This is a genomic window from Paraburkholderia sejongensis (assembly GCF_020880815.1).
Taxonomy (GTDB): domain Bacteria; phylum Pseudomonadota; class Gammaproteobacteria; order Burkholderiales; family Burkholderiaceae; genus Paraburkholderia; species Paraburkholderia sejongensis.
Genome location: NZ_JAJITD010000009.1, coordinates 169,874 through 283,707, shown reverse-complemented (window position 1 = coordinate 283,707; position 113,834 = coordinate 169,874). Strand labels below are relative to the sequence as shown.

Sequence of the window (113,834 nt, the reverse complement as noted above, 5' to 3'; positions counted from 1 at the left end):
CTTCTCGACGTGGCACGCGGCCACGCGGTGCGAGCGCCAAAAACGACGGCCAAAGAAAAAGCCGCGCGGATCTGCAAAATCCGCGCGGCTGACTCGTCCGATTGATGCGTCGACTCCGACGCGGCGTGTTGAAGGGGCGCTCCCCGCCTGTGGAGCGCCTTCTTTTATTGCGCGCCCGCCGACCGGACCGGCTTACGCCGGCAACGCGAAACTGCCGATCGCGTCGCGCAGCACCCCGACCTGGTCCTTCAGCGAATGCGCGGCGGCCGCCGCCTGCTCGACGAGCGCCGCATTTTGCTGCGTGACCTGATCCATTTCGCCGACCGCGCGATTGACCTGCTCGATCCCCGCGCTCTGTTCGCGCGACGCATGGCTGATTTCTTCGAGAATCCCGTTCACGCGCTTGACCGACTGCACGATCTCGCCCATCGTCGCGCCCGCGTTGGCGACCAGCGACGCGCCGGTTTCGACGGTATCGGTCGAGGTTTCGATCAGCGCCTTGATCTCCTTGGCCGCGGTCGCGGAGCGCTGCGCGAGGCTGCGCACCTCGCTCGCGACCACCGCGAAGCCGCGGCCCTGTTCGCCGGCGCGCGCCGCTTCGACCGCCGCGTTCAGCGCGAGAATGTTGGTCTGAAACGCGATGCCGTCGATCACGCCGATGATGTCGCCGATCTGGCGCGAGCTCGCGGTGATCTCGCCCATCGTGCGGACCACGTCGTCGACGACCCGGCTGCCGCGCGTCGCGACGTTGGCCGCGTCGCTCGCGAGCCGCGCGGCCTGCAGCGCGCTGTCGGCGTTCTGCTTCACGTTGACGGTCATCTGGTCCATGCTCGAAGCGGTCTGCACGAGCGCGGCCGCCTGCTCCTCGGTGCGTTGCGACAGGTCGGTGTTGCCGGCGGCGATTTCGCTCGCGCCGACGTTGATGTTCTCGGTGCCCTGACGGACCCGCGAAACCGTCTCCACGAGCCCCGCCTGCATCGTGCGCAGCGCATGCAGCAGACTGCTCTGGTCGCGCGGGTCGATGGGCACCGGCGTGGCGAGATTGCCTTGCGCCATCAGCCGCGCGTGGGCGACCGCCGCTTCGAGTTCGCCGCCGAGCGAGCGGCGGACGCTACGCAGCACCAGCAGCATCACGCAAGTGGCGAGGCCGCCGAGCACCGCCGTGATCGCGAGCCAGCGCAGCAGCGTGCGATAGAACGCGCTCTGCACGTCGTCCATATACATGCCGGTCACGAGGTACCAGTCCCACGGCGCGAAGCGCATCGAGTAGCTGGTTTTCGGCACCGGCTGCTCGCTGCCCGGCTTGGCCCACAGATAATCGACGAAGCCGCCGCCGTCGCGATTGCCCGCGCGCACGATGTCGACGAACAGATGGTTGCCGGCCGGGTCGGCGAACTGCGCGAGGTTCTTGCCGATCATCTCGGTCTTGAACGGATGCATCAGCATGACCGGCTGCGAATCGTTGATCGAGATGTAGCCGTCGCTGCCGTAGCGCATCGCGGCGAGCGTCGCGAGCGCCTGTTTTTTCGCGTCGTCCTCGGACAGCGCGTGCTGCTGCGCGAGCGCGTAATAACGGCCGACCACGTGGTTCGCCTGGTCGATCAGCGAGCGCAACTGATCGCGCCGGTCGGCAATCATCGCGGTGCGATGCTGCCACGCGCCGAAGCCGCCGATCAGGATCAGACCGACCCACAGCACGGCGATCATCGAGGCCAGTTTTCGGTTCAGAGTCATAGCGAGAGAGGGGCTGTTAGCCGCTTGGGTCCGTTGGATTGGCGGGCGGGTTGCCGCTTGCTGTGTTTACGGCGCGCGGGGCGCCTCGCGCAGACAGGGGAAACCCGCTGTTTTTACGCGGCTATTCGTCTGATTAATCAGCGGTTTATCGGGATTCGAGGCGGTGAAAAGCGCCGTCAATCCCGACGCGATTTTCAATGAAATCGTATAAGCGGATATTCATCGATTAAGCGGCCAATTCGACGCGCAGCCGGTAAATAAAAAACCCCGTTTATATAAGCGCGCGAAATCCGGCTGGAATTGGCGCCCGCGCGGCGGCACGGGGCAAGGAGGTGAGCTCAAAACGACACATTTTTCCACTTAACCGCAACTCGAAAAACACATCGCCCGTTTAAACCGCCTGTCATAAAAAATTCCGTTATAGTCGCCCTTTTCCAGTCGCAGCCGGGCAGAGAACAACGTCAATAAGCCCGCCACCAGGAGTAGCGAAAAAAATGAACGCACGCGAACCCGCCTTTGTTTCCACGTCCCGCAGCGCACGTCTGCGCCAGATGCTCGTCAGCAACGAACTCGAATTCATGATGGAGGCCCATAACGGCCTGTCCGCGCGGATCGTGCGCGAAGCCGGCTTCAAGGCGATCTGGGGCTCGGGCCTCGCGATCTCCGCGCAGTTCGGCGTGCGCGACAACAACGAGGCGAGCTGGACCCAAGTGGTCGACACGCTCGAGTTCATGGCCGACGCGAGCGATCTGCCTATCCTGCTCGACGGCGACACCGGCTACGGCAACTTCAACAACGTGCGCCGGCTGGTGCGCAAGCTCGAACAGCGCGGCATCGCCGGCGTGTGTATCGAAGACAAGCAGTTTCCGAAGACCAACAGCTTCATCAACGGCGAAGCGCAGCCGCTCGCCGATATCGACGAGTTCTGCGGCAAGATCAAGGCCGGCAAGGATTCGCAGACCGACGAGAATTTCTCGATCGTCGCGCGCGTCGAGGCGCTGATCGCCGGCTGGGGCATGGACGAAGCGCTGCGCCGCGCGGAAGCGTATCGCCAGGCCGGCGCCGATGCGATCCTGATTCACAGCAAGCTGTCGCGCCCCGACGAAATTCTCGAATTCGCGCGCGAATGGGCCGGCCGCGGCCCGCTCGTGATCGTGCCGACCAAGTACTACAGCACGCCGACCGAAGTGTTCCGCGAAGCGGGCATCAGCACCGTGATCTGGGCGAACCATCTGATCCGCGCGGCGACCTCGGCGATGCAGGCGGTCGCGAAAGAAATCCACGCGAGCGAAACGCTGGTCAACGTCGAAGACAGCATCGCGGCGGTCAACGAAATTTTCCGTCTGCAGGATGCCGACGAATATTCGGAAGCCGAAGACCGCTATCTGTCGGGCGGCCGCGCCGCGGGTTCCGCGGTGGTGCTCGCCGCGAGCCGCGGCAAGGGCCTCGAAGCGGTCACCGAAGACCGTCCGAAGGTGATGCTGCCGATCGCCGGCAAGCCGCTGCTGCGCTGGCTCGTCGATGCGTTCAAGAAGCAGAACCTCAACGACATCACCGTGGTCGGCGGTTATCGCGCCGATGCGATCGACACCGCCGGCATCCGCCTCGTCGTCAATGAACAGCATGCGCAGACCGGCGAACTCGCGTCGCTCGCGTGCGCATTGGACAAGCTGAACGGCGACACCGTGATCTCGTACGGCGATCTGCTGTTCCGCAGCTATATCCTGCGCGATCTGGTCGAGAGCGAAGCGGACTTCAGCGTGGTCGTCGATTCGTCGCTGACCGATACGGAAAACGCCAGCGTGCGCGACTTCGCATGGTGCTCGGCGGCCGACGATCGCGGTCTGTTCGGCGCCAAGGTCGTGCTGCGCCACGTCGCGAGCGGCCAGCAGCAGGCCGGCGCGGCAGTCGGCGGGCAGGCGCCGCACGGCCGCTGGATGGGTCTGCTGAACGTGCGCGGCGCGGGCCGTGAGCGCTTGCAGGCGGTGATGAGCGAGCTGCAAAAGCGCGCCGATTTCGCGTCGCTCGACATGCCGGCGCTGCTGAACGCGCTGGTCGAAGCGGGCGAGTCGATCGAAGTGCAATACGTGCACGGCCACTGGCGCGGCGTCAACGATCTCGACGACTTCCGCCGCGCGGGCGACTTCGCGCATGCGCAGGCACCGTTCGCGAGCGCGGTCGGCGAGGCTCGCGATGCCGCCCACGGAGGCGCGCAATGATCGAAGCCGCGCAGTTCGTCGAGGCGGCGCGCGAGCGCGGTTTCGACTGGTACGCGGGCGTGCCGTGCTCGTATCTGACACCGTTCATCAACTACGTGCTGCAGGACGACTCGCTGCACTACGTGTCGGCGGCCAACGAGGGCGATGCGGTCGCGCTGATCGCCGGCGTCGCGCTGGGCGCGCAGAACGGCCGGCGCGGCATCACGATGATGCAGAACTCGGGGCTCGGCAACGCGGTGAGCCCGCTCACTTCGTTGACGTGGACCTTCCGTCTGCCGCAACTGCTGATCGTCACGTGGCGCGGCCAGCCCGGCGTGCCGGACGAGCCGCAGCATGCGCTGATGGGCCCGATCACGCCGGCGATGCTCGACACGATGGAAATTCCGTGGGAGACGTTCCCGACCGAAGCGGACCAGATCGGCCCGGCGCTCGAGCGCGCGACCGCGCATATGGACGCCACCGGCCGTCCGTACGCGCTGGTCATGCAGAAGGGCAGCGTTGCGCCGTACGAGCTGAAGGACGCCGCCGCGCCGGCGCGCAAGACCCCGGTCGCGGCGCGCGCGCAGTTCCGCGCGGTCGAAGCGAACGAACTGGCGACGCGTCACGACGCGCTGCAAAAGGTGATCGCGCACACGCCGCTCGACTCGACCGTGGTGCTCGCGTCGACCGGCTTTTGCGGGCGCGAGCTCTATGCAATCGACGACCGCGCGAACCAGCTGTACATGGTCGGCTCGATGGGCTGCGTGACGCCGTTTGCGCTCGGCCTCGCGCTGTCGCGTCCCGACCTGCGGGTGGTCGCGCTCGACGGCGACGGCGCGGCGCTGATGCGCATGGGCGTGTTCGCGACGCTCGGCGCGTACGGTCCCGCCAATCTCACGCACGTGTTGCTCGACAACGGCGCGCATGACTCGACCGGCGGCCAGGCGACGGTGTCGTCGCAGGTGTCGTTCGCGGGCGTCGCGGCCGCGTGCGGCTATGCGTCGGCGGTGGAAAGCGACGCCCCGGCCGTGCTCGACGAGCTGTTCGAAGCCGCGCCGCTCGCCGGCCCGCGTTTCGTCAGCCTGACGATCCGCCGCGGCACGCCGGACGGCCTGCCGCGCCCGACCATCACGCCGCCCGATGTGAAGACGCGCCTGATGCGCCACATCGGCGCGCACTGAAACCACGCTCACGCTCAAGCAAGGAACGCCGATGCTGCTGCTCAATCCCGGTCCGGTGACGCTGACCGAACGCGTCCGCAACAGCCTGTTGCAGACCGACCTGTGCCATCGCGAAAGCGAGTTTTTCGATCTGCAGGAAGAGGCGCGCACGCGTCTGGTCGAGGTCTATGGACTCGATCCGCAGCAATGGCAAGCTGTCCTGATGACCGGCTCCGGCACGGCGGCCGTCGAAAGCATGACGGCCGCGCTGGTGCCGCAAAACGGCAAGCTGTTGGTAGTCGAGAACGGCGTGTACGGCGAACGGATCGCGCAGATCGCGACGCAATACGGGATTGCGCATGAGACGCTGAAGCATGGCTGGATGGACGCGCCCGATCTCGCGCAGATCGCCGCGCGTCTCGACGCGGACAAGTCGTTCACGCACGTCGCGGTGATCCATCACGAGACCACCACCGGGCGCCTGAACGACATCGCCGCGCTCGGTGCGATCTGCCGCGCGCGCGGGCTGCGTCTGCTGGTGGACGGCGTTAGCAGCTTCGGCGCCGAGGCGATCGATTTCGCCGACGCGTCGCTCGACGCGGTCGCCGCGACCGCCAATAAATGCCTGCACGGGGTGCCGGGCGCGTCGTTCGTGATCGTGCGGCGCGCGGCGCTCGCGCGCGCGGCGAGCCGCACGTACTACCTCGATCTGGGCCGCCTCGCGCGCTTGCAGGATCAGCGCAATACGCCGTTCACGCCGTCGGTGCATGCGTATTACGCGCTCGTCGAAGCGCTGCGCGAACTCGCCGACGAAGGCGGCTGGCACGCGCGTCACGCGCGCTATGCGGCGCTCGCCGAACAGGTGCGCGCCGGTCTCGCCGCGCGCGGGATGGCCAGCGTGTTGCCGGCGGAGCAGTCGTCGGTGGTGCTGCGCGCGTACCGCTTGCCGGACGGCATCGGCTATCCGCAACTGCACGACGCGCTGAAGGCGCGCGGCTTCGTGATCTACGCGGGGCAGGGCGGTTTGTCGGCGGAGCTGTTCCGCATCTCGACGATGGGCAATATCCATGCGGCCGATATCGAACGGCTGCTCGATGGCTTCAGCGAACTGATGCGCTGAAGGGCGCACGGCGCGGCTTGCGCCGCGCCGTCGTCGTCTTTTCAGGCGCTACCCGTCATCTTCACTTCCGCTTACACCGGGTCCTTGTCAGGCGGCCCGTCGGGCCGCTGCGGTTCCTCGACGTGATGACCCGGCGACGGCGGCACGAGCGGATCGGCTTCCGGGTCGCGGTTCGGGTCGGCGTTCGGATCGGGAATCGGGGTGGTGTGCATGTCGTAGCTCATTGCGTCACCTGTGCGTTGGAAATGCGCGGGTCCGGGGCGGGCCAGCCCCCCGGTGTGCCGGCGCGTAGCGCGCATGCCGGCTGTTTGTCTCAAGCGTAGGCGTTCGCCGCGCTTCCTGCTCGTTACTTTCTGGTACTTTTCGCGCCGCGGTGGCCGACGCTCAACTGCCAGTAGCGCTCGGTCGCGAACACGTCGTCGTAATTGCCGGCGCCGAACGCGCGCAGCTGGCTCGCGTACGCATTGACCGCCTCGCGCTTCAGTTGCGCGCGGCGCTGCATGTCGATCGTATGGCTCGCGGTCGGGGTGGCCGGCGTCGCGACGATGCCGCGCTGCGCGAGATCGGCGAGGCGCGCCTGCACCGCGCCCGGCGCGCGGCGGTGAATCGCTTCCTCGTAGCCGAACCAGTTCAGATGCGTGAGCCGCGGCAGGATTTCGCAGCACGCTTCGAAGACCCGCGCGTGGTCGTCGTGATGCAGGCCGAGCGGCATCAGCAGCGTATTCGCGGTGCTCCGGTAGATCGTCTCCTCGAGCGCGGCCGCCATCTGGCTGATCGACGGCGAATCGGCGTACTGACTGTCGCGAAACGGCATGCGCAGCGGAATCGCGTCGAGTACTTCGAGCGCGAGATTGTCTTCGAGCGTGCGTTGGTGGATCGCCTCGTGCGCGTCCGCGAAGCCGGAGCGCTCGTCCCAGTCGGTATGCATCGCGTGTTCGGGCGGTGCGGCGAACACCGTGCAGACCGCGGCGTCGGGGTGCGCGGCGAGCAAGGCGCCGCAGCTGAAGACGGCATCGTCGAAATGCGGCGACACGATGAAAAGGCGTGGGCTGGTTTCGCTCATGGGCGGGCGGTGAGTTCGGTGCGCGGCGGGTGGTGTCGGGATCGTTGGAAACGTGGGCGCCGCGCGGGAAAACGCGGCGTCACAACAGCTTAGGCTTAAATGCAGAGGATTGCGCGAGTGGTTTTATGGCGCGCAAGCGGTGTGCCCGCACCCCACTAGATCCCCTGCAAATCCTCCGGCGTATCCACGTCGCGCAAAATCCCCGCATCGTCGACTTCGATCCGCGTGAGCGCCGGCGACATCAGCAGCGCTTTCGCGCCGGTATCGCCGTCGAGCGCGAGCAACGCGTCGCGATGCTCGGCACCAAAGCCGACCGGATGGCCGCGCTGGCCGTCATGGAACGGCGCGACCAGCGACGCGCCGGCGTCGAGCGCGCGGGCCACCGCTTCGATGGTCGGCAGCGCGATGCGCGGCATGTCGGCCAGCGCGACGATCCAGCCGTCGGCGTCGGCGCTGGCCGCGATCCCCGCCGCGAGGCTCGCGCCCATCCCGCGTTCGGCGCTCGCCGCGAACACCACGTCGCAGCCGGCGTCGTTGAGCACGCGGGCCAGCGCCTCCGAGCCGGGCCGCACGATCGCCAGCACGCTCGACACGACCCGCAGCAGCCGATGCGCGGCTTCATGCGCGACCGGCGTGCCGTCCGGCAGCCGGGCGAGCAGTTTGTTATGGAGTCCGTGAGGATCGAAGCGCGTGCCGTAGCCGGCGGCGAGCAGGATGCCAGTGGCGAGCGAGGCGTAGGCCATCGGCGGATACCGGTAGACAAGGATGACAGCGATTGTGCGATGCAACGCGAAGCGAGGCAAGCGCCAAAAGTAGCGCGCGCCTCGCCTCGGTCACACCTCGGTCACACCGGCGTCGTGTGCATCACCTTGTCCAGCGTGATCGGCAGATCGCGCACCCGCACGCCGGTCGCGTTGTACACCGCGTTCGCGATCGCCGCGACCACGCCGGTAATGCCGATCTCGCCGATCCCGCGCACGCCGAGCGAGTTGATATACGGATCGGGCTGGTCGATGAAGGTCACGTCGAGCGTGCCGATGTCCGCGTTCACCGGTACGTGATACTCGGCGAGGTTCGCATTGGTGAAGCGCCCGTAACGCGTGTCGAGCGTGCTTTCCTCCTCCAGCGCCGCGCCGATCCCCCACACGAGGCCGCCGATCATCTGGCTGTTGGCGGTCTTGCGGTTCAGCACGCGGCCGACGTCGTAGACCGCGACCACCCGCGGCACGCGAATCGTGCCGAGTTCGGCGTCGACATGCACCTCGACGAAGACCGCGCCGAACGAGTGAAACGAGTACTTCTGCTTTTCGTCGCCGCGCTTCGCGGTTGCACTCGCCTCGATCGGCTGGCCGCCCGCGCGCGCGATGATCGCCGCGGCCGGATCGCGTTTGCCGGGCTGCGAGCGGCTGACGACCCAGCCGTTCTCGACCGTCACGTCGTCGAGCGCGAGACCGTGCACCGGCGATGCCGGGTCGGCCAGCGCCAGCGCGATCAGCTGGTTGCGCGCCTGGCTGGCCGCGTCGCGTACCGCCGGCGACACGCTCGCCGCCGACTGCGAGCCGCCCGACACCGGCGCGCGCGGCAGCGTCGAATCGCCGAGCGCGAAGTGGATGTTCTCGGGCGCGAAGCCGAGCGCATCGGCGGCGACCTGGGTCATCACCGTGTAGGTGCCGGTGCCGAGGTCCTGGGTGCCGGACGCGACCATCGCGGTGCCGTCCGGCAGGATGCGCGCGAGCGCCGACGCGTCGCTGCGGTTGGCTGGATAGGTCGCGGTCGCCATCCCCATGCCGATCAGCGTGTTGCCGTCGCGCATCGAACGCGGCGTCGCCGGGCGGCGCGACCAGCCGAATTTGTCGGCGCCGATCTGATAACACTCGCGCAGCGACTTGCCCGACCACGGCTTGTGCTCCTGCGGATCGCTGTCCGCGTAATTCTTCAGGCGCAGCGCGAGCGGGTCCATGTGCAGCGCGGCGGCCAGTTCGTCCATCGCCGATTCGAGCGCGAACGAACCGGTGGTCTCGCCCGGCGCGCGCATGAAGGTCGGCGTGCCGACGTTCAACTGCACGAGCCGGTGCGTGGTGATCTGGTTCGGCACCGCGTACAGCATCCGCGTGACCATGCAGCAGGTCTCGGTCCAGTCCTCGATCATCGACGTGTTCGAGATGCTGTCGTGGCGCATCGCGGTCAACGTGCCGTCGCGCCGCGCGGCGAGCACGAAATGCTGCTCGGTGCGCGGGCGCGCGCCGACCGGGCCGAACATCTGCGGCCGTTCGAGCGCGAGCCGCACCGGCCGGCCGGTTTGCCGCGCGGCCATCGCGCACAGCGACACATGCGACCACGACGAGCCCTTGCAGCCGAAGCCGCCGCCGATCAGCGGCGCAATCACCCGCACATCGCTGGTTGGGATACCGAAGGTTTTCGCGACCGCCTGCGCGGCGCCGCTCACGCCTTGCGTCGAGTCGTACAGCGTCAGTTGCGGACCGTCCCAGTGCGCCATCGTCGCGTGCGGCTCCATCGGGTTGTGGTGTTCGATCGGCGTCGTATAGGTCGCGTCGATATGGACGTCGCCGCCGCGCATGCCGTCCTCGAAGCTGCCGCGCCGGGTATCGGTCTCGCGGCCCTGCGGGTTGTCCGGCGCGTGCATTTGCGGTTTGGCCGCGTCGAAATCGAGCGCCGCGGAGCCAGGCTGATAGACGATCCGCACCTGGCGCGCGGCATCGGCTGCGCGTTCGAGCGTATCGGCGACCACCACCGCGACAGGCTCGTTGCTGTAGTGCACTTCGTTGTCCTGCAGAAGCGTCAGATGCCGGCCGGCGGGCGGCGCGAGCGCCGGCTTGCCGCCGTTCGGCAGGCGCGGCGCGTTCTGGTAGGTCATTACCAGCAGCACGCCGGGCAGCGCTTCGGCGCGACTCGCATCGATCGATGCGATCTTGCCGCTCGCGATCGTGCTGGTCACCAGCACCGCATGCGCGAGCCGCGCTTCGGGAAATTCGGCTGCATAGCGGGCGTCGCCGGTCACTTTCATCAAACCGTCGACGCGGTCGAGCGGCTGTCCGAGCAGATTCATGCGACACCTCCGGATTGACCGGCGGCCAGCTTGACCGCCCGCACGATCGCGCGTTGCGCGAGCTGCACCTTGAAGCCGTTCTCGCGGCGCGGCTGCGCGCCGCTCAAAGCGGCGGCCGCGGCGTTCTTCAGCGTCGCGTCGGTGAGCGGCTGGCCGGCCAGCATCTGCTCGGCCGCGTTCGCCCGCCACGGTTTGTGCGCGACGCCGCCGAGCGCGATCCGCGCGCTCTGCACGCGCTCGCCGTCCATCTGCAACGCGGCCGCCACTGACACAAGCGCGAACGCGTAACTGGCGCGGTCGCGCACCTTCAGATAATGCGAATGCGCGCTGAAGAGCGGCGGCGGCAGATCGACCGCGGTGATCAGTTCGCCCGGTTGCAGCGTGGTATCGACGTCGGGCCGCTCGCCGGGCAGCCGATGAAACTCGCCGAACGCGATCGTGCGCTCGCCGCCGGGACCGCTGACGCGCACCAGCGCATCGAGCGCGGCCAGCGCGACGCTCATGTCGGACGGGTTAACCGCGATGCATTGCGGGCTCGCGCCGAGAATCGCATGCATCCGGTTGTGGCCGTCGAGCGCCGCGCAGCCGCTGCCGGGCGCGCGCTTGTTGCAGTGGCTGAACGCGGTGTCGTAGAAGTAGCCGCAGCGCGTGCGTTGCAGCAGATTGCCGCCGACCGTCGCCATGTTGCGCAACTGCGCCGATGCGCCCGCGAGCAGCGCCTGCGACAGCAGCGGGTACTGCTCGCGTACCCGCGCGTGATTGGCCGCGTCGCTGTTGCGCACCAGCGCGCCGATGCGCAGGCCGCCGTCGGGCAGCGCGCTGACCGAGTCGAGCCCGTCGATGTGGGTGATATCGATGAGCCGCAGCGGCCGCGCGACGCCGCCCTTCATCAGGTCGAGCAGATTGGTGCCGCCGCCGATATACACCGCGCCCGGCTGCTGCGCGGCGCGCACGGCGCCGGCGACATCGATCGCGCGTTCGTAGGAAATCGCATCCATGCCGGTCTCCGTTACGCGTTGCCGTGCGCGGCGCGCACCGCGGCGACGATGTTCGCGTATGCGCCGCAGCGGCAGATATTGCCGCTCATCCGCTCGCGTATTTCGTCGTCCGAAAGTTGCGGCGGGCGCGCGCGCACGTCGTTAGTGACGGTGCTCGCCGCGCCCTGGCGGAATTCGTCGAGCAGCGCAGTCGCCGAACACAACTGCCCGGGCGTACAGTAGCCGCACTGGAACGCATCATGTTCGATGAACGCGCGCTGCACCGGACTCAATGCGCCGGTGCTCGACGCAAGGCCTTCGACGGTGGTGATCCGCTCGCCTTCGTGCATCACCGCGAGCGTCAGGCACGAGTTGATCCGGCGGCCGTCGACCAGCACCGTGCAGGCGCCGCATTGGCCGCGGTCGCAGCCTTTTTTCGTGCCCATCAGTCCCGCGTATTCGCGCAGCGCGTCGAGCAGCGTCACGCGCGGCTCGAGTTGCAGCGTGTAGACGCGGCCATTCACGTTTAGCGAAACGGGCCGCGGGGGCACGGGTGGATTCGATTGTGCCGGTGCCGTGGCCGGGGTCTGGGTCTGGGCTCGCAGATGCGGCGTCGCGCCGATCGTCGCAGCCGCCGCGGCCGATTGCAGGAAGCGGCGACGCGCCGGGTGAGAAGGTGAGGAGGACTGCGTAGTTGACTCGGCACGGGCGGTTTCGTCCGCATCCGGCGCTTCGGAAGGCGTGGTCATGACGGTCTGTCGACTCCATTGAAAGGTCAATGCAGGCTAACGACGCGTCGGGCTTGAACGCATCGGGTCGAATCTGGGGCGCAGCAAGTTCGGTGCCGTTGCAGCTGTTTACCGTATGAAAAACTCGCGGCAAGCGCAAAGCCGTTCTACGCAATTAAGGGCGGCTAATATGCGCAATGAACAATGAAGAGGGATGCGGCGCTGGCGTGCCGGGTATGCGCACTGCTAGCAGTCGCTAACTGAAGTTCTTAGCTCGTCGTTCGTTCACAGGAGAGCTCATGCAATTCGACTACAGGCACTTCCACATCGATTGCCGCGCGCGTCACGCGGAAGACGGCTGCTACTACGCGCGCGCGAGGATCACCCGCGCCGCGCGGCGCAACGAAGCGCTGCTGACCCACGACTCGGGCGACATCGACAGCTTTGCCAGCGAGGCGGATGCGCTGTGCTGCGCGCGGTCATGGGCGATCGAATGGTGCGATGTCGCGGCGGACCAGGCTGAAACCGTGCGGTAAGGGTGCGAAGGAGACACGATCGTGGCGAAGCTGCGGATTGCGACGTTCAACATCAACGGCATCCGTTCGCGGCTGCCGGCACTGCTGCAATGGCTCGAGCGCGAAGCGCCCGACGTGGTGTGTCTGCAGGAACTGAAGGCGGTGGACAGCGCGTTTCCGGTCGAGCAGTTACGCGACGCCGGTTATGGCGCGGTGTGGCACGGCCAGAGCGCATGGAACGGCGTGGCGATTCTGGCGAAGGGCGGCGAGCCGCTGGAGCGGCGGCGCGGTCTGCCCGGCTTCGAGGCGGACACGCACAGCCGCTATCTGGAGGCGGCGGTCGGCGGTGTGTTGATCGCGTGTCTGTATCTGCCGAACGGCAATCCGCAGCCGGGCCCGAAGTTCGATTACAAGCTCGCGTGGTTCGATCATCTGCTCACGCATACCGCGCATCTTTACAAAAGCGGCCACCCGATCGTGATCGCCGGCGACTTCAACGTCGTGCCGACCGACGAAGATATCTACAACCCGCGCTCATGGCTGAAGGACGCGCTACTGCAACCGGAGAGCCGCGAGCGTTACCGCAAGCTGCTCGCGCAGGGCTGGACCGATGCGCTGCGCACGCATTTCGGCGACGAGCGTGTCTATACGTTCTGGGATTATTTCCGCCGGCATTGGGACACCAATTCGGGGCTGCGTATCGATCATCTGCTGCTCAGCGCCGATCTCGCGCCGCGTTTGCGCGATGCGGGCGTGGACCGGTGGGTGCGCGGGGAACCGCATGCAAGCGATCATGCGCCGGCATGGATCGAACTGGAGATGGACGCGGGGCGCAGGAAGAGAAGTACCTGACGAAGCGGGTGAAAGGCGACGTGGCCCGGCGGACGCGCAGTGCGTGAGGCTAGCCGTCGGGGTGTGCGGTTGCGCGTCGCGCTACTTTTGTCGCGCACCCACATTCCGCTGTTTCGTTCGGCGTCCGCTTGCCGAGAAGCGCCGGGGAACCCCGGCGCTTATACCAACATCAGTAGTCCCGGCCGCCGCGCGACCACAACGCTCCCACCACGAATCCGGCGAGCGCCACGACGGCGAGCGTCGTGAGCGGGTTCTCGGCGGTGGTGTCCCGCATCAGGCTGGTGGTGTTCGCGCACAGCTGCTGCGCCTTTCCGCTCAATTCACGGGCCTTGCCAGCAATCTGCTCACTGGTATCGCCGAGCGCATCGCCGACCGCGCTTTGCACCTTGCCCGCGACCTGCTTTACCGCACCTTCCGCTGAATTCGTGTCCATATGCATCGCTCCTGTGGTCATATTTACTTGCGAGCCCGCCGTAATTGCAACGGCGTCGCCCAGGGCCGTTGCGCAAGCCGCGTGCTACGGCGGCGGCTTGCGTCGGTGACGAAGCGGCGCAAGAAGCGCGCCCGGCGCGGCGAACGCGACGAACACGGCCAACGCACCTCAGCGCCGCCGCCGGAAATTGATCCCTATAAAGACGGCCATCAGCATCAGAAAGCCGCCGAACAGCAGCGCGGAATTGACGACTACCTGTCTGAGACCAAGCCTGTCGATGTCGATGAACGGATACGGATAGAAGTCCGACAGGCTGCCGCGCCAGAACGTGATGCCGAGATACGCGAGCGGGTAGACGAGCCACAGCAGACAGTGCCGCAGCCGCAGATGAAAACGCGGCACGAACAGCACCCAGTAGAGCGCGGCGAGCATCGGCAGCACACTGTGCAGCGATTCGTTGAGCAGCCGTCGATACAGCGGCGGCGACCACCAGCCGCGCAACAGCAGGTTGTAAGCGATGCCGACGAACACCATGTAGACGACCACCGCGGTGACGACGGTCGGCTGCCGCAGCCAGCGCACCAGCGGCGCGCGGCTTTTCCACGCGGCGACGCAGGTGAAGCACAGCGCGCACGCGAGCACGGTCAGATTGGTCAGGTAGCTGCTCATGCGCGCGATCGCGTCGAGCACGGTGAGTCCGCGCGCGAGCGTGCGATCGATCGTGACGTCGGCTTGCGCGAACAGCGACAGCCAGGCGATTACGGCGATCATCGCCGCCAACGTCAGCGACGACACACTCGGCGTATGCAGCGGAAGCTCGGCTTCGCGGTGTTGGATGGGGGCAGGGGACATGAGCCCGATTCTACCTGCGCGGCGCACGCGCTCGCATGAGGTCGGGCGCGGTGGCCGTCATCCGGGCGCGGGTGCAATGCGTGGATGACGGCTCGGGCGTTCGGGACAAATGCTACGGGGTACTACGCGAAGTAGCGGCCGGCAGCGCCGCGCTCACCGGCGACGTATCGTCGAGCGAAGTGCGCCCGCCGTCGTGGAAGAACGCCTGTTCGGCGGCCTTGTTCAGCACCAGAATGCTGATGCGCCGGTTGGTCGGTTCGTCGACGACCTGGCGGTTCAGCGGCAGCACGTCGGCGAGACCGCGCACCTGCAATACCTTTTCGCCATGCATGCCGCCCGCCACCAGCGAGCGGCGCGCGGCGTTCGCGCGCTCGGACGACAGCTCCCAGTTCGAATAGCCGTCGGGTCCCGCGATGTAAGGCACCGCATCGGTGTGACCGGCGATCGAGATGCGGTTGTCGACGTCGTTCAGCGCCGCGCCGATCTGCGTGAGGATCGTCACCGCGTACGGCTGCAGCTTCGAGCTGCCGGACGCGAACATCGGCCGGTTTTGCGAATCGACGATCTCGATACGCAGTCCTTCATTGGTGATCGAAATGCGGATCTGATCCTTGAACGCTTTGAGCGCCGGGCTCTGTTCGATCAACGCGGTCAACTTCGCTTTGAGCTGTTGCAGCTTCCCGGCATCCGCCGGTGTGACCGCCGGCGTCGCCGCGCGCGGCGGCGTCGGCTCGGCCTGGCTCTTCGTGCCGACGCCGGGCCGCGTATCGGAGATATCGCGCCCGCCGCCCTGCACGACGCTGGGCCGCGCGGCGGCGGTGCCCTCCTGACCGCCGAGCAGACTCGACAGCGGCGTATTGAAGTAATCCTCGATGCCCTGCTTGTCGAATTTCGACGTCGAGCCGAGCAGCCACATCAACAGAAAGAACGCCATCATCGCGGTCACGAAGTCCGCGTACGCGATCTTCCATGCGCCGCCATGATGGGCGCCATGGTCGTCGCCCTTCTTCGAGCGGCGCACGATCACCGGCGCCGGCACCGCTTCGGCCTGCCCCGGGCGCGATCTTCTTTCGCTCATCGTGTGGCTCCGGATCAGGCCGACTTCGGCATTTTGGTCGCGCGCACCGCGTCGTCGAGTTCCTGGAAACTCGGGCGATCGGCGGTGAACAGCACCTTGCGGCCGAACTCGACCGCAACGGGCGGCGCGTAACCGGACAGCGACGCGAGCAGCACCGCCTTCACGCACTGGAACGGTTTCGCGTCGGCGCGGCCCTTCGCGTTCAGCAGATCGGCGACCGGGCCGATAAAGCCATACGCGAGCAGAATGCCGAGGAAGGTGCCGACCAGCGCGCCCGCGATCATCTCGCCGAGCACCGCGGGCGGCGCGCCGACCGAGCCCATCGTGTGCACGACGCCCATCACAGCGGCGACGATGCCGAACGCCGGCAGACCGTCGGCCATCTTCTGGATCGCGTTGGCCGGGACCGACGACTCCGCGTGATGGGTCGCCAGTTCCTCGTCCATCAGGTCCTGCACTTCGAGCACATTGACGTTGCCGCTCGACATCATGCGCAGATAGTCGACGATGAAATCGAGCAGGTGGTGATCCTTCAGCACGTGCGAGTACTTCTGGAAAATCGCGCTGTCTTCCGGCGCGTTGACGTCGGCTTCGAGCGCCATCATCCCTTCCTTGCGGGCCTTTTGCAGCAGTTCGTAAAGCAGTGCGATCAGTTCGAGATATTTCTCTTTCGTGTAGCCGCCGCCCTTGAAGCACGACGGCAACGCCTTCAGCGTTTTCTTCAGCGTCGAAACCGGATTGCCGACCACGAACGCGCCGATCGCCGCCCCGAAAATACACAGTAGTTCGAACGGTTGTACGAGAGCCGGCAGATGTCCGCCGACGCCGACGAAACTACCGATCACAGAACCGATCACCAACACCCAGCCGATTACGACAAACATATTCTCTCCGTTTCCCCTGACGCACAGGCGTGCGAAACCAGCCCTTTTTTAAGGGGCTTTTCGTGCGTCGTAAAAATTCTGTATGGATGGGTAAACGGCCGCGATTCACTTTTGCTGAAGTGCGCGGCGCGATGTCGGCGCAATATTTTCACCGGATGGTGAGTTTGCCGAAGTTGGTGCCGGTAACTTTGTCCGCTTTTGCAGTTTTTCACCGGCCGTCATGCTGAGTCGTTCTGATTGCGACGCGCAACGCGGTTCAAGCGCTCGCAGTCGGCTGCGGATATCGGCCGAGTCGATCAGTTCGCCGAAGCACTCGAACCTCAAACCTCAAACGTCGACCCGCGCTTCCCGCAGCGTCACGAAGCGCAGTTTGCGCTGGCGTGCCGCTTCGATCACGCTCGGCAGCACCGCGAGGATCAGCGGCTTGCCGTCGAGCGTCAACGCGGCATTACCGTCGTGCAGCAACAGGATGTCGCGCGCGGCGAGGCCATCCAGCAGCCGCCGCGCGACCACGTGAGGATTGCGCTCGCGCGTGTCGTAGCCGCGCCGCGTCCAGCTCGCGAGGCGCAAATCGAGCTTGCGCAACACCGGCTCCAGAAAAATATTGCGCAGGCCGGCGGGCGCGCGGAAAAACATCGGCCGCTCGCCGCTGACCGTTTCGAGCGTGCGCTGCGCGGCGGCGATCTCGCGCGTGAGCGCGGCCGGAAACGTCACCGAAAACGTATGCACGTGCACCTGCGAATGATTTTCGAGCGCATGGCCGCGCGCGACGATTTCGCGTGCGAGCTGCGGATAACGCTCCACTTTCGTGCCGATGCAGAAAAAGCTCGCGCGCACGCCGAACGCGTCGAGCAGATCGAGCACCTGGGGTGTGACGAGCGGGTCGGGGCCGTCGTCGATGGTCAGCGCGATCGCGTCCGCGTTGCGCGGGCCGGCGGGCAGGCGGGTCCAGTTCGGGCCGAGCAGCGTCGTGCGCGGCAGCAGGCCGGTGATCGTAAAGATCGCGTGGTTCGCGAAGATCGCGGCGAGCCACCACGGCCATGCGGCGGGCGTGCTCAACCAGCCGGCCAGCACGATCACGTGCCAGGCGATCGTGCCGTTGAGCAGTGCGGAGTTGCGGGTTCGCGGCCAGCGGCGCGGCGGCACCGACGTGGCGCGCGGCGGCGGGTTAGGGCATTCATTCATTGAAACGTGCTTCCGGTGCGCGTCCCCGGCTGGCGGGAAGGCGGTCAATCATGCGCGATGCGTAACCGCGAACGATACCATCGATGCGGGCCGCGGCGCGCCGCGTGGGAGCGTTCAGGCCGATAGATAGCGGTAGCCGAGCCACCCCGTAAGCGCGGCCGATGCCGCCCAGATCGACCCAATGACCACGGCGGCCGCACGGCTCACCGGACGCTGCGCGGCGAGCGTCGTCGCCGCGCGGTTTGCGTCGCGCCTGCGCGCTGTTGTATGGTGCGTGGCGAATCCGGCGCACGTCCCTGCGATGCGAAACCCTCGCCGCAACTGCGCGCGGCGCGACCCAACACAACAGGACAGGAGATACGCGATGTCGGAACAGAACAGCGGGAAAGTGGCATTGGTAACGGGCGCGGGCAGCGGCATCGGCCGCGCGTGCGCGCTGACGCTCGCGCGGCACGGTTATCGGGTGGTGCTCGCCGGCCGCCGCCAGCAGCCGCTCGACGCGGTCGCTCAGGAGGCCGCGGCGCTAGGCGGCGCCGCGCTCGCGGTGTCGTGCGACGTCACCGACGCCGCCAGCGTCGCCGCGCTGTTCGACACGATCCGCGCGCGCTTCGGCCGGCTCGACGTGCTGTTCAACAACGCGGGCCGCAACGGCTCGCCGGTCGATCTCGACGAACTCGACATCGACGAATGGCGCGCGATCGTCGATACCAATCTGAACGGTGTGTTCCTGTGCACGCGCGCCGCGTTCGGTCTGATGAAAACGCAGAACCCGCGCGGCGGCCGCATCATCAACAACGGCTCGATTTCCGCGCATGCGCCGCGGCCGAACAGTGCGGCCTATACGGCGACCAAGCACGCGATCACCGGTTTGACGAAAGCGGTGTCGCTCGACGGCCGCAAATACGACATCGTGTGCGGGCAGATCGACGTCGGCAACGCGGCGACCGAGATGGCCGCGCGGATGGCGCGCGGCGTGCCGCAGGCGAACGGCGAGATCGTCGCGGAGCCGTTGATGGACGTGCAGCACGTCGCCGACGCGGTGCTGCATATGGCGCAGCTGCCGCTGTCGGCGAACGTGCAGTTCATGACGATCATGGCGACCAAGATGCCGTTCGTCGGCCGCGGCTGACGCGCGCGGCGCGTGCGCGTTCAACTTATACTGGGCGCTTCCCGTTTTCCGCAAACACGCCGCGCCGTGCCCCCAGCCCCACCCAACGAAGACGATCCGCCGCCGCAGCCGCCCGTTCAGCCCGAACTCGAAGACTGCTGTCATAGCGGCTGCACGCCGTGCGTGTTCGATCTGTACGACGACGCGCTCGCTCGCTACCGGAGCGCGTTGGCTGCGTGGGAACAGCGTCAGGCGGAGCGGCGGCTAGCCGAAGCGACGAGGCAGCCTGAAGCGGCAAGGCAACCGCAAGCGGAGCGACAAGCCGAAGCAAAGCCGGGTGCGAAAACGCCACACCGCACCTCACCCAGCCGCCGCTAAAGCGCGCGATCTAGCCCCCCAGTCCCCGTCATGACCGACCTCCAGCTCCCGCCGACCGACCCGCAGCAGCCCGATTCGCCAAGCGGTTCCCGCGGCGATCCGCAAGCCGACCCGCAACCGCGCCGGCAACCCGACTCCCACTCGCTCGACGACCTGCACCGTTTCGTCCAGCGTCATCCGCGCCTGTTCGTGCTGACCGGCGCGGGCATCAGCACCGACTCCGGCATCCCCGGCTATCGCGACGACAACGGCGCATGGAAGCGCTCGCCGCCGATCACGCTGCAGGAATTCCTCGGCACCCAGGCGATGCGGCAACGCTACTGGGCCCGCAGCATGGTCGGCTGGCCGCTGGTCGCGCGCGCGCAGCCGAACGCCGCGCATGTCGCGCTCGCACGGCTCGAAGCGGCCGGCCATGTGCCGACGCTGGTCACGCAGAACGTCGACGGCCTGCATCAGCGCGCCGGCAGTCGCGACGTGATCGAACTGCATGGCGGGATCGACGGCGTGATCTGCCTCGATTGCGGCACCGAGCACGCGCGCGCGACGATCCAGCAGACGCTCGAAGCCGACAACCCCGCGCTGCTCGACGTGACCGCCGAAGCCGCCGCCGATGGCGACGCGCATCTCGAATGGCACGACCTCGGCGGGTTTCGCGTGCCGGCCTGCACGAATTGCGGCGGCCTGCTGAAGCCGGCGGTGGTGTTCTTCGGCGAGAACGTGCCGAAGACGCGGGTCGACGCGGCCGCGGCCGCGCTCGAGGCGGCCGACGCGGTGCTGGTGGCCGGCTCGTCGCTGATGGTGTATTCCGGCTATCGCTTCTGCGTGTGGGCGCAGCGCCAGGGCAAGCCGATCGCCGCGATCAACCTGGGCCGCACGCGCGCCGATCCGCTGCTGTCGCTGAAGGTCGCCGCGCCGTGCGGCGACACGCTGAGCGCGCTCGCCGGCCGGCTGGCGAGCGACTGAATAGCGAACCGAACACCGATCACCAAACACCAAAGGCCCCCGGCCCAACCCCATACCAGGACGGTCCCATGCTGACGACGATCGAACAGCTCGAAGCCCTTTACGCGCAACCCGCCGAGCGCTCGCTGCGCAAGGAAATCGACTACGTGAACGACGACTATCGCGCGTTCGTCGAAGCGGCGCCGCTCGCGGTGCTGGCGACGAGCGGCCCCGCCGGCCTCGACTGTTCGCCGCGCGGCGACGCGCCGGGTTTCGTGCGCGTGCTCGACGAACGCACGCTCGCGCTGCCCGACCGTCCCGGCAACAACCGGCTCGACAGCCTGCGCAACATCATCGCCGACCCGCGGCTCGCGCTGCTGCTGATCGTGCCCGGCGTCGGCGAAACCTTGCGGGTGAACGGCCGCGGCCGCATCTCGGCGGACCCGGCGCTACTGGACAGTTACGCCGTCGACGGTAAACTGCCGCGCACCGTGCTGCTGATCGACGTCGAAGCGGTGTATTTCCATTGCTCGAAGGCGCTGGTGCGCTCGCGTCTGTGGGACCCGGCGAGTCATGTCGAGCGTTCGAGACTACCGAGCGCCGGCGAGATCCTGCAGCACATCTTCGCCGCCGGCGACGGCGAGCAGTTCGACGGCGTCGCCTACGACCGCGAGCTGCCGGCCCGCGTGCGCGCGACGTTGTACTGACCGCCCACCGTTGCGCCGCGGCTAAACCTGTCCGCTGTTAAACCCGCCGACACCCCCGCCGTCACCCCATTAACCGACCATCCATCGACCCGACCGCCCGACCATGACCGACGCCCGGCAACATTCGCCTTCCGCCGAACGCAACCGCGAACCGATTCTCGCGGTGCTGCGCGACGCGCTGCCCGCCAGCGGCCGCGTGCTCGAAATCGCCAGCGGCACCGGCGAGCATGCGGTGTGCTTTGCCGCTGCGCTGCCGGGCCTCGACTGGCAGCCGAGCGATGCCGATCCGGATGCGCGCGCGTCGATTGCCGCGTGGACCGCGCACGCGGGCTTGCCGAATCTGCGCGCGCCGCTCGCGCTCGACGTGCATCAGCCGGACTGGGGCGTCGATGCACTCGACGCGGTGGTCTGCATCAACATGATTCATATCTCGCCGTGGAGCGCCGCGCAGGCGCTGTTCGACGGCGCCGGACGGCGGCTCGTCGACGGCGGCGTGCTGTTTCTGTACGGCCCGTACAAACGCGGCGGCGCGCACACCGCGCCGAGCAACGAAGCATTCGAGCAGTGGCTGAAAAGCCGTGACGAGCGATGGGGTGTGCGCGACATGGAGGCAGTGGTCGCGCTCGGCGAAACGGCCGGGCTCGCGTGCGAGCAGGTGGTGGCGATGCCGGCCAACAATTTCAGTCTCGTGTTCCGCAAGCGGGCGCAATAGCGGGCGTCATAGCGAACGTACTAGCGAACGCCATAGCGGGTCGCGCGCGAAGCCTGTCATAAAGCGCCAGCCCGCGTGTCGCGGCGCGTGCTTGAACTGCGCGTCGCCAAGCGTCCCGCGCGCATTTCTTTTATCCTTTCACCCTCGACGCCGCGCCGGCGCATTGGATCGCGCGGCGTCACGACATTTTTGGACTCTGGAGAATTCACATGGGCAAACAGGCAATCGGCGTGGTAGGGCTGGCGGTGATGGGTCGCAATCTGGCGCTCAACATCGAGAGCCGCGGCCACGCGGTGTCGGTCTACAACCGTAGCCGCGTAAAAACCGACGAACTCATCGCCGAATATCCGGATCGCAAGCTGGTGCCGGCTTTCACGCTGGAAGAGTTCGTCGACTCGCTCGAGAAGCCGCGCCGCATTCTGCTGATGGTCAAGGCCGGCGAGCCGACCGACGCGACCATCGCCTCGCTCAAGCCGCTGCTCGAGCCGGGCGACATCCTGATCGACGGCGGCAACACCCATTTCACCGACACGATCCGCCGCAACCAGGAACTCGCGAAGGCTGGTCTGCACTTCATCGGCACCGGCGTGTCCGGCGGCGAGGAAGGCGCGCTGAAAGGCCCGTCGATCATGCCCGGCGGCCAGCGCGACGCGTACGACCTGGTCGCGCCGATCCTCACCGAGATCGCCGCCAAGGCGCCGGACGGCGAACCGTGCGTCGCCTACATGGGTCCGGACGGCGCGGGCCACTTCGTGAAGATGGTCCACAACGGCATCGAATACGGCGACATGCAGCTGATCGCCGAGAGCTACGCGGTGCTCAAGCAGGTGGTCGGGCTGTCGAACGACGAACTCGGCAAGGTCTACACCGAGTGGAACCAGGGCGAACTGGACAGCTACCTGATCGAAATCACCTCGAAGATTTTCGGCAAGAAAGACGACGAAACCGGCAAGGATCTCGTCGACGTGATTCTCGACCGCGCCGCGCAGAAGGGCACCGGCAAGTGGACCAGCCAGAACGCGCTCGACCTCGGCGCGCCGCTGCCGCTGATCACCGAAGCGGTGTTCGCGCGCGTGCTGTCCTCGCTGAAGACGCAGCGCGTGGCCGCCAGCAAGGTGCTCGAAGGGCCGCAGGCGAAGCCGCTCGCAGGCTCGAAGGAAGCGTTCGTCGAAGCGGTGCGCCGCGCGCTGTATTTCAGCAAGGTGATCTCGTACGCGCAGGGCTTCGCGCAGCTTCGCGCGGCGTCGGAAGAGTACAAGTGGGATCTCGACTACGGGACCATCGCGAAGATTTTCCGCGCCGGCTGCATCATCCGCGCGCGCTTCCTGCAAAAGATCACCGACGCGTACGCCCAGGACAAGGCGCTCGCGAACCTGCTGCTCGATCCGTACTTCCGCGATATCGCGAAGAACTACCAGGCGGCGCTGCGCGAAGTGGTGGTCGCGGCGATCAACGCGGGCGTGCCGGTGCCGGCGTTCTCGTCGGCGATCGCGTATTTCGACGCCTATCGCTCCGAGCGCCTGCCGGCCAACCTCGTGCAGGCACAGCGCGACTTCTTCGGCGCGCACACGTTCGAGCGCATCGACAAGCCGGGTAGCTTCCACGCGCAGTGGAACTGAGCGGTCTGAGAAGTTCGAGCGTTTGAATCTCGGCCCGGCGCGTAGGCGGTATCGCGCGAACCGGGCCGTTCGTTCGTTTACCGCCCGGCAACCCGTCCGAAGCGATTTCTATATTATTACCAAATTTATTAATGGTTTAGATGTCGCGCTCGAATTCCCAAAAGATTCTTTCAAGATAAGAAATAGAGTTTCCTTTACTTAGGGATTTACCCTAAGGGTTAACCCTCCTAAACTTGTTTTCAAGCGCAGAGGAAGAAACACCAGACCTCCAGCGCAACAGTCCAACAAGTTAAATAGGAGGTTCATCATGAAAAAGCTGATTTCCGCAGTCGCAGTCGCCGCCGCCCTCATCGTCCCGGCCGCCGCGTTCGCACAAGCGAGCCAGCCGGTGACCCGAGCACAAGTGCGCGCCGAACTGGTGCAACTGGAAAAGGCCGGCTACAACCCGGTGGGCGACCAGGCTACGTACCCGGCGAACATCCAGGCCGCGCAGGCCCGGGTCGACGCTGAACACGGCAACGTAGCCGTGGCGAGCAAGGCCGACACCAGCGGTTACGGCGCTCCGGCGGCCGGCACCTCGCAAGCTGGCCACGCCGCGCCGGTCCTGCCGGCCAAGGCTGACCGTAACTCGGTCTACTTCGGTAACTAATCCGGCCCCCACGCATCACGCCGGATCGTCTGGAAGTTGGTGGTAGAAGTAGCAGTCAGCAGTGGAAGTAGCAGTTCGCAGCAAGAAGTAACAGTGGAAGAAGTCGCAGTGGAAGTAGCTGTGGACGCCGCCTCGCAGAACAGCGCGGGGCGGCGGGCAAGAAAAAACGCCATCCAGTTCGATCGGATGGCGTTTTGTCGTTTACGGCGCCGGTTCGGGTGCGCGGTCATCGAATCAATGCAGCATGCGCCGGCGCCGGCCGAGGTCGTCGAACAGCGCGCGGCTCGGCTCCAGCGCGAGCAGCCATGATTCGTCATAGCCGCTCAGGTTGTCGAGCGCTTCGCGCAGCCGCTCGATCGCCACCGCGGGCAACTCGACGCTCGCCTCGACCCCGCTCGACAGCTTTGCGATGCTGGCCAGTTGCACTAGCGCATCGGCGGCCTCGGCGACGTCGGCGGCGAAGATCAGATGCGTGTTCAGCAATTCGACGAGGCCCGCGGACGCCGCGACATCGTCGACGTTCAGTTGCACGGCCAGAAAGGTGGCTTTGTTCATCGTCGACTCCTCCCCAGAATTCAGACGTTTTCGTAACTTGCCGCGTGCGGCCTGGTTGAGTATAGGCGACGCCCTGGTGCTTGCAATGATCATACGATACGGGCGCGTGGCGGCTCGCGGCAGCCATGCTGGCCGCGCGACCTATAATAGGGCCAGTCGCGCGAGCGCCGTCGCCCAAGGGCGTGGCGGTTTGGCCGCGCGGTCCGCGCCGGCCCGAGTTCATCGACCATGAAAATCATCCGCAGCAAAAGCTTTACCGCGACGCGTCCGTGGGGCGCGCTCGACATCGCCAGCATGAACGGCATCACCACGCGTTTGCACTGGACCGACCAGCCTTACCGATGGCATGTGAACGACGGCGAGGAGGTGTTCGCGGTGCTCGACGGTCGCGTCGAGATGCGCTATCGCGAAGACGGCGTCGAACATTCGACCGTGCTGGAGACCGGCGACGTGGTCCATGCGTCGGTCGGCACCGAGCACGTCGCGCATCCACTCGGCGTGGCGCGGGTGCTGGTAGTCGAGAGCGCGGGCAGTGTCTGAACAGCACGGCAGTGTGACGGTGCGTGCGCGGGCACCGGTGCGGGGCTCGCGCATAATGGATGCGCTGTGGAACGCCGTCGGTGAACGCGCGGCACGGCGCGGCACGGCAAATGCTAGCGCCGTCGATCGAATCCGCTTGGGTTGAATCCGCTTGAGAAACACGTCGAGGAAAATCACATGACAGGACATTGGCAACTGACGGGGATGCGGCTCATCGCGCTGGCGGCGCTCGGCGCGATGGTCGCCGGCTGCACGACGCCGTGGGACAACGCGCCGTTCTACGGCAATGCGCCGTCCAGCACGACCAGCCTCGCGACGGTCTCGGTGCCGGCCGGCTACTACCGCGCGAATCCGGGCGACACGCTGTCCGGCATCGCGTCCGCGTACGGCCGCAAGCCGCAGGAAATCGCCGCGTGGAACGGTCTGCCAGTCAATGCGGCGATCGCCCCCGGTCAGGTGCTGCGGGTGTCGCCGCCGCTCGGCTCGGGCAGCGTGGTGACGCCGCCGGTTGCCGTCGCCCCCGTCGCGCCCGCCGCGCCGGTCGCCGGGCCGAACCCGCCGGGCGCGGTGCCAGGCGCGCCCGCTGCGACCAGCGGGCCGCAGCAGGGCGTGCTGCAATGGCCGGTGCGCGGCCCGGTGCTGCGCACCTTCGCGCCCGGCTCGTCCAACGGCATCGTGATCGGCGCGCGCCCAGGCGATCCGGTCAAGGCCGCCGCGACCGGCCGCGTCGTCTATGCGGGCACCGGCATCGAAGCTTACGGCCCGCTGATCATCATCAAGCACAACGACTCGCTGATCACCGCGTACGGTCAGAACAGCCAGTTGCTCGTCAAGGAAGGCGACGCGGTCGCGCAAGGGCAGACCATCGGCGAAGTCGGCGTCGATAGCCGCGGCGTCGCGTCGGTCCAGTTCGAAGTGCGCCAGAACGGTCAGCCGGTCGACCCGCTCGCGTGGCTGCCGAAGCCGGGCGGTTGAGTCCGAAGCGCTAGCGGCCGGATCGCGCATTCCTGCTGTCTCGGGGATGCGCCGATTTTCAGCGTCGCTTTAATTGCATACACTGTGTGGTTCGATTGCCGGCCGCGCTCGCGTTTCTCGCGGAACGCAGGCGCGGCCGGTTTGCCGTAGGCATGACCTTCATCGACGCACAGGAACCCACAATGATCGATTTGCGCAGCGATACCGTTACCCGTCCGACTCCGCCGATGCTCGCGGCGATGTCGGCGGCCGAAGTCGGCGACGACGTCTGGGGCGACGACCCCACCGTCCTGCGTCTGCAGGCCACGCTGGCCGAGCGCACCGGCAAGGAAGCGGGGCTGTTCTTCCCGAGCGGCACGCAAAGCAATCTCGCCGCGCTGATGGCGCACTGCGCGCGCGGCGACGAATACATCGTCGGCCAGCTTGCCCACACCTACAAATACGAAGGCGGCGGCGCCGCGGTGCTCGGCAGCATCCAGCCGCAGCCGCTCGAAAATGCCGCCGACGGCTCGATCCCGCTCGAAAAAATCGCCGCCGCGATCAAGCCGATCGACAATCACTTCGCGCGCACGCGGCTGCTCGCGCTGGAGAACACGATCGGCGGGCGGGTGTTGCCGGCCGGCTATGTCGCTGAAGCCACCCATCTCGCGCGCGAGCGCGGCCTCGCCACGCACCTCGACGGCGCCCGCGTATTCAACGCGGCGGTCGCGTCGGGTCAGCCGGTCGCCGCGCTGTGCGAGCCGTTCGATTCGGTGTCGATCTGTTTTTCGAAAGGGCTCGGCGCGCCGGTCGGTTCGGTGCTGGTCGGCAGCCGCGCGATCATCGATGTCGCGCATCGCTGGCGCAAGGTACTCGGCGGCGGGATGCGCCAGGCCGGCGTGCTGGCGGCGGCCTGCCTGTACGCGCTCGATCACAATGTCGAGCGTCTCGCCGACGACCATGCGAACGCCGCCCATCTGGCGGCCGGGCTCGAAACGATCGAGCAGGTGAAGGTGCAGTCGGTCGCGACCAATATGGTATTCGCGCAGTTTCCGCAGCAGCATTGCGCGCCGCTCGAAGCATGGCTCAAGGAGCGCGGGATCCTCACGCAGATGCTGTATGCGTCGCGCTTCGTCACGCACAAGGATGTGTCGCGCGCGGATATCGATACGTTTATCGCGGCAGTGAAGGCGTATTTCGCCGCGCGTTGAGCGTGACGCAGTGAGCGCGCCGCGACGCTGGCGGCGCGTTGAACTTGACAGCGTGATCGCGTGAGCGTGCGGCTGCGCTAGCCACCGCACCGCATCGCTTACGACGTTCGCGTCCCCGCGCGATGCGACGGCGCGAACAGCCGCAAACCGCTCGCCAGGCTCGCCGCGCCGGCGAAGAACGCGCCGGTCGCGAGCGCCAGCGTCGGCCCATGCTGGCGGCCGGCAATTCCGAAGCACAACGCCACCAATGCCGCGCCAGTCGCCTGACCGAGCAGCCGCGCGGTCGCGACGATCCCGCTCGCGCCGCCGCTGCGCTCCGGCGGCGCGCTCGCCATCAGCGCCTTCAGATTCGGCGACTGGAAAAAACCGAAACCCGCGCCGCAGATCGCCATCCGGATACCGATATCGAGCACGTGCGGATGCACGGGCAACATTGCGAGCGATGCCATCCCCGCCGCCAGCACCGCAAGCCCGACCGCCCCGAGCAGCCCCGGCGGATAGCGGTCGGACAGCCCGCCCGCGAGCGGCGCGGCCAGCGCGACGACGACCGGCCACGGCGTCATCAGGAAGCCGGTCTCGACCTGGCTGCGCAGCAGCACATCCTCGAAATAGAACGGCAGCGACACGAACGCGAGCCCCTGAGCCGCGAACGAGCACACGGCCGTTACCGCCGACAGCGCGAACACCGGCCGCCGGAACAGATCGACCGGCAGCATCGGCGCGGGATGACCCGCTTCGCGCCGCATCAGAAGCAGCCCGAACAGCAGCGCGACGGCCGCCGCGCTCAGCACGATCTGCAGCGACGCACGCTGCGCGGCCTCGCCGAGCGCGAAGATCAGCGCGGCGAACGTGACCACGTTGAGCAGCGCGGCGAGCGGATCGAACGGATGCTTGCCGTGCGCGGTGTGCGGCAAAGCGGGCCACGCGAAGCTCAGCGCCAGCACGCCGAGCGGCACGTTGACCGCGAACAGCCACGGCCATGTCGCGACCGACAGAATCAGCGACGCCACCGTCGGCCCGACCGCGAACGATACGCCGACGATCAGCGCATTGGTGCCGAGTCCGCGGCCGAGCCGGTGCGGCGGGTACAGATAGCGGATCAGCGCGGTGTTCACGCTCATGATGGCGCTCGCGCCGAGGCCCTGCACGATGCGCGCGGCGGCGAGCAGCGGCAGCGTCGGCGCGAGCGCGCAGCCGAGCGAGCTAAGCGTAAACAGCGCGATGCCGCTGATATAGATGCGCCGGTGCCCGACGATGTCGCCGAGCGCGGCGAGCGGCAGCAGCGTCGCGACCATCGCGAGCTGGTACGCGTTGATGATCCACACCGACGCGGCCGGGGCCGCGTGCAGATCGGTCGCGATCGCGGGCAGCGCGGTGTTGGCGATCGCGGTATCGAGCGTCGCGAGCGCGACGGCGAGCATGATCGCGCCCATCGCGCGGCGGTTCGCGGCGGACATCGGCGCGTCGGCCGGACGGGCGGGGGTGCTGACCGGGGTACTGAGCTTGTCGGACAAGGCGTGGCTCGTCGGGTTGGGCATACCGATGCGGCGGCCGGCCGGAAAACGGGCGGCGCGGGCGCGGCGGCCTACGTTGTTTGTGATTGATCGGGATTGCGGGTGTTGCTGTCGCGTCGCGGGTAGCGCGTGAACGCGCGGCCATGCGTGCCATTTACTTACGGGATGAAAGCGTGGCGGCCCGTCCGACGCAACGCAGCGATTGTTGCAGAGACGGGGCGATCGTGCTCGGACGCGGGCAGCGCGGAGCGTGCGCGGGCTAGCGGCATACCCACATTAACGCGCAACTAACGGTCAAGTTTTTTGCCGTCTCCACAAATCGGCTCGCGTGTCCCAAGCCCGACGCCGGTTCGTTCAAACCAGCCGGCACAGAGCGTCCCCGGCTTGCACCACATTGCACCGTATTGCAGCGCGTTGCGCAGCAATACGATGCGTCATTGCCTCGTCACGCGACGCAAAAATAATCTGCCTGCATCACATGGCGATATTTAGCCGGTGCTGCGCGGCGCGCGACGACAGGCACCATGCATCCCGCGAGTGCCGCGCCCACGCGGCTTTGCCCCGTCTTCGCGTGCCCGCCGCAAGCGCCGCGCGGCGTACCGGCGTGAAGCCGCGGGCACGGCATGTGCGTCGCGCTCCGCTCGCGCGTGCCGGTGTGCGCGGGTCTTAAAATGTCCTACTCTGATTGTTTAACCGCTCCGACAGGCACGCGCCTCCCGTCCGTCACCAGTGCGGTTCGCGTCTGCCATGTCGAACTAACCGGAGGCTTCGATGACAACCGTCGATCTGGAATTCGACCAGCTCAACAGTACCGTCGACGCGCTACGGCGCTCAATTTCGAATCGCATGATGTACGGCGTCGGCAAGGACGCCGTCACTGCCCACCCGCATGACTGGCTGCACGCCGCCGCGCTCGCGGTGCGCGACCGGCTGGTCGCGCGCTGGATGAAGACCACGCGCCTGCAATACGAGCAGGACGTGAAGCGGGTCTACTACCTGTCGATGGAGTTTCTGATCGGCCGGACCTTCTCGAACGCGCTGCTCGCGCTCGGCATCCACGATCAGATGAAGGAGGCGCTCGCCAGTCTCGGCGTCGATATGGACGCGCTGATCGAGATCGAGCCCGATGCCGCGCTCGGCAACGGCGGCCTCGGCCGGCTCGCCGCGTGTTTTCTCGATTCGATGGCGACGCTCGGCATTCCGGGCTTCGGCTACGGGATCCGCTACGAGTACGGGATGTTCCGTCAGGAGATCGTCAACGGCGAGCAGGTCGAGGCGCCGGACTACTGGCTGCGCGCGGGCAATCCGTGGGAGTTTCCGCGCCCCGAGATCAAGTACATGGTGCATTTCGGCGGGCGTACCGTGCAGCGCGGCGACAAGACCGAATGGATCGACACCGAGCACGTGAACGCGACCGCGTACGACACGGTGATCCCCGGCTATGCGACCGACGCGACCAACACGCTGCGTCTGTGGTCCGCGCGCGCGACCGACGAACTCGACCTGGGCGCGTTCAATCGCGGCGACTACCGCAACGCGGTGGATACGAAAAACATGTCGGAGAACGTGTCGCGTCTGCTGTATCCGGACGACTCGACGCCGGCCGGCCGCGAGTTGCGGCTGCGCCAGGAGTACTTCTTCGTGTCGGCGACGATGCAGGATCTGATCCGCCGCTATCAGCGCACGCACAGCACGTTCGGCCGCTTCTCCGAAAAGGTCGCGGTGCATCTGAACGATACCCATCCGGTGCTGGCGATTCCGGAACTGATGCGGCTATTGGTCGACGTTCATCATCTGCCGTGGGACAAGGCGTGGAAGCATGTCACGCAGATCTTTTCGTACACCAATCACACGCTGATGCCCGAGGCGCTCGAAACCTGGGATGTCGAAATGTTGGCGCGGCTGTTGCCGCGGCACCTGGAAATCATCTTCGAGATCAACGCGCAGTTCCTCAAGCACGTGAGCGAACAGTCGGGCCATGACGCCGAGATGATCCGGCGCATTTCGCTGGTGGACGAATACGGCCAGCGGCGCGTGCGGATGGCGTATCTGGCGATCGTCGCGAGTCATAAGGTGAACGGTGTGTCAAAGCTGCACTCGCAACTGATGACGCGCGATATCTTCGCCGATTTCGCGAGCATCTATCCTGACCGCTTCACCAACGTGACCAACGGCATCACGCCGCGCCGCTGGCTCGCGCAGGCGAGTCCGTCGCTGTCGTCGCTGATCGATGCGCGGATCGGCAAGCACTGGCGCAGCAATCTGTTCGAGCTCGAACAACTGCGCAATCTGCGCAAGGACAGCGAGTTCGTCGATGCATTCCGCGACGCGAAGCGCCAGGCCAAGCAGCGGCTAATACAGCGGCTCGCGCATCATACGAAGCTGCAGTTCAATCCGGATGCGCTGTTCGATTTGCAGGTCAAACGGATCCACGAGTACAAACGGCAGCTGCTGAACGTGCTGCACGTGATCGTGCGCTACAACCAGATTCGCGCGAATCCCGAGCGCGACTGGGTGCCGCGCGTCGTGCTGTTCGCCGGCAAGGCCGCGTCCGCGTACCGGATGGCCAAGACGATCATCAAGCTGATCGGCGACGTGAGCCAGAAGGTCAATCACGATCCGCTGATCGGCGACCGGCTGAAGGTCGTGTTCGTGCCGAACTATGGAGTGAGCGTCGCCGAACTGATCATTCCGGCCGCCGATCTGTCCGAGCAGATTTCGATGGCCGGCACCGAGGCGTCGGGCACCGGCAACATGAAGCTCGCGCTGAACGGCGCGCTGACGATCGGCACGATGGACGGCGCGAATATCGAAATCTGCGACGCGGTGGGGAGCGAGAACATCTTCATCTTCGGCCACACCGCCGACGAGGTGGACAACCTGCGCGCGAGCGGCTACCGGCCGCGGCAGATTTACGAGGAGAACGAAGAGTTGCGCACCGCGCTCGACCAGATCCGTTCGGGCTTTTTCTCGCCGGACGATCCGTTGCGCTTCTCGGATATTTTCCACACGCTGGTCGACTGGGGCGATCACTACATGGTGCTGGCCGACTTCGCGGCGTTCGCGCACGCGCAGAACGAAGTGGATGCGCGTTTCGTCGATCGCCGCGCGTGGGTGGAAAGCGCGATCGAGAACGTCGCGGGGATGGGGCAGTTTTCGTCGGACCGGACGATCGGCGAGTACGCGCGCAATATCTGGCGCGTCAACCCGCTCGATCTCGCGAAAGGGTAGCCGCCGGCGTCACGCTTTCGGCGCGGCGGCCGCGGCGGCCGCCGCCGCTGCTTTCGCGCGCTGGACGGCGGTGCCGACCCGCTCGACGAACTCGCGGTCGGTGCTCATCAGTGCCTCGCGTTCGCCGTCGGCGGTCTTCACCATCAGCCGGTGGGTCACGTCCTGAGTGACCCACGTCAGCCAGCCGACCACGATCAGCATCACGCCGCACACGATGCCCGCCGCCGATTGCAGCGCGCCGCCCACGATCGCGCCGATCAATCCCGCGATCGAAATCACCAGCGGCACCGCCTTGTTCTTCGGCACGGTGACCACCTGCACGCCGGCGATATCGCGCAGCGGAAAGACCTGGCCCGCGGCCGACAAGGCATTGCGCGTGACCGACACGCCGCGATCGTTGAAAGGAGTTTCCATCGTTTCAATGCGAGGTTGGGGAAGCGGGCAGCGTAGCAGACTTCCTTCAAATTCCTAAGGTTTCGGACTTTTTCTTCCTTTCTCAGGCCCGCGGAGCAAGGAAGCATGATTGCAGTGACTAAAAAATCGGTGATGGCACACGCCCCGAGCCGTATCCCACACCGATTCAAACCGGATACGGTCGGTTCCAGGATGGGAGCAAGCAACGTCGCGCTGACAGACGAAGGACTTACAGTAACGCCGCTCTCGACGATCGCGTGGCGAGCGTCACTACTGCTCGACGCGCAGGACAGAATTCCTCGACCGCATTGATTGCAGCCAATCGTGTCAGTCAGCGAAACTGCCAGATTCGGGTTTGGCGCCGGGCTGCGTCAGTCCGCTCTTCAAAGTCATCGCTAGAAAGCGACCGCTGGAGGTTCGCTGTTTATAAGCGGCCGGTCGCGAGTGGGTACTTCCGACCCGTTACCGCCATTAAGCGAAATTCTCCGAACGTCATAACTTCGCTCCAAAGCGGCCCCTTGGCGCGAAATCGTCAGACCTAACTGCTGACCGCCGACACTTCATTTATTTCGGCCAGTCGATAAGGATTCGGAAACTCGCGTCGGAACGTCTCTGGTCCGCCGACCTTCACCCGCAAGCGTTCCGGTCCTAGACTTTCCGTCCGTGTCGACCCCGAGCGTTTCGGCGGCATCGATTTTGGAGATGGAGATGGCAGACCGGAACAATAGTGTTTGCCCGCTATGCGGACACTCGGCAGAGTGCCGGCTCTCGCCATTTGGAAGGGCCAAAGACTACAACTGCTCGAACCCGCAGTGCGGTGGCGTGCGAATCAGTGGTGACACGGGCCAGCGGATGGCGAACGCAAATCGCGATTCGCTTCGGGAGCAGGCGAGGCAATGCAAGGCGAAGGACGGTTTTCTGCATCTGCGGTGGAACGACAGCACGAATATGCTGGACAGTGAGTGCCGCTCCCCCGGGCCCGATCGATTTTTCCGTGGCCATAGTTGTCCATAGCTATGCCTGACGATCACCAACGCTCGCAAGGCGTCGTCGCGCATTCAGGCGCCATGCACTCCTCCTCGAAGCGACGCAACTGGTAAGGGGAAGCGGATGAAAAAAACGCTGATCGCATTAATTCTTGCCGGTGCCAGTATCGGGACGCCCGCGCAGCAGGCGAACCCCTATGCACCTGTGACTATTCACAATGGATTTATGACCGGCAATAAGTATCGCGAGCTGCCCGATCTAATGAGGCGGGCCTACGTTATGGGGGTAATCGATGGTTTGTTCGACGCACCGGGCATTGCCTTTCATGACCTTTCCGGAGCTGAGCGGCTAGCGCACTGTATTCAAAACATGGCGGCCACCGATGAGCAGATGACCGTTATAGTAGATCGTTACCTCGACAAGAATCCTACCTTGTGGGGCCAGAGTATGAACACGACTGCTATGTACGCGGTCTATGACGCCTGCCGTACTGCTGGTACGCCAGTAGTGCCTCCTCACGAGTGAAATAGGCTGAAGGCAATCGTGAGATTGACTGTCCGCAGCAGACTGGAGACCGGCCAGCCAACGGCCCGACGCTAGTGTCTCATCCTGGCCGGATCGAGGCAGTGTCACCCGTGAATTGCTCGCCACAAAGCGGTCGTCGAGCAAGGGCCCAGGAGACCCCCGGGCATAAAAACTGGACGACGACCTCGACCGGCCGTTCCTGCCCGGGAGCACCCGTTCGATAAAGCTTCTATAGAGCCGCTGTTGAAATTTTCGACGGCAGCTTTCGGGGGGCTTGTGTCGATCGGCCACCCATCCACGATGTCGCGCCGAAACCCGGATGTCGCTTTGAGCGATTGGAGCGGTCATTCGCTCGACGAAGCGAACAGGCCTCGCTTTAAAATTCAGAAAACATGGTTCACCATGCCGATTAGCGATGAGCGCCGGGTAAGAAAAAAAGACAACATGAAGAGACGATGCCTCTTAAAGGGCGTTGCCGCCCTTCCTTTCCTCTCCACCACGACGATTTTTGCCGACGTGATTCCAGCAGTGGCTGAAACGGGCCGCATTCGGCCCGGCGATCCTGCGTGGCCGAAAGCAGAGGAATGGGAGGCGCTGAGTAGCGCAGTTGGTGGAAATTTGTTGCGACCAACGACCATCTGGCAGACCTGTGCGCAAGCGCCCCACACGCCCGATTGTCGTGCTCGCCTGGCGGAAGCGCGAAACCCGATCGCGCTCGGTGACGATCCCGGTGCCACGCAGATCTCAGGGTGGCTCGACGGATGGACGCCTCGCGCGAGCGCTTACGCCGTGGCGGCCCGTTCTACCACCGACGTGGTCGCGGGCATCAATTTCGTGCGCCAACACAATCTGCGCCTGGTAGTGAAAGGCGGGGGGCATAGTTACCTTGGCGGCTCGAACGCGCCGGATTCCCTTTTGATCTGGACACGCGCGATGAACCGCATCGAGCTTCACGATACATTCGTTCCATTAGGCTCTTCGATGCCTCCGACGCCGGCCGTGACTGTCGAGGCCGGCTGCATGTGGATCGACGTCTACACTGCCGTTACCACGAAGGCGGGGCGATACGTCCAGGGTGGCGGTTGTGCGAGCGTGGGGGTGGCCGGCCTCGTCCAGGGCGGCGGTTTCGGATCGTTCTCGAAGCGTTACGGATTGGCGGCTGCGAGCCTGCTTCAGGTCGAAATCGTCACCGCTGACGGCGTTGTCCGCACGGTCAACGCATCGCGGGAGCCCGACCTTTTCTGGGCGCTGAAAGGCGGCGGTGGGGGCAGTTTCGGCGTGGTGACCAAAGTCACTTTGCAGACCCATGATCTGCCTGAGCACTTTGGTTGGGCGGAGTTCACGGTCAAGGCGTCATCGCGTGAGGCTTACCGGCGGTTGGTTGAACGGCTCGTTGACCACTATGCCGAAAACCTGTTCAACCCCCACTGGGGCGAGCAGCTTGTCTTTCACGAAGACGAGGTCCACGTGTCGATGGTGTGTCAGGGCCTCGACGACGGACGGGCCAAATCGGTCTGGGCACCTTTCATCGATTGGATACGGGCCTCACCATCGGATTTCACCTTCAACGACGAACCTCGGATCGGCGCCGGTCCCGCACGCCGCTGGTGGGATCTCAAGGCCAACCCGGGACTGGTGCCCGACCCGCGGGCCGGAGCGGCTACCCAGCACGGTTGGTGGCGAGGCGATGGAGATCAGGCCTCACTATTTCTGCACGGCTACGAGTCACAATGGCTGCCCGCGACGCTTCTCGAACCAGCCCAACGCGGTCAGTTGGCCGGGGCGCTCATGGAGGCCGCGCAATTTCAGGCCGTGGAACTGCATGTCAACAAAGGACTCGCGGGCGCTCCCGCGGAGGTGAACGAGCAGGCACGTCAGTGCGCGATGAATCCGGAAGTTGCCGACGCGTTCGCCCTGATGATCGTGGCTGCGGGCGGTCCGCCGCCGTTTGCGGGGCCCCGATCACGCCGCCTGACATGACAGAGGCACATCGCCAAGCCGGGCGTGTGGCCAAAGCCGCAGCCATTCTTAAAGCATTGGCACCACAAAGCGGCTCCTATCTTTCGGAAACAGATTTTTTCCGTGGAGATTGGCGCGAAGCGTTTTGGGGGGCGAATTACGCGCGGCTGAAAGCGATCAAGAACCGCTACGACCCCGAGGGATTCTTTTTCGTCCATCACGGGGTCGGCAGCGAGGACTGGAGTTCCGACGGCTTCACGCCGGTGCGGTCGTGAGATTTGGAATGACCGACGCCTTGCAATGCGCGAGCAGTTCGCCAAAGGGAGCTCAGATGAACAAGCAGGAAATCGTCGAAGCAGTGCCCCTTCGATAACTTCCGCGTTGTCGCGCAGGCGCCGTTTGCTTTGGACGATACGCGGCGGCTCGAACAGAAGGCCGCCCCGCGACCTGAAGGGCCTACGTGGGGCGCTGCGCAAAGATCGCGACCTGCAGAGCGCGGTGCAGCGTAGCGCACCGTCGTAGCAGACAGTCGAGGATGTGTCACATGACAGGTGTATGCAAATGATGCGGATCGGCCAGCATCTCTGCGACGCGCCGCAAGACGTCACGGCAATCATCTTTGTCCTGTGGCCCACCGAGGCAGAGACGGATACTGTTCAACGGATTCCCATCCGTTGAAAAGGCCGCGCCGGCAACTGCGGCCACGCCCTGACTACGCAGCTGAAGCGCAAGCTCGGGCGCGCTCCAGCCGCACTGCGCAGGAACAGGCAGCCACAAATGGAAGCCATCCGGATGTGCATCGTATTGCCAGTCTGCGAGTTCCTGTGACGCAATTGCCTGACGCACATTCGCTTCCTTGCGGATCGCGTCGAGCATTTCGTGCGCGGTGCCGTCGTTGACCCATTGCGTGGCGAGCATGACGGTAAACGGACTGGGCATGACTGTCGTCGCGCGCAATGCGCCGGCAATACGTTGTGTTTGCCTGGCAGTGGGTGCCCGTAGATAGGCGATGCGCAGACCGGCGCCGAAGCACTTCGAGAAGCCCGTCACGTACCAGGTCAGTTCGGGCGCGAGTGAAGCCAGCGCGACGGGCGTGCTCCTGGGCAACCAGCCATAGGCGTCGTCTTCGATGATAGGGACGCTGTAGCGCAGCGCGACATCGGCAAGCGCTTCTCGGCGCTGCGTGGACAGCGTCAGCGTGCTCGGATTCTGCAAGGTCGGATTGCAGTAAAACGCGCCTGGCTTTTCGGTTTTACACAATGCTTCGAACGCATGTGGTAGCGGACCTTCGTCGTCGCGCGGCAGCGGCTGCAGGCCCACGCCGAGTTGCGACGCAATGGCCTTGATGCCGGGATACGCGAGCGTGTCGAGACAAATGGTTTCTCCCGGCCGCGCAAGCTGTGACACCAGCGCGACGAGCGCGCTGTGAATGCCCGGGCAAACGAGCACGGTATCGTCTTCGCAATCGGGCAAGCGCGCCTTCAGCCAGGCGCGTCCGGCGGCGCGGTCATCGGGCATGCCGCCAAAATCCTGATAGCGCAGTAGCCGGTAAGGATCGCTTTGCGCAAAGAGATTTGCCGACGACTCTCTCAAACGCGCTGCAAACTCGGGCGGCTCGGGTGGCATATTCATGGACATCTCGACGCTGCTCCCACCCGCGAGCGGCAAGGTCTGCGTGCGGCCACGCACGAACGTGCCGCTGCCGGCGCGCGCATCGAGCAGGCCGCGCTTGCGCGCTTCCGCATAGGCGCGCGCGATCGTCGTGTAATTGAGCTGTAATGCGCCGGCCAGATCACGAAGGCCGGGCAGACGGTCGCGTGGACGCAAACGGCCGCAGGCCAGATCTTCTTCGATCAGATCCGGGATCACGAGATACGCCGGTTTGCGGCTTTCGGTCAGCCGCTTTAGCCAGTGGTGCGTGAGACTGTCCATGCTGCTATTTCCCTTTGCAAAACCCTCTGCGCCAATGTGAATGTCTTGTTTAAAGTACCACGCGAATCGCGCAAGAAATTAATCGGTTTTCATTCAATCAGAAAATTGATCGCATTGATTGGATGAATGCACGCTTACGGGATATCGCGCACCATCCACATGCAAAACGCGCTACGTCGTTGTGCGAAACCGGTGCGAGCCGATCTGTCGCCAATGGCCTAAAGCCTATGCCAGACAAGGCTCACAAAGAAATTTTCGGGTCGCTCGAACAATCGCGGTTTGATTGATTGGAAGTTGATTGCATGAACCGGGCCGGAAATTGGCATACGTGTTGCGTTAAGTGATTTGCCAATCGGGTTATTTCCCGTTGAGCAATCCGATCAATTACGCGACTTATTGGAGAGCGATATGCCCGTCGTCAACAAACCGCTGCATCAGAAAGGCGATTACCTGGTCGACTACGAAGAAAAGGTCTTTCCCGACGTCAAGGCCGAACCCGGCGAGAAAGCGCTCGTCACTTTTCACACAGTCGCATTCGAAGGCTCGATCGGCTTCGTCAATCTGCTGCAAGCCACGCGTCTGCAGCGAAAGGGCTTCGATACGTCCGTGCTGCTGTACGGTCCCGGCGTCACGCTCGGCCTGCAACGGGGCTTTCCGACACTCGGCGACGAAGCATTTCCCGGCCATCTGAACTTCAACAAGCAACTCGTCAAGTTCATGGAAGAGGGCGGCAAGGTCTACGCGTGCCGCTTCGCATTGCAGGCGCTATACGGTCACGGCGAGGCTTCGCTGATCGAAGGCATCCGGCCGATCAATCCGCTCGACGTGCTCGATCTGCAACTACTTCATCGCAAGGAAAACGCGCTGATCATCCATACGTGGACTGTCTGAGCGCGCGGGTGCCCATCATGTCCGACCAGCGAGTCATCCGTGCAGCGGCGGTGCAGATTGCGCCCGACTTCGAGCGTCCCGGCGGCACGCTCGAGCGGGTCTGCGCCGCCATCGACGAAGCCGCGTCGAAAGGCGTGCAACTGATCGTCTTCCCCGAGACGTTCGTGCCGTACTACCCGTACTTTTCGTTCGTGCGTCCGCCCGTCGCGTCGGGTGCCGAGCATATGCGGCTCTATGAGCAGGCCGTTGTCGTGCCGGGCCCTGTCACGCAGGCGGTGAGCGAGCGCGCGCGACGGCATGCAATGGTCGTCGTGCTCGGCGTGAACGAACGCGATCACGGCAGCCTGTACAACATGCAGCTCGTGTTCGATACCGACGGGCGTCTGGTGCTCAAGCGCCGCAAGATCACGCCGACCTTTCATGAACGGATGATCTGGGGACAAGGCGACGCGGCGGGACTGAAGGTCGCGCATACGGGCATCGCGCGAGTCGGCGCGCTCGCGTGCTGGGAGCACTACAACCCGCTCGCGCGTTATGCGCTGATGACGCAGCACGAAGAGATCCATTGCAGCCAGTTTCCGGGTTCGCTGGTCGGGCCGATCTTCGCTGAGCAGATCGAAGTCACGATCCGCCATCACGCGCTCGAGTCGGGCTGTTTCGTCGTCAATTCGACGGGCTGGCTCAGCGAAGCGCAGATCGAATGCGTGACCACCGATCCGAAGCTGCAAAAAGCGCTGCGCGGCGGCTGCATGACCGCCATCGTGTCGCCCGAAGGCCAGCATCTCGCCGAGCCGCTGCGCGAAGGCGAAGGAATAGTGATCGCGGATCTCGACATGTCGCTGATCACGAAGCGCAAACGGATGATGGACTCCGTGGGCCACTATGCGCGGCCCGAACTGCTGAGTCTTGCAATCAACGATCGCGTCGCGACGCCCGTTGTGCCGATGTCGATGTCGTTCGAACGCGCGGGCGCGGACGTAGCGCCAGGAGTCATCAATGGAGGTCAGGATGAATGCCAGCATGAACCTGTCGCCGGCTGAGCCGCGCACGCAGCGTCAGATGATGGAACTGCGCACGGAGTTGCAGTCGGCGGGACTGCGCCTCGTCGATCCGAACGCGGGCGCCGCGAGCCGGCGCGGCGGCGCGGGACCGTCGGACCACAAGGCGGTGACGGTCGACGGCGTGACGATCATGGTGCCCGTGCACACCAGTTCAGCGTGGAATTCACCGTTCTTCGCGGGCGCGCCGGACGAAGCGGGCGCGAGCGCGTTGCTGCGCGGCACGATTCCGATTGCCAGCATCAGCTTTCCAAAAGCGCCGCGCTTCACGAAACTGCAAACGCTCGACGGCGTGCCGTACTCGCATATCGCGACACTGCACAGCACCGACGTGCTCGCCACGACCGTGCTGCAAACCTGCATCCGCTACGAGAGCCGCAAGAAGACGTGCAAGTTCTGTGCGATCGGTCAGTCGCTCGCGGCGGGCCGCACGATTGCGCGCAAGACACCGGAGCAACTCGCGGAAGTAGCGCGCGCGGCCGTGCTGCTCGACGGCGTGAAGCACATGGTGTTGACCACGGGCACGCCGCCGACGCCGGATCGCGGTGCGCAGATCCTGTGCGAGAGCGCGTTTGCGATCAAGGCCGCCGTCGATCTGCCGATTCAGGCGCAATGCGAGCCGCCCGACGACGACGCATGGTTCGAGCGCATGAAAGCCAGCGGCATCGACACGCTCGGCATGCATCTCGAAGTGGTGACGCCCGAAGTCCGCGCGCGCGTGATGCCTGGCAAAGCGAGCGTGCCGATCTCGCGCTATATGGAAGCGTTCAGGGCGGCCGTCGCCGTGTTCGGCAAGGGACAGGTCAGCACGTACATCCTCGCGGGCCTCGGCGACACGGAGGACGCCATCCTGTCGATGTCGCGCGCACTGATCGACATCGGCGTGTATCCGTTCGTCGTGCCGTTCGTGCCGATCAGCGGCACGCCGCTCGAAGATCATCCCGCGCCGTCGCCCGAGTTCATGAAGTCGATCCTGGCGCCGCTCGGCGCGATGCTGCGCGACGCACAGATGCGTTCCGCCGATATCAAGGCCGGCTGCGGAAAATGCGGCGCGTGTTCGTCGCTGGCATCGTACGAGGACTGATCATGTTCTGCGAGACCTACGACGAACTCGACGCGCTGCCCGTCGCCTTCACGCCCGCCGAATACCGCGTCAAATGGGCGACGCTGCCGTGGGAAAGCAAAGAAGCGTATGCGTTGCGGCGCGCGGTGTTCTGCGTGGAGCAAGGCATCTTCGCCGGCGACGACCGCGACGAGATCGACCGCGATGCGAAGCTGCTGGTCGCATTGAGCTGCATTGCGGGCGTGCCGGAGCAGGTGGTCGGCACGGTGCGGATTCACGAAACGCAGCCGCGCCGATGGCTCGGTTCGCGGCTTGCCGTGCACGCTGCGTTCCGCTCGCACGGCAAGCTCGGCTCGACGCTGATCCGTCTCGCGGTGAGCAGCGCGCATGCGTTGGGCTGCGATACGTTTCTCGCCCATGTGCAGAGCCAGAACGCACCGCTGTTCCGGCGGCTGCACTGGCAAACGGTCGCCGAGGAAACGCTGTTCGGACGGCCGCATCATTTAATGGAAGCAGATCTCGCGCATTATCCGCCGTGCTTTACGCCGGAAAGCGGATTCGTCACTTCGTCGCGAGGCCGCTCATGAGTCTGCGCGCGCTGGTCGGACGGCTGCGCGAAAGCAGGGGCTTTCGCCACAAGACGGATATCGCGGGCGTGGTTGCATCGCTTGCATCGCACTTGCCCAATGGCACACGCGACCTTGCGCAAGCGCTCGCAGTGGGCGACGACTGCGCCGCGCTCGCCGACGGCGACGGCTATCTGCTGTTCGCGATCGAAGGGCTCGTCAGCGACTTCGTGAAAACGATGCCGTGGTTTGCGGGCTATAGCAGCGTGATGGTCAACATCAGCGACGTGTATGCGATGGGTGGTCGTCCGCTTGCCGTCGTCGATGCGCTGTGGAGTGATGGAATCGAAGCGGCGGAAAAGATTCTAGCAGGCATGGCGGCGGCATCGAGCGCGTATGGCGTGCCGGTCGTCGGTGGTCATAGCAATACGCGTAGCACGGAGCCGCAACTCGCCGTGTCGATACTGGGCCGCGCGCGGGCGTTGCTGTCCAGCTTCAACGCACGGCCGGGGGACAGCCTCGTGATGGCCGTCGATCTGCGCGGCCGTTTCGAAGACCCTTATCCGTTCTGGAATGCCTCCGTCGGCGCCCCGGCTGTGCGCTTACGTGACGATCTCGAACTGTTGCCGCAACTCGCAGAAAGCGGCCTGTGCGATGCGGCCAAAGATATCAGCATGGCAGGCGTGCTCGGCACGTCGCTGATGCTGCTCGAATGCTCGGGCGTCGGCGCGCATATCGATCTCGATGCGATCCCGCGTCCTGAAGGTGTCGATTTCGAGCGCTGGCTGAGCGCGTTTCCAAGCTACGGTTTTCTGCTTTCCGTGCGCGATGAGCATGTGGATGAGGTGCACGCGCGTTTCGCACAACGGGGACTCGCAAGCGCGACGATCGGCTGCGTGGATGCCTCTCGCGAAGTGGTGCTCACGCAGCAGGCCGACGCGGCGTTGTTATGGAGCTTCAAAGACAGCGCATTTATCGGCGCGCCGGTGGGAGCATCGACATGAACGACACGCGGATGCGCATTGCGCTCTTCACCCATTCGGTGAACCCTCGCGGCGGCGTCGTGCATACGCTTGAACTCGGGCGCGCGTTGCAGGAAGCGGGACAGGACGTGACGATCTTTGCACCGTCGGTCGGCGGTGCAAAGATGTTCCGCGCTTCGCCTTGCCGCGTCGTGCTCGCGCCAGCCGCGGCGCACGGCAACGATACGGTGACGATGGTGCAGACGCGCATCGATGCGCTGAAAGCGGCATTGCTCGAAGAGGGCGCGTCGGGCTTCGACGTATTGCATGCGCAGGATGGCATCGGCGGCAACGCGCTGGCGGAGTTGCGCGAAGCGGGCGCGATTCGCGGCTTCGTGCGCACGGTTCATCATCTCGATGCCTTCGACCATCCGCGTCTGAGTGCATGGCAACGACGCGCATACGTGGATGCCGGCACGGTGCTGTGTGTCAGCGATACATGGACGCGCAAGATGCGCGATGAGTTTGGCATCACTGCATCGACGGTCAATAACGGCGTGGACGTCGCGCGTTTTCGTGACGTCGAAGGCGGCCTGGGCATTTGCAACGAGTTCGGCCTGACAGGTAAGCCGGTCGTGCTGGCCGTAGGCGGTATCGAAGAACGCAAGAACACGCTGCAACTGCTCGAAGCCTTTGCCTTGTTGCGACGCACGCATGCGGAGGCGCAGCTCGTGATCGCGGGCGGCGCGAGCCTGCTCGATCACGATGCGTATACCCGGCGCTTCGTTGCACGTGCAGTTGAACTGGACCTTCGTATTGGCAGACACGGAGCCATCGTCGTGACAGGCCCGCTCGAAGACGCGGCGATTGCCGCATTGATGCAGCGCGCGGACGTCGTATCGATGATGTCATTGTGCGAAGGCTTCGGCCTCGTCGTGCTCGAAGCGCTGGCCGCGGGCGCGCCGGTCGTCGTATCGCGGATCGAGCCATTCACGGGCTATCTCGACGACCGCGTTTGCTGCTGGGCGCGACCTGACGACGCAGGCACCATCGCCGACGCGTTGCGCCGCGCGTTGCATCAACGCGGCGGCATCGACTTCGAACACGCAGTGCCTGAACTTCTCGCGCGCTTTAGTTGGCGCGAAAGCGCACGCCGTCATATCGCATTGTACGCGGATCACGTGCAGCGCATCACGCGGCGGCTGTGCGCCTGAATCTCTTACTCGCAATCAAAGGAAATCTGATGCCAGTCATGCACTTCAAAGTCCAGTGGCCGGACGGCAGCGAGGCCAACTGCTATTCGCCTTCGACGGTGATCGCTGAGTTCTTCGTCGCCGGTCAGCGCTATGCGCTCGCCGATTTCGTCGAGCGCGCGCGCGAGTCGCTGCATATCGGCTCTGAACGCGTGCGCGAAAAGTACGGCTTTGCGTGCTCGGCGGCAATGGATCAGCTCGCGCAGATCGAAGAACATGCACAGCGTTTTGCCACCGACCCCCACGCGCAAGTCAAGGTCGTCGAACTCATTTGAACCCGAAAGCAGGAACGAATCATGTCGAACGCAAACTCTGTCGCATCCGACGCGCTGAACGATGTGCCGCACCACACGGTGATCGTGGTGGGAGGCGGGCAAGCCGGCTTGTCGGTCAGCTACTACCTCAAAGAGGCGGGCATCGATCATCTTGTCATCGAAAAGCACACGGTTACGCATACGTGGCGCTCGCAGCGCTGGGATGCGTTCTGCCTCGTCACGCCCAACTGGCAATGCGCGCTGCCGGGTTATCCGTATCGCGGCGACGATCCGCACGGTTTCATGAAGAAGGACGAGATCATCGCCTATCTGGACGGCTTCATTGCGATGGTCGATGCGCCCGTGCTCGAACACACGGAGGTCCGCAAGGTCAGGCGAGTGCCGTCGGGCGGCTACTTCGTGTCGACGTCGAACGGCGACTTCACGGCCGATCAGGTCGTCGTTGCCTCGGGTGGCTATCACAGGCCCATCGTGCCGCGCATGGCGGAGCGTTTGCCTTCGCAGATCGTGCAGCTGCAGTCTTCGCATTACCGCAATCCTCAGGCGTTGCCTGATGGCGCAGTGCTCGTGGTCGGCTCCGGGCAATCGGGCGCGCAGATCGCGGAAGACCTGCATCTGGCCGGCCGTAAGGTGTATCTGGCCGTGGGTGAAGCGCCGCGTTGCGCGCGTTTCCATCGTGGCCGCGACGTGGTCGACTGGCTCGCCGACATGCGCTACTACGACATGCCCGTCGATCAGCATCCTCTGCGCGAAGGCGTGCGCGACAACACCAACCATTATGTGACGGGCCGCGACGGCGGACGCGATATCGACTTGCGGCGTTTTGCACTCGAAGGCATGGAACTTTACGGTCGCCTCGAAGATCTGCGCGACGGCCGCCTGCAATTCGCGCCGAACCTGATCGCGAATCTCGACAGCGCCGACGATACCTACAACCGCATCAATGCGAGCATCGACGCATTCATCGACAAGCAGGGTATCGACGCTCCACAAGGCGTTCCCTATGAGCCGGTGTGGCGCCCGGAAGGCGAGCGAACGTCGCTGGATCTCGCGCAGAGCGGCATTACGTCGATCATCTGGTGCATTGGCTTTACGCCCGATTTCAGCTGGATCGATGCGCCCGTGTTCAACGGACTTGGCTATCCTGCACACAATCGCGGCGTCACGCCGCAAGCGGGCTTGTACTTCATCGGCCTGCCGTGGCTGCATACATGGGGATCGGGGCGTTTCTCGGGCGTCGCACGCGATGCCGAGCATGTCGTCGGCGCAATCCGTCTGGCGCTCGGCCAGAGTTCGACGAGCCTCGCGGCGTGAGCATGATCCAACGCTATCGCGCGGGCATGCCGCAACTGAGCTACACGGGACTGTCGGAAAACTGGTTGCTCAAGGAGTGTGGCCATCGACATTGGGAAGCGCTCGCCGCTCAAGCAGGCCGCGGGCAGCCGGAATTCCACGATGACAACGGCGGCCGCTCTTATGCCGCTTTCACGGCAATCCGGTTGCAGACCTGCGGTCTCGATTCGATCGCCGAAAACGACGCGTTCGAGATCCGCAGCACGCTTTGCAGAACGGGGCCTGTGCGCCACTTCAGCACGCACCATATCGTTCGCGATGACCTGACAGTCGCGGAGATAGGGATGTCCTCTGCATTCGTCACGCGCGGCGAGGCGCGCAGCAATCGTTCCGCCGCACGGGCGGCGCTTGCTTCACTGGCGGGTGAAATCGTGCAGATGCCCGACGAGGCAGCGGAGATGGCGCAGATTGGCAAACGCCTTCGAGCATACGAGCGTGATGCAATTGCCGACCTCGGGCCTGCCACGCACGAGCCGATCGAGTTCTTCCCGTGCCCCAATGGCGATTTCAATGGCGCTGACTTCCTGTACTTCGCGAGCTTTCAAGCCTTTGTCGATCGCGCCGAGTGGCAATGGCGGCGCTTTGGCGAACCGCCTGTCATCTCGAGCCGTTCGCTGTTCTATTACGGCAACGTCGACGTGGGTGACACGTTGACCGTGCATATGGTCGGTCAGGCGGAAGACGGGCAGGGCATCCGGCACTGGACCGAACTGCGGCGCAATAGCGACGGCACGAAGATCGCCGACGTCACGACGGCAAAACGCTGGAGGCATCGATGAACAGGCAGCGGCGGCGTCGCTCGGATCGCGTCAGACTCAAGCGCGTCTACACGCGCGCGGATATCGATGGCATCGCGCATATGGACAGCATGCCCGGCGAGGCGCCGTTCGTGCGCGGTCCATTCGCGTCGATGTATACGCAAAAGCCGTGGACGATACGCCAATACGCGGGGTATGCGCAGGCCGCCGATACGAACCTCGCGTTTCGCACTGCGTTGGCCGAAGGCGCACAGGGTCTCTCCGTCGCCTTCGATCTGCCCACCCAGCGCGGTTACGATTCAGACGATCCCGCTGTGAGCGCGGACGTGGGCGTGACGGGTGTCGCAATCGATACGGTGGAGGACATGACTCGCCTTTTCGAAGACATTGCACTCGACCGCGTGTCGGTATCGATGACCATGAACGGCGCGGTCCTTCCTGTGCTGGCTGCTTTCATCGTCGCGGCGGAGGAAAGCGGCGTTAGCGGCTCGCAACTGCGGGGAACGATTCAGAACGACATCCTGAAAGAGTTCATGGTGCGGAACACCTGCATCTTCGCACCTGAGCCATCGTTGCGTATCTGCGCCGACGTCGTTGAGTATCTCAGCGAAAACGTGCCGCGGTTCAACGCACTTTCGGTGTCGGGATATCACTTTCAGGAAGCGGGCGCGGACCCGGTGCTGGAACTTGCGCTGACCATGGCGAATGCGCGCGAGTACATAACGACCCTCGTCGAACGGGGGATGCCGGCCGATGACGTCTGTCAGCGGATGAGCTTTTTCTTCGGCGTCGGCATGGACTTCTACGTTGAAATCGCGAAGCTGCGAGCCGCACGAATTCTATGGTCGGATCTTGCCTCGGCAAATGGCGCAACGTCGGATAGGGCACGCGCACTGCGAATGCACTGTCAGACCTCGGGGTGGTCGCTAACGGCGCGCAAACCCATGAACAACGTCGTGCGTACGACAGTCGAGGCGTTGGCTGCCGTGTTCGGCGGAACGCAATCGCTGCACACCAACGGATACGACGAAGCGTTTTGTCTTCCTTGTGCGGATGCGTCGAGGCTCGCTCGCGACACCCAACTGGTGCTGCAGCACGAAACCGGCGTATGCGATGTGGTCGATCCGTGGGCTGGTTCTTTCATGATGGAGAACCTTACCGCGGAGATCCGTCAGAAGGCGCTAACGATGATGGCCGAAATTGAACGCCTTGGTGGCGTGGTGGATGTCGTCGAATCAGGGTGGGTTCGAGAACAGATCCACAAGTCGGCTTTGGATACACAGGCGGAAATGGAGTCGGGAACACGCGCGGTTGTGGGCGTCAACGATTTCATGACGGGATGCAATGAAGACCCTGGAGAGCCACGGACTGTCGACGGCCAGCGGGTGCGCGTGCTGCAAACGCAAAGGCTTGCTCACATCAAAGCCAGGCGTGATTCAACGAGAGTGCGCGACACGCTGAATGCGCTGACGCGGGCGGCCCGAAGCAGAGATGGAAATCTTCTTGAACTGACGGTGGCATGCATGCGAGCGCGTGCAACTGTCGGCGAGTGCACGCGGGCACTGGAAGCCGTATGGCCACGATACCGGATCGGCTTGCCGCTATTGCGCGACCACTACGGCCCAAGCCTCGAAAGCGACAAGGCTTGGCAGGACGCATGCCACGCCGTGGCCGACGTGACCACGCGCCTGGGCCGTGCGCCACGCATGTTGATTGCAAAGCTGGGACAAGACGGACATGACAGGGGCGCGCGTATTATCGCAGCGGTCTTAAACGATGCGGGCTTCGCGGTTTCCACGGGATCGTTGTTCGCATCACCTACCGATACCGTCCAATTGGCTGAAGCGCAGCAGGTTGACGTTATCGGCGTGTCCTCTCTCGCGGGCGCACACAACGATCTGGTCGCCGCGTTGCGTGAGCAACTGACTGTACGCGGTCTGCGGATACCCATCGTGGTGGGCGGGATCATCGACCACGCGAGTCAAGTGGCCCTTGAACGCTCCGGAGTGGCAGCCTGCTTCGCGGCGGGCACACCGATCAAAAAGATGGTGCCGCTATTGGCTGCGATCGCTGTAGCGTTCGCAGAAAAACACGTTGCAGATACCCATCCGTTCCACGAGATTGCATAACGATTGGCGAGTTGCTGTTCGGGAGTGAAGAGGGTGCGACAGTGCGCCATGTGGAATTTCGCGATATCGGCCCAATCCTTTATCACAGGTCAACACGAGAAAGGAGTCGGATCATGTGGCGAAGACGATTGATAGTTGGCGCGGTCGCATTGGCGATGCTTACGCCGATGCCCTTCGCATTTGCGCGCGGTCTCAATGATGCCGTCGGCGGGGGGCTCGGGGGTGTGGCCGGTGCCTTCGTGGGCGATGCCGTTGGCGGGCGCACTGGTGGGATAGTGGGCGCGGGCGTGGGCGGTGCTGCCGGGGCATTGCTTGCTGACGAGCTGGGCCATGATGCGCATCACGACGATTGGGACCATCGCGATCATGGTGGCCATCACCCGCACGGACACGAGCACGAGTTCGAGCACGGCCACAGGCACTGATCGCGCGTGGTGCCCTGCCATTCTGCGGCTTTGAAGAACTCGTTGGGCGCGTCGCCATAGCCGACGGACTGGAGGAGCCACGCCATGTAAGTGGCGCGGGCGAGTTTGTTGACTATCCGGCAGTTGCCGTGGCCGTGGCGCCGGGCGTCTAGCGCAGCGTGATATTAGAGCGACGAGTCGCGCGCCAGCGGCGGTAGCCGCTACTTGGCGCGTGCCGGTTTCTGCACCCACCGCTGTATGTAGGTATAGAAAAGAGGAATAGCCGCGCACGAAATCGTTATTATTTTTTACGAAAGCGGCCTCTTAGACTCAGTGCATCCGTTTTACGCCGGAATCCATGCAGATGAGCTATCCGCTTTCGATTCCTTCTTCATCCGCCGCCGGCGCGCCGCCGTTGCTGCGCCATTACATCGGCGGTTAATTCGTCGCCAGCGACACGCGTCATCCACTTCAAAAAACGGAAATGCAAACGTCACCTTTTCTTGATTTGCCTATGGCCTATAGCCTCCGCGTCGGCGATGTAAAAATTTCCGTGATTGCAGAATCCGTCGCGCCACTTCTCAAGTGGCAGGAAATTCATCCCGACGCGACCGAAACGGCCATCCGCGATGCGCAGTCCGCACGAAACCAGAAAATATTCGATTCTTCGACTGGAAAGCTGGTAATTGCGATCCAGGGATTTCTGCTGGAGACGAAAGACCGCTCGATCATGATCGACACCTGCGTTGGCGACTGCAAGGCTCGAGCGCGCCCGGAATTCGATCGGGCAGAGTTCGGATGGGTGCAGCGGTTGCGCACCCTCGGTATCGACCTTGGAAAGGTCGATACCGTCGTCTCCACACATTTGCATGTAGACCATGTCGGCTGTAACACCTACTCGCTTAACGGCAAATGGGCTCCGACCTTCCCTAATGCCCGATATGTTTTTGTGGAGGAGGAGGTCGCTTTCTGGGAAAGCGAGCTTGCCGGCTCGCCACTTGAGCGAACCGGCGATTACATATCAGACAGCATAAGGCCCCTCTTCGAGCAGGGCGTCGCTGAAATCGTACCCCCGAGCTACGCGATCAGCCAGGAAGTCCGGCTTTTGCATCTGCCAGGGCATACGCCCGGTCATGTCGGCGTTGTCGTCGAATCGAACAACGAACGGGCGATACTGTCGGGCGACCTGTTTCACTCGGCATTGCAGTGCGAGAATCCCGCTTGGAATACTCGATTCTGTGTGGACCCGGACGTTGCACAACGCTCCCGACGCGATTTTTTCGAAGCTCACTGCGGCTCTAACACCGTTGTCATCCCCGCGCATTTCCCCTTTCCGTGCGCCGGCTACATAAGGCGATCCGGGGATACCTACGCGTTTGAGTTCCTCGAATCCACGCGGATAAGTTTACTAACGGAAGCCTGATCGTCCCAGCCTGGTCCGATAAGTCCTGTATTTGGCCGACTTTGCTCCGCAAACCTGCGTCTTCGCAGAATTGACGTAGGTGAGGGTGCGACTCAAGGGCGGCCTACTTTTCCATGCGCAGGCAACAGAAGATTCCGCGCCGAGGTGATCCGGCGGCAAAGTGCGAGTGGAGCGAAGCTTTCGAATCCGCTCTTTTATCATGCGAGAGTCGAGACACGGCCCAATCGGGAACGCTCGAAAAGCGCTGATATGAAGCACATAGTCCCTCGGCTCTCGGACGCACTGAATGCACGCTTGACCCACTCAGAAACGATGGACCATGCCCAGACGCGTCAGCATCTGCCGGTCATTGCCTGACGGTCCAGAAACGGCCATGATCCACGCGTGCGGAGCGTTGTTCCGGCTGACTTTCTGATAAACCGCTTCGGTATAGACGAACGTTCTTTTGGACAGGACATAGCGCACGCCCAGGCTGAACTGATTGGCCTTGTCGCCCGCCAGAACTGTATTGCCTTTCATCAATTCATAGTCACCTCCGGCGGACAGCGCGGGGCTGAACTGGTACCGGACACCGATCTGATAGACGTTGATAGTAGCGTTGTTTGCAGTGTTTTTCGTGTTCGTGTACAACACATTCGCCGTGGCATCGCCAAACCTGTATTCCGCGCCCGCGCCATAGTTGCGAATCCCTGACATACCGTTCCCAAGCGCCGTATAGCGTTGATAGGTATAAGCTGCACCGAGCGAAACTGGTCCCACTGCGTAGTTGATACCAAAGCTTTTGCCATCATTGCGCGCAAGGCTACCAGGCTGGCCGCCGAAACTGTAGAGAGCGCCGATAGACAAGCCTTGGTAAAGCGGCGACGTATATTTGACCGCGTTCGACATGGCGGCGCCCGCCATGCGATCGAAGTTCGCGCTGCCAGACGGATTGCCTGGAATGCCCAGGTTTGCGAACGGCCCCTGCCGGAAACCGTATATGCCTGCGATATAAGACGAGTTGTCGAATCGCAGCAACGAATCGACCATAAACTCGTATTGCTGTCCGAACGTTAATTTCCCAAAGCGATCGTTTGCCAGTCCTACGAACGCGTTTCGGCTAAACAGGCTCCCACCATTCGTAGAGTAAATGGCGCCGGTTCCCAAATTGAACTGGTTAATCAACTCAAAGACGGCTTTGGTCCCACCTCCAAGGTCCTCGGTTCCACGCAGCCCCCAAAGGTTTGGCGTGGCGATTCCTGTTCAGCTCCACAACTGAAAGCACCCGAAATGACTCCTTGCGCGGAGAGCCGTTTGGTAAGCCATGTTGCCGTCAGAGCGCCGGCATCTATGAAGTCGCTGATGCTAGCTTTGAACGGCATATATAACCCATCGATCGTTGGTTTGAACACGAAGCCAGAGACGAGCAAAGGCGTACGCCGTCATGTTCGGTGCATAAAGAAAAAAATTACTTTTCGGGTTACAGCTATTCGGATCTTTAATATCAGCAGTCTTGTGAAAGTTCCGGCTTGGGACCGGACCGGAACAAGCTTTACGCCTTGCATGCGCCGGAAGTCGAATGGCTAAGCGAAGGCAAGGTCCGCAGGCCGTACGAATTCGGCGTCAAGTTGTCGTTGAGGACGATCAACGAGGAGGGGCTGGTGAGCGGGCGCGTTCGATCCCGGTCAATCCATACGACGGCCACACACTGGCCCAGGCGCTGGAGCAGGCGGCGGTCCCGAGTGACGTGAAGCCGGAAGTGGCAGCTGTCGGTCGCAGTTACAACGACGTAAAAAAGCCAGCGCCGCTACAGCAAGGAGGGGATTCGCGACAGTGCGGTTGCGGCTCGGCTCGACCATTTGTGGAAAACACCAGCCCGCGTGCGCGGCGATTCTCGAGCTGCGCGATGAGTCCTAGCGCTTTTGTCGAGGTGAAAAGCAAGGGAAAGGGTGCACTTGCTCTGCGATGTGCTGCACTTGCTGACGCGACGCACAGTGGCCAATGCGCGGCAAATTCAAGCGGCTGTTCGGCCTGAGCCCCGTCGACGCGGTCAAGCGCATGCACCGCACGTGAGGCGTAGCCGCCGCCGCGCGTGCCGCAGCCCGTGCCGCGTTACGTGACCGCGGTCTAAAGCCCGCTGAACCAGTTGTAGCCCTGGTCTTCCCAGTAGCCGCCCGGGTTCGTGTTGGTCACGAATATCGCCGCGATATGCTTCGGATTTTTGAAGCCGAGCTTGGTCGGCACCCGCAGTTTCAGCGGATAGCCGTATCTGGCCGGCAGCGGCGCGTTGCGGAAATCGAGCGTCAATTGTGTTTGTGGATGCAGCGCGGTCGCCATATCGAGGCTCGAATAATAGCGGTCCGCGCATTTGAAACCGACGTAGCGTGCGCTCAGATCGGCGCCGATCCGTTCGAGAAACGTGCGAAACGGCACGCCGCTCCATTGTCCGATCGCGCTCCATCCTTCGATGCATACGTGTCGGGTGATCTGCGAGACCTGCGGCAGCCCGCGCAACTGCGCGAGGCTCCAGCTGCGTTTGTCCGCGACGAGCCCCGATACTTCGAGCCGATAGCCCGATCCGTCGATATCCGGCGCGTCGAACTCGGGATAAAACGCGTTGAACGGAAACGGATCGGTGATCTCGCGTGCCGTATAGGTGGGCGCGAGTTTGTTGCGATTGAAGAGCCACGCCTGCACGCGATCGTTCCAGCGCGACATCGTCCATAGGACCTTGTCGAGGGAATCGTTGTCCTGCAGGTTGCAGCCGGACAGCATCGCGAGCGCGCCGATCGAGAGCGACGAGCGCAGAAACAGGCGGCGCTGCAACTGCTCGATCCGCGGCCGGTGGTCTGCAAGCACAATGCGCGTGCGGCGCGCGTCTTGCGGATCGGCGCGCGTAGCGTTCGTCATGTCGGTGCGTTGCGGGTCGCTCATACGCGGGCCCTGTTGGAAGCTTCATCGGTGCGATGCGCGCGGCGCCGCGTGCGGCCGGTGAACATCGGCGGCAACGTTCGCGGCACCAGCAGCACGAGCAGCAGATGCACGACTACGAAGCCGGCAACGCCGACCATCGCAACGAAATGCACACGCCGCGCAAAATCGAAGCCGCCGAACAGCGCGGTCAGCCAGGACAATTGCACCGGCTTCCAGATCGACAGTCCCGATGCGACGAGCAGCGCACCCAGCAGCAGCACCGACAGATACAGCGCGCGTTGCACGGCGTTGTATCTGCCGCTTTCGTGCGGCAGTCTGAAGCGCAACGCCAGCGCCGCATCGCGCGCTACGTCGCGGGCACGCACCGGCAGCAGCTTGCGACGCAAATGGCCGCTCGTCACGCCATAGGCGAGATATAGCAGGCCGTTCGCGCACAGCAGCCACATCGCCGCGAAGTGCCAGGCGATGGAGCCGCCGAGCCATCCGCCGACGGTCGCCCACACGGGAAAGTGGAACGGAAAAATCGGCGACGCGTTATAGATCGCCCAGCCGCTCATCAGCATGCAGATCATCGCGAACGCGTTGATCCAGTGTGTCACGCGAACGACGACAGGATGAACGAGCACAATGGCTTGTGAGTCGGACATGCGCTTCAAAGAAGGTTGGAAGACGAGCGGCGTGCCGCGTTACATCGGCGGCGTCACGCCATGCTCGCCGGCCGAAATGAAATTCGCCGCCATCGAGCCGTCCGCATCCTTGTGCGCGAACAGCACGACCTTGGTGCCGGGCGTGAGCAACGCACGGCTGCCCGGCTCCAGACTCACGATGGGGACGTCCTGCGGAATCAGGATCTTCTTTTCGCCATCCTTGTACTTGACGGTGATCGTGCGGCCGTTGCTGACCACGAGCGAGCCGACCGTGCCGTTCGTCATCGAGCTGTTCGCGCCCAGATCCCACGGCCGATGACCTTCGCCCGAACCGCGCATGCTCGGAGGGAACACATGCACCTCGAGCGCCTTCAACGTGCCGTCGGGCTGTGGAATCGCGGCCGTGCCGACGTAGCTGTCGGGTTTGATGTCGGTGACGCTGGCGAGCGTGACGCCGCGAATCGGCGTGTCGGCGGCGAGCTTTACGTCGACGTCCTGGCCGTCGCGGGTGTGCACCTTCAGCAGATCGCCCGTCAGCGAGGTCACCGTGCCACGCAGGCCGGTCGGCGCGGCAGTCTGAGCCGAAACCGCGAACGTCGTCGCGGATAACGAGGCGGCGATGGCGGGAACGGCGAGGGCGCGCAGGGTGCGTGCAGCGGAGATCTTGATGCGGGTCTTCATGGGCAACTCCAGTCCGGGGATGCAGCGTGGTGAACGGAGTGGGAAGACTAGCGGCCGCATCGGCTCATCCAGGTGACGGGATGATGACAAAAAAGTCATCAATGGCCCAGGGCCGCCACGTAGAATGGCTCGCTGCGAGCGCCGCGGTACATCACGAGCGCTGTCATCAGGCGTTTTTTGCGCGGACGAGCGCGGTCTCACCAGGTCGCATCGCGCGACAGGAGCAGCGGGCATTATGAGCATTCTCGTCATCGAAGACGATCCGAAAACCGGCGACTATCTGAAGAAGGGCCTGCGCGAGAACGGCTACGCGGTCGATCTCGCACGCACCGGCACGGACGGCCTGCATCTGGCGCTGGAACATGATTACGAACTGGTGGTTCTCGACGTGATGCTGCCAGGCATCGACGGTTGGGAAATCATGCGGGCGTTGCGTGCGCGGCGGGATCTGCGGGTGATTTTTCTGACCGCTCGCGATCAGGTCAGCGACCGCATTCGCGGTCTCGAACTCGGCGCCGACGATTATCTGGTCAAACCGTTTTCGTTTGCCGAACTGGTGCTGCGCGTTCGCACGTTGTTGCGCCGTGGCGTCATCCGCGAGAGCGACGTGTTCGAAGTTGCCGACCTCAAGCTCGACGTGTTGCGTCGCCGCGTGACGCGCGAGGGTATCGACATTCCGCTCACCAACAAGGAGTTCATGCTGCTGCATCTGCTGGTGCGCCGCGAGGGCGAAGCGCTGTCACGCTCGCAGATCGCGTCGGAAGTGTGGGACATGAATTTCGATAGCGACACCAACGTGGTCGATGTGGCGATCAAGCGCTTGCGCGCTAAGATCGATCACCCGTTCAACAAGAAGCTGATTCACACGGTGCGCAGCATCGGCTACACGTTCGGCCACGGCGCATGAAACGATGGACCGAACGCTCGCTGATCGCGCGCACGACGTTGCTGTTCGCGCTCATCGCCTGTGCGGTGATCGGCTCGCTCGGCGCGTATTTTTATCACTCCGCCGAAGTCTCTCTGCAACGCCGCGCCGACGTCGTACTGAGCGGCCGCGTCGAGCATTTCGGCCGCATCGTGCACGACCTTTATTCGGTTAGCGAATTAAAAAAGCGCCCGCTGCTGTTCGAGACGATGCTCGGCGCGGAAGATGACGTGCTGATCTTCCGCCGGCCGGGCGAAGCGCCGTTCGTCGACGTAAATCCGGGCGGCCTCGCGGTGCCTGATCTTCCGGCCGGCCCGGAAGGCGACGCGCCTCGTGCCGCCGGCGTGAGTCAGACGCGCCTGCCCGATGGCGTGCCGGTGCATTGGGCGATCGCGAGCGCGGCGGCGCGCGAGGATGGCGCCGAAGTCGAGGTGATCGCGGGCCACCCGATGACGCACGAAATGCGCATGCTTGCGGAGTACCGCAACCGCATCGTGCTGGCGACGCTGATCGGCATGCTGGCAGCGACGCTGCTCGCGTACTGCGTGCTGCGCCGCGCGCTGCGACCGGTGCGCGACATTGCCACACGGGCCGCGCAAATCAGCCCGGCGAACCTGACGGTCCGGCTCGACGTCAAAGCCGCGCCCGTGGAACTGCGTCAGCTCACGCACGCGTTCAACGCGATGCTCGATCGTCTCGCCGACGGCTATCAACGGCTGCAGCAGTTTTCCGCCGACCTGGCGCACGAGATTCGCACGCCGGTCGGCGCGCTGCTCGGCCAGACCCAGGTCGCGCTGGCGCAGTCTCGCGAAGCCGAGGAATATCAGCAATTGCTCGAATCGAATCTCGAGGAGTTGAATCGCCTGAGCCATATCGCGGAGAACATGCTGTTTCTCGCGCATGCGGATCATGCGGCGTCGTCGGTCGAGCGGCAGCCGGTCGATCTGCATGATGAACTGGTCAGGATCGCCGATTATTTCGAAGGCCTCGCCGACGAACGCGGGATGCGTTTCGACGTCGACGCGTCGGGCGTCGCGTCGGCCAATCCGATGCTGTGCCGCCGCGCCATCAACAATCTGGTCGTCAACGCGGTGCGTTACGGCGCCACCGACACGGTAGTGCGCCTGCGCGGCGCGCAGGACGAAGCGGGCGCATGGGTGACGGTCGAGAACGAGGGCGAGGCGATACCCGCCGCGCAACTCGACCGGCTGTTCGACCGCTTCTATCGCGGCGACGCGGCGCGCAGCGCGTTCACCGAATCGCACGGACTCGGGCTCGCGATCGTGAAGGCGATCATGCACCTGCATGGCGGTAGCGCGCGCGTGGTGTGTCCGCTGCCGGGCGTCGTGCGCTTCGAACTGCGCTTTCCCGCAGTGTGAGTTGCTATCGCGGTAGGCCCCGCGCCGCCCACGCTTTTCAACGCGTTGTGCTATCGGCTCGTGCACGACCCCGGCTGCGCAAGCCGTCGATGCACTGTAGCGGCGCGATTTCGGGCAGCCGTTGCTGTCCGCTCGCACCGATCAAAAAGAGGCAGACTTGCATAGGCAAGCCGCTCCAGGGCGGCGTCCCGCGCCCATTCCATAGTTTGGAAAAAACCCCGGAATATCAGGAAACTGACGGACTTCGACGCCCCCCAGTGACACCGCGTCATGCGCGGCTTGCAGTGCATCAACGAAATGCCTGGCTTGCGCGAGCGGATTGGCTAAGATGGCGGATGGCTGCGCGTGCCGCGCCGGAGGCCATTCATTCATGACTATCGGCATTTATGCCACGCTCGTCGCCGCGTCGTTCGTGCTGTTGCTCGGCGAGAAGCTGATCCAGTGGATCGGCGTGCTGCGAACCTATTCCATTCCCGCGCCGGTGGCCGGCGGCCTCGTAATCGCGATCTGCGTGCTGCTCGCGCGCGTCACCGCCCATCTCGAAGTGCGCTTCGACCCGACGCTGCAAACCCCGCTGATGCTCGGGTTCTTCGCGACGATCGGTCTGAATGCCCATCTGTCGAATCTGAAAGCGGGCGGACCGGTGCTGGTGCGTTTTCTCGCGCTGGTCAGCGGGCTGCTGATCCTGCAGAACGTGATCGGCATCGGGCTCGCGTTCGCGCTCGGCGTCGATCCGCTGCTCGGCATTCTCGGCGGCTCGATCACGATGTCGGGCGGCCACGGCACCGGCGCCGCGTGGAGCCAGGTGTTCACCGAGCATCACGGGATCGAGGCGGCGACCGAGATCGCGATCGGCTGCGCGACCTTCGGGCTCGTAATGGGCGGCGTGCTCGGCGGCCCGATCGCGCGGCTGTTGCTGCGCCGGCTCAGCGCCGACGAGCTGCGGCGCGCCGCGCAGCGCGCGGAAGAGACTCTGGTGTTCGAAGAACCGAAAGCGCTGCAGCCGACCACGCCCGCCGCGCTGATCACCACGCTCGCGCTGATTGCGATCTGCCTCGCCAGCGGCGACGTGCTGGCCGACTGGCTCGCCGGCAGCGTATTCGAATTGCCGACCTTCGTCTGCGTGCTGTTCATCGGCGTGATCCTGAACAACGGGCTCGCGCTCGCGCGCGTGCGGCTGGATCAGCAGGCGGTCGCGCTGGTCGGCAACGTCAGCCTCGCGCTGTTTCTCGCGATGGCGCTGATGCGCCTCGATCTATGGGAGCTGGCCGCGCTGGCGGTGCCGATCGTCACGATCCTCGCCGCGCAGACGCTGCTGATGGCGCTCTACGCGGTGTTCGTGACATTCCCGGCGATGGGCCGCGACTACGACGCGGTCGTGTTGTGCGCCGCGCAATGCGGTCTCGGGCTCGGCGCGACACCGACCGCGATCGCGAACATGCAGGCGGTCACCAACCGTTTCGGTCCGTCGCATATCGCGTTTCTGATCGTGCCGATGACCGGCGCGTTTTTCATGGACATCGTCAATGCAATCGTGATCAAGCTGTTTCTCGCGCTGCCGTTTTTGCACTGACGGTTCGTTTCGCTGCATTCACAGGCACACAGGCAAAGAGAGTAAGCACACCTCATGAGCGATCAACACAGTAAAAAGCCGGTCGGTTTCGCGAAAGGACTGACCAATTACGGCGACCGCGAATTCAGCGTCTATCTGCGCCGCACGTTCGCGAGTTCGATGGGCTATAGCCGCGAGATGCTGGACCGGCCGATCGTCGGCATCGCGCATTCGGCGAGCGGCTTCAACAATTGCCACCGCCATTTCCCCGAGATGATCGACGCGGTCAAACGCGGCGTGCTCGCGGCGGGCGGCTTGCCGATCGAGTTTCCGACCATCTCGCTCGGCGAGACATTCCTCACGCCGACCAGCCTGAAGTTTCGCAACCTGATGTCGATGGACGTCGAGGAAATGACCCGCGCGCAGCCGATGGATTCGGTCGTGCTGCTCGGCGGTTGCGACAAGACGGTGCCCGCGCAATTGATGGGCGCGGCATCGGCGAATCTGCCGGCGGTGCAACTGGTCGCGGGACCGATGTCGACCAGCCGCCATCGCGGCGAACGGCTCGGCGCGTGCACCGATTGCCGCCGCTTCTGGGCCAAATTCCGCGCAACCGAAATCGACGCGCAGGAAATCAATACCGTTGAGCGGCGTCTGGCTTCGACCGCCGGCACCTGCGCGGTGATGGGCACCGCGAGCACGATGGCGATCATCGCGGAGACGCTCGGCATGATGCCGGCGAACAGCGCCGCATGTCCGGCGGTCGACGCGGACCGTCTGCGCATCGCGGAAGAAACCGGCCGCATCGCGTTCGAGCTGATCGCGAAGCCGATCCTGCCGAGCGAGATCATCACCGCGCAGTCGGTCGAAAACGCGTTGCGCGTGCTGCTCGCGATCGGCGGCTCGACCAACGCGATGATTCATCTGACCGCGATCGCCGGCCGCGTCGGCGTGAACGTCGATCTGCGACGCGTGAACGAACTGAGCGAGACAACACCGGTGCTGGTCAATCTGAAACCGACCGGCGATCACTACATGGAAGACCTGTACGCGGCCGGCGGCGTGCCGGCGATTCTGCGCGAGATCAAACACCTGCTGCATCTGGACTGCCGCACGGTGAGCGGCGAGACGCTCGGCGAGCGTCTGCACGACGTCAGCTGGGTCGATCACACGGTGGTGCGGCCGTACGCGCAACCGGTGCGCGATACCGGTGGCCTCGTTGCGCTGTTCGGCAATCTGGCGCCGCGCGGCGCGCTCCTGAAGCGCTCGGCGGCCGACCCGAAACTGTTCGAGCAGGAAGGGCGCGCGGTCGTGTTCGAGTCGCTCGAAGACCTCGCGAACCGGATCGACAGCGACGATCTGGACGTCAACGCCGACGATTTCCTGGTGCTGCAAAACGCCGGCCCGACCAGTGAATCGGCGATGCCCGAGGCCGGCTATCTGCCGATTCCGGGCAAGCTCGCGCGCGCCGGCGTGAAGGACATGGTGCGGATGTCGGATGCGCGGATGAGCGGCACCGCGTACGGCACGATCGTGTTGCACATCACGCCGGATGCGGCGTCGGGCGGGCCGCTCGGCCTCGTGCGCAACGGCGACCGGATTCGCCTGAGCGTCGAAAATCGCGCGCTCGAACTGCTGGTGCCGGACGAGGAACTGGAGAAGCGCCGCGCCGCGTTGCCGCCGCGCAGCCAGGCGCCCGCAAAGCGCGGCTATGCGAAGCTGTACGAGCAGGAAATCCTGCAGGCCGACGAAGGTTGCGATTTTCGCTTCCTGAAGTAAGGTAGCGCTTTTGGCGCGGGTCGCCTCGAACCAACGGAGCGGATAGAGATGAACGATCAACCAGCGGCAGCCCCCGACAGCACCGCCGCGCGCGTCGCGTTGTGGCGCGCGCTGCACGTGCAGGCCGATGCGCCGCCGCACGTGCTCGAAGACGAAGTCGGCCTGCAACTGCTGGCGCCGGCCGAGGACTGGCGCAGCCGCGGCGACATGGATCCGCAATTCACGCGGCCGTTTCGCGCGTCGATCGTCGCGCGCGCACGCTTTATCGAAGATCTGGTGGTCGAGCAGGTCGGGCGCGGCGTCGCGCAGTATGTGATTCTCGGCGCGGGGCTCGACAGCTTCGCGCAGCGCCGCCCTGATCTGGCCGCGCGCCTGACCGTGTTCGAGGTCGATCCGCCGGAACCGCAGGCGTGGAAGCGCCGCCGTTTGCTGGAGCTCGGTTTCGGCGTGCCGGACTGGCTGCGTTTCGTGCCGGTCGATTTCGAAGCGGGTGACAACTGGCGGCAGCGTCTGGTCGATGAAGGCTTCGATCCGGGCAAACCGGCGGTCGTCGTCTCGACGGGCGTCAGCATGTATCTGACGAAAGAGGCGAACGCGGCGACGCTGCGCGAAGTGGCCGCTCTCGCGCCCGGTTCGACGTTCGCGATGACGTTCCTGTTGCCGCTGGAGATGGCCGACCCCGACGTGCGGCCGGGGCTCGAAATGGCGGAGAAAGGCGCGCGGGCGAGCGGCACGCCGTTCATCAGTTTCTTCACGCCGCCGCAGATCGTCGCGCTCGCGGTGGACGCGGGCTTCGCGACCGCGCGGCATGTGTCGGCCGCCGATCTAGGCGAGCGGTACTTCGCCGGCAGAACGGATGGCTTGCGCCCGCCGGCGAATGCGGAAGAGTTGCTGGTCGCGAGTACCTAGCTATAATCGCGCTCGAATACGGCCACGGATTGATTCATGAAAAAGATCGCAGTCTTCGCACTCGTTGCTTTCACGCTCGCCGCCTGCTCGTCCGAGGAAAAGCAGGCGCGCAAGGCCCAGCAGGAAATCCTTCACAGCGAACCGAATCTCGCCGCCGCGCAACGCGACGCGATTATCGATTGCACGCCTGAGAATTGCGATGCGGCGTGGGCGCTGACCAAACGCTATATCGAGCAGCATTCCGAGACCCACGTGATCCGCGCCGACGCGGTCGCGATCGATACCGACGTCCCCGACGATTCGGGCAAGGCTTCGTTCTCGGCGACGCGCGCGCCGAAGGCGGGCGGCGGCGCGACGCTGTCGCTATTCGCGCAGTGCCGCGGGATGTACGGCCAGAACAGCGAAAAGGGTTCGGACTACGACGAATGCGCGGAGAAGATTCTGAAGACGCAAAGCGGCTATCTGCCGTTTCTGCGCTCGCACGCGTCGGCGCAGTGATGCAGTGACGCAGTGACGTTCGCCGCTTACCGGCAGCGCGCCGGCAAGCGGTTACCAACTCGTATCAACTGAACGAAATCGCCAACTGATCGCCGATCGCGGTGCCGCCCATCGCCGGATCGGAGATGCCGTCGCGGCCGGTTTCGACGCGGCCCGCAAAGCGTCGCGTGAAGCCGGTCAGCCCCTTCGCGTTCAACGTGAAGTCGTACCAGAAGCCCGACGACTGCACCGGCAGTTCGAAGAACATCTCGCCGCGCGGCTCGACGCGTGCAACACGCTTCGGGTCCTTGCCGTACGCATTCGCGGTGAGGTTCACTTCGACCGGCGCATTGCCGGTGTTATGCACCTTCAAGCGCAATGCGCCGCTGTTGCGCTGATAGACGACTTCCACTTCGGGATTGCCGCCCGCCGTCGCGCGCACGCCGGTGAAATGCCGGTGGAAACCGGCCGGCCCGAGCACCCACAAATCGTACTTGCCGCTATCGGCGACCACGTTCCACTCGTCGCTCAGACGGCGGCCCGCTTCGACCGTGTAACGCTGCGGCAGACGGTCCAGATGCAGGCGATCGTACACATGGAACACGGCCGCCTGCGTGCCGGTGTTCGCGAACGTCAGCTCGACGCTCGGGCTGCCAAGCGGTACCGACGCGTTCACGTGCAGCTCGTACGGCAACGCGCGCGATAGGCGCACGCCGGCCGGCTGCGCGGGCAACACCGGCGTGCTGGCCGGCACGGGCGCGGTGGTGCCGGCCAGCGCGCGGCTCTTCGTATCGCCGGCCGTCGTATCCGGCAGCGACGGATAGAACGCGCGGTTGTCCGGATTGCGGAAGTCGAAGCACGAGCTCAGATCGCCGGCGACCGCACGGCGCCACGGGCTGATGTTCGGCTCCTGCACGCCGAAGCGCTTCTCGATGAAGCGGATCGTCGACGTGTGATCGAACACCTGCGAATTGACCCAGCCGCCCTTGCTCCACGGCGACACGATATACATCGGCACGCGCGGGCCCATTCCGTACGGATGATGGGTCCAGACGCTGGTGCCCGCGACGTTCGCGGTGTTCTCGCCCAGATAGTCGTCGGACGTATCGACGGTCGATTTGCCGGCCAGTTGCGCGAGCCCCGGATTCGCGTTGTACGTCGCGTACGACGGCGGCGCCGGCGGCGGCACGTGGTCGAAGAAGCCGTCGTTCTCGTCGAAGTGGATGATCAGCACCGTCTTGCTCCACACGTCCGGATTCGCGGTCAGCGCATCGAGCACTTCGGAGATGTAGTTCGCGCCCTGCAGCGGGCTCGACGCGCTCGGATGCTCGGAGCCGGTCGACGTCGCGCAGATCCACGAGACCTGCGGCAGCGTGCCGTTCAGCACGTCGTTCTTCAGATCGGTCAGCTCGCGGGTCTGGATGCCGCGCGTATACAACTGCTGTTGCAGCGGCGTGCGCGCGGCGGCGCTGGTCGCGTTGGCATCGCGGAACGACTTGAAGCCGAGCAGCGGATTGAGCGAATAGTCCTGCGCGGCCGGTTTGTAGACCTGCCAGCTAATGCCGGCGGCCTGCAGGCGCTCGGCGTAGGTGGTCCACGTGTAGCCGGTGGCCGACTCGCCGCTCGTGTAGTTGGCGATGTTGTTGTAGTCATTGTTCAGCGCGGGGCCGTTGAACACGCCCGGCTGGTTCGGGTTGTCGCGGCCGTGATTGGTGCCGGTGTAGATGTAGCAGCGATTCGGATTGGTGCCGCCGGTGAACGCCGAGTGGTTGTGGTCGCACAGCGTGAACGCGTTGGCGAGCGCGTACTGGAACGGGATGTCGGCGCCGGTGTAATAGACCATCGACGCGCTGCCTTTCGCGACCGGCCAGCTCGTCATGCGGCCGCCGTCCCACGCCTGCTGCGAATCGGGATACAGGTGCGGGGTGTCCTTGGTGCGGATCAGATTGAAGTTGGCGACCGTATCGTTGTGTTGAAACGTTTGCGTGGCCGGCGTCGCGCCGTCGTTGCGTTGATACCAGACGGTCTTCCTGTTCAGCGCCGGGGTGTCCGGCACCGGGATCGGGAAGCGGTCGGCAAAGCCGCGCACGCCGGCCATCGCGCCGAAGTAATGATCGAACGAGCGGTTCTCCTGAGTGAACACGACGATGTGTTCGACGTCCTCGATCGTGCCGGTGCGAAAGTGCGCGGGAATCGCGAGCGCGCGCTGGATCGACGGCGGCAGCACGGACAGCGACGCGGCCGCGCCCGCGGCCTTGACCGACTGGATCAGAAAGCGGCGACGCGATGAAGGGGTGGTAGTCATCTTCGGGGGTCCTTGTCTGGGGCGGCGGTTGCCTTTGTTATCGGCGCGGCCACGCATGGCCGCGCGACGGACTGATGAGGAGCCCAACGGAGCGCGACCGGCGAGGTGCGCGAACAATGTATGCGGGCTTTGTGTCGTCACGTTGACGGCGGCGCTAATGCGGATAAAAACGTTTGCGGGCCCGATTGGGCAGGGCGTTTCTCTGCGCGCGCCGGCCGCGTCCGCATTCACCGGCGCTTGTCAGGCCCACGCCAGCACGCTCGCCACCCGCCGCGCGGACGCGCTATGCTCACGCGTGTCCGCTCGCTGAAACCACTCCATGCACGCTCCCGGCGCCACCGTCCCGATCTCGCTCGTCAATGGCTTTCTGGCCGGCGTCGAGACGCAGCCGGGCATTGTCGACCGGCATCTGGCGGGCGCGACGATTCCGCGCGAGCTGCTCGTGCAGCCCGGCGCGCGCGTCACCGAGGAACAGTTCTCGACGCTGTACCGCTCGCTCGCGATCGAACTCGACGACGAAATGCCCGGCGTGTTCGCGCGCCCGCTGCGCAGCGGCACGCTGAAGTTTCTGTGCCTGAGCCTGCTCGATGCGCCGAATCTCGAAACCGCGATGCACCGCTTCGGCCAGTTCTTCCATATCGTCGTCGACGACTTCCTGTTCGAATCGCGCCGCGGCGAACTGGTCGCGAGCCTGACGCTGCACCCGGGGCCCACCGGCATGCGCGCCAGCGTGCTCGGCCAGGAGCTGATGCTCAAGCTCGCGCATGGCGTGGCCTCGTGGTTGATCGGTCAGCGCATTCCGCTGTTGCAGGTACAGTTCGCGTTTGCCCGTCCGGCTCACGCGCTCGAATATCTGTATCTGTTTCCGGGACCGGCGAAGTTCGACTGCGGCCAGACCTCGATGCAGTTCAGCAGCAGCTATTTCGATCTGCCGGTGCGCCAGCGCAAGGCCAACCTGCGCCGCTTTCTGGCGCGCGCGCCGGAAGACTGGGTGTTCGTTTCGTTCGACGAACAGCTTTTCAGCCACCGGGTGCGCGAGTATGTTGCGTCGCGGCTGCCCGACGTGCCGACCATCGAAGCGGCCGCCGACGGCCTGCACTGCTCGGTCAGAACCTTGTGCCGTCATCTGGCCGCCGAGGGCACCGCGTTTCAATTGCTGAAGGACGAACTGCGCCGCGATATCGCGATCCAGCGTCTGACCGGCACGCGCGACGCGATCGCCGTGATCGCGGGCGATATCGGTTTCAGCGACCCCACCGCCTTTCACCGCGCGTTCCGCCACTGGACCGGCAGCACGCCGGCCGCGTATCGCCGCGGCGGCTGACCGGCCGATCCGGTCATAGCGAGCGCCGCGGGCCACATTCCGGCCCCCGTCCACGCGGTCTCGACGCCATCCGGCACTTTCCCGCTGTGGCCAAAGATGTCAATCGATCGTCCAGTTTTGACAGCCGCGCGCGCTCGTGCGCGGCTACGATGCTCCCACTGGTTGCCCCTGCCGGACCGAGGTCGGATGGGCGACATCCCACTCTGACTCTCTGATCGGAACAATCGCAATGAGCTACGTCGCGCCTCTCAAGGACATGTTTTTCGCACTTACGGAATTGGCCGGAATCGACCGCCTGGCGGGCTTGCCAGGCTTCGAGGAAGCGGGCTCCGACACCGCCCGCGCGGTGCTCGAAGAAGCCGCCCGGCTGCACGAAGGTGTGCTAGCGCCGCTGAACCACGACGGCGACCGCAACCCCAGCGCGTGGCGCGACGGCGCGGTCACGGCGACCCCCGGTTTCAAGGACGCGTTTCGCCAGTTCGCCGAGGGCGGCTGGCAGGGTTTGCAACATCCGGCCGACTACGGCGGTCAGGAATTGCCGAAGCTGCTGTCCACGCCCTGCATCGAAATGCTGAACGCGGCGAATCTGTCGCTCGGTCTGTGTCCGCTGCTGACCGACGGCGCGATCGAAGCGCTGCTGACCGCTGGCAGTGAAGAACAGAAACAACGCTACGTGCCGAAGCTGATTTCCGGCGAATGGACCGGCACGATGAACCTGACCGAGCCGCAAGCCGGCTCCGACCTCGCGCTGGTGCGCACGCGCGCCGAGCCGCAGGCCGACGGCACGTACCGGATCTTCGGCACGAAGATCTTCATCACGTGGGGCGAGCACGACATGACGGAGAACATCGTGCATCTGGTGCTCGCTCGCACGCCGGACGCGCCGGAGGGCGTGAAAGGCATTTCGCTGTTCATCGTGCCGAAGTTCCTCGTCAATGAGGACGGCTCGCTCGGCGAGCGCAACGACGTGCATTGCGTGTCGATCGAACACAAGCTCGGCATCAAGGCGAGCCCGACCGCGGTGCTGCAATTCGGCGATCACGGGGGCGCGATCGGCCAACTGGTCGGCGAAGCGAATCGCGGCCTCGAATACATGTTCATCATGATGAATGCCGCGCGTTTCGCGGTCGGCGTGCAGGGCGTCGCGATCTCGGATCGCGCGTACCAGCAGGCCGTCGGTTATGCGAAGGAGCGCGTGCAGAGCCGCCCGGTCGATGGTTCGGCCAAGCAGTCGGTCACGATCATCCAGCACCCGGACGTGCGCCGCATGCTGTCGACGATGCGCGCGCTGACCGAGGGCGCCCGCGCGCTCGCTTATGTCGCGGCCGCCCAGAGCGACCTCGCGCATCGTCATCCGGACGACGCGACGCGTGCGCAGCATCAGGCTATCTACGAATACCTGGTGCCGATCGTGAAGGGCTGGAGCACGGAGATGTCGCTGGAGGTGACGAGCCTCGGCGTGCAGGTGCACGGCGGCATGGGCTTTATCGAGGAAACCGGCGCCGCACAGTACTACCGCGATGCGCGGATTCTGCCGATCTACGAAGGCACGACCGCGATTCAGGCGAACGATCTGATCGGCCGCAAGACGCTGCGCGATCGCGGCGCGGTGGCCGCGTCGCTGCTCACGCAGATCGACGCGACGCTCGCCGAGCTGGATGGGCATCCGTCGTACCGGTCGAGCGCGGCGTTTCAGGCGATGCAACGGCGTCTCGCGGCGGGCCGCGACGCGCTGGACAACGCGGTGCGCTTCGTCGTCGAGCACGCGAAGAGCGAACCGAATGCGGTGTTCGCGGGCGGCGTGTCGTATCTGATGCTGGCGGGCGTCGTGCTCGGCGGCTGGCAAATGGCCCGTTCGCTTCTGATCGCGGCGAACAAGCGCGAAGAAGATCCGGCGTTCTACGACGCGAAGATCGCCACCGCGCACACCTACGCGACCCAGGTGCTGCCGCGCGCGGTCGCACTCGAAGCGGCGCTGCTCGGCGCGCGGCAGGACGAAGGGATGCTGGCGTTGCGTGAAGACCAGTTCTGATACGGCGACGGCAGTACATATCTGATTGGAAACGGCAGCGCCGCGGCGCTGCCGTGATTAGGAGGAGACAGTTGTGAAAGCACTTGTAGCAGTCAAGCGTGTGGTCGACTACAACGTGAAGGTTCGCGTGAAGTCGGATAACACCGGTGTCGATATCGCGAACGTGAAGATGTCGATGAACCCGTTCGACGAAATCGCGGTTGAAGAGGCGGTGCGTCTGAAGGAAGCGGGCATCGTGACCGAAGTGATCGCCGTGTCGGCGGGCGTCACGCAAGCGCAGGAAACGCTGCGCACCGCGCTGGCGATCGGCGCGGACCGCGCGATCCTGATCGAATCGAATGAAGACCTGCAGCCGCTGGCGGTCGCGAAGCTCTTGAAGGCGCTGGTCGACAAGGAACAGCCGCAGCTGGTGATCCTCGGCAAGCAGGCGATCGACGACGACTCGAACCAGACCGGCCAGATGCTCGCGGCGCTCGCGAATCTGCCGCAGGCGACCTTTGCATCGAAGGTCGTCGTTGCGGACGGCAAGGCGACCGTGTCGCGTGAAGTGGACGGCGGCGCGGAAACGCTGTCGCTGACGCTCCCGGCCGTGGTCACGACCGATCTGCGCCTGAACGAGCCGCGTTATGTGACGCTGCCGAACATCATGAAGGCGAAGAAAAAGCCGCTGGAAACGATCAAGCCCGAAGACCTCGGCGTGAACGTCGCGCCGCGTCTGAAGACGCTGAAGGTTGCAGAGCCGCCCAAGCGCTCCGCCGGTGTGAAGGTGCCGGACGTGAAGACGCTGGTCGAGAAGCTGAAGACCGAAGCCAAGGTGCTGTGAGGAGACGCTGAAAATGACGAATCTGATTAACCTGGTCGTGGCGGAACACGACAATACGTCGATCAAGGCCGCGACGCTGAATACGATTGCAGCGGCACAGAAGGTCGGCGGTGATATTCATGTGCTGGTGGCAGGTCACAACGCGCAGGCCGCGGCGGACGCCGCTGCGAAGATCGCCGGTGTTTCGAAAGTGCTGCTCGCCGACGCGCCGCAACTGGCCGCGGGCCTCGCGGAAAACGTCGAAGCGACCGTGCTGAACATCGCGAAGGACTACTCGCACATCTTCGCGCCGGCCACCGCGTACGGCAAGAACATCGCGCCGCGCATCGCAGCGAAGCTCGACGTCGCGCAAATCTCGGACATCACCGCGGTCGATTCGCCGGACACGTTCGAGCGTCCGATCTACGCGGGCAACGCAATCGCGACCGTGCAATCGGCTGATCCGGTCAAGGTCATCACCGTGCGTACGACCGGCTTCGACGCAGTCGCGGCCGAAGGCGGCAGCGCGGCGGTGGAAAAAATCGAAGCGGCAGCCGACACCGGTATCTCGCAGTTCGTCAGCCGCGAAGTGACAAAGCTCGATCGTCCGGAACTGACGAGCGCGAAGATCATCGTGTCGGGTGGCCGGGGTCTGGGCAACGGCGAGAACTACACGAAGGTGCTCGAGCCGCTGGCGGACAAGCTCGGCGCGGCGCTGGGCGCATCGCGCGCGGCAGTCGACGCGGGCTTCGTGCCGAACGACTACCAGGTCGGCCAGACCGGCAAGATCGTCGCGCCGCAGCTGTACGTGGCGGTCGGCATCTCGGGTGCGATCCAGCATCTGGCCGGAATGAAGGACTCGAAGGTGATCGTCGCGATCAACAAGGACGAAGAAGCGCCGATTTTCAGCGTCGCGGACTACAGCCTCGTCGGCGATCTGTTCGCGCTCGTGCCGGAACTCGAGCAGGCGCTGGACTGATGCATTGCGCGCGTCGCGCCGATACCGGCGCGCGGTAACGAATTGTGCCGGGAGCCAACGGCTGCCCGGCGAGTGGAAGAATCATGAACGAGCTTAATGGATACGATTTCGAAGACCTGCAACCGGGCATGAGCGCGCGGTTCGCGAAGACCATCACCGAGGCGGACATCCTGCTGTTCGCGGGCGCGTCGGGCGATCTCAACGCGGTCCACATCGACGAACAGTTCGCGCGAACGACCCCGTTCAAAGGGCGCATCGCGCACGGCATGCTGACCGCCAGCATCATCTCCGCGACGATCGCGGGTCGGCTGCCCGGTCCAGGCACGATCTACCTGGGCCAGAACCTGCGCTTCAAGGCGCCGGTTCGACCGGGCGACACCGTGCAGGCCGAAGTGACGGTCAAGGAACTGCTGCACGACAAGCGCCGCGTGGTGCTGAGCACCGTGTGCAAGGTCGACGGCAAGATCGTGATCGACGGCGACGCGATCGTGTTGCCGACGTCGTCGGGCAATCGGCTTGACACGGCGGCGGGTTCCGCCGCCAGCAACGGCTAATGGCGAGGTCCCGCGATGAGAATGCCATTTAGCACGCCGCACGAGCTTTCGCTCGGCTGGCTCAAAACCGGTTTCGATTTCTGGCGCGTTGCGCCGGTGATCCACGGAGACTTCGCGCCCGCCGCCGGCGACGATAGCGATGCCGTTCCGTCCGGCAAGCGCTGCGTCGCGATGCAGGCGAGCGCCGCCTGCCTGCAACAACATACGGAACTGTGGAGCGACGTGTTCGCCGGCGTGCTCTGCGCCCGCGCGCGTCTGAAGACGGTCGCCGAAACCGCACCGGGCGACCGGCGCTTTCAGGCCGACGACTGGTCCAGCAACGGCTGGTACAGCCTGCTCAAACAAAGCTATCTGATCAATGCGCGGATGCTCGGCGAACTGGTCGAGGCGACCGTGCTCGACGAAAAGGACAAGCACAAGCTGCGCTTTTTCACGCAGCAATTGATTGACTGCGCGAGCCCGGCGAATTTCGCCGCGACCAATCCTGAGGCGCTGCGCGACGCGGTCGAATCGGGCGGCACGAGCCTGCTCGCGGGCGTCACGCATCTGCTCGAAGACATTGGAAGCGGCGCCATTTCGATCACCGATCGAAGCGCGTTCGAAGTCGGCCACAGCGTTGCCGCGTCCAGCGGCTCGGTGGTCTACGAGAACGAACTGTTTCAGCTGATCCAGTACGCGCCGCTGACACCGAAGGTCGCAGAACGCCCGCTCGTGATCGTGCCGCCGTGCATCAACAAGTTCTACATTCTCGATCTGCAGCCGGAGAACTCGTTCGTGCGTTTCGCGGTCGAGCAGGGGTTGACCGTGTTCGTCGTATCCTGGCGCAATCCCGAGCAGGACAGCGCGCATGTCACGTGGGACGCGTATCTTGAGGACGGTGTGATCGAGGCGCTCGGCGTCGCGCGCGACATCGGCAACGCCGACAAGATCAACGTGCTCGGCTGGTGTGTCGGCGGCACGATGCTCGCGTCGGCGCTGGCGATCCTGCGCGCGCGCGGCGACGATCCGGTCGCGAGCGCGACGCTGTTGACCGCGTTGCTCGACTTCAGCGAACCGGGCGATCTCGGCGTGTTTATCGACGAAGTGGGCGTCGCGTTGCGCGAACAGACCATCGGGCGCGGCGGCCTGTTGCCGGGCCGCGAACTCGGCTTCGCGTTCCAGACGCTGCGCGCGAACGATCTGATCTGGCCGTATGTAGTGAACAACTACCTGAAAGGCAAATCGGCGGCCGCGTTCGATCTGCTGTACTGGAATGCGGACACGACCAATCTGCCGGGGCCGATGTACAGCTTCTATCTGCGCAACATGTATCTGGAGAACAATCTGTGCGTGCCGAACAGATTGACGCTGTGCGGTACGCCGGTCGATCTCGGCAACGTCAATATGCCGACTTATTTGCTGGCGGCAGAGGAAGATCACATCGTGCCGTGGCAGTCCGCGTATCGCTCGACGCAACTGCTCGGCGGCGAAAACGAATTCGTGCTCGGCGCGAGCGGCCATATCGCCGGAGTGATCAATCCGGCGTCGAAAAACAAACGCAGCTACTGGACCAACCCGTCGTGCGACGGCAGTGCCGACGAGTGGCGCGCCGGTGCGGTGCAGCAGCCGGGCAGCTGGTGGAATCACTGGATCGAGTGGGTCGGCCGGCACTCCGGCGAACAGAGAAAGGCGCGCACGACGCTCGGCAACAAGCAGTACAAGCCAATCGAGAGCGCGCCGGGGCGCTATGTGAAAGTGCGCGCCGCATAACGAGCCGGCGTTAATGCGAGTTGTTCAAACAGGGGGTGGTGTTCATTCGGACATCGCCCCTTGTTGTTTTATGCGCGTTCAGTCGCGCGCCCGCCATGGTTCCCGCCGCCGTTCATTGCGGATGATTCGCGCGCCAATCGCGCGGCGTCATGCTGAAGCGCGACACGAACCAGTTCGTGAACGAGCCCTGCTGCGCATAACCGAGCAGTGCCGACACGCGCCCGATCGGATAGGTCGGATTGCTCATATAGCGCACCGCGAGTTCGCGCCGCACCTGCTCGACCTGCTCGGAAAAGCTGGTGCCGGCCGCGTGCAACTGGCGCTGCATCGTGCGCACGCTCACACACAGATGACGCGCGACCAGTTCGACCGTGGCCTGCTCCAGCGGCAGCAGCAGATAGATCGCCTTGCGTACTTCGAGCGCGGCGGACTCGGTATCGCTGACGTTCAGCGGCGTCGCGAGACTCTCCGCGTAGCGCACGAGTTCGAGGTCGGCAAGCGGATTCGGATAGTCGAGATCGGCGCTCGCGCAGACGAAACCGTTGAAGTCGCTGCCGAATACCAGCGGACAGCCGAAAAAGCGCCGATGAAAAGTCTGATCCGCGGGCGCCGCGTGCGTGAAGTGCAGCTCGCGCGGTTTCCAGTACTTGTCGAGCAGCGAGTGCGAGTGGCGCGCGAGCACGCCGAGTGCAAGTTCCATTGCCTGCTTCGTCGGCGTTCCCGGCGGCACGACGATTTCCTCGCGGATCGTCACGGTCTGATCGGTGTCCTCGATGTAGATCGCCAGCGCTTCATTCAATAGATGACGGTATTGAGCCGCTGCCAGCAGTACTTCGCGCAGCGTGCGTTTATGCGCGAGCAATACATTCATGATGCCGGTGGCGAACGTCTGGCGCGTGTCCGCCATTTGCAGCGCGAAGCTCGGGCACGCCGCCTTCTCGGCTGTCACTTCCAGCAGCCGGCAGCACGCGCCGGTCGGCACCCGGCCGTTCGGATTCGCGAGTTCGCCCGCGTCGACACCGCATTGTTTTGCGAGTTCGACCGGATTGAGTCCAAACCGCCGCGTCACGTCGAAATAGCCGCTCATTGCTACCGACGTCAGCATCGTTTCCATGGCTGTGTCTCCGCCCGTTTCATGTAAGTGAAACCTTCAGCCGTTCCATGTAGGCCGCATAGAAATGCTGGTGTTAACACGCAGTGGCATGAACCCATAAGAAGCTGGCGCGTGATCCTAAAAGTGTAGCGCGGCATTGCCGTATCGTGGGTACATCGGTCGACAAGTTCTAGCTAGCCAGTCAATGCGTGGATTCAGAACTGTCGTGAGTCACTAATCTGATGGAGGAGTAAATGCAATTTCTCGACGATTCGCTGCACCCGGAGAACCAGGACAAGGTTGTCATCACCACCGCGCCGTACGGTCCGGAATGGATGCCGGAAGATTTCCCGGAAGACATCCCGGTGACGATGGACGAACAGATCCAGAAAGCGGTCGATTGCTACAACGCGGGCGCGACGGTGTTGCACCTGCATGTGCGTGAGCTGGACGGCAAAGGCTCGAAACGGCTTTCCAAGTTCAACGAACTGATCGCCGGCGTGCGCGCCGCGGTGCCCGACATGATCATCCAGGTCGGCGGCTCGATTTCGTTCGCGCCGGAAGACGAAGGGCAAAGCGCGAAGTGGCTGTCCGACGACACCCGTCACATGCTGGCCGAGCTCGAACCGAAGCCCGATCAGGTGACGGTCGCGATCAACACCACGCAGATGAACATCATGGAGTTGCTCTATCCGGAATATCTGGAAGGCACGTCGCTCGCGAACCCGGCGTTCATGGCCGCGTATAGCGAAATGACGGTGCCGGCGGGTCCGGCATGGGTCGAAGAACATCTGCGCCGTTTGCAGAACGCGGGCATTCAGCCGCACTTCCAGCTGACCGGCATTCATGCGCTCGAAACGCTCGAGCGGCTGGTGCGCAAGGGCGTCTACAAGGGCCCGCTGAATCTGACGTGGATCGGCATCGGCGGCGGTTTCGACGGTCCGAATCCGTTCAACTTCTTCAACTTCGTGCATCGCGCGCCGGATGGCTGCACGCTTACCGCGGAGTCCTTACTGAAGAACGTGCTGCCGTTCAACATGATGGCGATGTCGATGGGTCTGCATCCGCGCTGCGGGATCGAAGACACGATCATCGATCAACACGGCCGGCGCTTCACGTCGGTGCAGCAGATCGAGCAGTGCGTGCGAGTGGCGCGCGAGTTGGGCCGCGAGATCGCGACCGGCAAGGAAGCGCGCGAGATTTACCGGATCGGCGTGCAGTACGACACGATCGACGAAACGCTGGTTGCCAATGGAATGGCGCCCAATCGCGAGGCAGGTGTGAGAAACCTGCCGCTGCGCGCGGCCTGATAGCAGAGCTGGAGGAGACAAACCATGCTTATGCAGCATGCAGGGCCCGCGACGGGAGAAGTGGCTGCCACGCGCGGGGACGTGCGCGGGTATGCCTGGGTGGTATTTGCGCTGACGGTCGGACTGCTGCTGTCCGACTACATGTCGCGGCAGGTGCTGAACGCGGTATTTCCGCTGCTCAAGGACGCGTGGCACCTGTCCGACGCGCAACTGGGTTCGCTCAGCAGCGTGGTCGCATTGATGGTCGGTCTGCTGACGTTTCCGCTGTCGGTGCTGGCCGACCGCTGGGGCCGCGTGAAGAGCATCGTGCTGATGGCGGCGATGTGGAGTCTGGCGACGCTCGGCTGCGCGATTTCGACGAATTTCGGCGAGCTGCTGCTGGCGCGAGCGTTCGTCGGGATCGGCGAAGCGGCGTACGGCAGTGTCGGAATCGCAGTTGTGCTGAGCATTTTTCCGGTCCGGCTGCGCGCGACGCTGACCGGCACCTTCATGGCGGGCGGCGCATTCGGTTCGGTGCTCGGCATGGCGCTCGGCGGCGCGGTGGCCGCGCATCTGGGCTGGCGCGCGGCGTTCGGCGCGATGGCGGTGATGGGGATCGTGCTGGTGATCGTCTATCGCTTCGTCGTCACCGAAAAGCGGCTCGCGCCGTTGCAACCGGCCGGCGCCGGCCGGCAGGCTGAGCGGCCCGGCGTGCGGATGAGCTTGCGCGCGCTGATGAAGGGACTGTTTTCGACCCGCTCGGTGATCTGCGCGTATGTCGGCAGTGGACTTCATCTGCTGGTGCCCGCCGCGGTGTGGGCGTGGCTGCCGAGTTTCCTGAACCGTTACTACGGGATGGGGACCGGCAAGGCGGCGATGTGCGCGGCGGTGTTCGTGCTGGTGACCGGGGTCGGCATGGTGGTGTGCGGCAACGTCGCCGACCGGCTCGCGAAGCATGCGCGGCAAAGGAAGTGGACGGCGGCGATCGTGTTCTGCCTCGCGTGCTTCGTGTTGCTCGCGATTGGCTTCAGGATGCCCGCGGGTCCGGCGCAACTGGTGGTGATCGGTCTCGGCATGTTCTTCTGCGCCGGTGCCAGCGGTCCGTCCGGCGCGATGGTCGCGAACCTGACGCCGCCGTCGATTCACGCGTCGGCATTCGCGACGCTGACGCTCGCGAACAACCTGCTCGGTCTCGCACCGGCGGCTGTGCTGACCGGGCTGGTGGCCGACCGGATCGGCTTGCTTGGCGCGCTGCAACTGGTGCCGTTCGCGCCCCTCGTCGCGGCTGTCGCGTTCGTGATCGGCAGACGCGGCTATGCGGGCGACGTGGACCGGCTCGATGCGTTGCGTGACGAGGCCGCACGCTGAAGTGATACGCGCCGCGAAGGCGGCGCACCGAATGGAACGTGCTGTGCGCGAGACGCGCGGCGCTTGATCAGAACACCTGAAGAATTGGAGAGTCAAGATGGCAAAGGCAGTTCGCTTTTATGAAACCGGCGGCCCCGAGGTCTTGCGCTATGAGGACGTCGAAGTGGGCGAGCCCGGCCCCGGCCAGGTGCGCCTGCGCCACCAGGCAGTCGGCCTGAATTTCGCCGACACCTACTTCCGCAGCGGTCTGTATCCGGTGCCCCTGCCCGCGGGCATGGGCGTGGAAGCGGCCGGCGTGGTCGAGGCGGTGGGCGCGGACGTCACCAACGTGTCGGTCGGCGATCGCGTGACCTACACCGGCTTCATCAACACGCTCGGCGCGTACAGCACCGAACGGCTGATTCCGGCGGCGCCGCTGATCCGCCTGCCCGCGGCGATTTCCTGCGAAACGGCGGCCGGCATGACGATGCGCGGTTTGACCGCCGCGTACCTGATGCGCCGCATTCACGCGTTCCGACCCGGCGACTCGATTCTGTTGCATGCGGCCGCCGGCGGCGTCGGTCTGATCGTTTCGCAATGGGCAAAGCTGCTGGGCCTGACCGTGATCGGCACGGTCTCGACCGAAGCGAAGGGCGAGATCGCCCGCGCGCATGGTTGCGATCACGTCGTCTATTACGGCCGTGAGGATGTCGCCAAACGGGTGCGCGAACTGACCGGCGGCACGGGCGTGAACGTGGTGTTCGACAGCGTCGGCAAGGACACCTTCGAAGCGTCGCTCGATTCGCTGAAACGCCGTGGCCTGATGGTCTGCGTCGGCACCGCGTCCGGTCCGATTCCGCCGTTCAATCCGCAACTGCTGGCGATGAAGGGCTCGCTGTATCTGACCCGCCCGGCGCTGGCCGACTATATCGCCGACCCGGCCGAGAAGAACGATCTGGCGGGCGAGATCTTCGGGTTGATCGCATCGAAGCGAATCAGCATCGAACTGAATCAGCGCTATGCGCTCGAGGACGCGGCGCAGGCGCATCGCGATCTGGAGTCGCGCAAGACGACCGGTTCGTCGGTCTTCCTGATCTAAGGAGCCTGCGATGCGAATCGAACAACTGACTTACTCGATCGGCGCCGAACTGACCGATGTGAAGCTCGCCGACGCGGTGCATGACGATGGTCTGTTTGCGGGCATCCGCGAAGCGCTGCTGAAGCACCGGGTGCTGTTCCTGCGCGATCAGGACATCACGCGCGAGCAGCACGTTGCGTTCGCGCGCCGCTTCGGCGAACTGGAAGACCATCCGGTCGCGGGCAGCGATCCGGAGCATCCGGGCCTCGTGCGGATCTACAAGACGCCCGAGCAGCCGAACGACCGCTATGAAAACGCGTGGCACGCGGACGCGACGTGGCGCGAGGCGCCGCAGTTCGGCGCGGTGCTGCGCTGCGTCGAATGCCCGCCGGTCGGCGGCGACACGATGTGGGCGAACATGGTCCTCGCGTACGAGAACCTGCCGGAGCACGTGAAGACGCAGATCGCCGATCTGCGCGGCCGCCACAGCATCGAGGCGAGCTTCGGCGCGGCGATGCCGATCGAAAAACGTCTGGCGCTGAAGGCGCAGTTTCCGGATGCCGAGCATCCGGTCGTGCGGACCCATCCGGAGACCGGCGAGAAGGTGCTGTTCGTGAACGCGTTCACCACGCATTTCACCAACTACCACACGCCGGCACGGGTGCGCTTCGGGCAGGACGCGAATCCGGGCGCGGGCGAATTGCTGCGCTATCTGATCAGTCAGGCGTACATCCCCGAGTACCAGGTGCGCTGGCGCTGGAAGAAGAACAGCATCGCGATCTGGGACAACCGCAGCACCCAGCACTACGCGGTGATGGACTACCCGCCGTGCCATCGCAAGATGGAGCGGGCCGGCATTATCGGCGATAAGCCCTACTGAGCAAATTGGCCATGAGTTTCGAAACGACACCGACCATTCTGATGGTCCCCGGGCTGCGCGACCACGTCGCGGAGCATTGGCAAACGCTGCTCGAACAGCGGCTGCCGAAAGCGGCCTCGGTGCAGCCGCTCGAGCACGACAAGCTCAGTTGCGAAGCACGCGTCGCGGCGCTCGATGCCGCGTTCGCGAGCATCGACGGCCCCGTGATCCTGGTCGCGCACAGCGCGGGCGTGATGATCACCGTGCATTGGGCGGCGCGCCATCGCGGGCGCGACTTGAGCCGGATCGAAGGCGCGCTGCTGGCGGCGCCGGCGGACCTCGAAACGCCGCTGCCGGCCGGTTATCCGACCCACGAGCAGATCGCGCAGCACGGCTGGCTGCCGGTGCCGCGTCAGCCGCTGCCGTTCCCGAGCATCGTCGCGGCGAGCCGCAACGATCCGCTCGCGCGTTTCGAACGGGTGCAGGCGATGGCGAACGACTGGGGCAGCAACTTCGTCGATCTCGGCGACGTTGGTCACCTGAACCCGGCCGCCGGTTTCGGCGAATGGCCGATGGCCGAAACGTTGATTTGCCGCCTGTACTGGTCGCGCCGGCCCGCGGCGAATCAGCAACACGGAGGCGGCGATGTCGCGTCGGCAGGTGGTGGGTGTCGCGGGTGAGATAGCGGTCGGCGAGCGCAAGCTGGTTTTCGTCGACGGTCGCAGCATCGTGCTGTTCAACCTCGACGGCACGATTTACGCACTCGATAACGCGTGCCCGCATAACGGCGCCGCGTTGGCGAGCGGACAACTGGAAGGCTGCCTGCTGCGCTGCCCGGCGCACGGCCTGCGCTTCGATGTGCGCAGTGGCGCGATGGCGGGAGCAGGGGGATTGAGCGTGACGACCTTTGCGGTCGCCATAGTGGATTCGAAGCTGGTCGTGAGTCTGGACCAGCCGGGCGCGCCGCTTTCGCAGGCGCGCCCGTGCGGCGCGGCGACGTGAGCCGCACGGCGGACTCGACAGCAATCAGGAGATTTGGAAATGCAAGGTTTGATGATGCAGCAGCCTCTGGTAGTCGCTTCGCTGCTCACCCACGCGGAACGCCATCACGGCGAACAGTTGATCGTGTCGCGCCGCGTCGAAGGCGACGTGCACCGTTATACGTACCGGCAACTCGCGAAACGCGCGCGCCGCATGGCCAATGCGTTGGCGACCCTCGGCGTGCAGCCGGGCGAGCGCGTCGGCACGCTGGCATGGAACGGCTATCGCCACATGGAGCTGTATTTCGCGGTATCGGGCTCCGGCTCGGTGCTGCACACGCTGAACCCGCGGCTGCACGTCGATCAGCTCGCTTACATCATCGAGCACGCGCAGGATCGCGTGGTGTTCTTCGATATGACATTTCTGCCGCTGATCGAAAGCGTCGCGCCGCTGGTCAGGAGCCCGAAGGTCTATGTCGCGATGACCGATCGCGCGAACATGCCGCAGGAGTCGAGCCTCGCCGATCGCCTGCTGTGCTACGAGGACCTGATCAATCTGCACGACGACGCGTTCGACTGGCCGCTCGTCGACGAGAACAGCGCTTGTTCGCTGTGCTACACGTCGGGCACGACCGGCAATCCGAAAGGCGTGCTGTATAGCCACCGTTCGACGGTGCTGCACACGTACGCGGCGGCGTTGCCCGATGCGATGAACTGCTGCGCTAGCGACGCGATCCTGCCGGTCGTGCCGATGTTCCATGTGAACGCGTGGGGTCTGCCGTATATCGCCTGCATGGTCGGCGCGAAGCTGGTGTTTCCGGGTCCGGCGCTCGACGGCAAGTCGCTGTACGAACTGATCGAGGAAGAGCAGGTGACGATGTCGGCCGGCGTGCCGACCGTCTGGCAAGGGCTGCTCGCGCACGTCGATGCGCTCGGCGCGACGTTCTCGTCGATGCGGCGTACCGTGATCGGCGGCGCGGCCTGTTCGACCGCGATGACCGAAGCGTTCCAGAACTGTCATCGGGTCGACGTGCTGCACGCATGGGGGATGACCGAGCTGAGCCCGATCGGCACGATCTGCAGTTTCAAGGGGTTTCAGCGGTCGCTGCCCATGCCGCAGCAACTCGAGATTCAGGCCAAGCAGGGCCGCTCGCTGTACGGGATCGATATGAAGGTCGTCGGGCCGCAAGGCGAAGAGTTGCCGTGGGACGGCAAGAGTGCCGGCGATCTGATGGTGCGCGGTCACTGGGTCGCGCAGCAGTACTTCGCGAGCGACGACGCGTCGCCGCTGCGCGACGGCTGGTTCCCGACCGGCGACATCGCGACGATCGACGGCTACGGCTTCATGCAGATCACCGACCGCAGCAAAGACGTGATCAAGTCCGGCGGCGAATGGATCAGTTCGTCGGCGATCGAAAACGTTGCGTATCTGCATCCGGGCGTCAGCACCGCGGTATGCATCGCCGCGCGGCATCCGAAGTGGGACGAACGGCCGTTGCTGCTGGTCGTGAAAAAGCCGGACAGCAAGCTCGCCGGCGACGAACTGCTCGCGTACTTCGACGGCCGGGTAGCGCGCTGGTGGAAGCCCGATGCGGTGGTGTTCGTCGATTCGGTGCCGATCGGCGCGACCGGCAAGGTGCTGAAGAACCAGTTGCGGGAGCGGTTCGGCAGCTACTACCTGACCGTCTGATACCGGCGCGCAGCGATCAACTGGATTTTTTATTCGCGCAACACGCCGGGCCCGGGTGCCCGGTATTCAGAACAACCAACCATTTTTGTAAGCGACCACCGGACAGCGCATTGCGCGAACTCGGGTTTGCATTGGAGACACAATGAAATTGAAGTCATGCTGCGTCATCGCTTTGGCGATGTTCGCGACGGCCGCGCACGCGCAATCGTCAGTCACGCTTTATGGCGTGGTCGACACCGGCTTTCTGTATCAGAGCACGTCGGCGGCGACCTTTCTGCCGCATGCGCCGAATCTCGGCCACGTTTATCAGATGAAAGACGGCGGTATCTATTCGAGCTTCTGGGGCTTGAAGGGCAGCGAGGATATCGGCGGCGGCTATAAGATCAACTTCAAGCTGCAAGGCGCGTTCAATACGACCAACGGCAAATTCGGCCTGTCGGACACGCCGGGCGTTACCGCGATCTTCAACCAGTTCGCGACCGTCGGCGTCTCGGGGCCGTTCGGTGCATTCGACGCGGGCCGGCAGATCGTGCCGATGATCTACGCGATGGCCGAGACCGACGTGCGTGGCGCGCAGTACTTCGGCAGTATTTTGACCGCGTGGCTCGGCATCAACCAGGCCGCCGGCTGGCCCGGCACCAGCACCAACGCGCCGATCGGCGCGCTGTATGACAGCAACGCACTGGTCTATAACTCGCCGAAATTCTATGGCGCATCGCTCGCGCTCGAATACGCGCCGGGCGGCACGCCAGGCCACTTTCAGGGCGGCACGCGCGAGTCGGCAGTGCTCAAGTATTCCAATTACGGGCTGAATCTGGCGGCGGTCTACTACAACGGCCACGATGCCAATCCGTTCCCGATCACGTACCCGGCGGCGCCCGCGATACCCGCGACCGGCGTGAACAACAATCGCCTCGTTTATTTCGGCGCGATGTATACGATTTCCGGCTTCTCGATCTCGGCATCGTATGGTCAGGGCAAGAATCCGGCGCAAAGCAGCACCGCGAATTTCGAAATGATCTCGGGCGGCCTCGGCTACCAGTTCAATTCGCGCTTCAAAGTCACGTCCGGTTACTACTACCTGAAAGATCGCAATCACTCGGCGAACCATTCGAGTGAAGTGGCGGTGGGCGCGGAGTACAACCTGTCGCAACGAACCAAAGCGTATGCGCAGGTCGGCTATGTCGACAACAAGGGAACCATGAACCAGACCATCGTGTATGGCGCGCCGGTCGCGCCCGGCACGTCCACCACCGCGGCGATGGTCGGCATCCGTCATAGCTTCTGATTACGTTAATAAGTTCAAAGGGATATTCGATGAAAAAGATTTCGGTGTGGGTATTGGCGATTGCCGCTGTGATCGTCTCCGTGTCGTTCGACGCGCGTGCGCAAAGCGGCCAGGCCGCCAGCGCGGCTTCCGGCAACGGGGCCGGCGCGAGCGCGCCGGTCAGCGGCCGCAAGTCCGACCGCGCGCTGCGGCGCCAGATCTATGCAGCGCTCGGCAAGCATAAAGAGATCGACGCGGGAAATATCAGTGTCCGGGCCAAAGGCGGCGCGGTGACGCTGACCGGCACGGTCACCGATAACGCGCAGATCAATAGCGTGGCCGACATTGCCAAGGGCGTTCCGGGCGTCACTTCGGTGACCAACAAGCTGACCGTGAGCAAGCCGCTGGGCGGCATGTAACCGGTTCGGCAGGCTGCGGCGGGGTTGCGTGCGGCCGCCACGCGGCGGCTTCGGCCGGGATTCCCATCGAGCGGTTATTACGGCATCCTATGGGTCCACCGTCTGCGAGGCCGCCGCTCCGATGAATGCATCCGAACGTATCGACGAACTGATCGCGGGACTTGCCGACTGGCGCGGCGCGACCTTCGCGCGGATCCGCAAGTGCGTACTCGCGGCGGATCCGCAAATCGTCGAGGAATGGAAATGGATGGGCAGCCCGGTCTGGTCGCGCGACGGCATGATCGCGGTCGCCAACGCGCACAAGGGCAAGGTGAAGCTGACCTTCGCGCACGGCGCCGGGCTGGCCGATCCCGATGGCCTGTTTAACGCGGGCCTCGACGGCAACGCGCGGCGCGCGATCGATTTTTTCGAGGACGACAAGATCGACGAGCGCGCACTAAAGTCGCTGGTGCGCGCGGCAATCGACTATAACCAGACGCATCTGAAGAAGAACGCGCGAGCCGCCCAGCCGAAAGCTGAAAGTAAGAAACCAGCCGGCGCGGTAAAGAGCGACGCATGAGGCGGGCAGGCAGCGAGCGCCGATCTGCTCCACGCCGCCGGGTGTTCCAGGCACCCGCACACCGCGCTGTACCCGCCACCACGGCCCGCGCCCCGCGCCACCGGCCCCTCCCGTGGCTCTATACCGGAACTGATATCGATATCGCCCAAAATATGATTGGAAAGATATCAACCCGCTCCGTACACTTCACCATCTCTCGAATCTGAGCGACCGCCTTGCGTCGTAGCGCCGCTCGCGCCGCTTCGGACTAACTGGCCGGTGATGATGTCCCGGCACATGCATCAAGGACATAGCATGTCGGAAAAAAAGCGGAAATTGCGCTCGACCGAATGGTTCGGTACAGCTGATAAGAACGGCTTCATGTATCGAAGCTGGATGAAGAATCAGGGCATTCCCGACCACGAATTCGACGGGCGCCCGGTGATCGGCATCTGCAACACATGGTCCGAGTTGACGCCGTGCAACGCGCACTTTCGCAAGCTCGCCGAGCACGTGAAGCGCGGCATCTACGAAGCCGGTGGTTTTCCGGTCGAGTTTCCGGTGTTCTCGAACGGCGAGTCGAACCTGCGGCCGACCGCGATGCTCACGCGCAACCTCGCGGCGATGGACGTCGAGGAAGCGATTCGCGGCAATCCGATCGACGCGGTCGTGCTGCTGACCGGTTGCGACAAGACCACGCCGGCGCTGCTGATGGGCGCGGCGAGCTGCGACGTGCCGGCGATCGTCGTGACCGGCGGCCCGATGCTGAACGGCAAGCTCGACGGCAAGAACATCGGCTCCGGCACCGCGGTGTGGCAACTGCACGAATCGCTGAAGGCCGGCGAGATCGATCTGCATCAGTTCCTGTCGGCCGAAGCCGGCATGTCGCGCTCGGCGGGCACCTGCAACACGATGGGCACCGCGTCGACGATGGCCTGCATGGCCGAAGCGCTCGGCACCTCGCTGCCGCACAATGCGGCGATTCCGGCGGTGGATTCGCGCCGCTACGTGCTCGCGCATATGTCAGGGATCCGAATCGTCCAGATGGCGCACGAGGATCTGAAGCTGTCGAAGATCCTGACGCGCGAAGCGTTCATGAACGCGATCCGCGCGAACGCGGCGATCGGCGGCTCGACCAATGCGGTGATCCATCTGAAGGCGATCGCCGGACGCATCGGCGTCGATCTCGAACTCGACGACTGGGTGCGCATTGGCCGCGATACGCCGACGATCGTCGACCTGATGCCCTCGGGCCGCTTCCTGATGGAGGAGTTTTATTACGCGGGCGGTCTGCCGGCGGTGCTGCGCCGGCTCGGCGAAGCGAACCTGCTGCCGCATCCGGACGCGCTGACGGTCAACGGCAAGTCGCTGTGGGACAACGTGAAGGACGCGCCGAACACCAACGACGAAGTGATTCGTCCGCTCGACAATCCGTTGGTCGCCGATGGCGGCATTCGCGTGCTGCGCGGCAATCTCGCTCCGCGCGGCGCGGTGCTCAAACCGTCGGCGGCGACGCCCGAGCTGCTCAAGCACCGCGGTCGCGCGGTGGTGTTCGAGAACTTCGAGCATTACAAGTCGCGTATCAACGACGAAACGCTCGACGTCGACGCGAATTCCGTGCTCGTGATGAAGAACTGCGGGCCGAAGGGTTATCCGGGGATGGCCGAAGTCGGCAATATGGGTCTGCCGCCCAAAGTGCTGCGCGAGGGCGTGAAGGACATGGTGCGGATTTCGGATGCGCGGATGAGCGGTACCGCGTACGGCACCGTGGTGCTGCACGTGACGCCGGAAGCGGCGGACGGCGGTCCGCTCGCGGCGGTGCAGGACGGCGACTGGATCGAACTCGATTGCGACGCCGGCACGCTGCACCTCGAGATCAGCGACGAGGAACTGGCGCGCCGTCTCGAACGGCACGAGCCGCCGGCGCCGCCGGAGGGCGGCGGCTACCGGCGCCTGTATATCGATCACGTGTTGCAGGCCGACGAAGGCTGCGACCTCGATTTTCTGGTCGGCTGCCGGGGCTCCGAGGTGCCGCGCCATTCGCATTGAGATGCGGTGACGCAAGGCGGGCGATGCCTGAACGGATCGCCCGCGTGCGACGCGCTGTTTGTTCAGTCATCCTTCCCGTTCTTCTCATCTTTCCTGATCGGAGTTGGCATCGTCAAGCTCTCGCCAACCGGTCATTTTCGAAAGCGCCGCCACAGTTTAATGATGACGACGTAGGCGCTGATCGCAACGATCAGTTCGACGCTCAGCCACAACAGGAAATAGAAATCTCTGGGATCCTGGATGCCGAGCCAGTCGGAAGCCGCCCAATATGCGCGCGATTCGCTGTCTGTCCACTCGTGGTTTGGCGGGAGGTAGCGAACGGACAGCAGGAACACCGAGATGAACAGGGCGAGTTTGAACAGCCTACGGACAAGTGTTTCCATACGTGATGACCTTAATAGGCCCGATGACGGCCGGCGCGGCTCACTCTATCTGCTTGAACATTCGGTCGCTCTCGACTTTCGGCAGTAAATGATTCGAAACGACAAAAACCTCTACGGCACTCATCGAGCATTCAAATTCGCCGGCGTCGTTCACTGCAATCACCTTGATCTTTTTCCCACCTTTTTCGTGGAAGGTGATGTGATAAACCTCGCGCCATAATTGTTCGCCATCCTCAGATTTTCCAATTTTCTCGGACGACAGTTGCACAGCCTGGGTTTTCGTGTAGTCGATATTTCCAAGCATGCCAGCGTCTTTTAGACTGTTTTCGGCGATGTTGGTCGGCCACCTGTCGCATGGCGGATTCGGTCTGCCTTGCGCCGGACACAGCACGGGAAGAGATAGCAGCAGGACTGTAAGAGCGCGTTTCATGGGTGTTCTACCCAAAGCAATCTGTCGCCGCTGTCCAAGATCTGTTTGCGGTAGCGCAAGTGCAGAACGATACATCCATTTGATGCATTGCCGGGGTCGCTCCGACTGTCGCCGTGGATCATGAAACCGTCTCGACCACCTAAGTCCGTTCCCGCGACAGGGTTAAGCCGCATCGAGAACGGTCCGGTATGAGTGTGCGGAATTGGCGGCCGTATCTCGTACCGACCGACGGGTATCGGTCCCCAGTCACGGATGTACTGGCTACTGTGTCTATCTTTGTGCTCGCCCTTACCGGAATAGCACCTGTCTGTGATCAACTCGTCGTTGTGATACAACAAGTGACTCTCATGCTTGTAAATCCAAACCATTATTTTTTACCTCATCTGCTTCATCAATCAAAAAACTCAAAAATCGCCAATCGACCACGCTATCATTCATTGCGCGGGAAGGACGCCGTAGTAAGCCGGAGTTCATCATCGGTGGACGCCATAGCCACTCGGTATCGTCCGGCTGTTGATCGCTCTCCGAAACGTGCCGCAACGATCTAATTTCGGCAGAAGAACACGTTTGACCATGATGACCAGCAACGCCGTTCGCTCGTTTCAAGCCACGCCTTGGCGCGCTGTACACCGTCAACAATCTTGCGATTGCAGCGAAACACGGTATGGCGAGTGGGCGCGCAGTGCAATCGGACTATTCCTAGACCTGCCTGCGACGCCGCGATTTTTGATGGTTGTAGTGAATGTCGCGAGCCGAACAGTACGGCCGGGATTTGCGCAGAAATGCTCGAAGCGGGTGACGGCGACTTCGCGCAAAGGCGCTAGGAGCGCCCTCGATCAGGCTAAACCGAGGATTTCATGGAGGGAGGTGGCGGATCGCATTGTCGTGCGATGTCGCTTGGCCTTCGGGAATCGCGATTCCCAAGGTACTTGTTAGAAATGGTGAACTGAGCCGCTCACATTCGACGAATGGCTAGCCCGCGCAGACAGTCACGAGTATCGGTCTCTCGGGAACGCCGGGTAGTGATCAACGCGGCGGGACAGGCTCGCTTTTGCTTGTCGAGGTAAAACTCGACCCGCTACCGCAACCCCCCATCCACCGCCCCAATCACCAACCCAAAAAACTCATTCGCCGCCGCCGGATCGAGCCAACGCACGACCACCGTCATCCGCCGCTCCGGCTCGATCCAGGTAAATGAACTCCCGGCGCCGATACCGAAGTAACTCGATTCCGGCACGTTGGGAAATACCTTTCGCCCAGTATTGAGCCACACGAGATAGCCATAAAACGGCGCGATCCCACACGGCGTGCGCATCTTCGCAATCCATTCCAACGACAACACCCGCCGCCCATTCGCGACACCATCGTTCAGCAGCATCTGCGCGACCTTCAACTGATCGTGCGCACTCACCGACATTCCACCGCCCCAATGCGTGCCGCCCGGCACCGACTGCATTCGCTGTCCGTCGATTTGGACCCACGCGTTGTCATAACCGACCCACTGCCAGTTTTCACTGGCGCCGCAAGGCCGCATGATCGCCTCGCGAAATACCTCCGGCAGCGGCCGGCGAAACAGATAGAGCAGTGCGAGCGCCAACTGGTTAATGCGTACGTCGTTGTATTCCCAGTACGTGCCCGGCGTTTGCGCGGGGCGCAGATCGCCTTTCCTGCCATCGGGCGGCGCGGCGAAGTTGACCGCTCGATAATGGTCCGCCTGATCCGACAGCCCGAAATAAGTGCCGCGCCACTCGCTGGTCTGCTGCAGCAGATGCGCCCATGTGATCGGCGCATTGTGCTCGTCATCGAAACCGATACCCGGCACCCGCGCGCGCACCGGTTCATCGACGTCGGGCAGCAGCCCGCGATCGTGGGCGACGCCGGCGAGTAGCGCAAGGTACATCTTCGCGACGCTGAAGGTCAGATCGGCGCGATCGGGTTCGCCCCAACTCGTCAGCACGCGACCATCGACGGCGATCGTGCCGGACACCGGTCCGCGATCGTGGACCGGGCCGAGCAGTTTGTTCCACGGCGGCGGGTCGTTCACGTGCACGCCCCATGCGCCATTCACATGGCGATCCCACAACGATTCATGAGCCACCGCGAAGTCCACCGCGGCTTGCAAACGGTCTTGCATGAATAATTCCTGTTGTTCTGTCGGTTCAATCAAGATCACATCGCTCTAGCGCGCGTGCAGTCGCAGTCGAGCCCACACTACCGAGAAAATGCTTAGTACTGCAGCGATCATCAGATACAGGCCGGGGGCGAGGTTATTTCCGGTCGCCGCGATCAGCGCCGCGATCGCGACCGGCGTGAAGCCGCCGAAGATCGTGGTGCCGATGTTGTAACCGAACGCCATGCCGGTCGTGCGCGTGCGGGTCGGGAACATTTCCGACATCAAAGCGGGCAGCGGCGCGAAGTAGGTGGCCTTCAGCAGTGCGACCCACGCGACCGCGGCGAGCAGCGTGCCGAGCGACGGATGCGCATTCATCAGTACGAACGCCGGATAGACAGTCGCGAAAAACAGCACGGCGGTGCCCAGCATGATCCGCACGCGGCCGATCTTGTCGGACAGATGGCCGATGAACGGCGTCAGCAACATCATGATCAGCCCGGCCAGCAGCGTCGCGATGAATCCCGACGACGGCGCGAGCCCGAGTTGCCGCGCCGCGTAGGTCGGCATGTAGAGCAGCATGTAGTTCGCGGTGGTGGTCAGGATCAGCGCGCCGATCGACACGAGCACGCGCTCTTTCTGCGTCGCGAGCAGTTCGCGTACCGGCGCCGCGGATTTTTCCGCGCGCTCGAATTCCGGCGATTCGTCGATGCGGCGGCGAATGTACAGGCCGATCGGCCCGATCAGTAGACCGAATAGAAACGGGATGCGCCAGCCCCAGCTTTCCAGTTGTTCGGTCGACAACGTGCTGGTCAGCACCGCGCCGAACAGCGACGCGAGCAGGGTGCTCGCGCCCTGGCTCGAGAACTGCCAGCTCGCCATGAAGCCTTTGCGCTGCGGCGCGTGCTCGATCAGAAACGCGGTCGAGCTGCCGAATTCGCCGCCGGCCGAGAAGCCCTGCAATAGCCGCGACGCGAATACGCCGATCGGCGCCAGCACGCCGATCGCGGCGTACGGCGGCATCAGCGCGATCATCGCGGTGCCGAGCGTCATCAGCGCGATCGACAGCGTCAGCGATGCTTTGCGGCCCTTGCGGTCGCTGAACGAGCCGAGCGCGAGCGCACCGACCGGCCGCGCCAGATATGACAGCGCGAAGGTGCCGAGCGTGAGCAGCAGCGACACGGTGCGGTCGTGGACCGGGAAGAACGTGCGCGACAGCACCGCCGCGAAGTAGCCGTACACGACCAGATCGTAGAACTCGAGCGCATTGCCGATCGACGTCGCGAGGATCAGCCGCGAAACGCCTGCTTGCGATGCGGGCTCCTCGATCGTGTCGGCCGTGGTGGCGGAATTGATGCGCATGACGAAGTCCTCTGGCGGCGTGTGGGGGCGCGCCGTCGGTGTGTCGTCTGCGGCGCAGGATTCGAAGCCTGTGCCGCGATCTTGAGGTGGCCGATATTTCCCGACAATTACAATATTTGGCAGATGGCTTTGCCGAAATGGCAAAGCGCGGAGGCGCCGACCTGGGTCAACGATATTGCACGAAGGCCTTTTGTCGAGGCGGCGCGCGGTGCCCTGAACGACGGAGCATGGAAAATCGGTGGGTCTCGTATCAGCGTTGAGCGACGTCCGAGTCGTTGCTAGCTGAACATGTGTAGCGTCGTCTGCTCAGTCGAGATTTTTTGGACTATCCATGATTTTTGGCAACTGATTCCCGCCGATTATGCAATCTAATATCCGGCAGCTTCTACGTGCTGTTTCAAAAAAAGTGCCGCGCAACACTGCCCTCGATCAAGCGAAAAGCAGTTGGATCCTGAATATTGTCTTCCTGGGAGGCGACGCGACTCTGATCATGTTCCGTGCCGTACAGAGATATAACGCAACGGTCAAACCGGAGGATCGGCTTGGATGATTCACTTTGGAACGAACTGAGAGACTTCACCCGGGAAGAAATCGGGCGCCCGCTGTTCGGCAAGGATCCCGAATTGACACCGTCCACACGCGTCAATTACGACCTTGGCATCGACGGAGACGATGCGATCGAGTTCATCGAAAAGCTGTTCGACAGGTTCAACGTTGCTAACGTCGAGACGTTTCCGGTCAACCGCTACTTCAGCGGCGAAGGGATCGATAGTCTCGCGCTGCTTCGCGCAATCCCGGCTTTGTTTCGGCTGATGCGAACCGGCACTCGGCTGCAAACGAAACGCTCGCTAAGCCTTGGCATGTTGCTCGATGCGATGCGCGCGCATCGATGGGATACCGAAGCGATAGAGCGACGGCATGCAATGGAATCGCGCGATTGAAGTTGCCGATACGCGCTGGCACAAACTCATGAAGCCAGAACGGAACGGGCCGGGTCCTGTAGTACACATAACCCGGCCCGCTGCGCGTCGATCGAACACCTTCGAGCTATATAAATAGAAGGCGCTTCAAGCCGGCGCGTTGTTCCTCAAACCACCAGGACAAAAGACGCAAGCGCCCTCATCCCCGGCAATCCATTTAGAACTTGTGACGCAGACCCAGGCGGAACGCGAGCTGGTTGTCCGACGTACCCGACGTACCGAAGTAGCTCGTGCTCGAACCGATCTGTGCCTGCAGCGGCGTGCCGTTGTTGTTGCCCGATGCGATCTGGTAGATGCCCAGCACGTACACGTCCGTGCGCTTCGACAACGCGTAAGCGGCGCTCAGGTCCACCTGGTTCCAGTGACCCTTGTTCGCGTTGCTCAGGTGCATGTACGTGTAGCCCGCGCCTGCCGTGATTGCCGGCGTGATCGCGTACTTCGCGCCCGCTTCGTACGCTGCGAACGTCGTCGCGCTGCCGGTCGTCGCCTCGAGGCGCGTGTTGGTGTACAACGCCCACAGCGTTGCCGGGCCGATCGCGTAGCGAGCGCCGACGCCGAACGAGCGCAGGTCGCGCACGGTGCCGGTTACGATGTTCGAGACCGTCGTCGACATTGCCGGGGTAGCCTGACCCGGGTAGCTGATGTCGGTGTACGCCGCGCCGATGCCGAACGGGCCGTTTGCGTAGTTCAGGCCGAAGCTGTATGCGCGCGACGAGCCAGCGGTCGTGCCGACCGCCGGTGCACCGGCGAATGCGCCTGCCTGGTTCGAGAAGCCGTACATGCCGCCGAACGTCAGACCCGAGAAGTTCGCGCTGGTGAACTTGGCCGAGTTGTTGATACGGCTCGACGTCAGCTGGTCGATGTCGTTGATGTGGTAAGCGTAGTTACCGGCGACGGTCTGGCCGCCGGTCGAGTAGTTCGCGCCGAGGAAGTCGGTCGAGAACGTGTACTGGCGACCGAACGTCAGCGAGCCGATGTTGTTCTGCGACAGACCCACGAATGCCTGACGGCCGAACATCGCGCCGCCCTGGCCGGCAGCGCCCGTGCCGCTGTTAAAGCCGTTTTCCAACACGAACAGTGCCTTCAGGCCGCCGCCCAGGTCTTCCGTGCCGCGCAGGCCCCAACGGCTGCCTTGCGCAACGCCGTCGTCGTACTTGAAGAGGTGGTCGCTGCCGCTCGCCGTCTTCGAGTTGTTCACGTAGCTGATACCGGCGTCGATCAGGCCGTACAGCGTGACGCTGCTTTGTGCGTGAGCAGCGCTGGCGAACAGGGCAAAGGTAGCGGCGGTCAGGATTTTTTTGTTCAAAACATTCTCCGGTTAAAAAATTGGCGATCGCGACGCGGTGCTCTGCGGCAAAGTCGCGCGACGGCGGCAATTTAAGGGAACGCTGAGTACCGTGTATGACAGTTAGGGTTTTTTTCTTATCTGTCGTGTGCGCGCGACACTTTGCTGGCGACGGCAGCCAGTCTTGCGCAAGACCGCACTGTCATAAGCTTTTCGCAACCGGGGATAAGCGGCTGTTCGCGCGGCAGAATAAGCGCGAGCGCGCTGTCAAGCCAGATTTGACCTATGTTGTGGGGAGTTTTTTGGAGTAGCTGGGCGAGACGTCGCCGAAGGGGTGAACCGAAACGGATTAGAAGCGAGCGGCGGAAGGGAAGATGCGAGGGCCGGCAAGAGCGCCGGCCCGCAGAGTCAGTCCTAGTTGCTCAACAACGAACCGCTACGAAACGCGTTCGCGCCGGCGATTCGCGCGAACTCGAGGCCGGCCGTCGCGAAGCGCGCGAGGTGCCGTGCGTACAGCACGCCGGCCACGTTGCTCTTGATCGTGACGACACGGTCGGTCAGCGGATCGACGATGTCGGCGATTTCGCGGCCCACGTCCACCCACGTGCCGACGTCGCAGCGATACACGAGCACGCCGCTGATCGGCGCGACCAGCGGTTCGGCGCCCGCGAGCGGGGTCGCCGCGAATTCGAGCGGGGGCAGCGGCGCGGCCTCGCCGTCGATTACGCCGCGCGAAGTCAGATACTCGATGATCCCTTGCGCGTCCTGGTCCGCGTATTCGTATGACACGTCGCGCTGGCCGCGCAGCTCGATCGTCACCGAGATACCGCCGTTCGGAATCGGGAAGCGCTCGCCGAAGCGGCCGCGCAGATCGGACCAGCAGAAGCTGTGGATTTCGTCGAACGGATTGCCGACCGAGTTCAGCGCCAGCAGCGACGCCTTGGCGTCCAGATAGCGCGCGAGCGGCTCGACCTCGGGCCACAGATCCGGGTTCGTGTACAGGTGCATCGCGGCTTCCCAGTCGCAGTGCAGATCGAGCACGACGTCGGCGTCATACGACAGTTTTTGCAGCGCGAGGCGTTGCGACGCGAGTTCGGTGGTCGGCTGCTGCGCGTCCAGTGCTTCGCGCATCGCCGCGCGGATCGCGCTGCGATTCGCGTCGATGTCGCCCGTCAGGCGCGCTTCGATCACCGGCAGCACCAGCGCCGCGAGGTCGTGGAAATTACGGTTGAAGTTCTGCGCGCTGCCGGTTTCGAAGCGGCCCAGCATCTGGCCGAGCAGGTGTTGATTGAGACCGATCGGATTGGGCACCGGTACGACCACCACTTCGCCGCGCAGTTTGCCGGCGGCTTCGAGCGCGGCGAGCTTGCGGCGCAGCGCCCACGACACCAGCATGCCGGGCAACTCGTCCGCATGCAGCGACGACTGGATGTAAATCTTCTGTCCGCCCCCGGGACCGTAGTGGAAACTCGTCAGGTTGCGTTCGGTGCCAAGCGACGGGGCAATCAGCGGATGGGTCAGGGTTTGCATGATATTGGCTTCGCGGCTCGTCTGGGCGAGCGGCGCTATCTGGTTGATTGCATGGGGAAAGGTGCGTGCCGTCGCGGGCGGGAAAGCGGGCTGGCGGCGCGCGGCGCAGGTGTCTCGTAGCCTTCGCGTGTCGCACGATCTTAGCCGATCTGCGCGCCCAAACAAAACGGGCTCCGCCACGCGGAGCCCGTCTCAAGCATGCAGCCGGCGTGCGCTGCCGCACGCGGGGCGGGAGTTAGCCGCCGTACACGTCGAAGTCGAAATACTTCTGTTCGATCTTCTTGTAGGTGCCGTCCTTGATCATGTCGGCGATCGCTTTGTCGACCTTCGCCTTCAGATCGGTGTCTTCCTTGCGCATGCCGATGCCGGCGCCGTTGCCGAGGATCTTCGCGTCGACGAGGTCCTTGCCGGCGAAGTCGAAGCCCGCGCCGCGCGGCGTCTTCAGGAAGCCCTGTTCAGCCTGCACCGCGTCTTGCAGCGCCGCGTCCAGACGGCCCGAGATCAGGTCCGCGTAGACCTGGTCCTGGTTCTGGTACGGCACGACCTTGGCGCCCTTCGGCTCCCAGTAGGTCTTCGCGTAGGTTTCCTGGATCGTGCCCTGTTCGACGCCGATCGTCTTGCCCTTCAGCGATTCCGGGGTCGGCAGCAGGCCCGAACCCTTCTTCGCGACGAGGCGCGTCGGCGTGTTGAACAGCTTCGACGAGAACGCGACCTGTTCCGCGCGTTGCGGGGTCATCGACATCGACGACAGCACGCCGTCGAACTTCTTCGCCTTCAGCGCCGGGATCATGCCGTCGAAGTCGTTTTCGACCCACACGCACTTCGCGCCGACGCGCTTGCAGATTTCATTGCCGAGGTCGATATCGAAGCCAACGAGCTTGCCGTCCGCGCCTTTCGACTCGAAAGGGGGATAGCTTGCGTCGACGCCGAAACGGATCGTCGTCCAATCTTTAGCGTGTGCGCCGATCGCGACGGTGGCAAGCAGGGCAACTGTCAAAGCCGCTAGCAGTTTTTTCACTGTTTTAACTCCTCGGTGTAGTTCAATTGCGCCCTCGGCATTTGCGCCGCCGGGGGCTCCCCGGCGCGACTCGCGACGGGTTTTGGGGTCAGTTGCAAGCCGGGTCGGCCTGCAACGCGCGCAAAGCTTATCAGTTCAAAAATATTGGGATGTTAGGAAAACACCGGATGGCGTAGGAGGGGGGCTTCTAACGCCGCGGGCCGCCGCGCGGCGCGGTTATAGGGTGTAAGCCGCGGTTCGCCGCGACGTAACCGGTTTGTAATCGACGCGTGCAGGCAAAGCCTTCGCGGCGGTCGTTACTATCACTGATTTACAACGGCTTTTTGCCCGATTATAGCGGGCGCTGTTTGAAAACCACCGCGGACCAATTAAAGATTACCCATAAATGGCCGTTATTTAAACGTAGCGGCCGGGTTGTCGACCGATGCATTACCTGCTGTTACCAACAGCGGATATTTTTTGCGCTTTGGTCTCGAATAAGGGCTAAAAACTTGGGCTTTGGCGCTATCATCGGTGCTCCCCGCGCTTGCCGCCAGGCGCCGCCCGCGCGGGCCGGCCGGTACTGGTTTGCCAGCCTCAACGCGAGAGCGTCGCGCTTTTACATTCGCTCAAAAGGCCTTCTGCTCAACGGTGTTAACCATGCACACGATGTCGACAGCGGATGAAACGAGCTGTTGTAAACAGCCTTTTAAGCGGGCAATGACGAACGCGGGTGTGCCGGTGCGCGCCGCTTTATCCACACACAGCGTTTCGCGCGGGATTTTCGCCGTCATTACAGCTTCGTTAAGCGCGGTTTTTCGGGCCGTCGCCGCCGTGACGCTTTCATCCGCCTTTTTGTCCGTGCCGGCCGGTGTATTGTTATGCGCGAGTTTGAGCGCGGCGCACTCCGCGTCGGCCGCCGGCAACGTACTGCGCGTGCTCGCGTGGCCCGGCTATGCGGACCCCGACGTGGTGAAGAATTTCGAAACGCGCTATGACGCGAAGGTCGAAGTCACGCTGGTCGATTCCGACGAAGCGTTGTGGGCGCAGATGCACGGCAAGGACCACGCGCCGTTCGACGTGCTCGCCGCCAATACCGCCGAAATTCGCCGCTATACCGACGCGCATCTGCTCGCGCCGCTCGATCTCGCCAGTGTGCCCAACACCGGCAGGCAGTTGCCGCGCTTTCAGGCGCTCGGCTCGATCGACGGTTTGACGACGGCGGGCCGGGTGTATGGGATTCCGTTCACGTATTCGTCGATGGGCCTGATCTACGATCGCCGGCAGATCCCGGAGGCCCCGCACTCGATGCGCGAATTGTGGAACCCGCGTTATCGCGGCAAGGTGCTCGACTTCAACAGCGCGCAGCACAACTTCTCGTTTACCGCGCTCGCGCTCGGCTATCCGCAGCCGTTCCAGCTCGACGCCGCGCAGATGCGCGCGGTCGCGCACAAGCTGGTCGAGCTGCGCCGCAATCTGCTGACCTATTACACGCTGCCGGAAGAGGCGACCGCGTTCTTCATCCGGCACAAGGTCGCGTTGATGTTCGGCAACTACGGCACCCAGCAGGTGCAGTTGCTGCGGCGCGCGGGCGCGGACGTCGGCTATGTGATCCCCGACGAAGGCGCGCTCGCGTGGCTCGACTGCTGGGCGGTCACGCGCGCGGCGAGCAACCCGACGCTCGCGCTCGCGTGGATCAACTACATGCTGGAGCCGGACGTAAGCGGGCTGCTCACGCAGCGTCAGGGACTCGCCAATACGCTCGCGGGCTTTGCCGGCAGCAGCGCGAACGCGCACATCGTGTGGATCGGTCCGGTCGAAGACACCCATCGGCGCGAGGAACTGTGGACGCGCATCGTGTCGGGCGACCGCTCGGAGCGCTTCTGATGTTCCGCCGCGGCCTGACCTTCAAGCTGTCGGTGCTGTTCGCGTTCATCGGCGTGCTCGCGTCGGGCGCGACCGGCTACTACGCGTATCACGCGAACCGCACGATGCTGGTCAACGAAGCGGAGCGCAGCCTGCTCACGTCGACCGAGCTGCTCGGCCAGCGCATCTCGGTATCGATCGACGACGTCGCCGCCGACGCGCTGGTGCTCGCCTCGATGCCGTCGTCGGCGCAGGTCGCGCAGACCGACGACGGGATCGGCCCGGACGCCGGGCGCGAGCGTCTCGCCCTGGTGTATTCGAGCTTCATGCTGCATCACCCGGAATATCTGCAGGTGCGGCTGATCACGCGGCAGCACTACGGGCTCGAGCTGATCCGTTTCGATCGCGACCGCGACGGCATCGTGCGGGTCGCGGGAAACGATCTGCAGGAAAAAGCCCAGTTCTCCTATGTGTTCGAGACGCTCGCGTTTTCGCCGGGCCGCATTTACACGTCGCCGATCGGCGTCAATCACGAATACAGCACGCACGCCGCGCAGGGCAGGCCGACGCTGCGGATCGGCACGCCGATCGCGGACGAGCGCGGCCGCGTGGTCGGCGTGGTCGTGATCGACATCGATCTGGCCGGGATGCTGCGGCGCCTGCAAAGCGATCTGCCGAGCGACTACCAGGTCTATCTGGCCAACGAGTGGGGCGACTTCCTCGTGCATCCGGATGCGTCGCAAACTTTCGGCTTCGATCGCGGCCGGCGCGTACTGATGCAGGACAGCTTCCCGGTCACGCGGCCGCTGTTCGAGCAGAAGCAGACCGCGGTGCTGGTCAACGGGCTGACGCGGCCGCGCCAGGCGGGCGGCCACGTGCTCACGTTCGTGCGCCGGCCGTTCGGCGGCTCGGACGGCAACCGCTTCATCGTGCTCGGGCTCGCCAAGCCGCTCGAAGACGTGCTGTCGGGCGCGCATCAGCTCGGCACGCGCATCATCCGCATGGTGCTGGTGTTCAGCGCGTTGTCGGTGCTGCTGGCGATCCTGTTCGCGCGGGCGCTGACCAAGCCGCTGCATCAGCTCGCGTATGCCGCCACCCATCTGTTCGCCGCGCACGCGATGCACACGCTGCCGCTCAAGCGCACCGACGAAATCGGCGTGCTCGCGCGCTGCTTCGAGCGCTTGCGCGGCGAGATCCGCGCGCAGATGGACGCGCTGCGCAGCAAGCAGAGCGACCTCGAATATCTGGCCACCCACGACGTGCTGACCGGCTTGCCGAACCGCATGCTGTTCATGCGCAAGCTCGAACGCGCGATCGACGACGCGCGGCGCGGCCGCGAGGAACTCGCGGTGCTGTTCGTCGACCTCGACCGCTTCAAGCAGATCAACGACCAGTTCGGCCACTCGGTCGGCGACAAGGTGCTGGTCGCGGTCGCGCGCCGTCTGCGGGACGTGCTCGATGCCGGCGACGTGGTCGCGCGGCTCGGCGGCGACGAATTCATCGTTCTGATCGAAGGCGCGCGCGCGGCGCAGGTGATGCCGGCGATCGCCACGCGTATCATGGACGCGCTCAACGAAACGCTGACGCTCGACGGCAACAGCATGACGGTCGGCGCGAGCATCGGCATCAGCGAATTCCCGCACGACAGCGGCAATGCCGAAGAGCTGCTGCTGAACGCGGACGCGGCGATGTACGCGGCGAAATCGGGCGGGCGCTGCGCGTATCTGCGCTACCGCGACCTGCTCGCCGCGCGACTGCGCGAGCAGGCCGAAGCCGCCGAAGCGGCCGCCCGGGCCGGTGTCGCCGAGGTGCGCGCCGCGACGGACGCGAGGGACGCGAGCGACGCGGCGGACGCGGACGAGGGCCGCGAGGCGGAGCCGACCGCGTAAGCGACGCGCCGCGCGAGTAGCGCGTAGCCGGTAGCGAATCCAGCAACGACGCAAATCACAAGGAGGTGGGCCGGCAATGGCAGGACGTTTGATCTACGTGATGGGGCCATCGGGCGCGGGCAAGGACGCGCTGCTGTCGTTCGCGCGCACGCGCCTCGCCGGCGAGCCGATCCTGTTCGCGCATCGCTATATCACGCGGCCGAGCGGCAATGGCGAAGCGCACGTCGCGCTGAGCGTCGAGGAGTTCGCCGCACGCTCGGTGCTCGGCCTGTTCGCGCTCGAATGGTCGAGTCATGCGCTGCGTTACGGGATCGGCATCGAACTCGACGGCTGGCTCGCGCGCGGCTGCTCGGTGGTCGTCAACGGTTCGCGGCAATATCTGCCGCATGCGCTCGCGCGTTATCCGCGGGCGGAAGTGGTGCATGTGAATGCCGCGCCGCATATCCGCGAAGCGCGGCTCGGCGCGCGAGCGCGCGAATCGGCGCAGCAGGTCGCCGCGCGGCTCGCGCGGCAGGCGCCGTTCGCGTTGCCCGCCGGCGTGCGTTGCACGTCGATCGACAATTCCGGCGCGCTCGAAGAAGCGGGGCACGCGTTGATCGCGGCGCTCAAGGAGCCGCTGAGCGTCTAGCGCGTCACGCCACCCGTCACGCGCCGGCTGCGTCGCATCGCGCGCTTACTGCACCGCGCCGATCCTCTCGCGCGTCACCTGCCGCAAACACGCGACGAACTGCTGCACGGCCGGCGTCGGCAGCAGATCGCGTCGCGAGATGATGCTCAGATCGTAGTTCGGTAGGGCGTCCTCGATCGGCGCGACGCGGATTCCTAGCGGCGCGACCCGCTGCGCGAGCGGCCGCGTGAAGCAGCTGATCACGTCGGTCTGCGACACCAGCCCGAGCGTCACCGCGAACGACGACGGCGCGCGCAGCAGCCGCTTCGGCACCGGCAGCCCATGCGCGCCGAACATCGCCATCATCACGCTGTGCGGGAAATGATCGGCGCCGACCGTGACGATCCACTCGGCGTCGAGCAGCTCGGACAGCCGCGTGACGTGCGCGAGCGGATGGCCGGCGCGCATCGTCACGACGAACTGCGTCGAGTACAGCGGCACCTGCACGAGGTCGGGATCGAGCGCCTGCACATGATGGATCGCCGCGAGATCGAGCGCGCCGTTGCGCAGCCGCGCGAGCGCATCGGGCACCGTCACTTCTTCCAGATGCAAACTCACCAGCGGCATCCGCTCGCGAAAGCTCGACACCGCATGCGGCAGCACCGTCAGCGCGAGCGACGGCATCGTGCCGACGCTGACCTTGCCGGCCATCTCTCCCTTCACCTGTTCGACCGCTTCGACCGTGCGCCGCATGTCGCCGAGCAACTGCTCGGCGCGCGGCAGCAGCGCGAGCCCGCACGCGGTCAGCTCGATGCCGCGCACGCTACGCACCATCAGTTCGGCATTCAGCGCGCTTTCCAGCTCGCGGATCGTATGGGTAACGGCCGGCTGCGTGACGCCGAGTTCGCGCGCGGCGGCGCGCAGGCTGCGGTGATGCGCGGCGGCCACGAAGGCCTGCAATTGCTGCAGCTTCATGAGGGTATTCCCCGAGATAAGAGCTGTTAATCAGGGTGAAAAAAATAGCATCTTATTTGAACGGGATCGCGTCGATATAGTGGGCCACCTTGCATACATTCTGTTACCGCCGGTCGCCGCGCCGCGCAGCCTCGTTTCAGCGTCGCGTTGTGCCCGGCCGGCGAACCTACTGGAGCCCGTCCCCCGATGAAAGAAGCCCCGCGTTTGACCGAAGTGTCCGATCTGGAACCCGCCGCCGCGAGCCTGCGCGAGATTCGCCACCACATCCACCATCATCCGGAACTCGCGTACGAGGAAGTGCGGACCGCCGCGCTGGTCGCGGAAAAGCTCGAACAATGGGGCTGGCAGGTGACGCGCGGGGTCGGCAAGACCGGCGTGGTCGGTACGCTGAAGGCCGGCGACGGCAAGCGCAGTATCGGCATTCGCGCGGACATGGACGCGCTGCCGATCATCGAGGAGACCGGGCTGCCGTATGCGAGCGGCACGCACGGCAAGATGCACGCATGCGGCCACGACGGCCACACGACGATCCTGCTCGGCGCCGCGCAACGGCTCGCGGCGACGCGTCATTTTTCCGGCACCGTGCATCTGTATTTCCAGCCCGCCGAGGAAAGCGGGATCGACAGCGGCGCGCTGAAGATGATCGAAGACGGGCTGTTCGAGCGCTTTCCGTGCGACGCGGTGTTCGGCCTGCACAACCATCCGGGCGCGGAGCCGGGCACGCTGCTGTTCCGCAAGGGGCCGTTCATGTCGGCCGGCGACAAGGCGATCATCACGATCGAAGGCGTCGGCGGGCACGCGGCGCGGCCGCAACTGACCGTCGATCCGGTGGTAATCGCCGCGAGCATCGTGATGGCGTTGCAGACGATCGTCGCGCGCAACGTCGATCCGTCGCAGCCGGCGGTGGTGACGGTCGGCTCGATGCACGCGGGCACCGCGAACAACGTGATCTCCAGCAGCGCGCGGCTCGAACTGAGCGTGCGTTCGTTCAGCCCCGAGGTGCGCGCGCTGCTGAAAAAGCGCATCACCGAGCTGGCCGAAAGCCAGGCGCAGAGCTATGGCGGCAGCGCGCGGGTCGAGTACATCGAAGGCTATCCGGTCGTCATTAATACGGACGCCGAAACGGATTTCGCGGTGCAGGTCGCGCGCGAACTGGTCGGCGATGCGCGGGTGGTCGAGCAGACCGACATCCTGATGGGCAGCGAGGACTTCGCGTTCATGTTGCAGAAGCGGCCGGGCACGTTCCTGCGGATCGGCAATGGGGTGGGCGAGGACGGCTGCATGGTGCACAACCCGCACTACGACTTCAACGACCAGAGCCTGCCGATCGGCGCGGCGTTCTGGGCGCGGCTGGTCGAGCGGTATCTGCCGCAGTGAACGGTGCGGACGGCGCGCGGTGAGCAGTGAGCGCGGCGCTCAGCCGCGCCGCGCGACCATCTCCGAGACCGTCTGCGCGGCCTGCTGCAGCGGCTCCAGAAACGCCTTCACCATCTGCTTGGCCGAATTGCGCTGCGCATTGCCGCTGATGTTCAGCGCGGCGATCACGCGGCCCTGGCGGTTGCGGATCGGCGCGGACAGGGAAATCAGTCCGCCTTCGAGTTCCTGATCGACGATCGCCCAGCCCTGGCGGCGCACCTGCGCGATCACTTTCTTCAACTCTTCCTTGTCGGTCACGGTGCGCGGCGTGTACGCGTAGAGCGGCGACGAGTTCAGCGTCGCGTCGAGCGTGTCCTCGTCGAGCGAGGCCAGCAGCACGCGGCCCATCGACGTGCAGTACGCGGGCAGCCGGCTGCCGATCGACAGGTTGATCGTCATGATCTTGTGGGTCGGCACGCGCAGCACGTAGACGATTTCGGTGCGGTCGAGCACGGCCGCCGAGCAGCTTTCGTGCACCTGCGCGGAGAGGTTTTCCATCACCGGTTCCGCGAGATTCCAGAACGGCATCGAGGTCAGGTACGCGAAGCCCAGATCGAGAATCTTCGGCGTCAGACGGAACAGCCGTCCCTCCGCTTCCACGTAGCCGAGCGTCTGCAGCGTCAGCAGGATCCGCCGCGCGCCGGCGCGGGTCAGGCCGGTCGCGGCGGCCACGTCGGTGAGCGTCTGTTCGGGGCGGCTCGCGTCGAACGCGCGGATCACCGCGAGACCGCGCGCGAACGACTGCACGTACGAGTCGCCCGGCTTTTCCGGAGCCGGTTCGGCGTTGGCGGGCACGACGGAAGACGACGGCAGGGCTTTGCTCATGGACCTTGGCAAGTGGGTTCGAGATAAGTCGGTTCGAGAAGTGCGCGTGGCGATGCACGCGGCGCGCGCCCGGCTGCGGCGCGACGAGGCCGGTTGTGGCGCAAAGGCGAGACGATAGCTTAAGCCTTCCGTTTCGCCAAATAACGCGGAATCTGCCCAAAAATCCCAGGGTTTGCGTGAATGCGGGACGCGGCGCGAAATTTGTATGATGACCCGACAACCTTCCGCATCTTACCGCCCCGACCGAAGCGATAGTGCATGTTCGAGAAAATTCCCACGCGGGCGTTGAGCGACACCGTCGCGCAACAACTGCTCAAGCAGATCGATAAGGGCGCGTTCGCGCGCGGCGGCAAGCTGCCGACCGAGACGGTGCTCGCGCAGCAGTTCGGCGTGAGCCGCACGGTGATTCGCGAGGCGCTGTCGCGGCTGAAGAACGAAGGGGTCGTCGAGCCGCGTCAGGGCAGCGGCGTGTTCGTCGCCGCGCACGGCGCGATCCGGCCGCTGCGCATCGATTACGCGGAGGCGATCGAGCCGGGTTCGGTCGTGCAGATTCTGGCGCTACGGCGCGCGATCGAAGCGGAAGTGGCCGCCGAGGCGGCGACCCGGCGCAGCGCGGCCGATCTCGTATCGATCGACGCGGCGCTCGCGCAGATCGATACGGCGGTCGCCGACGGCGACGACGGCGTCGCCGCGGATGTCGCGTTTCATCGCGCGATTGCGGCCGCGACCGGCAATCCATATTTCCTGAAGACGCTGAGCTTCCTTAATCAGTACCTCGAAGCAGGCACGCTCGTCACGCGCCGCAACGAGGCGCTGCGCGAGGATTTTTCCCGTCAGGTGCGCGACGAGCACGCGGCGATCGCAGCGGCGATTCGCGCCAGCGATCCGGCGGCGGCGCGCGAGGCCGCGCGCACGCATCTGTATAACGCGGCGCGGCGGCTGGCGGAGGCGGGGATCGGGTAGGCACATCATTGAAGCGAGGACACGCATGTCGAGAAATGTCGGTGTGATTGGGTTGGGAGCGATGGGCCTGGGCGTCGCACGCTCGTTGTTGCGCGCGGGCTTCAAGGTCCACGCGTGCGATTTGCGCGGCGACGTGTTGCAGGGCTTCGTCGCCGAAGGCGGGAGCGGCTGCAATACGCCGGCCGAACTCGGCGCGCACTGCGAAGTCGTCGTCACGCTGGTCGTGAACGCCGCGCAAACCGAAGCGGTGCTGTTCGGTGAACACGGCGCGGTCGCGGCGATGCGGCCCGGCGGCGTGGTGATCGCGAGCGCGACGGTCGCCCCCGAGTTCGCGGTCGAACTCGGCAAGCGCGTCGAGGCGGCCGGTTTGCAGATGCTCGATGCGCCGGTCTCGGGCGGCGCCGCGCGCGCCGCGTCCGGCGAAATGACGATGATGACCTCGGGTCCGGCGGCCGCCTACGCCGCCTGCGAGGACGTGCTCGCCGCGATCGCCGGCAAGGTCTACCGGCTCGGCGCCGCGCACGGCGCGGGCTCGAAGGTGAAGATCATCAACCAGCTGCTGGCCGGCGTGCATATCGCCGCGTCGGCCGAGGCGATGGCGCTCGGTTTGCGCGAAGGCGTCGATCCCGCCGCGCTCTATGAAGTCATCACGCACAGCGCCGGCAATTCGTGGATGTTCGAGAATCGCGTACCGCATATCCTCGCGGGCGATTACACGCCGTTGTCCGCGGTCGATATCTTCGTCAAGGATCTCGGCCTCGTGCTCGATACCGCGCGGCGCACGAAATTTCCGCTGCCGCTGTCGGCGGCCGCGCATCAGATGTTCATGATGGCGTCGAGCGCGGGGCATGGCGGCGAAGACGATTCGGCGGTCGTGAAAATTTTCCCCGGCATCGATTTGCCGGGCCAGCACTAGGCGAGGGCGATTGCGATGACGGCTGATTCGAAACCCACGCAACGCGCACTGCTCGGCTGCATCGCCGACGATTTCACCGGCGCCACCGATCTCGCCAACATGCTGGTGCGCGGCGGTATGCGCACCGTGCAGACGATCGGCGTGCCCGCGTCGAACGAAACGCTCGATGCCGATGCGCTGGTGGTCGCACTGAAGTCGCGCACGATCGACGCCGCCGATGCGGTCGCGCAATCGCTCGCCGCGCTCGACTGGCTGCGCGCGCAAGGCTGCCGGCAGTTCTTTTTCAAGTACTGCTCGACGTTCGATTCGACCGATGCGGGCAATATCGGGCCGGTCGCCGATGCGTTGCTGAATGCGCTGGCGGCGGATGGTGCGGATAGTGCCGGCGCTGCTCAGCGCGCGTCGTTCACGATCGCGTGCCCCGCGTTTCCCGAGAACGGCCGCACGATCTTTCGCGGCCATCTGTTCGTCGGCGACGCGCTGCTGAACGAATCCGGAATGGAGAATCATCCGCTCACGCCGATGCGCGATGCGAACCTCGTGCGGGTGCTGCAACGACAGACGCAATCGAAGGTCGGGCTGCTGCGCTACGACACGGTTGCGCAAGGCGACGCGGCCGTGCGTGTCGGCATCGATGCATTGCGCGCAGACGGTGTGCGTATCGCGATCGCCGATGCGGTGTCCGACGCCGATCTGCACACGCTCGGCGCGGCCTGCGCGGAGCTCGCGTTGATCACCGGCGGCTCCGGCGTCGCGCTCGGCTTGCCGGCCAATTTCCGCCGCGCGGGTCTGCTCGACGAGCAGGCCGATGCAGCGCAACTGCCGCGCGTCGACGGTTTATCGGCGGTGCTGGCGGGCAGCGCGTCGAAAGCGACCAACGCGCAGGTGGCCGAATGGCGCGCAAGCCGCCCAGCGTTCCGCGTCGATCCGCTCGCGGCGGCGCGCGGCGAGGACGTGGTCGCGCAAGCGCTCGCGTTCGCGCAGCAACATCTGGATCGCGCGGAGCCGGTATTGATCTATGCGACCGCATCGCCCGATGAAGTGAAGGCGGTGCAGCGCGAACTCGGCGTCAACGAGGCGGGGCATCTGGTCGAGACGACGCTGGCGTCGATTGCGCGCGGTCTGCATGAACGCGGCGTGCGCAAGTTCGTCGTCGCGGGCGGCGAGACATCGGGCGCGGTCGTGCAGGCGCTCGACGTGCACATGCTGCGCATCGGCGCGCAGATCGATCCGGGCGTGCCGGCGACCGCCACCACCGGCGCGGACCCGCTCGCGCTCGCGCTGAAGTCCGGCAACTTCGGTAGTACTGACTTCTTCGCGAAGGCGCTGCGCCATCTCGACGGAGCCGCGCAATGACCGGCGCGCCCGCACTCCATACGTCGGCCGAAGCGCGCGTGCGCGACGAAATCTGCACGGTCGGCGCGAGCCTCTATCAGCGCGGCTATACGGTCGGCACGGCCGGCAATATCAGCGCGCGCCTGGACGACGGCTGGCTGATCACGCCGACCGATGCGTGCCTCGGCCGCCTCGATCCCGCGCAGATCGCGAAGGTCGGCTTCGACGGCCAGCCGGTCTCGGGCGGCAAGCCGTCGAAAACGCTGGCGCTGCATCGCGGCATCTATGCGCGCAATCGCGACGCACGCGGTGTGGTGCACACCCATTCGACGCATCTGGTCGCACTGACGCTCGCGGGCGTGTGGAGCGAGCCCGACGTGTTGCCGCCGCTGACACCGTACTACGTGATGAAAGTGGGCCACGTGCCGCTGATTCGTTATCGCAAGCCGGGCGATCCGGCCGTCGCCGAACAGATCGCCGCGCTGGCCGACAGCGTGCGCGCGGTGCTGCTCGAACGGCTGGGGCCGGTGGTGTGGGAGCGCTCGGTGGCACACGCGTCGTATGCGCTCGAGGAACTGGAAGAGACCGCGCGGCTGTGGCTGATGACGAACCCGCGGCCCGAGCCGCTCGACGACGCTGCAATCGAAGAACTGCGCGGCGCGTTCGGCGCGCGCTGGTAGCGATGGCTAGCCGCGCCGTACCGCACTAATTAAATTGAAGGAGTTGCCGATATGCCTCGCTTTGCCGCGAATCTGACGATGATGTACAACGAACACGCGTTCCTCGACCGCTTCGCCGCCGCCGCGCGCGACGGCTTCGACGCGGTCGAATATCTGTTCCCGTATGAATTTCGCGCGGGCGAACTAAAGGCGCGGCTCGATGCGAACGGCCTCACCCAGGTGCTGTTCAATGCGCCGCCCGGCGATTGGGCCGGCGGCGAACGCGGTCTCGCATCGCTGCCCGGCCGCGAGGACGACTTCAAACGCGGCCTCGACACCGCGCTCGAGTACGCGCGCGTACTCGGCAATCGCAAGCTGCATGTGATGGCGGGACTGCTCGCCGGCGATCAATCGGGCGAAACTCAACGCCGCACGCAACGCGACGTGTATTTGAAAAACCTCGCGTACGCCGCGCAAACCGCGCAAGCCGAGCACATCACGATTGTGATCGAGCCGATCAACACGCGCGACATGCCCGGTTATTTCCTCAATCGCCAGGACGACGCGCAGGCGATCTGCGCTGAAGTCGGCGCGAAAAATCTGAAGGTGCAGTTCGATTGCTATCACTGTCAGATCGTCGAAGGCGATCTGGCAGTGAAGCTCAAACGCGACATGCCCGGCATCGGCCATATCCAGGTCGCCGGCGTGCCCGAGCGGCACGAACCGGATCTCGGCGAGCTGAACTACCCGTATCTGTTCGAGCTGATCGACGCGCTCGGCTACGACGGCTACATCGGTTGCGAGTACCGGCCGCGCGCGGGGACCTCGGCCGGTCTCGGCTGGCTCGCGCCTTATCTGAACGCGGCGCGCTGATTGTCCGCACGCGTGCAGGCGCGCGTTGCAGACCGTCTGCGGTTCGGCTAACGGCTTAGTCTCCGATCCATCACCACGGACAAGCACTCATGAAAGTACTGATCACCGGCGGCGCGGGTTTTCTCGGCCAACGTCTCGCGCGCGAACTGCTCGCGTGCGGCTCGCTCAACGATGCGCACGGCACGCCGCAAGTGCTGACCGAACTGGTGCTGCTCGACGTCGTGCGCGCCAATGACTTCGGCGATCCGCGCGTGCGCACCGAAGTGGGCGACATCGCCGAGCGCAGCGTGCTCGAACATGCGATCGACGCCGACACGACGGCGATCTTCCATCTGGCCGCGATCGTCAGCGGTCAGGCCGAGGCGGATTTCGATCTCGGCATGCGCATCAATCTGGATGCGTCGCGTCTGCTGCTCGAAGTATGCCGGCAGCGCGGGCACGTGCCGCGTGTGGTGTTCACGAGTTCGGTCGCGGTGTACGGCGGCGAGCTGCCCGACATCGTGCGGGACGACACCGCGCTCAATCCGCAATCGTCGTACGGCGCGCAGAAGGCGATCGCGGAATTGCTGCTCAACGATTATTCGCGGCGCGGCTTCGTCGACGGCCGGGTGCTGCGGCTGCCGACCATCAGCGTGAGGCCGGGGCGGCCGAATGCGGCGGCGTCGTCGTTTGCGAGCGGCATCATTCGCGAGCCTCTTAACGGCGAGCAGGCCGTGTGTCCGGTCGCCGGCTCGACGCGGCTGTGGCTGCTGTCGCCGCGCAAGGCGATCGAATGCCTGATCGCCGGCCTCGAACTCGACGGCGCCGCGCTCGGCAAAGAGCGCGTGCTGAACCTGCCGGGGCTGTCGGTCAGCGTCGACGAGATGGTCGCGGCATTGCGCGAGGTGGCCGGCGATGCGGTTGCCGAGCGCATCGTGCGGCAGCCCGACGAGCGGATCGAGAAGATAGTGGGCAGCTGGCCGGGCGCGTGGGATACGTCGCGCGCCGAGCGTTTGGGGCTCACGGGCGAGCGCAATTTCGCCGATGTGATCCGCAGCTATCTCGCCGACGAAGGGATCGTTCCGCGCTGACCGCGCGTTGCATCCACAGTGAATCCGCACCGAATCCGCACTGAATGCGCACTGAATCCGCAGTCACCGCCGGCCGAACGACTACCCGTTCGCGTATTCCCTAATAGGAGCTGGCACGGCGGCCGCCGTGCTTGACATGGTTTCGCGCACGCGCCTATCATCGTGCCTGTTTGTTCGATATATGACCTAGTGTTCGTGTAAAGAACATTTTGTCGGCTCAGGAAGCGCCATCGCGGTACTTGTCGTCAATCCCAAGCCCATCGTTTTCGATCCTGCGCTAAGCTGCTGCGACGCGTCGGCCACTACGCCGATGCCTGTTGCAGCTTCCGGCAGTTTCGCGCGTTGCCCTCGGGCCAGCGCCGCGAACCGGCGCGCAGCGCACGCAGCCTCTCAACTGGAGACATCACATGACCGAAGCATTCCTGTGCGACGCGATTCGCACCCCCATTGGCCGCTATGCGGGTTCGCTGTCGTCGGTACGCGCCGACGATCTGGGCGCGGTGCCGCTCAAGGCGCTGATGGAGCGCAACCCGAACGTCGACTGGACCGCGATCGACGACGTGATCTACGGCTGCGCGAACCAGGCCGGTGACGACAACCGCAACGTCGCGCGTATGTCGCTGCTGCTCGCGGGTCTGCCGAAGGACGTGCCGGGCTCGACGGTAAACCGTCTGTGCGGTTCGGGGATGGACGCAATCGGCATCGCCGCGCGCGCGATCAAGTCGGGCGAGGCTCAACTGATGGTCGCGGGCGGCGTCGAAAGCATGAGCCGCGCGCCGTTCGTGATGCCGAAGGCAACTTCGGCGTTCTCGCGTCAGAACGAGGTCTACGACACGACGATCGGTTGGCGTTTCGTCAACCCGCTGATGAAGAAGCTGTACGGTGTCGACTCGATGCCGGAAACCGGCGAAAACGTCGCGACCGACTACAACATCAGCCGCGCCGACCAGGACGCGTTCGCGCTGCGCAGCCAGCAGAAGGCCGCGCGCGCACAACGCGACGGCACGCTCGCGCAGGAAATCGTCGGTGTGACGATCGCGCAGAAGAAGGGCGATCCGATCACGGTCACGCAGGACGAACACCCGCGCGAAACGTCGCTCGAAACGCTCGCGAAGCTCAAGGGCGTGGTGCGCCCGGACGGCACGGTGACCGCCGGTAACGCATCGGGCGTGAACGACGGCGCCGCCGCGCTGCTGCTCGCGAACGAAGAAACCGCGAAGCGCTTCGGCCTCGTGCCGCGTGCCCGCGTGCTGGGCGTCGCGACCGCCGGCGTCGAGCCGCGCGTGATGGGCATCGGCCCGGCACCGGCAACGCAGAAGCTGCTCAAGCGTCTGGGCATGACGATCGACCAGTTCGACGTGATCGAACTGAACGAAGCGTTCGCGTCGCAAGGCATCGCGGTGCTGCGCGCGCTGGGCGTCGCCGACGACGATCCTCGCGTGAACCCGAACGGCGGCGCGATTGCGCTGGGCCACCCGCTCGGCATGAGCGGCGCGCGTCTGGTGACGACCGCGACGTATCAGCTGCAGCGCACGCAAGGCCGCTTTGCGCTGTGCACGATGTGTATCGGCGTCGGCCAGGGCATCGCGATCGCTATCGAACGCGTGTAATGGTTCGAGGTGGGGCGCGGCGCGCTCCGCCTTGCGCGGTTTCCGCGCCAATCGATGTAAGAAGGGCCGGTGTGTCGGACGACACACCGGCCCTTTGTTTTGCTCGCGCGTTCTTGCGTGAAACGCTGCCGCGGCTACGCCGCCTCGACCGTCAGATGCATGACTTCGTGCACGGGCGCGAGCCGCGCGCGAATCGTGTCGATCGTCACGCCGCCGCGAGTGCGCACGCTGACGATTGCCGCTCGCGCCTCCGGTCCGATCTGCCACACGTGCAGGTCGGCGATTTCGGCATCGCCGTGTGAGGTGAGGATCTCGCGGATTTCGTCGGCCACGTGTTGATCGGTTTTATCGAGCAGCACGCCGGCGGTATCGCGCATCAGCGTCCAGGCCCAACGCGCGATTACGACCGAGCCGACAATGCCCATCAACGGATCGAGCCAGACCCAGCCGAGATAACGGCCGGCCAGCAATGCGACGATCGCCAGCACCGAGGTCAGCGCGTCGGCGAGCACGTGTAAGTAGGCGGAGCGCAGATTGCTGTCGCTGCCGTGCGCGTGGCCATGGTGATGGGGAGCGTGCGCGTGATCTTGCCCATGAGCGTGCCCGTGGTGGCCGGGGTCCGCATGGCCGCCGGACAGCAGCAGCGCGCTGACGATGTTCACGAGCAAGCCGATCGCGGCGATGATCGCGGCTTGCCCGAACGCGACGCCGGTCGGATGAATCAGCCGGAGCGCCGATTCGATGCCGATGCCGAGCGACACCAGCGCGAGAATCAGCGCGGACGCAAAGCCGGCGAGCTCGCCCACTTTGCCGGTGCCGAAGCTGAAATCGCGGTTGGCCGAGTTGCGTCTCGCGTATGCGTATGCGAGCGCGGCGATGCCGAGCGCGCCGGCATGCGTGGCCATATGGAAGCCGTCGGCGAGCAGCGCCATCGAGCCGGTCAGATAACCGGCCGTGATTTCGCCGACCATCATGGCGAGCGTGAGGGCGACGACCGAGCGGGTGCGTCGCGCGTTTTCGTCGTGCGAGCTGCCGAGGAACGAATGCTCGTGCGCGTAACGGATGCTGCTGGAATTAGTCATTTCAAACCTACTTCGAATAACGGCGGATCGCTGCGAGTAATGCATCGACGCCTTGCTTGCGCTGGCTCGCGGTCAGATCGGGATGCGCGACGTGCTCGAGCGCGTGCGCCTCGACGATCTCGTCGAGCAGACCGTTCATCGCGCCGCGCGTCGCGGCGACCAGATGCAGGACCTTCTCGCAATCGGCGTCCGACTCCAGCGAGCGCTCGATGGCCTGCACCTGGCCCGCGATCCGGCGGACCCGCTTCAGAAGATCGTCTTTTTGTACGCTGAGATGTGACATAGGTATACCCCCTAGGGGTATAGAGAATAGCATGGAATGGCTTTACCTCGCGCATCGGGTCGGCCGCGATCTGGCACGAACAGTGCGTAGCGTGGAGCACCCGGGCCGGCGAACGCGAACGAGCGCCATGCCCGATTGCAACGACTTTTGCCAAGGAGAACGCGGATGAAGACAGCGACGATAGGCGCAGCGTTGATGCTCGCGGTGGCGGCCATGGTCCAGCCGGCGGCTGCGCAGGACGACCTCGCCAGCGCCGCGCGGGGCGTGCTGAGCGCGGTCCCGCCGGTGCATATGACGGCCGAAATCGTCGCGATCGATGCGGGCAACCGCTCGTTGACGCTGAAGGGCCCACACGGCGACGTCGCGATCGTGCTCGTGAGTCAGCAGGTTGCCGGTTTTGAGCAGTTGAAGATCGGCGATCGCGTCGATGTGCTTTACAGGAACGCACTACTAACGAAAGTCGAGAAGACCGCTGGCGCGGGTAAGGGGATTCGCGAGCGCGCCGACCGGCAAAGCATCACGCCGGCGTCTGGCGGCTATGAAGCGGCGCGCCAGACCGAAGTGCTCGCGACCGTGCAGAAGATCGATCGCAACGAGCGTCGCGTGACGTTGCGCGGCGCGTCGCAGACGCAGACCTATGAAGCGGCGCCCGGCGTCGATCTGAGCGGTCTGAAGGTCGGGGATACCGTGCATGCGGCGTTTGTGTCGGCGGCCGCCGTGCAGGTGACGCCGGCCGGGCAGTGAGCGTTCGGGGCCCGCGAATCCGCTCGCACAAGCGCACCGCAAACTATGTCGAAATATGTCGAAGAGCCTGCGAAGCGCCCGCAAACCCTTGCCGGGCGGGGCCTCAATGTGGTGACGGCACGGTGAAACAGCGCGACATATCTTCCCGAATGATTTCCACGGCCGGTCCTTCTATAGTCCGTTCGTCGCCACACGGCAGTGACGCAAGTGGCCCGAATCCAGCAAGGACATACCGTGAAAAATCGTTCGTTCGCAGCTTCTTTCAACGCCGATGCCAACGTGGCCGGCGTCGCTCGTATTGCAACGGCTCGCACCGCTGAGTCTGTTGCGCCGGCGTTCAGCGGCCGTCGCGTGCTGCGCCAACTGGTGCTCGGCGCGGCCGCCGCGGTGTTCGCGTTCGGCAGCGCGTCGGCGTTCGCGTGGTCGGGTCACGGCACCGCCTACACATCGCGCGGCGTCTATAACGGCGGCCATTACGGCTCGTGCGGCGGCGGCAGCTGCACGCATGCGGGCGGCGTCGCCGGCCCTTACGGCGGCTTCGCGAGCAACACCGGCACGGTCACGCGGACCGCGCCCGGCCAGTTCTCGAACTCGGGCACCGCGACCGGCCGCTACGGGAACTCGGTGCAGCACTCGGGCGACACCAGCTGCGCGGGCGGTTCGTGTTCGCACACCGGCTCGCTGACCGGCCCGGATGGCAAGACCGCGACGACTTCCGGCGATGTCACCCGCACGGCGCCGGGACAGTATTCGTCGTCGGGATCGGTCACCGGCGCGAACGGCAATACCTACGATCATTCGGCGTCGACGAATTGCGCCGGGTCGACCTGCGCGCGCTCGGGCACGGTGACGGGCCCCGACAACGGCAGCGTCTATCATTCCGGTTCGGCAACGCGGGTCTCGACCGGCGTCGTAACCACGTCGACGAGCGTAACCGGCACGCATGGCAACACGGTGAGTTCGAGCGGCACGGTGGTGACGGGCGGCATCGTGGTGGCTGGCGGCACGTCGGCGGGGAGCACGGTGGTGGTCGCGCCCAAGCCGGTCGTCGTCACGCCGCCTCCGCCGGCCGCCGTAGTCGTGACGCCTGCGCCGCCGGCAGCGGTGGTTGTTACGCCGCCGCCCGCGCCGGCCGTGGTCGTGGCGCCGCCGGTCGCGTATGTGCCGCCGAAGCCTGTCGTGGTCGCGCCGCCGCCGGCTGTGTATGTAGCACCTAAGCCTGTGGTTGTTACGCCCGCGCCGGTTGCCTACGTCGCACCGAAGCCTGTCGTGATCGCGCCCGCGCCGGTCTATGTCGCGCCACGGGCCGTCTATGTTGCGCCGCGGCCGGTGTACGTCGTTCCCGCGCCTCACACCGCTGTGTGGGTGCCCGCGCATTGGGTGGGCCGCGTGTTCGTGCCCGCGCACTGGGCCTGATGATGAGCGCGGCCAGGCGGATGAGCGCGCGGGTTATCCCGGCGCGCTTGCGTCGCGGCGGCAAATCCGCGGCGCTAGTCGCATTCGTCGTCGCGACGCTGCTCGCGCTCACCACCATCGTCACCGCAAACGGCTTGAGCGCCGCTGAGCCGAACCTCGCCGCGCGGCACTGCTCCGCACGCTACGCCGCATTGCTCGATCTGGCCGAACTCGCGCGGCGCGATGGTAAGTCCTCCGAAGTGGTGCTACGCGGATTGAGCGAACGGGGCGGCGCGATGCGCGATTGTTTGCCTTCGACGGCCGGCGAGCGCGCATCGCCGGCGCATTGAACATCGCGAAAGTGGCGACGCCGGCAGAAAGGCTGGCGGCTAAACCGATTGCTCCCGCTGTCGCGTCAGATCGCACTCAAGAAACACCGCGCCCGGAATCGGATTGAACACATACGCATCGATCGGTTCGAAGCCGAGCGACGCATACAGTCCCAGCGCCGCCTGCATCGTCGATAAGGTGTCCAGCCGCATGCGCCGATAGCCGGCCTGTTTCGCGACCGCGCAGATCTGCGTCGCGAGTTGTCGTCCCACACGCAGACCGCGTCCGGCAGGACGCACATACAGCCGCTTCATTTCGCAGATGGTGTCGTCGAGCGGGCGCATCGCGACGCAGCCGACGATCTCGCCGTCGTCACGACTGGCGAGCAGCACGCGCCCGCGCGGCGCCGCGAATTTGCCCGGCAGACCGGCGAGTTCGGCATCGAACTGCTGGAAGCCGAGATCGATGCCGAGACTGTCCGCGTATTCACGGAAGATGCTGCGCACCTCGTCGAGTTGTTCGGGGAAAAGGGCGGTGTGAAGATGGATCATGCGCAAATCGAAACGGGTGGCCGAGGTTGGCGAGCGGGCAGTTTAGCGCAGCGCGATCATTCCAGCCGCAGCGGAAACCGGATCTCGAACGTCGTGCCCACGCCCTCGCGCGAGCGGAATTCGATCTGTCCGCCGAGCACGCGGCTCAGCTCCTTGACGATCGCAAGTCCCAGTCCGGTGCCGGGAATATCGTCGCCTGCCGCGCGCTCGAATTCGTCGAACACGCGTTCCGCGTCGGCGGGCGCGATGCCCACGCCGGTGTCGGCTACCCGGATCGCCCAGTGTTCGGCATCGCGCAGCGCGAAGCGCAATTCGACCTGCCCGGACTTCGTGTACTTGATCGCGTTCGACAGCAAATTGACCATGATCTGCTTGAGCTTCAGGCGATGCGACGTGACGACAGGCAGCGCCGCATCGAACGAAGCGTGCAACGTGAGTCCCTTTGCCTCGATCGACGGCCGTGTCGAGACCACCAGTTCGTCGTACAGCTCGCGCAGATCGACACTCTCCGGCACGAGCGGCGCCGAGTCGCCGAGCACGACCGAATACTCGATCATCTGATCGACCAGCAGCTTCATATCGGCGGCCTGGCGGTTCGCCAGCGTCAGCGCGGTGTCGGCTTTCGACGGCGCCCGCGCGATCAGCTGCAACGCAATCGAAAACGCGTTGAGGAAGTTGCGCAGATCGTGCACGACGCTGCGGGTGATCTGCATTCGCGATTCGTACAGATCGCCGACCAGCCGTTGCTTGAGCGTCAATTCGTGATTCGCGCGTTCGAGCTGCCCGGTGTATTCGTCGATCTTGCGATCGCGCTCGCTGACCACTTCCTTGATCGACAGGAACGTGACCTTGCTGAACGCCTCGGCGATCAGCCGACGCGCGCGGCTTTCGTGGCGGCGTGTAAAGGTCTTGTCGAGCACCGCGTATTCGTCGAGCGCATCGGCGAGTACGTGCTGGAACAGATCCAGTTCGCGTACCAGTTCTTCGATACGGTAGCCCTGGCGCCAGCGCACCTTGCCGTGTTTTTTCGCGTCGCGTTCGATCGATGTTTCGACCTGCTCAAGATCTTCCGCGGCGAGCGCCGCGCACAGTTCGTCGAGAATCTCCGGCAAATGATCGGCAAGCTGCTGGTAAGTGAGCTTGTCCGCTTCGACGAGATCGACGTCGGCGGCGACCGCCTGCATCCATTGGCGTGTGAGCCGATGGCGTTCGGCTTTGACGAATCCTGCAAAACTGCGCAGCGGGCTTACACGTGGCTCGGTCATGATGAAAAGCGCGGATGAAGTTTCTACAACCTGCGAACGCATCGACGCTGCGACGCGCGTCGATACCGCTTCAACCCCGGCCGTGCGTTTCGCGCAGCGGCCGGGGCGGCGCCTGTGCGCGACGGCAGTCCGCGTCATTATCCACGCAATTGCCGGCTGTGGAACGAGACTTGCGACGTCTCGTCAGACAAGAAGATTTTTTCGTCTGCAAAACGCGATGCGTTCAATTCTGCTGGTGGACGACGAACCGGAAATCCTGGCCGCGTGGCGGTTGATTCTGGAGAGCGAAGGGTATCAGGTCTGTTGCGCGAGCAACGGGGCCGAGGCGCTCGCGTGTCTGCGCGATCGAATTCCCGACCTGATCGTGACCGACTGGATGATGCCGGTGATGGGCGGCTCCGAGTTTTGCCGGCGTCTGAAGGCGATGCCGGAACTCGCGAGCGTGCCGATTCTGGTCAATACCGCGGTGCCGCCGCCGGCCACCGAAGCGCAATGCTGGAGCGCATGCCTGCTCAAGCCGATCGGCGCGGACCTGTTTCTGAACACGATCGCGCGGTTATGCGGCACAC

At 64.6% G+C, this 113,834-nt stretch carries 107 protein-coding genes and 1 pseudogene (1 of these 108 cut by a window edge); 70 read left to right on the top strand and 38 right to left on the bottom strand.

Going from position 1 to position 113,834, the window contains the following annotated elements:
• Window positions 1–192: 192 nt before the first annotated feature.
• The gene (locus LJ656_RS19660) at window positions 193–1,734 is read right to left on the bottom strand and encodes a methyl-accepting chemotaxis protein (protein ID WP_230511038.1); all 1,542 of its coding nucleotides are present in this window, start codon (window positions 1,732–1,734) and stop codon (window positions 193–195) included.
• Between the two features lie 494 nt (window positions 1,735–2,228).
• Here LJ656_RS19660 and aepX point away from each other — a divergent pair, with 494 nt between their 5' ends.
• The 3 genes from aepX to LJ656_RS19645 are packed head-to-tail and all read left to right on the top strand — an operon-like array spanning window position 2,229 to window position 6,212.
• Window positions 2,229–3,953 carry a phosphoenolpyruvate mutase gene (gene aepX / locus LJ656_RS19655; protein ID WP_230511037.1) on the top strand — a complete coding sequence of 575 codons (1,725 nt, stop codon included), beginning with the start codon at window positions 2,229–2,231 and terminating at the stop codon, window positions 3,951–3,953.
• Window positions 3,950–5,113, top strand: coding sequence for a phosphonopyruvate decarboxylase (aepY, locus tag LJ656_RS19650; protein WP_230511036.1), 1,164 nt, complete (start codon window positions 3,950–3,952; stop codon window positions 5,111–5,113). The genes aepX and aepY overlap by 4 nt, the downstream gene beginning before the upstream one ends.
• Window positions 5,114–5,144: 31 nt before the next feature.
• The gene (locus LJ656_RS19645) at window positions 5,145–6,212 is read left to right on the top strand and encodes a 2-aminoethylphosphonate aminotransferase (protein WP_230511035.1); all 1,068 of its coding nucleotides are present in this window, start codon (window positions 5,145–5,147) and stop codon (window positions 6,210–6,212) included.
• Window positions 6,213–6,283: 71 nt separating this feature from the next.
• On the opposite strand, the gene LJ656_RS19640 is transcribed toward LJ656_RS19645, so the two are convergent.
• From LJ656_RS19640 to LJ656_RS19615, 6 genes are all read right to left on the bottom strand, one after another.
• Window positions 6,284–6,436 (bottom strand): hypothetical protein, encoded by a 153-nt coding sequence (locus LJ656_RS19640; protein ID WP_178392228.1) that lies wholly within the window; start codon window positions 6,434–6,436, stop codon window positions 6,284–6,286.
• Window positions 6,437–6,558: 122 nt separating this feature from the next.
• A complete protein-coding gene (locus tag LJ656_RS19635; RefSeq protein ID WP_230511034.1) occupies window positions 6,559–7,275 on the bottom strand; it encodes a PIG-L family deacetylase in 717 nt (238 codons plus the stop codon).
• Window positions 7,276–7,430: 155 nt separating this feature from the next.
• Entirely contained in the window at window positions 7,431–8,018 is a 588-nt protein-coding gene (locus LJ656_RS19630; RefSeq protein ID WP_230511033.1) for a nucleotidyltransferase family protein, read from the bottom strand.
• 101 nt (window positions 8,019–8,119) lie between these two features.
• Window positions 8,120–10,342, bottom strand: a complete 2,223-nt coding sequence (locus LJ656_RS19625; protein ID WP_230511032.1) for a xanthine dehydrogenase family protein molybdopterin-binding subunit — start codon at window positions 10,340–10,342, stop codon at window positions 8,120–8,122.
• Window positions 10,339–11,340, bottom strand: coding sequence for an FAD binding domain-containing protein (locus tag LJ656_RS19620; RefSeq protein ID WP_230511031.1), 1,002 nt, complete (start codon window positions 11,338–11,340; stop codon window positions 10,339–10,341). Before LJ656_RS19620 ends, LJ656_RS19625 begins: the two co-directional genes overlap by 4 nt.
• A gap of 11 nt (window positions 11,341–11,351) precedes the next feature.
• Entirely contained in the window at window positions 11,352–12,068 is a 717-nt protein-coding gene (locus LJ656_RS19615) for a 2Fe-2S iron-sulfur cluster-binding protein (protein ID WP_230511030.1), read from the bottom strand.
• A 278-nt stretch (window positions 12,069–12,346) separates the two neighbouring features.
• On the opposite strand from LJ656_RS19615, the gene LJ656_RS19610 reads away from it, so the two are divergent.
• Both LJ656_RS19610 and xth read left to right on the top strand, forming a co-directional pair.
• A complete protein-coding gene (locus tag LJ656_RS19610; RefSeq protein ID WP_230511029.1) occupies window positions 12,347–12,583 on the top strand; it encodes a hypothetical protein in 237 nt (78 codons plus the stop codon).
• A gap of 21 nt (window positions 12,584–12,604) precedes the next feature.
• Window positions 12,605–13,414 carry an exodeoxyribonuclease III gene (gene xth / locus LJ656_RS19605; RefSeq protein ID WP_230511028.1) on the top strand — a complete coding sequence of 270 codons (810 nt, stop codon included), beginning with the start codon at window positions 12,605–12,607 and terminating at the stop codon, window positions 13,412–13,414.
• Between the two features lie 169 nt (window positions 13,415–13,583).
• Here the strand turns inward: xth and LJ656_RS19600 are convergent, their stop codons facing one another.
• The 5 genes from LJ656_RS19600 to LJ656_RS19580 all read right to left on the bottom strand — a co-directional run bounded on the left by LJ656_RS19600 (window position 13,584) and on the right by LJ656_RS19580 (window position 17,846).
• Entirely contained in the window at window positions 13,584–13,847 is a 264-nt protein-coding gene (locus tag LJ656_RS19600; protein ID WP_230511027.1) for a CsbD family protein, read from the bottom strand.
• Window positions 13,848–14,015: 168 nt separating this feature from the next.
• Window positions 14,016–14,699 (bottom strand): Pr6Pr family membrane protein, encoded by a 684-nt coding sequence (locus LJ656_RS19595; RefSeq protein WP_230511026.1) that lies wholly within the window; start codon window positions 14,697–14,699, stop codon window positions 14,016–14,018.
• 112 nt (window positions 14,700–14,811) lie between these two features.
• Window positions 14,812–15,777, bottom strand: a complete 966-nt coding sequence (gene motB, locus LJ656_RS19590; RefSeq protein WP_230511025.1) for a flagellar motor protein MotB — start codon at window positions 15,775–15,777, stop codon at window positions 14,812–14,814.
• Window positions 15,778–15,791: 14 nt separating this feature from the next.
• Entirely contained in the window at window positions 15,792–16,661 is an 870-nt protein-coding gene (motA, locus tag LJ656_RS19585; RefSeq protein ID WP_230511024.1) for a flagellar motor stator protein MotA, read from the bottom strand.
• A 327-nt stretch (window positions 16,662–16,988) separates the two neighbouring features.
• Window positions 16,989–17,846 carry a polysaccharide deacetylase family protein gene (locus tag LJ656_RS19580; RefSeq protein WP_230511023.1) on the bottom strand — a complete coding sequence of 286 codons (858 nt, stop codon included), beginning with the start codon at window positions 17,844–17,846 and terminating at the stop codon, window positions 16,989–16,991.
• A 364-nt stretch (window positions 17,847–18,210) separates the two neighbouring features.
• Here LJ656_RS19580 and LJ656_RS19575 point away from each other — a divergent pair, with 364 nt between their 5' ends.
• The 7 genes from LJ656_RS19575 to LJ656_RS19545 all read left to right on the top strand — a co-directional run bounded on the left by LJ656_RS19575 (window position 18,211) and on the right by LJ656_RS19545 (window position 23,961).
• The gene (locus LJ656_RS19575) at window positions 18,211–18,975 is read left to right on the top strand and encodes an SDR family oxidoreductase (RefSeq protein ID WP_230511022.1); all 765 of its coding nucleotides are present in this window, start codon (window positions 18,211–18,213) and stop codon (window positions 18,973–18,975) included.
• A 12-nt stretch (window positions 18,976–18,987) separates the two neighbouring features.
• A complete protein-coding gene (locus LJ656_RS19570) occupies window positions 18,988–19,332 on the top strand; it encodes an oxidoreductase-like domain-containing protein (protein ID WP_329958884.1) in 345 nt (114 codons plus the stop codon).
• A 30-nt stretch (window positions 19,333–19,362) separates the two neighbouring features.
• A complete protein-coding gene (locus LJ656_RS19565; RefSeq protein WP_230511020.1) occupies window positions 19,363–20,295 on the top strand; it encodes an NAD-dependent protein deacetylase in 933 nt (310 codons plus the stop codon).
• A gap of 68 nt (window positions 20,296–20,363) precedes the next feature.
• On the top strand, window positions 20,364–20,981 hold the full coding sequence (locus LJ656_RS19560) for a pyridoxamine 5'-phosphate oxidase family protein (RefSeq protein ID WP_230511019.1): 618 nt from the start codon (window positions 20,364–20,366) through the stop codon (window positions 20,979–20,981).
• A 103-nt stretch (window positions 20,982–21,084) separates the two neighbouring features.
• Window positions 21,085–21,693 (top strand): DUF938 domain-containing protein, encoded by a 609-nt coding sequence (locus tag LJ656_RS19555; protein ID WP_230511018.1) that lies wholly within the window; start codon window positions 21,085–21,087, stop codon window positions 21,691–21,693.
• Window positions 21,694–21,902: 209 nt separating this feature from the next.
• Window positions 21,903–23,312 (top strand): NADP-dependent phosphogluconate dehydrogenase, encoded by a 1,410-nt coding sequence (gene gndA / locus LJ656_RS19550; RefSeq protein ID WP_230511017.1) that lies wholly within the window; start codon window positions 21,903–21,905, stop codon window positions 23,310–23,312.
• A 307-nt stretch (window positions 23,313–23,619) separates the two neighbouring features.
• Window positions 23,620–23,961, top strand: a complete 342-nt coding sequence (locus LJ656_RS19545) for a DUF4148 domain-containing protein (protein WP_230511016.1) — start codon at window positions 23,620–23,622, stop codon at window positions 23,959–23,961.
• A 234-nt stretch (window positions 23,962–24,195) separates the two neighbouring features.
• On the opposite strand, the gene LJ656_RS19540 is transcribed toward LJ656_RS19545, so the two are convergent.
• Complete coding sequence (locus tag LJ656_RS19540; RefSeq protein WP_230511015.1) at window positions 24,196–24,516, bottom strand: hypothetical protein; 321 nt, start codon at window positions 24,514–24,516, stop codon at window positions 24,196–24,198.
• 228 nt (window positions 24,517–24,744) lie between these two features.
• Between LJ656_RS19540 and LJ656_RS19535 the strand changes: the two genes are divergently transcribed.
• From LJ656_RS19535 to ltaE, 3 genes are all read left to right on the top strand, one after another.
• The gene (locus LJ656_RS19535) at window positions 24,745–25,056 is read left to right on the top strand and encodes a cupin domain-containing protein (RefSeq protein WP_230511014.1); all 312 of its coding nucleotides are present in this window, start codon (window positions 24,745–24,747) and stop codon (window positions 25,054–25,056) included.
• Window positions 25,057–25,233: 177 nt separating this feature from the next.
• A complete protein-coding gene (locus LJ656_RS19530) occupies window positions 25,234–26,031 on the top strand; it encodes a peptidoglycan DD-metalloendopeptidase family protein (RefSeq protein WP_230511013.1) in 798 nt (265 codons plus the stop codon).
• 182 nt (window positions 26,032–26,213) lie between these two features.
• A complete protein-coding gene (gene ltaE, locus LJ656_RS19525; RefSeq protein ID WP_230511012.1) occupies window positions 26,214–27,221 on the top strand; it encodes a low-specificity L-threonine aldolase in 1,008 nt (335 codons plus the stop codon).
• Between the two features lie 98 nt (window positions 27,222–27,319).
• On the opposite strand, the gene LJ656_RS19520 is transcribed toward ltaE, so the two are convergent.
• Window positions 27,320–28,678, bottom strand: coding sequence for an MFS transporter (locus LJ656_RS19520; protein WP_230511103.1), 1,359 nt, complete (start codon window positions 28,676–28,678; stop codon window positions 27,320–27,322).
• An 828-nt stretch (window positions 28,679–29,506) separates the two neighbouring features.
• Here LJ656_RS19520 and LJ656_RS19515 point away from each other — a divergent pair.
• Window positions 29,507–31,966 carry a glycogen/starch/alpha-glucan phosphorylase gene (locus LJ656_RS19515; protein WP_230511011.1) on the top strand — a complete coding sequence of 820 codons (2,460 nt, stop codon included), beginning with the start codon at window positions 29,507–29,509 and terminating at the stop codon, window positions 31,964–31,966.
• Between the two features lie 9 nt (window positions 31,967–31,975).
• Here LJ656_RS19515 and LJ656_RS19510 read toward each other — a convergent pair whose 3' ends face one another.
• Window positions 31,976–32,380 carry a DUF6232 family protein gene (locus LJ656_RS19510; RefSeq protein ID WP_230511010.1) on the bottom strand — a complete coding sequence of 135 codons (405 nt, stop codon included), beginning with the start codon at window positions 32,378–32,380 and terminating at the stop codon, window positions 31,976–31,978.
• Between the two features lie 1,110 nt (window positions 32,381–33,490).
• Here LJ656_RS19510 and LJ656_RS19505 point away from each other — a divergent pair.
• From LJ656_RS19505 to LJ656_RS19495, 3 genes are all read left to right on the top strand, one after another.
• On the top strand, window positions 33,491–33,892 hold the full coding sequence (locus LJ656_RS19505) for a Rap1a family protein (RefSeq protein ID WP_230511009.1): 402 nt from the start codon (window positions 33,491–33,493) through the stop codon (window positions 33,890–33,892).
• A gap of 243 nt (window positions 33,893–34,135) precedes the next feature.
• Window positions 34,136–35,872, top strand: coding sequence for an FAD-binding oxidoreductase (locus tag LJ656_RS19500; RefSeq protein WP_230511008.1), 1,737 nt, complete (start codon window positions 34,136–34,138; stop codon window positions 35,870–35,872).
• Window positions 35,869–36,126 carry a BBE domain-containing protein gene (locus tag LJ656_RS19495; RefSeq protein ID WP_230511007.1) on the top strand — a complete coding sequence of 86 codons (258 nt, stop codon included), beginning with the start codon at window positions 35,869–35,871 and terminating at the stop codon, window positions 36,124–36,126. The genes LJ656_RS19500 and LJ656_RS19495 overlap by 4 nt, the downstream gene beginning before the upstream one ends.
• A gap of 265 nt (window positions 36,127–36,391) precedes the next feature.
• Here LJ656_RS19495 and LJ656_RS19485 read toward each other — a convergent pair whose 3' ends face one another.
• Entirely contained in the window at window positions 36,392–37,783 is a 1,392-nt protein-coding gene (locus LJ656_RS19485) for an aminotransferase-like domain-containing protein (protein WP_230511006.1), read from the bottom strand.
• Window positions 37,784–38,191: 408 nt separating this feature from the next.
• On the opposite strand from LJ656_RS19485, the gene LJ656_RS19480 reads away from it, so the two are divergent.
• The 10 genes from LJ656_RS19480 to scpA are packed head-to-tail and all read left to right on the top strand — an operon-like array spanning window position 38,192 to window position 48,091.
• Window positions 38,192–38,674 (top strand): MSMEG_0572/Sll0783 family nitrogen starvation response protein, encoded by a 483-nt coding sequence (locus LJ656_RS19480; RefSeq protein ID WP_230511005.1) that lies wholly within the window; start codon window positions 38,192–38,194, stop codon window positions 38,672–38,674.
• Window positions 38,675–38,691: 17 nt separating this feature from the next.
• Window positions 38,692–39,714 (top strand): Nit6803 family nitrilase, encoded by a 1,023-nt coding sequence (locus tag LJ656_RS19475; RefSeq protein ID WP_230511004.1) that lies wholly within the window; start codon window positions 38,692–38,694, stop codon window positions 39,712–39,714.
• The gene (locus LJ656_RS19470) at window positions 39,683–40,816 is read left to right on the top strand and encodes an MSMEG_0568 family radical SAM protein (RefSeq protein ID WP_230511003.1); all 1,134 of its coding nucleotides are present in this window, start codon (window positions 39,683–39,685) and stop codon (window positions 40,814–40,816) included. The genes LJ656_RS19475 and LJ656_RS19470 overlap by 32 nt, the downstream gene beginning before the upstream one ends.
• A 2-nt stretch (window positions 40,817–40,818) precedes the next feature.
• On the top strand, window positions 40,819–41,382 hold the full coding sequence (locus LJ656_RS19465; RefSeq protein WP_230511002.1) for an MSMEG_0567/Sll0786 family nitrogen starvation N-acetyltransferase: 564 nt from the start codon (window positions 40,819–40,821) through the stop codon (window positions 41,380–41,382).
• Window positions 41,379–42,365, top strand: coding sequence for a sll0787 family AIR synthase-like protein (locus LJ656_RS19460; protein ID WP_230511001.1), 987 nt, complete (start codon window positions 41,379–41,381; stop codon window positions 42,363–42,365). Before LJ656_RS19465 ends, LJ656_RS19460 begins: the two co-directional genes overlap by 4 nt.
• On the top strand, window positions 42,362–43,537 hold the full coding sequence (locus tag LJ656_RS19455; protein WP_230511000.1) for an MSMEG_0565 family glycosyltransferase: 1,176 nt from the start codon (window positions 42,362–42,364) through the stop codon (window positions 43,535–43,537). Before LJ656_RS19460 ends, LJ656_RS19455 begins: the two co-directional genes overlap by 4 nt.
• A gap of 29 nt (window positions 43,538–43,566) precedes the next feature.
• Window positions 43,567–43,851 (top strand): MSMEG_0570 family nitrogen starvation response protein, encoded by a 285-nt coding sequence (locus LJ656_RS19450; protein WP_230510999.1) that lies wholly within the window; start codon window positions 43,567–43,569, stop codon window positions 43,849–43,851.
• 21 nt (window positions 43,852–43,872) lie between these two features.
• Window positions 43,873–45,165 carry an MSMEG_0569 family flavin-dependent oxidoreductase gene (locus LJ656_RS19445; RefSeq protein ID WP_230510998.1) on the top strand — a complete coding sequence of 431 codons (1,293 nt, stop codon included), beginning with the start codon at window positions 43,873–43,875 and terminating at the stop codon, window positions 45,163–45,165.
• A 2-nt stretch (window positions 45,166–45,167) separates the two neighbouring features.
• Window positions 45,168–45,983, top strand: a complete 816-nt coding sequence (locus tag LJ656_RS19440; protein ID WP_230510997.1) for a Pnap_2097 family protein — start codon at window positions 45,168–45,170, stop codon at window positions 45,981–45,983.
• Entirely contained in the window at window positions 45,980–48,091 is a 2,112-nt protein-coding gene (gene scpA, locus LJ656_RS19435; RefSeq protein ID WP_230510996.1) for a methylmalonyl-CoA mutase, read from the top strand. Before LJ656_RS19440 ends, scpA begins: the two co-directional genes overlap by 4 nt.
• Before the next feature lie 89 nt (window positions 48,092–48,180).
• Here scpA and LJ656_RS35115 read toward each other — a convergent pair whose 3' ends face one another.
• Entirely contained in the window at window positions 48,181–48,507 is a 327-nt protein-coding gene (locus LJ656_RS35115; RefSeq protein WP_425605964.1) for a hypothetical protein, read from the bottom strand.
• A gap of 502 nt (window positions 48,508–49,009) precedes the next feature.
• On the opposite strand from LJ656_RS35115, the gene LJ656_RS19425 reads away from it, so the two are divergent.
• On the top strand, window positions 49,010–49,918 hold the full coding sequence (locus LJ656_RS19425; protein ID WP_230510994.1) for an MBL fold metallo-hydrolase: 909 nt from the start codon (window positions 49,010–49,012) through the stop codon (window positions 49,916–49,918).
• Between the two features lie 303 nt (window positions 49,919–50,221).
• On the opposite strand, the gene LJ656_RS19420 is transcribed toward LJ656_RS19425, so the two are convergent.
• A complete protein-coding gene (locus LJ656_RS19420) occupies window positions 50,222–51,154 on the bottom strand; it encodes a porin (RefSeq protein WP_329958887.1) in 933 nt (310 codons plus the stop codon).
• Window positions 51,155–51,435: 281 nt separating this feature from the next.
• On the opposite strand from LJ656_RS19420, the pseudogene LJ656_RS19415 reads away from it, so the two are divergent.
• Window positions 51,436–51,689 (top strand): annotated as a pseudogene (locus LJ656_RS19415) (IS5/IS1182 family transposase); the annotation flags it as partial.
• 335 nt (window positions 51,690–52,024) lie between these two features.
• Here the strand turns inward: LJ656_RS19415 and LJ656_RS19410 are convergent.
• Genes LJ656_RS19410 through LJ656_RS19400 form a run of 3 tightly spaced genes read right to left on the bottom strand, consistent with a single transcriptional unit; the run spans window position 52,025 to window position 54,159 of the window.
• Window positions 52,025–52,831: a molybdopterin-dependent oxidoreductase gene (locus LJ656_RS19410; RefSeq protein ID WP_230510993.1), complete on the bottom strand. Its 807-nt coding sequence runs from the start codon at window positions 52,829–52,831 to the stop codon at window positions 52,025–52,027.
• Window positions 52,828–53,478 carry a cytochrome b/b6 domain-containing protein gene (locus LJ656_RS19405; RefSeq protein ID WP_230510992.1) on the bottom strand — a complete coding sequence of 217 codons (651 nt, stop codon included), beginning with the start codon at window positions 53,476–53,478 and terminating at the stop codon, window positions 52,828–52,830. Before LJ656_RS19405 ends, LJ656_RS19410 begins: the two co-directional genes overlap by 4 nt.
• A gap of 39 nt (window positions 53,479–53,517) precedes the next feature.
• Window positions 53,518–54,159, bottom strand: a complete 642-nt coding sequence (locus tag LJ656_RS19400; RefSeq protein ID WP_230510991.1) for a DUF5666 domain-containing protein — start codon at window positions 54,157–54,159, stop codon at window positions 53,518–53,520.
• 235 nt (window positions 54,160–54,394) lie between these two features.
• Here LJ656_RS19400 and LJ656_RS19395 point away from each other — a divergent pair, with 235 nt between their 5' ends.
• From LJ656_RS19395 to LJ656_RS19370, 6 genes are all read left to right on the top strand, one after another.
• Window positions 54,395–55,066 carry a heavy metal response regulator transcription factor gene (locus LJ656_RS19395; protein ID WP_230510990.1) on the top strand — a complete coding sequence of 224 codons (672 nt, stop codon included), beginning with the start codon at window positions 54,395–54,397 and terminating at the stop codon, window positions 55,064–55,066.
• A complete protein-coding gene (locus tag LJ656_RS19390) occupies window positions 55,063–56,463 on the top strand; it encodes a heavy metal sensor histidine kinase (protein ID WP_230510989.1) in 1,401 nt (466 codons plus the stop codon). The genes LJ656_RS19395 and LJ656_RS19390 overlap by 4 nt, the downstream gene beginning before the upstream one ends.
• Window positions 56,464–56,833: 370 nt before the next feature.
• Complete coding sequence (gene gltS / locus LJ656_RS19385) at window positions 56,834–58,036, top strand: sodium/glutamate symporter (RefSeq protein WP_230510988.1); 1,203 nt, start codon at window positions 56,834–56,836, stop codon at window positions 58,034–58,036.
• 54 nt (window positions 58,037–58,090) lie between these two features.
• Complete coding sequence (locus LJ656_RS19380) at window positions 58,091–59,794, top strand: dihydroxy-acid dehydratase (RefSeq protein WP_230510987.1); 1,704 nt, start codon at window positions 58,091–58,093, stop codon at window positions 59,792–59,794.
• A gap of 48 nt (window positions 59,795–59,842) precedes the next feature.
• Window positions 59,843–60,703, top strand: a complete 861-nt coding sequence (locus LJ656_RS19375) for a class I SAM-dependent methyltransferase (RefSeq protein WP_230510986.1) — start codon at window positions 59,843–59,845, stop codon at window positions 60,701–60,703.
• 36 nt (window positions 60,704–60,739) lie between these two features.
• Window positions 60,740–61,201: a putative periplasmic lipoprotein gene (locus tag LJ656_RS19370; protein WP_230510985.1), complete on the top strand. Its 462-nt coding sequence runs from the start codon at window positions 60,740–60,742 to the stop codon at window positions 61,199–61,201.
• Between the two features lie 64 nt (window positions 61,202–61,265).
• Here the strand turns inward: LJ656_RS19370 and LJ656_RS19365 are convergent, their stop codons facing one another.
• Window positions 61,266–63,485, bottom strand: a complete 2,220-nt coding sequence (locus LJ656_RS19365; protein ID WP_230510984.1) for a phosphocholine-specific phospholipase C — start codon at window positions 63,483–63,485, stop codon at window positions 61,266–61,268.
• A 319-nt stretch (window positions 63,486–63,804) separates the two neighbouring features.
• On the opposite strand from LJ656_RS19365, the gene LJ656_RS19360 reads away from it, so the two are divergent.
• From LJ656_RS19360 to LJ656_RS19335, 6 genes are all read left to right on the top strand, one after another.
• Window positions 63,805–64,809, top strand: coding sequence for an AraC family transcriptional regulator (locus LJ656_RS19360; RefSeq protein WP_230510983.1), 1,005 nt, complete (start codon window positions 63,805–63,807; stop codon window positions 64,807–64,809).
• A gap of 229 nt (window positions 64,810–65,038) precedes the next feature.
• Window positions 65,039–66,841 (top strand): acyl-CoA dehydrogenase, encoded by a 1,803-nt coding sequence (locus LJ656_RS19355; protein ID WP_230510982.1) that lies wholly within the window; start codon window positions 65,039–65,041, stop codon window positions 66,839–66,841.
• Between the two features lie 73 nt (window positions 66,842–66,914).
• The gene (locus tag LJ656_RS19350; protein ID WP_230510981.1) at window positions 66,915–67,664 is read left to right on the top strand and encodes an electron transfer flavoprotein subunit beta/FixA family protein; all 750 of its coding nucleotides are present in this window, start codon (window positions 66,915–66,917) and stop codon (window positions 67,662–67,664) included.
• Between the two features lie 22 nt (window positions 67,665–67,686).
• Entirely contained in the window at window positions 67,687–68,622 is a 936-nt protein-coding gene (locus LJ656_RS19345; protein ID WP_230511101.1) for an electron transfer flavoprotein subunit alpha/FixB family protein, read from the top strand.
• A gap of 83 nt (window positions 68,623–68,705) precedes the next feature.
• A complete protein-coding gene (locus tag LJ656_RS19340) occupies window positions 68,706–69,176 on the top strand; it encodes a MaoC family dehydratase (protein ID WP_230510980.1) in 471 nt (156 codons plus the stop codon).
• Window positions 69,177–69,191: 15 nt separating this feature from the next.
• Complete coding sequence (locus tag LJ656_RS19335; RefSeq protein WP_230510979.1) at window positions 69,192–70,925, top strand: PHA/PHB synthase family protein; 1,734 nt, start codon at window positions 69,192–69,194, stop codon at window positions 70,923–70,925.
• 112 nt (window positions 70,926–71,037) lie between these two features.
• Here LJ656_RS19335 and LJ656_RS19330 read toward each other — a convergent pair whose 3' ends face one another.
• Window positions 71,038–72,039 (bottom strand): AraC family transcriptional regulator, encoded by a 1,002-nt coding sequence (locus tag LJ656_RS19330; RefSeq protein ID WP_230510978.1) that lies wholly within the window; start codon window positions 72,037–72,039, stop codon window positions 71,038–71,040.
• A 233-nt stretch (window positions 72,040–72,272) separates the two neighbouring features.
• On the opposite strand from LJ656_RS19330, the gene LJ656_RS19325 reads away from it, so the two are divergent.
• The 11 genes from LJ656_RS19325 (at window position 72,273) to LJ656_RS19275 (ending at window position 83,534) form a co-directional block, all read left to right on the top strand.
• A complete protein-coding gene (locus tag LJ656_RS19325; protein WP_230510977.1) occupies window positions 72,273–73,328 on the top strand; it encodes a beta-keto acid cleavage family enzyme in 1,056 nt (351 codons plus the stop codon).
• 24 nt (window positions 73,329–73,352) lie between these two features.
• Window positions 73,353–74,675 carry an MFS transporter gene (locus LJ656_RS19320; protein WP_230510976.1) on the top strand — a complete coding sequence of 441 codons (1,323 nt, stop codon included), beginning with the start codon at window positions 73,353–73,355 and terminating at the stop codon, window positions 74,673–74,675.
• Between the two features lie 97 nt (window positions 74,676–74,772).
• On the top strand, window positions 74,773–75,753 hold the full coding sequence (locus LJ656_RS19315) for a quinone oxidoreductase family protein (protein WP_230510975.1): 981 nt from the start codon (window positions 74,773–74,775) through the stop codon (window positions 75,751–75,753).
• Window positions 75,754–75,763: 10 nt separating this feature from the next.
• Window positions 75,764–76,612: a TauD/TfdA dioxygenase family protein gene (locus LJ656_RS19310; protein ID WP_230510974.1), complete on the top strand. Its 849-nt coding sequence runs from the start codon at window positions 75,764–75,766 to the stop codon at window positions 76,610–76,612.
• 11 nt (window positions 76,613–76,623) lie between these two features.
• Window positions 76,624–77,271 (top strand): RBBP9/YdeN family alpha/beta hydrolase, encoded by a 648-nt coding sequence (locus tag LJ656_RS19305; RefSeq protein WP_230510973.1) that lies wholly within the window; start codon window positions 76,624–76,626, stop codon window positions 77,269–77,271.
• Window positions 77,237–77,593 (top strand): Rieske (2Fe-2S) protein, encoded by a 357-nt coding sequence (locus LJ656_RS19300; RefSeq protein WP_230510972.1) that lies wholly within the window; start codon window positions 77,237–77,239, stop codon window positions 77,591–77,593. The genes LJ656_RS19305 and LJ656_RS19300 overlap by 35 nt, the downstream gene beginning before the upstream one ends.
• Window positions 77,594–77,632: 39 nt before the next feature.
• Window positions 77,633–79,261 carry a 3-(methylthio)propionyl-CoA ligase gene (locus tag LJ656_RS19295; RefSeq protein ID WP_230510971.1) on the top strand — a complete coding sequence of 543 codons (1,629 nt, stop codon included), beginning with the start codon at window positions 77,633–77,635 and terminating at the stop codon, window positions 79,259–79,261.
• A gap of 142 nt (window positions 79,262–79,403) precedes the next feature.
• Entirely contained in the window at window positions 79,404–80,549 is a 1,146-nt protein-coding gene (locus tag LJ656_RS19290) for a porin (RefSeq protein WP_230510970.1), read from the top strand.
• A 29-nt stretch (window positions 80,550–80,578) separates the two neighbouring features.
• The gene (locus LJ656_RS19285; RefSeq protein WP_230510969.1) at window positions 80,579–80,947 is read left to right on the top strand and encodes a BON domain-containing protein; all 369 of its coding nucleotides are present in this window, start codon (window positions 80,579–80,581) and stop codon (window positions 80,945–80,947) included.
• A 121-nt stretch (window positions 80,948–81,068) separates the two neighbouring features.
• Entirely contained in the window at window positions 81,069–81,506 is a 438-nt protein-coding gene (locus LJ656_RS19280) for a DUF1801 domain-containing protein (protein ID WP_230510968.1), read from the top strand.
• 294 nt (window positions 81,507–81,800) lie between these two features.
• A complete protein-coding gene (locus tag LJ656_RS19275; RefSeq protein ID WP_230510967.1) occupies window positions 81,801–83,534 on the top strand; it encodes an IlvD/Edd family dehydratase in 1,734 nt (577 codons plus the stop codon).
• Between the two features lie 131 nt (window positions 83,535–83,665).
• On the opposite strand, the gene LJ656_RS19270 is transcribed toward LJ656_RS19275, so the two are convergent.
• The 6 genes from LJ656_RS19270 to LJ656_RS19245 form a co-directional block, all read right to left on the bottom strand.
• Window positions 83,666–83,917 carry a hypothetical protein gene (locus LJ656_RS19270; protein ID WP_230510966.1) on the bottom strand — a complete coding sequence of 84 codons (252 nt, stop codon included), beginning with the start codon at window positions 83,915–83,917 and terminating at the stop codon, window positions 83,666–83,668.
• Window positions 83,918–83,957: 40 nt separating this feature from the next.
• A complete protein-coding gene (locus tag LJ656_RS19265) occupies window positions 83,958–84,347 on the bottom strand; it encodes a hypothetical protein (RefSeq protein WP_230510965.1) in 390 nt (129 codons plus the stop codon).
• Window positions 84,344–84,715: a tlde1 domain-containing protein gene (locus LJ656_RS19260; RefSeq protein WP_230510964.1), complete on the bottom strand. Its 372-nt coding sequence runs from the start codon at window positions 84,713–84,715 to the stop codon at window positions 84,344–84,346. Before LJ656_RS19260 ends, LJ656_RS19265 begins: the two co-directional genes overlap by 4 nt.
• Window positions 84,693–84,953, bottom strand: coding sequence for a hypothetical protein (locus LJ656_RS19255; protein ID WP_230510963.1), 261 nt, complete (start codon window positions 84,951–84,953; stop codon window positions 84,693–84,695). Before LJ656_RS19255 ends, LJ656_RS19260 begins: the two co-directional genes overlap by 23 nt.
• Window positions 84,954–85,425: 472 nt before the next feature.
• Window positions 85,426–86,481 carry a serine hydrolase domain-containing protein gene (locus LJ656_RS19250; RefSeq protein ID WP_230510962.1) on the bottom strand — a complete coding sequence of 352 codons (1,056 nt, stop codon included), beginning with the start codon at window positions 86,479–86,481 and terminating at the stop codon, window positions 85,426–85,428.
• 45 nt (window positions 86,482–86,526) lie between these two features.
• Window positions 86,527–87,819, bottom strand: a complete 1,293-nt coding sequence (locus LJ656_RS19245) for an MFS transporter (RefSeq protein WP_230510961.1) — start codon at window positions 87,817–87,819, stop codon at window positions 86,527–86,529.
• A gap of 542 nt (window positions 87,820–88,361) precedes the next feature.
• Between LJ656_RS19245 and LJ656_RS19240 the strand changes: the two genes are divergently transcribed.
• Window positions 88,362–88,760 (top strand): DUF1493 family protein, encoded by a 399-nt coding sequence (locus tag LJ656_RS19240; protein WP_230510960.1) that lies wholly within the window; start codon window positions 88,362–88,364, stop codon window positions 88,758–88,760.
• A gap of 196 nt (window positions 88,761–88,956) precedes the next feature.
• Here the strand turns inward: LJ656_RS19240 and LJ656_RS19235 are convergent, their stop codons facing one another.
• The 3 genes from LJ656_RS19235 to LJ656_RS19225 form a co-directional block, all read right to left on the bottom strand.
• Window positions 88,957–90,105 (bottom strand): porin, encoded by a 1,149-nt coding sequence (locus LJ656_RS19235; RefSeq protein WP_230510959.1) that lies wholly within the window; start codon window positions 90,103–90,105, stop codon window positions 88,957–88,959.
• Between the two features lie 393 nt (window positions 90,106–90,498).
• Window positions 90,499–91,614 carry a succinylglutamate desuccinylase/aspartoacylase family protein gene (locus LJ656_RS19230; RefSeq protein WP_230510958.1) on the bottom strand — a complete coding sequence of 372 codons (1,116 nt, stop codon included), beginning with the start codon at window positions 91,612–91,614 and terminating at the stop codon, window positions 90,499–90,501.
• A gap of 235 nt (window positions 91,615–91,849) precedes the next feature.
• Window positions 91,850–92,632, bottom strand: coding sequence for an ABC transporter substrate-binding protein (locus LJ656_RS19225; RefSeq protein ID WP_075303729.1), 783 nt, complete (start codon window positions 92,630–92,632; stop codon window positions 91,850–91,852).
• A gap of 699 nt (window positions 92,633–93,331) precedes the next feature.
• Between LJ656_RS19225 and LJ656_RS19215 the strand changes: the two genes are divergently transcribed.
• From LJ656_RS19215 to phnN, 3 genes are all read left to right on the top strand, one after another.
• A complete protein-coding gene (locus tag LJ656_RS19215) occupies window positions 93,332–94,498 on the top strand; it encodes an extracellular solute-binding protein (RefSeq protein ID WP_425605962.1) in 1,167 nt (388 codons plus the stop codon).
• A complete protein-coding gene (locus LJ656_RS19210; protein ID WP_230510957.1) occupies window positions 94,498–96,366 on the top strand; it encodes a diguanylate cyclase domain-containing protein in 1,869 nt (622 codons plus the stop codon). The genes LJ656_RS19215 and LJ656_RS19210 overlap by 1 nt, the downstream gene beginning before the upstream one ends.
• 76 nt (window positions 96,367–96,442) lie before the next feature.
• Complete coding sequence (gene phnN, locus LJ656_RS19205; protein WP_230510956.1) at window positions 96,443–96,994, top strand: phosphonate metabolism protein/1,5-bisphosphokinase (PRPP-forming) PhnN; 552 nt, start codon at window positions 96,443–96,445, stop codon at window positions 96,992–96,994.
• A gap of 45 nt (window positions 96,995–97,039) precedes the next feature.
• Here the strand turns inward: phnN and LJ656_RS19200 are convergent, their stop codons facing one another.
• Window positions 97,040–97,948, bottom strand: a complete 909-nt coding sequence (locus LJ656_RS19200; RefSeq protein WP_230510955.1) for a LysR family transcriptional regulator — start codon at window positions 97,946–97,948, stop codon at window positions 97,040–97,042.
• 186 nt (window positions 97,949–98,134) lie between these two features.
• On the opposite strand from LJ656_RS19200, the gene LJ656_RS19195 reads away from it, so the two are divergent.
• Entirely contained in the window at window positions 98,135–99,325 is a 1,191-nt protein-coding gene (locus tag LJ656_RS19195; protein ID WP_230510954.1) for a M20 aminoacylase family protein, read from the top strand.
• Between the two features lie 39 nt (window positions 99,326–99,364).
• Here the strand turns inward: LJ656_RS19195 and LJ656_RS19190 are convergent, their stop codons facing one another.
• On the bottom strand, window positions 99,365–100,189 hold the full coding sequence (locus tag LJ656_RS19190) for an IclR family transcriptional regulator (RefSeq protein ID WP_230510953.1): 825 nt from the start codon (window positions 100,187–100,189) through the stop codon (window positions 99,365–99,367).
• A gap of 258 nt (window positions 100,190–100,447) precedes the next feature.
• On the opposite strand from LJ656_RS19190, the gene LJ656_RS19185 reads away from it, so the two are divergent.
• The 7 genes from LJ656_RS19185 (at window position 100,448) to pcaF (ending at window position 107,615) form a co-directional block, all read left to right on the top strand.
• Window positions 100,448–101,152: a FadR/GntR family transcriptional regulator gene (locus tag LJ656_RS19185; protein ID WP_230510952.1), complete on the top strand. Its 705-nt coding sequence runs from the start codon at window positions 100,448–100,450 to the stop codon at window positions 101,150–101,152.
• Window positions 101,153–101,177: 25 nt separating this feature from the next.
• The gene (gene ltnD, locus LJ656_RS19180) at window positions 101,178–102,068 is read left to right on the top strand and encodes an L-threonate dehydrogenase (protein WP_230510951.1); all 891 of its coding nucleotides are present in this window, start codon (window positions 101,178–101,180) and stop codon (window positions 102,066–102,068) included.
• Between the two features lie 15 nt (window positions 102,069–102,083).
• On the top strand, window positions 102,084–103,424 hold the full coding sequence (gene otnK / locus LJ656_RS19175; protein ID WP_230510950.1) for a 3-oxo-tetronate kinase: 1,341 nt from the start codon (window positions 102,084–102,086) through the stop codon (window positions 103,422–103,424).
• Window positions 103,421–104,083, top strand: coding sequence for a 3-oxo-tetronate 4-phosphate decarboxylase (gene otnC, locus LJ656_RS19170; RefSeq protein WP_230510949.1), 663 nt, complete (start codon window positions 103,421–103,423; stop codon window positions 104,081–104,083). Before otnK ends, otnC begins: the two co-directional genes overlap by 4 nt.
• Before the next feature lie 51 nt (window positions 104,084–104,134).
• Complete coding sequence (gene otnI / locus LJ656_RS19165) at window positions 104,135–104,935, top strand: 2-oxo-tetronate isomerase (RefSeq protein ID WP_230510948.1); 801 nt, start codon at window positions 104,135–104,137, stop codon at window positions 104,933–104,935.
• A gap of 89 nt (window positions 104,936–105,024) precedes the next feature.
• Window positions 105,025–106,005 carry a D-erythronate dehydrogenase gene (gene denD / locus LJ656_RS19160; RefSeq protein ID WP_230510947.1) on the top strand — a complete coding sequence of 327 codons (981 nt, stop codon included), beginning with the start codon at window positions 105,025–105,027 and terminating at the stop codon, window positions 106,003–106,005.
• Window positions 106,006–106,412: 407 nt separating this feature from the next.
• On the top strand, window positions 106,413–107,615 hold the full coding sequence (gene pcaF, locus LJ656_RS19155) for a 3-oxoadipyl-CoA thiolase (protein ID WP_075303741.1): 1,203 nt from the start codon (window positions 106,413–106,415) through the stop codon (window positions 107,613–107,615).
• A gap of 134 nt (window positions 107,616–107,749) precedes the next feature.
• Here the strand turns inward: pcaF and dmeF are convergent, their stop codons facing one another.
• Window positions 107,750–108,697: a CDF family Co(II)/Ni(II) efflux transporter DmeF gene (gene dmeF, locus LJ656_RS19150; RefSeq protein ID WP_230510946.1), complete on the bottom strand. Its 948-nt coding sequence runs from the start codon at window positions 108,695–108,697 to the stop codon at window positions 107,750–107,752.
• Window positions 108,698–108,704: 7 nt separating this feature from the next.
• Complete coding sequence (locus tag LJ656_RS19145) at window positions 108,705–108,980, bottom strand: metal/formaldehyde-sensitive transcriptional repressor (protein WP_230510945.1); 276 nt, start codon at window positions 108,978–108,980, stop codon at window positions 108,705–108,707.
• A 165-nt stretch (window positions 108,981–109,145) separates the two neighbouring features.
• Here LJ656_RS19145 and LJ656_RS19140 point away from each other — a divergent pair, with 165 nt between their 5' ends.
• The 3 genes from LJ656_RS19140 (at window position 109,146) to LJ656_RS19130 (ending at window position 111,469) form a co-directional block, all read left to right on the top strand.
• Complete coding sequence (locus LJ656_RS19140; RefSeq protein WP_230510944.1) at window positions 109,146–109,724, top strand: copper-binding protein; 579 nt, start codon at window positions 109,146–109,148, stop codon at window positions 109,722–109,724.
• A gap of 234 nt (window positions 109,725–109,958) precedes the next feature.
• Complete coding sequence (locus LJ656_RS19135; protein WP_425605961.1) at window positions 109,959–111,140, top strand: hypothetical protein; 1,182 nt, start codon at window positions 109,959–109,961, stop codon at window positions 111,138–111,140.
• A gap of 20 nt (window positions 111,141–111,160) precedes the next feature.
• Window positions 111,161–111,469, top strand: coding sequence for a hypothetical protein (locus LJ656_RS19130; RefSeq protein WP_230510943.1), 309 nt, complete (start codon window positions 111,161–111,163; stop codon window positions 111,467–111,469).
• Between the two features lie 39 nt (window positions 111,470–111,508).
• Here the strand turns inward: LJ656_RS19130 and LJ656_RS19125 are convergent, their stop codons facing one another.
• Both LJ656_RS19125 and LJ656_RS19120 read right to left on the bottom strand, forming a co-directional pair.
• Entirely contained in the window at window positions 111,509–112,000 is a 492-nt protein-coding gene (locus LJ656_RS19125) for a GNAT family N-acetyltransferase (RefSeq protein WP_230510942.1), read from the bottom strand.
• Between the two features lie 56 nt (window positions 112,001–112,056).
• Window positions 112,057–113,265 carry a sensor histidine kinase gene (locus tag LJ656_RS19120; RefSeq protein ID WP_230510941.1) on the bottom strand — a complete coding sequence of 403 codons (1,209 nt, stop codon included), beginning with the start codon at window positions 113,263–113,265 and terminating at the stop codon, window positions 112,057–112,059.
• Window positions 113,266–113,482: 217 nt separating this feature from the next.
• On the opposite strand from LJ656_RS19120, the gene LJ656_RS19115 reads away from it, so the two are divergent.
• Window positions 113,483–113,834: the 5' portion of a response regulator gene (locus tag LJ656_RS19115; RefSeq protein ID WP_230510940.1), read on the top strand. 8 nt of this gene lie beyond the right edge of the window; the window shows 352 of its 360 coding nt (coding positions 1–352); the start codon lies at window positions 113,483–113,485; the stop codon falls past the right edge of the window.

Coding starts and splice junctions, on each gene's coding strand:
- LJ656_RS19130 (WP_230510943.1), top strand. CDS start 111,161: ATGAGCGCGCGGGTTATCCCGGCGCGCTTGCGTCGCGGCGGCAAATCC.
- LJ656_RS19530 (WP_230511013.1), top strand. CDS start 25,234: ATGACAGGACATTGGCAACTGACGGGGATGCGGCTCATCGCGCTGGCG.
- LJ656_RS19290 (WP_230510970.1), top strand. CDS start 79,404: ATGAAATTGAAGTCATGCTGCGTCATCGCTTTGGCGATGTTCGCGACG.
- LJ656_RS19260 (WP_230510964.1), bottom strand. CDS start 84,715: ATGGTTTGGATTTACAAGCATGAGAGTCACTTGTTGTATCACAACGAC.
- LJ656_RS19280 (WP_230510968.1), top strand. CDS start 81,069: ATGAATGCATCCGAACGTATCGACGAACTGATCGCGGGACTTGCCGAC.
- LJ656_RS19555 (WP_230511018.1), top strand. CDS start 21,085: ATGACCGACGCCCGGCAACATTCGCCTTCCGCCGAACGCAACCGCGAA.
- LJ656_RS19370 (WP_230510985.1), top strand. CDS start 60,740: ATGAAAAAGATCGCAGTCTTCGCACTCGTTGCTTTCACGCTCGCCGCC.
- LJ656_RS19395 (WP_230510990.1), top strand. CDS start 54,395: ATGAGCATTCTCGTCATCGAAGACGATCCGAAAACCGGCGACTATCTG.
- LJ656_RS19540 (WP_230511015.1), bottom strand. CDS start 24,516: ATGAACAAAGCCACCTTTCTGGCCGTGCAACTGAACGTCGACGATGTC.
- LJ656_RS19375 (WP_230510986.1), top strand. CDS start 59,843: ATGAACGATCAACCAGCGGCAGCCCCCGACAGCACCGCCGCGCGCGTC.
- gndA (WP_230511017.1), top strand. CDS start 21,903: ATGGGCAAACAGGCAATCGGCGTGGTAGGGCTGGCGGTGATGGGTCGC.
- scpA (WP_230510996.1), top strand. CDS start 45,980: ATGAACAGGCAGCGGCGGCGTCGCTCGGATCGCGTCAGACTCAAGCGC.
- LJ656_RS19355 (WP_230510982.1), top strand. CDS start 65,039: ATGAGCTACGTCGCGCCTCTCAAGGACATGTTTTTCGCACTTACGGAA.
- LJ656_RS19300 (WP_230510972.1), top strand. CDS start 77,237: ATGTCGCGTCGGCAGGTGGTGGGTGTCGCGGGTGAGATAGCGGTCGGC.
- LJ656_RS19245 (WP_230510961.1), bottom strand. CDS start 87,819: ATGCGCATCAATTCCGCCACCACGGCCGACACGATCGAGGAGCCCGCA.
- LJ656_RS19640 (WP_178392228.1), bottom strand. CDS start 6,436: ATGAGCTACGACATGCACACCACCCCGATTCCCGATCCGAACGCCGAC.
- motA (WP_230511024.1), bottom strand. CDS start 16,661: ATGTTTGTCGTAATCGGCTGGGTGTTGGTGATCGGTTCTGTGATCGGT.
- LJ656_RS19320 (WP_230510976.1), top strand. CDS start 73,353: ATGCTTATGCAGCATGCAGGGCCCGCGACGGGAGAAGTGGCTGCCACG.
- LJ656_RS19615 (WP_230511030.1), bottom strand. CDS start 12,068: ATGACCACGCCTTCCGAAGCGCCGGATGCGGACGAAACCGCCCGTGCC.
- LJ656_RS19475 (WP_230511004.1), top strand. CDS start 38,692: ATGTCCGACCAGCGAGTCATCCGTGCAGCGGCGGTGCAGATTGCGCCC.
- LJ656_RS19315 (WP_230510975.1), top strand. CDS start 74,773: ATGGCAAAGGCAGTTCGCTTTTATGAAACCGGCGGCCCCGAGGTCTTG.
- LJ656_RS19445 (WP_230510998.1), top strand. CDS start 43,873: ATGTCGAACGCAAACTCTGTCGCATCCGACGCGCTGAACGATGTGCCG.
- LJ656_RS19215 (WP_425605962.1), top strand. CDS start 93,332: ATGACGAACGCGGGTGTGCCGGTGCGCGCCGCTTTATCCACACACAGC.
- otnC (WP_230510949.1), top strand. CDS start 103,421: ATGACCGGCGCGCCCGCACTCCATACGTCGGCCGAAGCGCGCGTGCGC.
- LJ656_RS19520 (WP_230511103.1), bottom strand. CDS start 28,678: ATGTCCGCCGCGAACCGCCGCGCGATGGGCGCGATCATGCTCGCCGTC.
- LJ656_RS19190 (WP_230510953.1), bottom strand. CDS start 100,189: ATGAGCAAAGCCCTGCCGTCGTCTTCCGTCGTGCCCGCCAACGCCGAA.
- LJ656_RS19380 (WP_230510987.1), top strand. CDS start 58,091: ATGAGCGATCAACACAGTAAAAAGCCGGTCGGTTTCGCGAAAGGACTG.
- LJ656_RS19360 (WP_230510983.1), top strand. CDS start 63,805: ATGCACGCTCCCGGCGCCACCGTCCCGATCTCGCTCGTCAATGGCTTT.
- LJ656_RS19125 (WP_230510942.1), bottom strand. CDS start 112,000: ATGATCCATCTTCACACCGCCCTTTTCCCCGAACAACTCGACGAGGTG.
- LJ656_RS19660 (WP_230511038.1), bottom strand. CDS start 1,734: ATGACTCTGAACCGAAAACTGGCCTCGATGATCGCCGTGCTGTGGGTC.
- LJ656_RS19505 (WP_230511009.1), top strand. CDS start 33,491: ATGAAAAAAACGCTGATCGCATTAATTCTTGCCGGTGCCAGTATCGGG.
- LJ656_RS19470 (WP_230511003.1), top strand. CDS start 39,683: ATGAATGCCAGCATGAACCTGTCGCCGGCTGAGCCGCGCACGCAGCGT.
- LJ656_RS19440 (WP_230510997.1), top strand. CDS start 45,168: ATGATCCAACGCTATCGCGCGGGCATGCCGCAACTGAGCTACACGGGA.
- LJ656_RS19335 (WP_230510979.1), top strand. CDS start 69,192: ATGAGAATGCCATTTAGCACGCCGCACGAGCTTTCGCTCGGCTGGCTC.
- LJ656_RS19645 (WP_230511035.1), top strand. CDS start 5,145: ATGCTGCTGCTCAATCCCGGTCCGGTGACGCTGACCGAACGCGTCCGC.
- LJ656_RS19270 (WP_230510966.1), bottom strand. CDS start 83,917: ATGGAAACACTTGTCCGTAGGCTGTTCAAACTCGCCCTGTTCATCTCG.
- otnI (WP_230510948.1), top strand. CDS start 104,135: ATGCCTCGCTTTGCCGCGAATCTGACGATGATGTACAACGAACACGCG.
- motB (WP_230511025.1), bottom strand. CDS start 15,777: ATGAGCGAAAGAAGATCGCGCCCGGGGCAGGCCGAAGCGGTGCCGGCG.
- LJ656_RS19275 (WP_230510967.1), top strand. CDS start 81,801: ATGTCGGAAAAAAAGCGGAAATTGCGCTCGACCGAATGGTTCGGTACA.
- LJ656_RS19625 (WP_230511032.1), bottom strand. CDS start 10,342: ATGAATCTGCTCGGACAGCCGCTCGACCGCGTCGACGGTTTGATGAAA.
- LJ656_RS19250 (WP_230510962.1), bottom strand. CDS start 86,481: ATGCAAGACCGTTTGCAAGCCGCGGTGGACTTCGCGGTGGCTCATGAA.
- LJ656_RS19185 (WP_230510952.1), top strand. CDS start 100,448: ATGTTCGAGAAAATTCCCACGCGGGCGTTGAGCGACACCGTCGCGCAA.
- LJ656_RS19485 (WP_230511006.1), bottom strand. CDS start 37,783: ATGGACAGTCTCACGCACCACTGGCTAAAGCGGCTGACCGAAAGCCGC.
- aepY (WP_230511036.1), top strand. CDS start 3,950: ATGATCGAAGCCGCGCAGTTCGTCGAGGCGGCGCGCGAGCGCGGTTTC.
- LJ656_RS19510 (WP_230511010.1), bottom strand. CDS start 32,380: ATGGAAACTCCTTTCAACGATCGCGGCGTGTCGGTCACGCGCAATGCC.
- LJ656_RS19195 (WP_230510954.1), top strand. CDS start 98,135: ATGAAAGAAGCCCCGCGTTTGACCGAAGTGTCCGATCTGGAACCCGCC.
- LJ656_RS19515 (WP_230511011.1), top strand. CDS start 29,507: ATGACAACCGTCGATCTGGAATTCGACCAGCTCAACAGTACCGTCGAC.
- LJ656_RS19620 (WP_230511031.1), bottom strand. CDS start 11,340: ATGGATGCGATTTCCTACGAACGCGCGATCGATGTCGCCGGCGCCGTG.
- LJ656_RS19365 (WP_230510984.1), bottom strand. CDS start 63,485: ATGACTACCACCCCTTCATCGCGTCGCCGCTTTCTGATCCAGTCGGTC.
- LJ656_RS19535 (WP_230511014.1), top strand. CDS start 24,745: ATGAAAATCATCCGCAGCAAAAGCTTTACCGCGACGCGTCCGTGGGGC.
- LJ656_RS19285 (WP_230510969.1), top strand. CDS start 80,579: ATGAAAAAGATTTCGGTGTGGGTATTGGCGATTGCCGCTGTGATCGTC.
- LJ656_RS19465 (WP_230511002.1), top strand. CDS start 40,819: ATGTTCTGCGAGACCTACGACGAACTCGACGCGCTGCCCGTCGCCTTC.
- LJ656_RS19295 (WP_230510971.1), top strand. CDS start 77,633: ATGCAAGGTTTGATGATGCAGCAGCCTCTGGTAGTCGCTTCGCTGCTC.
- LJ656_RS19480 (WP_230511005.1), top strand. CDS start 38,192: ATGCCCGTCGTCAACAAACCGCTGCATCAGAAAGGCGATTACCTGGTC.
- LJ656_RS19230 (WP_230510958.1), bottom strand. CDS start 91,614: ATGCAAACCCTGACCCATCCGCTGATTGCCCCGTCGCTTGGCACCGAA.
- LJ656_RS19565 (WP_230511020.1), top strand. CDS start 19,363: ATGACCGACCTCCAGCTCCCGCCGACCGACCCGCAGCAGCCCGATTCG.
- gltS (WP_230510988.1), top strand. CDS start 56,834: ATGACTATCGGCATTTATGCCACGCTCGTCGCCGCGTCGTTCGTGCTG.
- LJ656_RS19305 (WP_230510973.1), top strand. CDS start 76,624: ATGAGTTTCGAAACGACACCGACCATTCTGATGGTCCCCGGGCTGCGC.
- LJ656_RS19630 (WP_230511033.1), bottom strand. CDS start 8,018: ATGGCCTACGCCTCGCTCGCCACTGGCATCCTGCTCGCCGCCGGCTAC.
- LJ656_RS19120 (WP_230510941.1), bottom strand. CDS start 113,265: ATGACCGAGCCACGTGTAAGCCCGCTGCGCAGTTTTGCAGGATTCGTC.
- LJ656_RS19635 (WP_230511034.1), bottom strand. CDS start 7,275: ATGAGCGAAACCAGCCCACGCCTTTTCATCGTGTCGCCGCATTTCGAC.
- LJ656_RS19580 (WP_230511023.1), bottom strand. CDS start 17,846: ATGAATGAATGCCCTAACCCGCCGCCGCGCGCCACGTCGGTGCCGCCG.
- pcaF (WP_075303741.1), top strand. CDS start 106,413: ATGACCGAAGCATTCCTGTGCGACGCGATTCGCACCCCCATTGGCCGC.
- LJ656_RS19140 (WP_230510944.1), top strand. CDS start 109,146: ATGAAGACAGCGACGATAGGCGCAGCGTTGATGCTCGCGGTGGCGGCC.
- aepX (WP_230511037.1), top strand. CDS start 2,229: ATGAACGCACGCGAACCCGCCTTTGTTTCCACGTCCCGCAGCGCACGT.
- LJ656_RS19600 (WP_230511027.1), bottom strand. CDS start 13,847: ATGGACACGAATTCAGCGGAAGGTGCGGTAAAGCAGGTCGCGGGCAAG.
- LJ656_RS19325 (WP_230510977.1), top strand. CDS start 72,273: ATGCAATTTCTCGACGATTCGCTGCACCCGGAGAACCAGGACAAGGTT.
- LJ656_RS19200 (WP_230510955.1), bottom strand. CDS start 97,948: ATGAAGCTGCAGCAATTGCAGGCCTTCGTGGCCGCCGCGCATCACCGC.
- phnN (WP_230510956.1), top strand. CDS start 96,443: ATGGCAGGACGTTTGATCTACGTGATGGGGCCATCGGGCGCGGGCAAG.
- LJ656_RS19495 (WP_230511007.1), top strand. CDS start 35,869: ATGACAGAGGCACATCGCCAAGCCGGGCGTGTGGCCAAAGCCGCAGCC.
- LJ656_RS19545 (WP_230511016.1), top strand. CDS start 23,620: ATGAAAAAGCTGATTTCCGCAGTCGCAGTCGCCGCCGCCCTCATCGTC.
- LJ656_RS19310 (WP_230510974.1), top strand. CDS start 75,764: ATGCGAATCGAACAACTGACTTACTCGATCGGCGCCGAACTGACCGAT.
- LJ656_RS19575 (WP_230511022.1), top strand. CDS start 18,211: ATGTCGGAACAGAACAGCGGGAAAGTGGCATTGGTAACGGGCGCGGGC.
- LJ656_RS19210 (WP_230510957.1), top strand. CDS start 94,498: ATGTTCCGCCGCGGCCTGACCTTCAAGCTGTCGGTGCTGTTCGCGTTC.
- LJ656_RS19405 (WP_230510992.1), bottom strand. CDS start 53,478: ATGTCCGACTCACAAGCCATTGTGCTCGTTCATCCTGTCGTCGTTCGC.
- ltaE (WP_230511012.1), top strand. CDS start 26,214: ATGATCGATTTGCGCAGCGATACCGTTACCCGTCCGACTCCGCCGATG.
- LJ656_RS19410 (WP_230510993.1), bottom strand. CDS start 52,831: ATGAGCGACCCGCAACGCACCGACATGACGAACGCTACGCGCGCCGAT.
- LJ656_RS19455 (WP_230511000.1), top strand. CDS start 42,362: ATGAACGACACGCGGATGCGCATTGCGCTCTTCACCCATTCGGTGAAC.
- LJ656_RS19450 (WP_230510999.1), top strand. CDS start 43,567: ATGCCAGTCATGCACTTCAAAGTCCAGTGGCCGGACGGCAGCGAGGCC.
- LJ656_RS19330 (WP_230510978.1), bottom strand. CDS start 72,039: ATGGAAACGATGCTGACGTCGGTAGCAATGAGCGGCTATTTCGACGTG.
- otnK (WP_230510950.1), top strand. CDS start 102,084: ATGACGGCTGATTCGAAACCCACGCAACGCGCACTGCTCGGCTGCATC.
- LJ656_RS19390 (WP_230510989.1), top strand. CDS start 55,063: ATGAAACGATGGACCGAACGCTCGCTGATCGCGCGCACGACGTTGCTG.
- LJ656_RS19595 (WP_230511026.1), bottom strand. CDS start 14,699: ATGTCCCCTGCCCCCATCCAACACCGCGAAGCCGAGCTTCCGCTGCAT.
- denD (WP_230510947.1), top strand. CDS start 105,025: ATGAAAGTACTGATCACCGGCGGCGCGGGTTTTCTCGGCCAACGTCTC.
- ltnD (WP_230510951.1), top strand. CDS start 101,178: ATGTCGAGAAATGTCGGTGTGATTGGGTTGGGAGCGATGGGCCTGGGC.
- LJ656_RS19460 (WP_230511001.1), top strand. CDS start 41,379: ATGAGTCTGCGCGCGCTGGTCGGACGGCTGCGCGAAAGCAGGGGCTTT.
- LJ656_RS19145 (WP_230510945.1), bottom strand. CDS start 108,980: ATGTCACATCTCAGCGTACAAAAAGACGATCTTCTGAAGCGGGTCCGC.
- LJ656_RS19265 (WP_230510965.1), bottom strand. CDS start 84,347: ATGAAACGCGCTCTTACAGTCCTGCTGCTATCTCTTCCCGTGCTGTGT.
- LJ656_RS19610 (WP_230511029.1), top strand. CDS start 12,347: ATGCAATTCGACTACAGGCACTTCCACATCGATTGCCGCGCGCGTCAC.
- LJ656_RS19560 (WP_230511019.1), top strand. CDS start 20,364: ATGCTGACGACGATCGAACAGCTCGAAGCCCTTTACGCGCAACCCGCC.
- dmeF (WP_230510946.1), bottom strand. CDS start 108,697: ATGACTAATTCCAGCAGCATCCGTTACGCGCACGAGCATTCGTTCCTC.
- LJ656_RS19340 (WP_230510980.1), top strand. CDS start 68,706: ATGAACGAGCTTAATGGATACGATTTCGAAGACCTGCAACCGGGCATG.
- LJ656_RS19425 (WP_230510994.1), top strand. CDS start 49,010: ATGGCCTATAGCCTCCGCGTCGGCGATGTAAAAATTTCCGTGATTGCA.
- LJ656_RS19400 (WP_230510991.1), bottom strand. CDS start 54,159: ATGAAGACCCGCATCAAGATCTCCGCTGCACGCACCCTGCGCGCCCTC.